We start from the raw sequence: 115,343 nt of genomic DNA on the forward strand, positions 1-115,343 counted from the left end.
GGACAACGAAATGGAAACCCACCACCATGAGGCCATGGTGCCCTCGCACTCCATCCAGAAAATGGCCGACGGCCTGCCGGCCTTCGGGATCGTGGCGGCCGTGATGGGCGTGGTGCACACCATGGGCTCGGTGGGCCAGCCTCCGGCCATTCTGGGCGAGATGATTGCGCACGCGCTGGTGGGGACCTTCCTGGGCATTCTGCTGTCGTATGGCTTCATCGGTCCGCTGGCCGACATTCTGGCGCAGAAAACCAACGAGGCCGGCAAGGAACTGCAGTGCGTGAAGGTGGTGCTGCTGGCCAGCATGCAGGGTTATGCACCGGCCATCTGCGTGGAGTTCGGCCGCAAGGTGCTGTATTCCACCGAGCGCCCCAACTTTGCCGAGCTGGAAGGTCACGTCAAGCAGAAGAGGGCATGAGCCATGTCGGGCCCCGCCGGAAAGAAAGTACAGCCGATCGTCATCAAGCGGATCAAGAAGGGCGGCCATGGACACCATGGCGGCGCCTGGAAAATTGCCTACGCCGACTTCGTGACGGCCATGATGGCCTTCTTCCTGCTGATGTGGCTGCTCAGCTCGGCCAGTGAAAATACCCTGAAGGGCATTTCCGAATACTTCCAGCAGCCGCTGAAGCTGTCGCTGATCGGCGGCGCCGGCGTGGGGGACGCCACGGCGCCGGTGCCCGGCGGCGGTACCGACCTGACCCGCAAGGATGGCCAGGTCAACAAGGGCATCACGAAAGGCAAGGACAAAAAGAAGGATGTGAAGCTGCAGAAGCTCAAGGAGCGGCTGGAGGCATCCATCATGAAGGTGCCGGCCCTGGAGGCCCTGCGGGACCAGATCCGGCTGGAAATGACGGTGGACGGCCTGTCCATCCAGATCGTCGATGCGAACAGGAAGCCGCTCTTTGCTTCGGGCAAGAGCACGGTGCTGTCGCCGCAGATGCGTGAGCTGATGCGCACCATCGGCAAGCTGCTCAACGACGTGGAAAACCCCATCAGCCTGAGCGGCCATACCGATGCCACGCCGTATTCGGGTGGAGCCACCGGGGGCTACTCCAACTGGGAACTGTCCACCGAGCGGGCCAACTCCTCACGCCGGGAGCTGGTACTGGGGGGCCTTGCGCCGGACAAGGTGCTGCGCGTGCAGGGGCTGGGGCCGGTGGTGCCGCTGGTGAAGGAAAATCCCAACGACCCGATGAACCGCCGCATCGCCATCGTGGTGCTCAATGAAGAAGCCCAGGCCCGCATCCTGTCGGGTACCGAGGTCACCACGTCCGATGTGGAAAGCGCCACGCAGAGCATCCAGAATGCGGCGACGGTAGGGGCTGCGAAGCCGGCCCTGCCGGCCGAACCCGCCCCGGCCGCATCGAAGCCCTGACTTGCGGATGTCCGGGACCACCGGTCGGGGGCGGTGGTCCGTTCGCGGCATCCTGACCGGAAACTCCTGATTTTCCCCGGTTTTATCGAGACACCGGAATATCGGCCTGCTGTCGATAATGCAGCTTCGTTTCATGCAAGCCTGCCTGCCCGATGGCCGAGACCAGCAAGGAAGACCGCCAGTTACCCGCCTCCGAGAAGCGCCTGCAACAGGCGCGCCAGGAGGGTAACGTCCCGCGTTCGCGGGATGCCGCCCATCTGCTGGTGATGGCTGCGGGCATCGGCACGCTGGTGATGATGGGGCCGTCGCTGGCCGCAGGCACGCGTCGGCTGATGGCCAGCACCTTTGCCTTCGACGGGCAGGTACGGGCGCATTTTCTGGATGCCCTGCAGCCGGTGCTGGCCCACTTCGGCGCGCTGGGCTGGCGGGTGCTGGTCATTCTTCTCTCCGTCTGTGCGGCCGCCATTGCGGCCAGCACCATTCCGGGCGGTTTCAACCTCGCCTTCAAGGCGCTGGGCGTCAAACCCTCCCGGCTCAATCCGATGGGGGGCCTCAAGCGCATCTTCTCGCTGCGCAACCTGGTCGAGTTCCTGAAGCTGGCGCTGCTGGCCAGTTTGCTGGGGGCCATCGGCAGCTGGTATGTGAGCGACCGTTTTCCTGCCTTTGCGGCGCTTTCCCACGCGGACCGTCTGGCCGGTGCCACCGGCGAGGCCATGTCGCTGGTGACGGGCGGGCTGGGCCTGCTGTTGATGCTGCTCTTCGGGCTGGCGCTGTTCGACGTGCCGTTCCAGTGGTTCCGCCACCGGGCCGACCTGCGCATGACCCGCGACGAGCTGAAGCGCGAGCACCGCGAGTCGGAAGGGGACCCCCAGCTCAAGGGACAGATCCGTTCGCGACAGCGTGAGGCCGCTCGTCGGCGGATGCTGTCGGCGGTCCCATCGGCCGACATCGTGGTGGTCAACCCGACGCATTATGCGGTGGCAATCCGTTATGACGAGGCAGCCGGGGGGGCGCCGCGCGTGGTGGCCAAGGGGCTGGATGAACTGGCCATGCGCATCCAGGCCCTGGCCCGGGAGTCCGGGGTGCCGGTACTGTCGGCACCGCCCCTGGCCCGTGCCCTGTACGCCCACGTGGAACTCGATCAGGAGATCCCGCAGGCCCTGTATGTGGCCGTGGCCCAGGTGCTCGTCTATGTGTACCAGCTCCGGCGCTGGGTACCGGGCCGCTCGGCGCCGCCGGCCGAGCCCGTGGACCTGCCGGTACCGGCGGAGATGGATCCGAAGTATTCAGGAAAGGGTGAAGACGCATGAGTGCGCCATTGATCGAGAGCAGCCAGGGCATGGGAGGGGGCAGGGCCCGCTTCCGTCTGCCCACCCAGCTGCGCATTGCCGGCCAGGAGGTGCCGCTGCCACCGGTGTCGTCGCTGGCCGTGCCGATGCTGGCGGTGGTGGTGCTGGCCATGATGCTGCTGCCGCTGCCGGCACCGGTGCTCGATTTTCTGTTCACCTTCAATATTGCCTCCTCGCTGCTGGTGCTGCTGGTGGCGGTGTACACGGTGAAGGCGCTGGATTTTGCGGTGTTCCCGACCGTGCTGCTGGTCACCACGCTGATGCGTCTGTCGCTGAGCGTGGCTTCCACGCGTGCCGTGCTGATGTACGGCCATACCGGCACCGATGCGGCCGGCAAGGTGATCGAGGCCTTTGCCAACTTCCTGATCGGCGGCAATTACGCGGTGGGGATCATCGTGTTTGCCATCCTGACCGTCATCAACTTCATGGTGGTGACCAAGGGGGCCGGCCGTATTGCTGAGGTGTCTGCCCGCTTTGCGCTGGATGCCATGCCCGGCAAGCAGATGGCCATCGATGCCGATCTCAACGCCGGCCAGATCGACCAGGCCGAGGCCCGTCGCCGCCGGCAGGAAGTGAGCCGCGAAGCCGATTTCTACGGTTCGATGGACGGTGCGTCCAAGTTCGTGCGGGGCGATGCCATTGCCAGCATCCTGATTCTGGTCATCAACCTGGTGGGCGGCCTGATCATCGGCGTGGTGCAGCACAACCTGCCCGTGGCCACGGCTGCCAACAATTATGTGCTGCTGGCCATCGGGGATGCGCTGGTGGCGCAGGTGCCGTCGCTGGTCATTTCCGTGGCGGCCGGCCTGCTGGTTTCCCGTGTGGGTGATGGCAGTGACGACATCGGCAAACAGATTGCCAGCCAGCTGTTCTCGCTGCCGCGGGCGCTGGGCCTGGTGGCGCTGATCGTGGGCGTGCTGGGGCTGATTCCGGGCATGCCGCACATTGCCTTCCTGTCACTGGCGGCCATGCTGGGCTATGTGTCGTTCAGGCTGTCGGTGGCTGCGCGCACCAGACCGGAGACGGCCGAAGAGGTCAAACCTGCTGCGGCGGGCGAGGGTGATGCCACCTGGGAAGACGTGCAGCCGGTGGACATTCTCAGCCTGGAGGTGGGCTACAAGCTGATCCAGCTGGTGGACAAGGACAGTGGTGGTGATCTGCTGATGCGCATCAAGGGCGTACGGCGCAAGTTTGCCCAGGAAATCGGTTTCCTGCCGCCGCCGGTGCATGTGCGGGACCAGCTGGACCTGCGTCCGAACAGCTACCGCATTGGCCTCAAGGGGGTGACGGTGGGCAGCGGCGAGGCCTGGCCGGGCATGTGGCTGGCCATCGACCCGGGGCATGCGGATGTGCGCCTCAATGGCATGGCCACGCGCGATCCGGCCTTTGGCCTGAATGCGTACTGGATTCAGCCCTCCGAAAAGGACATGGCACAGGCTTCGGGCTACACCGTGGTGGATGCCTCCACCGTGGTGGCCACGCACCTGCATCACCTGATGCAGATGTACGCGTGGCGCCTGCTGGGCCGGGGCGAGGTGCAGCAGCTGCTCGACCATCTGTCGCAGTATGCGCCGAAGCTGGTGGAAGAGGTGGTGCCCAAGCTGGTGCCGGTACCGGCATTCCAGCGTGTGCTGCAGAACCTGCTGGAAGAATCGGTGCACATTCGCGACCTGAAATCCATCGTCGAGTCGCTGGCCGAACATGGCGCGAAAATCCAGGATCCGGCCGAACTGACCCGCGAGGTGCGCGTCTCGCTGGCGCCGGCCATCGTGCAGGGCATTTTTGGGCCGGTGCCCGACCTGTCGGTGGTGGCGCTCGATCCGGCGCTGGAATCACTGCTGATGCAGTCGTTCGGTCCCGGTTCCAACGGCGCGCTCGACCCGTCGGTGGCCGATTTTCTGGCAACCGAGGCCGCCCGCATCTGCCAGCAGCAGGAAGCCATGGGACAACCCGCCTGCCTGCTGGTGCCGGACCGCATCCGTCCGCAGGTGGCCGCCATGGTCCGCAAGGCCGCCCCCCGCCTGCGCGTGCTGGCGCATGCAGAAATTCCTGATACCCACACCATCCGTATCGGTCATCTGATCGGGAGCAATCGATGAAAACCATGACCTTCAGTGGCCGCACCATGCGTGAGGCCATCGCCCTGGCCAAAGCCCGCTTCGGTGCCGAAGTGGACATTCTGGACAGTGGCGCCGTGGGCGATGAGGTCCAGGTGACCGTGGTGGTGCCGATGGCCCGCTCGGCGCGCCGCCGGCAGGCGCTTGCCCAGGTGTCGGCCAGCATCAATGCACTGGCGGCCAGGACCGCGGCGCAGGCACCGGCAGCGGCTGGTTCACCTGCCGCTGTTTCGGCCTCTGCCGCCCCTGCTGCTTCGGCTTCCGCTGCTTCCGCTGCTTCTGCGCAGACGGGGACGGCAACGGCAAAGATGGGGAGAGCTTCCGAACCGCGGACAGCCGGGAGGCCGGCTGCAGAATCATGGCCGGATACCGCAGCTTCGGTGGCGGCAGCCCGGAACGATGCGGGCATGGCAGGCATGGGCTCCACCCTCCAGGCCGATGCAGCGAAGAATTCTCCTGCTGAAGCCGACAGGGACACGAAGGCTGCTGTCACCGCGGCAGCAGAGGGCATGGATGCTGCGACACCGCCGGGACGTACCCCGCGGGGTGTGAAGGGGCGTCGCAGGCGTCAGGCCGAAGCCGATGCGGAGACGTCCGCACAAACACCGGAGGAAGCCGCGGCAGTCCTTGCGCCGCTGGTGCCGGCTGCACCCGTGGCAGACTATCTGGCGGCCGCCGCCAACAGCGTCACGCTGGCTGCGGCCAATGACGAAATCGTGGCCGAACCGGTGGGATCGCCGGCACCCGTTGCGGAAAGCGTCCGGGCAGCAGACAGCCAGAACGGCAGTCTGGCCGCTGCGACCAACGATACCTCGGTGCAGCCGCAGGCGGTCGCGCTGCCTGTTGCGACCAGCACCCCCGGACAGGCGTCGCCCCTGCCCGACATTGCGGCCGGCATGCCGCTCAGCACGCTGGATTTCCAGCGCGTGCGCGAGCAGCAGCGGGCGGAAAATGCTTCGTCTGTGACGGCGCCGGCGGCGAGCATCCCCCCGGCTGTGGGCGTACCGGATTTTGCGGCGCTGCTGGAGCAGCAGCGCCAGGGCATTCCCATCGACCTGTCGGCACTGCAGATGCCGGGGCAGGGCGCAGGCGCCACGGTGATGAAGCAGCCTTCCGGTGCCCCGGTGGCTGGTGCACAGGCGCCTGGCGCACAATCCTCCGGCTTGCAGCCTGCCGGTTTTCTGCAGCCTGGCATGGCGCAGCCTGCCGGCACGCAATCGGCTGGTGCGCAACCGGTTGGTACGCAGCCGGCTGGTGCACGACCTGCTGGTACACAATCCGCTGGTGCTGGTGCTGGTGCGACAGCACCGGCCATTCTGCGCGGGTATGCCGATCACGCGGCCGAAGCGGCCGCCCATGCGGCGCGCCAGCCGCGTTCGCGCCTGTGGCAGATGGTCGATTCGGCGCGCCGCATGCTCGGCATGGGCCGTCTGCGTCGCCGCGCGCTGTGGCATGATGTGGACGCTGCGCTGATGTCGCAGGCCGCTGCAGCCCAGGTATCGGGGGCGGCAGCCGTATTGCCGGGCTCGGTGCAGGGCGCATCGGGTGCGCAGGCCGGTCTGGTTCAGCCGGGTACGGCCATGACCGGATTTGGTGAGGCTTCGCCGCTGTCGCTGGCGTCCACGCTGGCAGGCGGGCTGGGCGACTGGCCGTCGATCACGCTGCCGTCCGAACTGTCGGGCACTGGTGAGCTGCCCGCAGGGCAGGCAGGCTGGACGGCTCATGATGGGCCGGGCTGGTTCGAGGCCACCCGTCGTCGCCCGGGGCAGATGCGGTTGCTGCGCAACCTGCTGGGCTGCCAGTTCTCGCCCGCGCTGGCGCGTACCCTGGTGGAACTGCTGCCGGCCGACTATGCCGAGGCACAGGCCGACGAATGGCTGCGCCAGATGCTGATGCGCGCGCTGGCCAGCGTCAACCGCGGGGCGGGGCAGGTGGTGGAGGGTGAGCGAACGCTGTTCGACGAGGGGGGCGTATTTGCCCTGATCGGACCGACCGGCGTGGGCAAGACCACCAGCATTGCAAAAATTGCCGCACATCATGTGCTGCGCCATGGGCCGCGTTCGCTGGCACTGATCACGGCGGATGTGTACCGGATCGGTGCGCAGGAACAGCTGCGCGCCTTTGGCCGGATGCTCGGGGTGCCCGTGCAGGTGGCGCAGGACCGCGACGTGCTGCAACAGCTGCTCAAGGAACATGAGCAGAGCCGGCTGGTACTGATCGACACTGCGGGTATTGGCCAGCGGGATGACCGGGTGTCGCAGCTGACCTCGGCACTGGAAGTGTCGCAGGTGCGCCGTGTGCTGGTGATGAACGCGGCGGCGCAGCCGGGCAGCATCGAGGAGGTGCTGGGCGCCTTCGGTGCGCGTGATACGGCCGGTGTGCTGCTGTCGAAGGTGGATGAAGCCGTGGGGCTGGGTGCCTGTCTGGATGCGCTGGTGCGTCACCGGCTGCCGCTGCTGGGCTATGCCGATGGCCAGCGGGTGCCGGAAGACTATCACGCGGTGGATTTCAGCCGGCTGGTCGGACTGGCGCTGGACCGGAAAACCGTGTCGCGCTTCACCGCCCTGAAAATGACGGACAGCGAAATGCGCAACCTGTTCGAGGACGCCCATGTTTGATGTGGCCGTGGATCAGGCGGCCGGATTGCGGCGGCTGTTCCGGACGGAACATGCACCGCTGATTCCGGCCGGGTGCCTGGTGCCCCAGACCCAGGCACGCCGCGTCGTGGCGGACATGGCGGCAGGCATGGCGCCGGGGGACAGCCAGGTGCAGGTACTGGACCGTCCGGCCCTGCATCGCTGGCTGGCCGAACATCCGTCGGAAGCGCAGGGAGCGCTGCGGCTTCCGGGCGGTGCGGCAGCCGGGGGCGGTCTGCCGGGTTCCACCACGCTGCTGTTCTGGCTGGACGATCCGGTGGAAATGGCGCGCTGGGTGCAGGCGCAGGGCGGGGACCGGCTGCTGCTCATCCTGAGCCACCGGCGCGATGCCATGATGGCCCAGTATGCAGAGATCAAGCACATGGCGGCCACCACCGGCATCCGGCGCTTTGGTGTGCTGTTTGCGGATGTGGAACAGGCGGCGCGGGGGCGCGAGACCTTTCTGAACCTGGCGGGCTGCACGCGCCGTTTTCTGAGTGTGCAGCTCGACATCGTGGTGGGCAGCTGCCGGGACGAGGCCGGGTTGCGGACCTGGTCGGGTCTGTCGCTGGCCGAGCTGGCCCAGTTTCAATGGACTTCCTGGTCGGGCGCGGGCATGCCGGCGCTGGACGGGCGTGATTCTGCAGGTGGGGTGGCGCATTGAATACGGAGAAACAGTCGATGTATACCCCGCGGGGAACGCTCGATCGCGATTCCGTCATCGAACGCTATGGCAAGATGGTGCGGCGGGTGGCGGTACAGATGGCGTCGCGTCTGCCGTCCAGCATCGAGCTGGATGATCTGGTGCAGGCGGGGCTGATTGGCCTGGTGGATGCGGTGTCACGCTTCGACGCCGGCATGGGGGTGCAGTTCGATACCTTTGCGATGCAGCGGGTACGGGGCGCCATGCTGGACGAGCTGCGCAATGCGGACTGGATGCCGCGTTCGGTGCGCAGGAACCAGCGCAGCATCGAGCAGGCGATTCACAGCATCGAGCAGCGTCATGGCCGCCCGGCCTCGGAGCGCGAGATTGCAGACGAGCTGCAGATGTCGCTGGAAGAATATCAGCGTCTGCTTTCGTCGGCGAAGGGATCGCAGCTGGTATATTTTGAGGATGCGGCGGGCGAGGATGACGAGGAAAACCGCTACGAGCAGATGCTGCCGGACGAGGGGCCGACGCCGGAGCGCCGTCTGGAGGATGTGCGTTTCCGGGAAGCGCTGGTGCAGGCAATCGATGGGTTGCCGGAGCGGGAGCGGCTGCTGATGAGTCTCTACTATGTGGAAGAGCTGACGCTGAAGGAGATCGGGGAGGTGCTGGGGGTAACGGAGTCGCGGGTGTCGCAGCTGCATACGCAGGCGGTAGCGCGGTTGCGGACGAAGCTTACGGGGTGGATGTGAGGCTTTGATGCATCGAAGACGTACTTTGGGTGGGCCTCGTTGGATGGAAGGCGGCTTTGTGTGACGGTCTTTGTGCATGAAGGACGGCTTCGAGTGGGGCGGCGCGGGGAGGGGGAGCCTCCTGCGGCTCATACACTCACGCCAACTTTGTTGCCCACGACCTGCGTCGTGGTCAACAAACTTGTCGGGCTGACACTTTCCGACAACCGGGGCTGCGCCCCGCCCGTCAGAAAGTGTTTGCCGCCTACCGTGAAATCGCCGCAGGAGGCTCCCCCTCCCCACGCCGTTTCACAGGTTCGGGGCATTGCGGCTTCGACGGAGGGGGCGGGATGGCCTGATGGTCGTTATCGGACTCAGGGCTCTGCCAGGAGATCCCATTCCCCATATCACTTCACGGGCTCGGGCATTGCGACTTCGGTACGAGGGAATGGAGCGCCTGATCATCAGTTCATAGGCACTGAATATGACACAGGGGCCGGGATGCAATTGCGATCGATGTGGCGCTGTGCTGTCTGGTGGGCACCCGGTGCATGAGTTTTCGTGCATCCTTCAGGGGTACCATTTTCGTGTGACTGCCGGATGCCTCCATTCAGGGACAAGCGACGTGGAGCGGGATGCGAGTGCTGCGACTTCGCGGTAGGCGTGAACGACTTTCTGACAGGCGGGCGAAGCCCGGTTGTCGGAAAGTGTTTTAGCCCTGGAGGTTTGTTGACCACGACGCAGGTCGTGGGCAACAAAACTTCAGTGAGCGTTGAGCAGCAATCGCATACCGGTCCGCGGCGCGTGCAGCAACGAAGACGTTTGGCAACCCAGGCGCACTGCAGCGAAGACGTGCTGATACGAAGACGTGTTCCAGCGATGGGCGCACCCCGGCAAGAAGGATGTGCAAAGGCGCCTTCCGCAAGCAGTACGACGGCAGCAGGAGGGCGCTCAGTGCCGGGTGTAGACCAGGGGCGTGGTCTTAAAGAGGGTTTCGATGGCCCGGCGGTTGGTATCGGACAGGCGCATCATCAGCGCACGGTTGTCCACCAGCAGACGCGCAATGTCGGCTACCTTGTGGGCATCGACCGACTGCCGGGTCAGTGGGGTGGGGCGGCGGCCAACCGGCTGCAGGCGCAGCAGACGCTTCTGCAGTTCCTCATGGATTGCATCGAGACGGTCGACGGCATCGGGTGCCTGGCTGGCCAGGGCGGCCTGCTGCCGTTTGAGCAGATCGAGAATGCCGTCGAGATCGTTTCGTTGCATCATGCCTGGAAGCTGCGGGTGGTGCGGGCGGGGTTGCCGTAGGTATTCTGGGTCTGGGCGGCCTTGCCCTCGGGGAATTCCGGCTTTTCACCGGGTTGGCCCGATTCTGACGCAGCGGCTTCCTTCTCGAAAGGATCTTCCGGATAGCCGGTGAGTGTGCCCAGCAGTTCGGAAGCCTCCTGCAGAAGCCTGTCGGCAATTTTGCGACTCTCGATGTGGTAGCGCTTTTCTTCGATGGCCTGCTTGATGGCCTGGACACGCTCCGCGCGGGCGGGGTCGGTTTCCTGCGTCTGCTCGGGGAGCAGATTCAGGCCGGGGTCCGACAGATGTACCCTGTCGGTTCCGTCAACGGGAGAAATGTCGGGTTCGGCTCCGCCAGGAGCGGATACTGCGCCGGCCGCGGCCGTGTTGACCGGCCGGTTCAGCAGGGACACGGTACTGATGTAAGGTGCCTTTCCGGTGATCATGATTGAGGGACTCCTTGCCAATGGGTGCGTGCCACGTGGGGGCATGGCACGCTCTCTACTGGCGTTATCGGGCCCTTGCCGGAAAACTTGAGGACCAATCGACCGATTATCGGGAAATTATCACGTTTTTCCCTTCGACCAGACCGGTCAGCACCTTCCCGGCAGGTGTGCGCACCCGGATGGATTGCCCTTCGCCGGCGCTGGCCAGGGCCACGGCGTCGGTGGCGATTCTAAACCCGTCGCCCTGCGCAATGGCCATGACCGTCTCGCCGCTGCGGATGCGTGGCGCGGTACGCAGATGTTCGGCGCGCAGCGGCTGACCGGCGGTCAGTGTACGTTGCAGTTCCTGTCCGGCAAGCACCGTGCTGGTGGCAACCGGTGGTGAGGGGTACTGGGTCCAGTCCACCTGCTGGATGGTGAAATCACCCGGTTGCGGCATGCTGCCCGCGGCCAGTTGCTGGCGGGCGACGAGGGCGGGACCCTGGACACGCAGCTGGACGGCGTGCCATGCGGTCCATTGTGCGCCGGCCGTGCAGCGCTCACCCACGTTGATGCGTCCCCACAGGCGGGCGCCGGCGGCCAGAAAGTATTCGGTCTGCTGGCAGGGGGGCAGGTGGCTGGTGCGTGGTGCACGGACGACACTGAGCTGTGTCGTGACGGATTTGCCACGCGGGTAGCCAGGCTGCTGCCGCAGCCATCTGTCGAGGCGTTGCTCCGTTGTTGCTGGGGATGAGGGAGGAGGGACCGATGTGCTCACCGGGATTGCGGCGGCAGCAGGGCGGGGTTTCGTTGCGCTGCTTGGCTGGCTGTGTGCCTGTACGTCGTCGGTGCCGAGTGTGGCCATCAGCAGCAGGCCCAGGACGGCGACGCGATGCAGTTTGGCGCGGCGCTGGTGCAACAGGTAGTCGACGGGGGCATCCAGCCCGGCATGTCCGAGCCGGGTGTGTATCTGGTGCCAGCCGCTGGCCACCTGATGTTCCAAGCGGGCTGTGTGCTCGGGCAGACAGTCGAGTGAGCGCGACAGGCGTGCGGGCAGCTGCATGAGACTTGCCGACAGTTGCAGGGGCAGGCGGATGATCTGGGCCGGCAGCTGGTTCATGAAGGTGCTGGAAGTGCTGTCTGGGATACGGAAAAAGCGCATGATGGTGCCTGCGGGTGGGGTGCCGATGGTTGTCCATGCGCCATGGCAGGAGCCCTCGACGGATCTGTTGAGGAACCCCTGCAAAAGTTTGCGAGTGCGTCTGCATCGGGACGAACCAGAAGGCATGTACGGAGACGGATGGGGTCCTGTCATGCAACAGCATAGGGAAGGGGATCAGGGGCTGGTGATGGAGAAAGGGGGGATTTTCCCGGCTGTTTCGCCGATGGCGGGGTGAGCTGCTGCGGATAATGTCCTTCCTGACAATGGGTCAGGACAGCTCCATGGGCCGGGCGGCGCTCTGTGCCGGATTCTGCCTGCCGGGAGGTGCAAGCGTTGTGCTGGCGACTTTGCCGGCAGCAGGGTGTGTGGAGCATGATGCTTTGCTGCATCCGGTTGCGGCAAGGATGCGGGATGCAGGTCCCGGTGGTCTGCGGTTGCAACGTTATTTTGCGGGGGTGATACGCATGTTCGAACAGATGACGGATGCACTGGATTTTCATGGCAGGGCGCTGCAGCTGCGCGCCAGTCGCCAGGAAACGATTTCGTCCAACATCGCCAATGCCGATACGCCGAACTTCAAGGCACGGGATTTCGATTTCAGTGCGACGCTGCGCGAGGCCAATGGCATGGCGCCGGCCGATTCGGGCATGCGCGAGGCGTTGCCGGCTGCGGAAGGTGGGTTGCCGACGGTGGCCCTGGCACGGACGCACCGGGGGCATCGGGCCATGGGCATGGGCGCGATGCACAACGGGCAGCCCGAGCTGAAGTATGTGAATCCGGAGCAGCCCAGCATGGACGGCAATACCGTGGACCTGAATCGGGAGCGGGCGCAGTTTTCGCAGAACGCGGTGGGCTATGAGGCCAGCCTGCGTTTTCTGAATGGTCGCATCCGCACGATGATGACGGCCATTCGGGGGGAGTGACCGGCAGTGAGTGGTTGGCGATGACTGGTTGGTAGCGAGTGGTTGTTAGTAAGTGACCGGCAGTGAGTGGCTGGCGGTGAGTGGCTGGCAATGAACGGTCGGTGGTGATTGGCTGGCAGTGAGTGGCCGGCAAAGAATGGTTGGCGGTGAATGACCGACGGCGAGTTTCCGGGGCCGGTTGATCCGGAATGAATGAGGGGACGGCTACCGGACTGGAGACGGTCCGGCGGGCATTCCCTGACAGGTTTGATGCAACAGACAGGAGCAGGACAGGCATGGCTTCCCTGATGAACATTCTGCCGCTGGCGGGCAGTGCGCTGTCGGCGCAGAGCCAGCGGCTCAATACGGTGGCTTCCAATCTGGCCAACGCCGATACGGTGGCGGGGCCGGATGGCGAGGCCTACAAGGCGCGTCAGGTGGTGTTTCAGCCGGCGCTGGTACAGGCACGGGCGGCTGCCGGTGGACGGCAGTGGTCTACCCGCGGGGCATCGGCCTCGATGGGGGTGCGGGTGGTGGACGTGGTGGAAGACCAGACGCCCGGCAAGCAGACTTACGATCCGAAAAACCCGGCGGCCAATGCCGAGGGCTATGTGATGCACAGCAACGTGAACGTCATCGAGGAGATGGTGAACATGATCTCGGCATCGCGTTCGTACCAGAACAACGTGGAAATGATGAACACGGCGCAGCAGCTGGCGCTCAAGACGCTGTCGCTGGGACAGTGATGGTCATGTGAGCCGGGGCTGATGTGCGGTCTGTGCCGGAAGGTTTTCGGAGGCGCTGTTTTCCCTGGGTGGTGATGTGACCTGGGTGCTGATGTGCCCCGAGTGCTGTTGTGCCATGGGTGGTGACGTGCCGCTGCCGATGCCGTTCTGCTGACGGCGGGATGACAACGGCCATGAAGGATCAGGAATACAGAGGTTGACGAGCATGATGCTGAAGAGTCTGACGGGTGTGATGAGCTGGCCCACCGCGGCGAAGGGTGAGGACACGTCGAAGAACTACAAAACCGTCGATGATGACAATACCGGTGGGGTGACGGCTTCGGCGGGGCTGATGGACGGGGTGAAGAACGCCACGGCCAACATCAACGACGAGAGCACGGCCGACGGGACGGAGGATCGCTTCCTGAAGCTGCTGGTGGCGCAGATGCGCAACCAGGATCCGATGAACCCGATGGAAAACGCCGAGGTGACTTCGCAGCTGGCGCAGATCAGTACGGTGCGCGGGATCGAGTCGATGAACAGGTCGATGGCGGCTTTCACGGCCAGTGCGGCACAGAACACGGCGCTGGCGTCGGTGAGCATGATCGGCAAGAAGGTGCTGGCACCGGGCGAGAAATTCGAGTTCGATGGTTCGCAGAAGGGAGATACCCGTCTGGGCTTCGAGCTGAATGCCAAGGCCAGCACGGCACGGGTGGACATTTCCAACGAGCGTGGCGAGATCGTCTACAGCCACACGCTGGAAAATCTGGAAGCCGGGGCACACAGTCTGGCCTGGGATGGCAAGGATGCGAACGGTCGTCCGGTGGCTGCCGGCATGATGCGCATGAGTGTGACGGCGCTGGATGACCGGGTAGCGGTGGAATCGAAGACGCTGGTGCCGGTGACGGTGACCGGGGTGGCCCAGACCAGTACCGGGGCGATGCTCGAACTGGACCATGCCAAACCGGTATCGCCGGCAGAAGCCCGTCTTATCATTTGATCGGGTTGCAGGGAGGCAGGGTATCGTGACGGTATCCGGTTTCCGGGGCGGTCGTCTGTCATGTCTGGCAGGATGCAGTGCCCACCTGGACGGGCTGCCTTCTTTCGTGACCGGCTGATGCCGGTTCACCAGGTGGCCTGCAGTTTCTGGTTCGCGTAACCCATCGCGGGCGCGACATTTCAACGGATCGCCATTTTTCAAGGAGTCTGATTCATGGCATTTCAGCAGGGGCTTTCCGGCCTGAATGCAGCGGCGCGCCATCTGGACACCATTGGCCACAACGTGGCCAATGCGAGTACGGTGGGCTTCAAGGCCTCGCGTGCCGAGTTTGCCGATGTGTATGCCACCACCGTCTACGGGGTGTCGAACGTGTCGCCCGGCATCGGGGTGGAAGTGGGGGCCATTGCGCAGCAGTTTGCGCAGGGCGCCATCACCACCACCAACAATTCGCTGGACCTGGGCATCAACGGGGGGGGGTTCTTCCGCATGTCCGACAACGGCAGCATCACCTATACCCGTGAAGGGCAGTTCAAGCTGGACAAGAGCGGCTATATCGTCAATGCCTCCGGCAAGCGCCTGACCGGCTATCCGGTGGACAAGAACGGGATCGTGACCAACGGCACGGCCCAGGACCTGAAGCTGGAGTCCACCGACATTTCGCCGAAGGCCACGACCAATGCGGCCATCCGCGTGAACGTGGATGCGCGGGCCACGGTGCCGGCCACCGATTTCAATCTGACCGACGCCAAGACCTATGACGGTGGCACCTCGGTGAGCGTGTTCGACTCGCTGGGACGCGAGCATGTGATGGCGCTGTACTTCCGCAAGACGGCCGACAATACCTGGTCGGTGCACGGTACGGTCGATGGCAATCTGATGAATAAAGGCGCTTCGCTGGGCGAGCTGAAGTTCAATCCCAACGGAACGCTGAACACCGAGGCCAACGGTGGCACGACGTCGCCCTTCGAGGTGACGGTGCCAGTCGGCGCCGATGCGGATGTGCAAGGCAACCAGAAGATTACGCTGAACTTCAGTGACACCACCCAGTTCGGCACGAACTTCACGGTGGCGCACCAGGAGCAGAACGGCAATGGCTCGGGCAAGCTGGCGGGCTTTTCGGTGGGGCGGGATGGCAGCCTGATGGCGCGCTACACCAACGGTTTGACGGTCAGCAAGGGTCGTGTGGCCCTGGCCAACTTCACCAACCCGCAGGGACTGCAGCCGCTGGGCGGCAACCAGTGGGGCGAGACGGCCGATTCGGGCGCGCCACTGGTGGGCTCGCCGCAGACCGGTACGCTGGGTACGATCCAGTCGGGAGCACTGGAGTCGTCCAACGTGGATCTGACGCAGGAGCTGGTGAACATGATCACCGCGCAGCGTGTGTATCAGGCCAATGCGCAGACGGTGCGGACGCACGACCAGCTGCTGCAGACCATCGTCAACCTGCGTTGATGAAGGAGTGATGGCATGGACCGGATGATCTACCTGTCGATGACGGGCGCCAAGGCGCTGATGGAGCGGCAGGATGCGCTGTCGCACAACCTGGCCAACGCATCCACCGACGGTTTTCGCGCGGACCTGATGACGGCGCGCGCCGTGCCCATCCGCGAGGAGGGAACGGCCACGACACGGGTGTTCGCGGTGGAGACTTCCACGGGGTTCGACGGGAAGTCCGGTCCGATCCGCCAGACCGGCAATCCGATGGATGTGGCCATTCGCGACCGTGGCTGGTTTGCCGTGCAGGCAGCCGATGGCAGTGAAGCCTATACACGTGATGGCGGCATGGTGGTGGACGAGCAGGGCAACCTGCGCACCCGCCGCGGCCAGACGGTGCTGGGTGATGGCGGCCCGATTTCGATTCCGGACGGGGCCGATGTGCACGTGGCCGATGATGGCACCGTGATGGTGCAGATCGGCAAACAGAAGCCCACCCAGGCCGGGAAACTGAAACTGGTCGATCCGGAACTGGCCGATCTGAAGAAGGGCGATGACGGCCTGATGCGGATGAAGGAAGGGGGCGAGGCGCCCGTTTCCGACAGCGTGCGGGTGGCGCAGGGTGCCGTGGAAGGCAGCAATGTTAATGTGGTGGAGTCGATGGTGGGCATGATCGAGGTGCAGCGCCAGTTCGAGATGCAGATGAAGCTGCTGCAGACCGCCGAAGCCAACGAGCAGCGGGCCAGCCAGGTGCTGAGCATCCGCGGCTGATGAAAGCGCAGGAGAAGGAAGATGATTCGTTCGTTGTGGATTGCCAAGACGGGTCTGGATGCACAGCAGACCCAGATGGATGTGATTTCGCACAATCTGGCCAACGTGAGCACCAATGGCTACAAGCGTTCGCAGGCGGTGTTCGAGGACCTGATCTACCAGAACATGCGGCAGGTGGGGGCGAATTCGTCGTCCGATACGCAGCTGCCGACGGGGCTGCAGCTGGGGACGGGCGTGCGGCCGGTGGCCACGTCGCGTCTGTTCACGCAGGGCAACCTGCAGCAGACCAGCAACAGTTTCGACATGGCGATCAGCGGCCATGGCTTTTTCCAGCTGCAGATGCCCGATGGCACGACCGGCTATACCCGGGATGGTTCCTTCCATCCGGATGCGCAGGGCCAGCTGGTGAATGCCAATGGCATTCCGCTGTCGCCGCCCATTTCGGTGCCGCAGGGCACGCGGGACATCACGATTGCCAATGACGGTACGGTGACGGTGAGCATTGCCGGCCAGGACGGGGTGACGCAGATCGGGCAGATCCAGCTGGCCACGTTCCAGAATGCGGCCGGTCTGGATCCGCAGGGGCAGAATGTGTTCAAGGAAACGGATGCGTCGGGTGCGCCCACGGCCTCCACGCCGGGCATGAATGGTGCCGGCATGATCCAGCAGGGCTATCTGGAAACGTCGAATGTGAACGTGGTGGAGGAGCTGGTGTCGATGATCCAGACCCAGCGTGCCTACGAGATCAATTCGAAGGCCATCCAGACGTCCGACCAGATGCTGGCGCGGATTTCGCAGCTGTAATGAATGCCGGCCGGGGCCGGGCAACCGGGATTCCCCGGCTGTGACCCCGGTACGGCCGGCCGATACGCTCTGGCTGGATATGAAGACTGATCACGGAACAATCATGCGGGCTGCCTGGTTTCTTTCATTGGGGCGTCGTGGTGCGGGGACTGACGGGCGACCCGTACATTCTGGACGGACCCGGAGCATGTCGCTGGCGCTGATGCTGCTGTGGCTGGGGGGCTGTTCGACGGTGTTGCCGCCCGATCCGCGCATCGATACGCCGATGGTGGACCACAACCGGCTGGCCTCGATGCGCGCCCGGCCCGAGCCGCAGGCCAATGGTTCCATTTTCCAGGCGGGGGCGCAGCGCAACATTTTCGAGGATCGCCGTGCGCGTCAGCCGGGCGACATGCTGACCATCGTGCTGGAGGAGCGGCTGGTGGCGAAGCAGAGTTCGAACAGCACCATTGGCCGCAAGGGCGGGGGCTCGGCCAAGTTCGGTGCGCTGCCGTTCCTGAAGGATGACAAGCTGGGCAAGCTGGGGCTGGAGGCGTCCACGTCGAATTCGTTCGAGGGCAAGGGGACGGCCGGCAACGAGAACCAGTTTGCGGGCACGATCACGGTGACGGTGGTGGAGGTGCTGCCAAACGGGAACCTGGTGGTGAGCGGGGAGAAGCAGGTGGGGATCAATCAGGGGGTGGAGACGCTGAAGTTCGCGGGGGTGGTGGACCCGCTGACGATCATGCCGGGCAATACGGTGAGTTCGACGCAGGTGGCAGATGCGCGGATGCAGGTGCGGGATGCGGGGGATATCGACCGGGTGCAGACGACGGGGTGGCTGACGCGGTTCTTCCTGTCGGTGATGCCGATCTGATGGGAATGCGGCTCCTGCGGGGGCCGTTTTCTTTTGGGTGCCCTGGTACATGGAAGACGGCTCCAGGCGTTGTCCCGGTGCGTGGCGGACGATTCTGGGGAGCATTTCCGTGCACGAAAGACGGGTTCTGGTGACGGTCTTTGTGCACGAAAGATGGCTTCAAGGGGGAGGCGCGGGGGCTCGATAGATGGAAGACGACTTCGATTGGGGCGGCGCGGGGAGGGGGAGCCTCCTGCGGCTCATACACTCACGCCAACTTTGTTGCCCACGACCTGCGTCGTGGTCAACAAACTTGTCGGGCTGACACTTTCCGACAACCGGGGCTGCGCCCCGCCCGTCAGAAAGTGTTTGCCGCCTACCGTGAAATCGCCGCAGGAGGCTCCCCCTCCCCACGCCGCTTCACAGGTTCGGGGCATTGCGGCTTCGACGGAGGGGGCGGGATGGGCTGATCGTCGTTATCGGGTTTTGGTTGCCGCCAGGCACCCACTCCCAGCACCGCTTCACAGGTGCGGGCACGGTGGCTTTGACAGTGGTCAGGCAGAGAGAGGTTTTGTGGGCCAGATCTCAGTCCGTTTCCTGACGGCCTGCTGGGCGAAACGCTGACCTGCTCCCTGTCAGCAGCGATAACCTGTTGCCGCCGAGCCCCGATGTCAACACGCCTCCTGGATCATGGGGGAGACTGGGTCAGTGACCATGTTGGGGCGTCGTCCGATCAAAATCCTGGTTGTCCGAGACAGGAACACAGTGTTTTCTCCTTCTGCCTTCTGCCTTCTGCATTCAGGTGACAGGTAGACCTGTCCATCTTGAGACAAGCGACGTGGAGCGGGACGGCACTGCGGCGATTTCGCGGTCGGCGTGAAAACTTTGCAACGGGCGGGCGCAGCCCGGTTGTTGCAAAGTTTTATAGCCATCCAGTTTTGTTGACCACGACGCAGGTCGTGGGCAACAAAACTGGATTGAGCGTATGAGCCGCAGGGGCGTACCGGTCCGCGGCGCGTGCTGCAGCGGAGACGTATTGGCGCATGGGGTGGGTGCAACACCGGAGACGTATTGGCGCATGGGGTGGGTGCAACACCGGAGACGTATTGGCGCATGGGGTGGGTGCAACACCGGAGACGTATTGGCGCATGGAGTGGGTGCAACACCGGAGGCATGCTGGAACATGGGGTACATGCAGTACCGGAGACGTAATACCGTATGGAACGCATGAAGCACCCGGGGCGTAATGCAGCATGGACCACGTGCTGTGCCGCAGATGTATCGCACTGAAGGCGTGCCGCACCAGGAGACGGATGCAGCAAGGATTGGTGCCGTTTTCCGGGCTTCATCGGCAGATGGGGGAGAGGCCGTTTCTGGTGTGATAGCGGGCGTGAAGAACCCGTGAGGACGACCGACCGATGAACAGACTGGATTTTCGCCCTGCAGCGCCGTGTGCCATGCGTCGCGGTGGCCGTGCCCGTGGTGGCCGCGCAACCGTGGTGTTGCTGCTGATGGCGCTGTGTGGTGTGGCCGGGCTGCTGGGGGCGGTGCCGGCACAGGCCGAGCGGCTGAAGGAAGTGGCCAGCATCCAGGGGGTGCGGACCAACCAGCTCATCGGCTACGGCCTGATGGTGGGCCTGGACGGCACCGGGGACCAGACCACCCAGGCGCCGTTCACGGCACAGAGCATGAAATCGATGCTGCAGCAGCTGGGTGTGCAGCTGCCGCCCGGGGTGACGCCACAGCTGAAGAACTCCGCCGCCGTGGTGGTGACCGCGCAGCTGCCGGCGTTTGCGCAGCCGGGGCAGCTGATCGACGTGACCGTGTCGTCGGTGGGCAACGCGAAGAGCCTGCGGGGCGGGACGCTGCTGCTGACGCCGCTGCGCGGCGTGGATGGCGAGATCTATGCGGTGGCACAGGGCAATGTGGTGGTGGGCGGCGCGGGGGCGTCGGCTGGCGGCAGCAAGGTGCAGATCAACCATCTGAGCGCCGGACGCATCCCCAATGGTGCCTCGGTGGAGCGGGTGGTGCCGAACCAGACGCTGCAGGGCGAGTCGATCCGGGTGGAGCTGAACCGGACGGATTTTTCGGATGTGCAGCGGGTGACGGAGGCGATCAATCGTCGCATCCGGATGACGGCCGGGGGGGATGGCCGGCTGGCGGTGCCGATGGATGCGCGCGTGGTGGAGGTGCCGCTGCCGCGGGATCCGGCACGCCGGGTGGGTTTTCTGGCGGAGCTGGAATCGATGGATGTGGCGCTGTCGGATGCACCGGCGAAGGTGATCGTGAATGCGCGCACGGGTTCGGTGGTGATGAACCAGTCGGTGGTGCTGGCGCCCAGCGCGGTGGCGCACGGAAACCTGTCGGTGACGGTGTCGTCCACGCCGGTGGTGAGCCAGCCGGGGGCGTTCTCGGGCGGGCAGACGGTGGCGGGCCAGGTGTCGGACATCACGGTACGCCAGGAGGGCGGGGCGGTGATGATGCTGCCGAAGGCGGCGCAGCTGAAGGACCTGGTGCGGGCGCTGAACACGCTGGGCGCGACGCCGCAGGACCTGATTGCCATTCTGCAGGCGCTGCAGGCGGCGGGCAGCCTGAAGGCAGAGATCGAGATCATTTGATGGTGACATGCCCGACGGGAGGTTGTGATGTCTCTTTCTTCTTCGGGGCCCGGTGGATCATCGGCAGCGCGGGCGGATGCGGCGGTGTCGGGGCTGGCGTATGACGCACGCAGTCTGGACGGTCTGCGACATGCCAGTGCGCAGGACCGGGAGGCGATCCGGCAGGTGGCGCAGCAGTTCGAGGCGCTCTTCATGCGCCAGCTGCTCAAGGGCATGCGCGATGCGGTGCCGAAGAGTGGCATGTTCGATGGGCCGGGCAGCGATACGTTCACGAGCATGCTGGATACGCAGCTGTCGACGGCGGCAGCGGCGCAGGGCAATGGACTGGCGGCGCTGATCGAGCGGCAGCTGCTGGGCGACCGGGGGGATGGTCCCCGGTCTGCCGCCTCGGTGTCGGCGTGGTCGCTGGCATCGGGCAAACCTTTCGTGGCGGGCAATGAAGATTCGGTGGGCGTACCTGCGGACGGGCAGCAGCGGCTTGCGCAGATGCGTGGTGTTTCGGGGGCAGGCGCGGTGGCTTCGCTCGGAACGGACAGCATGCCCTATCAGGTGGAAGGCCGCGCGCTGGCGCAGGTTCCGCGCATGTCGTCGGGAGGGGTGCGCGGGTTGCCCGGCCAGGAGACCGATGGGCTGGTGACGGTTGGGAAAGGCCCGGCTGGCCATGGCATGACAAAGTCAGAGGATGGGCCGGGCAGGGCTGGGGGGCTGCAGGCGGCTGACGGACAGGCGGTGGCCGGTGAGGGGCTGACGCGTCTGGGACCGGTGCAGGCGGCATTCGTGCAGAGGATGTGGCCGCATGCGAAGGCGGCAGAGAAATCGACCGGTCTTCCGGCTGCATGGGTCGTTGGTCAGGCTGCATTGGAGTCGGGCTGGGGACAGCGCGATATACGGGATGCGCAGGGTCTTCCCAGCCACAACCTGTTCGGTGTGAAAGCGGGCAGGGGGTGGAAGGGCAGGACGGTGGCGGCGGTGACGACGGAGTATGTCAACGGCGTGGCCCGCAAGTCGGTGGAGATGTTCCGGCGTTATGACAGTTACGCCGAGGCCTTTGCCGACTGGGCGTCGCTGATGGCAGCCAACCCCCGCTACCGTGCCGTCGTGGAGGCCCGCAGCGCCAGGGAGTTTGCCGAGGGACTGGAGAAGGGCGGTTACGCCACCGATCCGGCCTACGGCCAGAAACTGAAGGCAACGATCGGCAGTCTGGTGGGTGCAATGACCGGGCGGCGGCCGGACGCGCCGCAGTGACCGGAATATCGGCCGCAGCCGGTGCATCGGTGTCTGCTGGAACGGCGGTGACAGCCTGGGTACGGGCAGCACCAGGACGCGGCAGCAATCAGGACATGGCAGCCAGCAGGACGCGGTAGCAACCAGAACAGCGGCGGTAACCAGAAGGGAAGCAAGGGAAGAACATGGCAGGACTCATCCATATCGGGCAAAGTGCGCTGTCGGCTGCGTATGCGCAGCTGCAGACGGGCGGCCACAACATCGCCAACGTGCACACGCCGGGTTATGTGCGCCAGGAGGTGCTGCAGGCGACGGCCGGTGGCCAGTATTTCGGGCACGGCTATATCGGCAACGGGGTGGAGGTGACGGATGTGCGCCGTGCCTATGACCGCTTCATGGCCGATGAGGTGACGCGCAGCACGTCGCTGGCCGGGGCGGATTCGGTGCGGGCGCAGCAGATGCGCCAGGTGGAGAACCTGCTGGCCGATACGGATACGGGCATCGGCGTGTCGATGGACGAGTTTCGTGCGGCACTGGGGGATGTGGTGAACAATCCGTCCGACCCCAGTGCGCGGGCGGTGGTGGCGTCGCGGGCCGAGCGGGTGGCGCAGCGGTTCTCCTGGACGGCGCAGAAAATGGAATCGATCATGACCGAGACCGGCCGGCGGATCGAGGAGGCTGCCGGGTTCGTGAACGTGCGGCTGGAGCAGGTGGCGTCGCTGAACCGGCAGATCTCGTCGGCCACGGCCAATGGCCACCAGCCCAACGACCTGCTGGACCAGCGTGATGCGGTGATCAATGAACTGGCCTCGAAAATCCAGCTCACGCGTGATGACCAGGCCGACGGCAGCGTGAACCTGTATACGGCCATGGGTCATTCGCTGGTGCTGTCGGAGCGGGCGGCGAAGCTGGTGTCGGTGCCGGGGGATGCGGATTCTGCGCGCACGCGCCTGATGCTGGATGTGCATGGCAAGCAGGTGGAAGTGACGGAAAGTACGCTGGGCTCGGGCGAGATTGCCGGGCTGATGCGTTTCCGTGACCAGGACCTGATGGCGGTGCAGGCCAAGCTGGGACAGCTGGCGGCTTCCTTCGGGGGCGCCTACAACCTGCAGCACATGCGGGGCCTGGACATGAACGGCAATCCGGGCAGGCTGGTGTTCAGCGTGGGCCAGCCGGTGGTGCAGGCGTCCGACGGCAATACCGGCAATGCCGATCTGGATGTGCGCATCCGGGTCCCGTCGATGCTCAAGGCGGCGGATTACCGGCTTTCCTATGATGGTTCGGTGTACACACTGGAAAACACCCTGGACCGGACGAAGCAGGAATTCACGCAGCTGCCGATCAATGCGGATGGCCTGGAGTTCAACCTGAAATCCGGCCAGATGGCTGCCGGGGATACGCTGAACATCCAGGCTGCCACGGCCTATGCGGGCCGGATGCGTTCGGTGCTCAATGGCGGGGCGTCGCTGGCGGCTGCCGAGGCGATGTCGGCTGCGCGCGGGCCGCTGAATCAGGGGACGGTGGGCATCGAGGGCTATCAGCAGGCCGATACCAATGCCGACCGGACGAAGGACATCATGCTGACGTTCACGGCAGCAAACCGTTACACGCTGACGGTGGACGGCAGGGAGGTGGCAACGGACCAGCCCTACACGTCCGGGGAACCGGTGAACGTGGCCGGCTGGCAGATGATGCTGACCGGGATTCCCACCGCGGGTGACACGGTGACGCTGGCACCGCGCAAGGCCATCCAGCAGGACAACGGCAATGCGCGCTGGCTGGTGACGCTGGGTGACCAGGAGACGGTGGACGGTGCCACGTTCAGTCAGTCGTTTACCTCGCTGCTGTCGGATGTGGGCAGCCGCACGTTGCAGGCCAAGACGTCCGAGAGGGCGTCGGAGAAGATGCTGGACGGTGCAAAGACGGTGCTGGCCAACCGTAGTGGGGTCAATCTGGATGAGGAAGCTGCCCGGCTGCTGCAATACCGGCAGGCTTATCAGGCGGCGGCCAAGGTGATCCAGACGGCCGATGAAATGTTCAATTCGATTCTGGCTCTGGCAAGGTGATCGATCATGAGAGTGGCAACCAGTCAGTACCGCATGCATGCGGTGCAGAACATCGTGGACCAGCAGGCAACGATTGCCGGGCTGCAGGAACAGGCCTCGACGGGCCGCAAGGTCAACCGCGCCAGCGATGATCCGCTGGCGGCGGCAGAGGTGGAGCGTCTGCGTTCGGAGCAGGCGCGCAACCAGATCGAGAAGCGGATGATGTCGTATGCCAAGAGCCAGATGGCGCAGGCCGAGGGGCTGCTGGGTGGCGGTATCGAGACGCTGCAGCGGGCTCGCGACCTGATGATCAATGCCCGCAACGGCGCGATGGGCGAGCAGGATCGCGCCACGATTGCGTTACAGCTGGAGCAGTACCGGGTGGAACTGCTGGACATTGCCAACCAGCGCACGCAGGACGGCAACTACGTGTTTGCGGGCGAGGGCAGCCTGACGGCGCCCTTCCTGCCGCAGGGGAATCCGACATTCCAGGGGCAGGCAGGGACCCGGCAGAACGGCATCACGATTCCGTTCAATCTGAGCGTGAACGGGGCACTGACGCTGCAGGGCTTTGGCAAGGATGGCAAGGGCTCCATTTTCGGGGAGCTGGACAAGGTGATCACGGCGCTGCGCGGCGACGATGCGGCCGCGGCGGACAAGGCCCTGCGGGATGGGGAAGGGGCGGTGGACTGGACGCTGGAACAGATGTCGGAAGACCGCAGTGTGCTGGGCGAGCAGATGCACATGATCGAGTCCCGCGAGCGTCTGCTGGAATCGGGTGAGCTGGGCGCCGCTCAGCGCCGTTCGGACCTGATCGATACGGATTATGCGGAGACGCTCTCGGGCATCCAGTCGCGCGACACGGCACTGCGTGCGGCCATGCAGACGTATTCGCAGATCTCCCAGCTGTCGATGTTCAACTACCTCTGATCGCCCGGGGTATTGAGAGGCCGGCCCATCGCCCGTAGGCTTGTGTGTCGGGTGGTGGGCCGGTTTTCCTTTGAAATCAGCCGGTTTTCATGGAATGGGCTGGTGCTCGCGGTGCAGGCCGGTTTTCGTGGGCGGGCTGGTGCTTGCGGTGCAGGCCGGTTTTCATGGGCAGGCTGGCTCTCGTGGGGCGGCGGTTTTCATGGGATGCACGCCGGTTTTCCCGATGTCCCGGGCGGCCACACATACATGTTTCCTTCCAGGGTGTTTCGCTGATGTCTCTGTCCAGTCTGCTGATCGGTTATCGTCCGGTGATCGACCGTGACCGGCGCATCATGGCGCTGCAGGTGCGTTTTGGTCCCTGCGACGAGGCGCCGATGCCGCTGTCCTCGCTGTACCGGCTGGTGGCCGATGACCGGCCGCTGCAGTCGCACACGCTGCTGCTGTCCGCGCCGAAGGCCGAATTCGATGCAGCACTGACCGAGCTGGAACCGGTTCCGGGGCTGTGGGTGGAGGTGCCGGCTGCCGTGGCCGAGGATCCGGAGCATCAGCAGATGCTCTTCCTGCTGCACGAGCGCGGCATGGGGATGGTGCTGCAGGGCACGCCGGAGCAGCCACTGCCGGAGGAGCTGCTGGGGATGTTCCGGCTGGCCATGGTGGATGTGGATGCCGAGCGCCGTGGCCGGGAAGAGGAAGAAGACACGGGGCTGATCCGGCCACGCAGCCGCCGCAGCATTGCGGTGGTGCAGTCGGGGGTCGAGAGTCTGGCGGCGATGGAGCAGGCCTTTGCCGGGGGCGCCTATGCGGTGTGCGGCTGGCAGATCCCGGATCTGGTGGAGTCGGGCAACGCGGTGGGCAGCGCCGATTATCTGGGCGTGCTGCGGCTGCTGTCGATGGTGGAGAAGGATGCGTCGCTGCGCGAGATCGAGGCGGTGATCCGCCAGGAGCCGGAGATTGCCTACCGGCTGCTCAAGCATATCGATTCGGTGGGCTTCGGGCTGTCGGTGCCGGTGCAGAATTTCCAGCATGCGGTGATGTTCATGGGCTATCAGGGCCTGCGCCGCTGGCTGTCGCTGATGCTGGTGAGCGTGAGTGCCGACGAGAGCCGCCGGCCGCTGATGCTGGCTTCATTCCGCCGCGGGCTGATTCTGGAGCGTCTGGCGGGGCCGGTGGCCGACGCCGAGGCGCGGGAGGAGATGTTCCTGCTGGGCGTGTTCTCGCTGCTGGACCGGGCCCTCGGTCAGCCCTTTGCCCGCCTGCTGGAGCGGGTGTGGGTGCCGGATGCCGTGCGTGAGGCACTGGTGGAGGGCACGGGGCCGCATGCACCGCTGCTGCGTCTGGTGGAATCGGTGGAGCAGGGGCCGCTGTGCGATACGCACGACCGGCTGGAAGCCTGCCATGTGAGTCTGGACACGTTCAACCAGGCGATTCTGGCCACGCTGCGGGTGGTGGAGGTCTGAGGCGGGGCCGGTGCCGGTGTGGGGGCAGGGACGCAGGGTGACGCCTTGTCGGCATGTAACCGGACCGGTGCGGGGACGAATGGGGCCATGACACACGTCAGGACCGGTTTACCGGCTGGCGGGTGATGGTTTCGGCCGGTATCGGGATGCGGTCGGGGTGGGTGTAATGGGGATGCGAAACGTTACGTGCCCAAGGGGATGAAAACGGCCTGCAGCGGGCCGATGATGCGCATTCGTGCCCGTGATGAATGATGGGCAGGGGGGCCGTTTCCGGGGTGGCTGCATGTAGAATGGCGGGCTGATTTTTGGAGAGATCATGCCCAAGTTACGTTCTGCCACCAGTACCCAGGGCCGCAACATGGCCGGTGCCCGCGCGCTCTGGCGCGCCACTGGCATGAAGGAAACCGATTTCGGCAAGCCGATCATTGCCGTGGTCAACTCGTTCACGCAGTTCGTGCCGGGGCATGTGCATCTGCGCGACATGGGCCGGCTGGTGGCCGAACAGATCGAGAAGGCCGGGGCGGTGGCCAAGGAGTTCAACACCATTGCCGTGGACGACGGCATTGCGATGGGCCATGGCGGGATGCTGTATTCGCTGCCCTCGCGCGACCTGATCGCCGATTCGGTGGAGTACATGGTCAATGCGCACTGTGCGGACGCGATGGTGTGCATCTCCAACTGCGACAAGATCACCCCGGGCATGCTGATGGCCGCACTGCGGCTGAACATTCCGGCGGTGTTCGTGTCGGGCGGGCCGATGGAGGCCGGCAAGACGAAGCTGGCCGACAGGGTGATCAAGCTCGACCTGGTGGACGCCATCTACAAGAGTGCCGACCCCACGGTGAGCGATTCCGACAGCGACATGATCGAGAAGTCGGCCTGTCCGACCTGTGGCTCGTGTTCGGGGATGTTCACGGCCAACTCGATGAACTGCCTGACCGAGGCGCTGGGGCTGAGCCTGCCGGGCAATGGTTCGTGTCTGGCCACGCACGCCGACCGCCGGCAGCTGTTCCTGCGGGCTGGCGACCAGATCGTCGAGCTGTGCCGCCGCTATTACCAGCAGGACGATGCCTCGGTGCTGCCGCGTGCGCTGGCCACGCGCGATGCCTTCGAGAACGCGATGAGCCTGGACATTGCCATGGGGGGCTCGACCAACACGGTGCTGCACCTGCTGGCGGCAGCGCAGGAAGCCGAGGTGGATTTCACCATGGCCGACATCGACCGGCTCTCGCGCGCAGTGCCCTGCCTGTCGAAGGTGGCGCCGAACACCGAGAAGTACCACATGGAGGATGTGCATCGTGCCGGCGGCGTGATGGCCATTCTGGGCGAACTGGACCGGGCCGGGCTGCTGCACAACCAGACGCGCACCATTCTGGGTACGTCGATGCAGGAGCAGCTGGCGAAGTACGACATCATGCAGACGCAGGATGGCGACATCGAGCAGTTCTTCCGCGCCGGGCCGGCCGGCATCCGCACGACGCAGGCGTTCTCGCAGGATACGCGCTGGAAGACGCTGGACCGCGACCGCGAGCATGGCTGCATCCGGGCAAAGACGCATGCCTACAGTCAGGATGGCGGTCTGGCGGTGCTGAAGGGTAATCTGGCCGAGAACGGCTGCATCGTGAAGACGGCCGGGGTGGACGAGAGCATTCTGAAGTTCACCGGCCGGGCGCGGGTGTACGAGAGCCAGGAAGATGCAGTGAGCGGCATTCTGGCTGGCGAGGTGGTGTCGGGCGAGGTGGTGATCATCCGCTACGAGGGGCCGAAGGGCGGGCCGGGCATGCAGGAGATGCTGTATCCGACCAGCTACCTGAAGTCGATGGGGCTGGGCAAGGAATGCGCGCTGCTGACCGATGGCCGCTTCTCGGGCGGTACGTCGGGGCTGTCGATCGGCCACTGTTCGCCGGAAGCGGCCGCTGGCGGGATGATCGGGCTGGTCGAGAACGGCGACACCATCGCCATCGACATTCCGAACCGCACGATCCATCTGGATGTGCCGGCCGATGAACTGGCCCGCCGGCGTGCGGCGATGGAGGTACACGGCTGGAAGCCGCGCAACCGTCAGCGCGAAGTGTCGTTTGCGCTGAAGGTGTTCGGGCACTTTGCCACGTCGGCCGACAAGGGGGCCGTGCGGGACAGGACGATGCTGTGAGGGCCTTCGCGCGGGGCGAATGAGTCCCTGCATGCCCTGATCCACGTGGGCTGGTCTGCGGGCCGGCCCTCTGTATCCCCCGGGGGCTGGAAGGGTGGCCGGATGGTCGCCGGCCGGTCGCCGGCCGGTCGCCGGCTGGCCTCTGCAGCAGGGGAGGATGGTCACGATGCCGTTGGGTCGTGGCCATTTTTATTGCGTCGCAACATAAGCGATTCCCGTTCTTGTTTGAGAACGGGAGAGCGCTTGTGACGTCTGGATGCCGAAAATACAAGCGAACGCAAGTCTTGTTACGGTGTGTGTTGCTTCTGTGCCGAAAATGCGGGTCGGCATCTGTCGGGTGGCAGCGCGCGCCGGTCGGTCACGAGGCGGCCGATCCGCCGAGAGGCAGGCTGGACGGCGATCTTCGGGCGATGGGTGGTGGTTGCGGGGCGTGGCGTCCGGGCAACTTTAGGCGCTGCTTCAGGCTGTACGGGTAAGGCATTGAAAATCAAATGATTTAGCCGGTAGAATTTTGGTTATTGGTTTCTGGTTGTGGCGGGAAGGATGATGGTGCGAGCAGGTGGTTTTTCCTGGATGTCGAAGGTGCTGGTCAGCGCGCTGCTGCTGGCGGGGTGCGTGCACGCCGAGCTGGCGCTGGCCCAGAAGCCTTCCCAGGGGGCAGGCGGCAAGGTGGCTTCTGCCCGCACCGGCAAGGCTTCGGTGAAGGCGGCCGGCAAGCAGTCGGGCAAGTCGTCCCGGGCTGTGGCAGCCCGGTCGGCCGGCAAGGCTTCGTCCACGGCCGGGCGCAGCCATAAAACGGCGGTTTCCGCGGTGGCAGGCAGCAAAAAGGCCGCCAAAACATCACGCGATGCCGTCAAAACAACCAAAAATAGTAACAAAACCGCTCAAAATGCAGTGCGCACCGGTCTGTCCGGCCGGGTGGCCGTGGCTTCGTCCCGTGCCAGGGCGCGCGGCTCGTCATCCCGTTCGGGGGTGAAGGTTGCTGCAGTGCAGCAGTCGCGTGGCAGCCGTGAGGCCCAGGCAGGAGCCGGGGTGGCCAGATGGCGTGCGTCGTCGCAGGGAAGCGTGACGGTGGCCGATCGGCGTGCGTCGTCGCGGGGGCGTGTGACGGTGGCCGACCGGCGTGTCCCGTCGCAGGGGGGCGTGACCGTGGCTGACCGGCGTTCGGCGTCGGGCAGCGAGGCACGGCCGCAGCTGCTGGCCAGCCGGGGCGTGGCGGCGGTGAGTGCCCGGCCGGTGTCGCTGGCCGATCAGGACCGTTTCGTGCCGCCCTCGCCGGATCTGCCGGCCATGGCCAGTGGTTCGCTGGGCGAGGCGGCCGGGCTGAACCGGATTCCCGATCCGCTGGCGCTGCGCTCCAGCGTGGCGCTGGTGGTGGATCCGCGCAACGGCAAGATCCTGTATGACAAGAATTCGTCGGCGGTGCTGCCCATTGCCTCGCTAACCAAGCTGATGACGGCGATGGTGGTGCTGGATGCCGGCCAGCCGCTGGACGAGAAGATCCGCATCGAGGTGGAAGACCGCGATACCGAGCGCTACAGCACCTCGCATCTGCCGGTGGGAACCGAACTGACGCGGGCCGAGCTGATGCAGCTGGCGCTGATGTCGTCGGAGAACCGGGCCGCCCACGCGCTGGCCCGCAGCTATCCGGGTGGGGTGGAGGCCTTCCTGGCGGCCGCCAACGAGAAGGCGCACAGCATCGGCATGCTGGATTCGGTGTTTCTGGACCCGACCGGGCTGAATGCGTCGAACGTGTCGACGGCCCGCGATCTGGCGCTGCTGGTGGCCAGGGCCGCCCGCTATCCGGAAATCCGCCGCTTCTCGGTGGCCAGCCAGCTGCAGGTGAAGACGGCCTACGGTACGCGGGTGTTCCACACGACCAATCCGCTGGTGGGCAACCAGCAGTGGGGGCTGACGGTGCAGAAGACCGGCTTCATCAACGAGGCGGGCAACTGCGTGGTGATGCAGGCACGGGTCAATGGCCGGCAGATGATCATCGTGCTGCTGGACTCGCAGGGGCGCTATTCACGGGTCAGTGACGCCAACCGCCTGCGCCGCTTCATCGAGGGTTGAGCCGCGGGGAGCGATCATCCGGCGCGGCATGTCCGGGGATGCACGGTCGGGGCACAGGGTGTTTGCCTCCGTTCCGTGGCTGCCACCGGTTTCGGGCATCCGGGGCCAGTCAGGGCCGGGTGATCCAGCCGGCGCGAAAAAGGGGTACGGGATGCCCCTTTTTCATGGGTGCGCTGCGGCCGACCGGGGCTGTTTCCAGCCCCCTGCCTGTCGTACGCACGGCCCGCGCGTCAGCGTGTGATGCCGGCCGGGTCGCGGGCGTCGTAGCCGAGCGACGCGGAGATCTGCGCGGCGGTGCGGCTGAGCTGTTCGACCCAGCCGTTCTGCAGGAAATCGACCGGGGCCGAGATGGACAGGCCGGCCACCAGTTCGCCGCTGTCGTCGCGGATGCCGGCGGCAATGCAGCGTACGCCGAGTTCGAGTTCCTCGTTGTCGTGGGCGTAGCCGTTGCTGCGTACCAGGGCCAGTTCACGCTCGAGGTGGACGGGGTCGGTGATGCTGTTGTGGGTGTGACCGGCCAGACCGGTGCGGGTGATGTAGTTCTGCAGGGCGCGGTGGGTTTCTCCGGCCAGGAACAGTTTGCCGACCGACGTGAGGTGCAGCGGGGCCCGGCCGCCGACGGCGCGCACGACCTGCATGCCGCTGCGTTCGGACAGCGCGCGCTCGATGTAGACGATTTCGTCACCCTGCCGGATGGACAGGTTGATGGGCTGGCCGGTGAGGCGGTGCAGCTCGCGCATGGGGCCCATGGCGGCATCACGGACGTTGAGACGGGTCTTGACCAGGTTGCCCAGTTCGAGCAGCCGCAGGCCCAGCTGGTAGCTGCCGGTGTCGACGCGGTCGACGAAACGGGCGGTGACCAGATCGTTGAGGATGCGGTGCGCGGTGGAGGGGTGCAGACCGGTCCGGCCGGAGAGTTCCTTCAGGCTGATGGCATCGGGCTGCTGGGCCAGGACATCGAGCAGCGACACCATGCGTTCGAGCACCTGGATGGTGGTTTTGGTGTGCCTGGGCGGGCGCGTGGTCCCCGCCGTGCCGGAGGAAGCGGGGGCTGCGGAATCAGAGAGAGTGTGGTCAGGCATCAGGACGCAGAGAGGCTCGGAGGAACCGGACCCTGTCATCAGGGCCCGGTTCCCCAGGGTAGATCTCGCAGGAAAGAAGGTGTCAATGACACGCTACATACCCGCGACTGTATGATTCTAGCGCATCGTTCCATCATGGCCGTGAATGGCCCGCGCTGCGGCATTGACGAGCGAGGGGCCCTGGTAGATCAGGCCGCTGTAGAGCTGCACGAGATCGGCGCCGGCCTGGATCTTGGCGACGGCATCGGCGCCTGACATGATGCCGCCCACGCCGATGATGGGGTAACGGGCGGGCAGGCCGGCACGCAGGGCACGGATGACGCGGTTGGAGGCTTCGAAGACCGGGCGTCCGGACAGGCCGCCGGATTCGGTGGCGTTGGCCAGGCCCTGTACGGCATCGCGGGACAGGGTGGTGTTGGTGGCGATGACGCCATCGATGTGGTGGCGGGTGAGGGCGTCGATGATGACGGTGATCTGGTCGTCATCGAGATCGGGGGCGATCTTGAGCAGCAGGGGCGGGTTGCGGCCCAGCTCCTCCGCCAGGCGGCGGCGCTCGGTGTCGAGGGCGCCGAGCAGGCCATCCAGTTCGTCGCTGCCCTGCAGCTTGCGCAGGTTGGCGGTGTTGGGCGACGAGATGTTGATGGCCACATAGTCGGCCAGCGGCCAGACCCGGGCCAGTCCCTTCAGGTAGTCGCCGGTGGCGGATTCGAGCGGGGTGGCGGCGTTCTTGCCGATGTTGAGCCCCAGCACCGGCGGGGTATTTTCGACGAGGGCGCCCCGTTCGAGGGCCTGGCGTTTCTGCCAGGTGCTGGAGCGCTGCACGTTGGCGACGAAGTCGGCCAGACCGTCGTTGTTGAAGCCGAAGCGGTTGATGATGGCCTGTGCCTCGGGCAGGCGGAACAGCCGGGGCTTCGGGTTGCCGGGCTGGGCCAGCGGGGTGACGGTGCCCAGTTCGAGAAAGCCGAAGCCCAATGCGGCCAGGCCGTCGATGTGGCTGGCGTTCTTGTCGAGCCCCGCGGCCACACCGACCCGGTTGGGGAAGGTGAGGCCGAGCAGCTGTACCGGGTCTTCGACGCGGTCCGGGCGCAGGCAGGCGGGCGCGGCAGCCAGGACATCCATGATCTGCATGCCGATGTGGTGGGCGCGTTCGGGGTCCTGCGAAAAGAGCAGGGGGCGCAGCAGCTGGTAGCCGAGGGCGCTCAGTTTTTCAGCGGTATCCATTGTCCGTCTATCCGTTGTTCGAGCGGGCGGAAGTTGCTCTTGTAGCGCATCGAAGGCGCCTGTTCGATCCAGTGGCCCAGGTAGAGGTAGTCGAGGCCAAGAACCTGGCACATCCGGATCTGCCAGAGAATGCCATAGGTGCCGAGGCCGCCGCCCGGCGCCTCCGGCTCGAAGAAGGTATACACCGCGGAGAGCCCGTCGTCGAGTACGTCGATGATCGAGACCATCATCAGCTGCCCGTCGGGGGTGCGGAATTCGACCAGGCGGGTATCGACCGACGACTGCAGCAGGAACTCGCGGTACTGGTTTTCGCCATCTTCGCTCATGCCACCGCCACGGTGGCGGGCCTGCAGGTAGCGAATGTAGAGGGCGTAGTGTTCGTCGCAGAAGGCGAGGGGCAGCTCCCGGCCGGTCAGCTGGCTGTGGCGGCGGGCGGTACGGCGCTGGCTGCGGTTGGGGCGAAAGCGCGCCACGGGCACGCGCACGGGGATGCAGGCGCTGCAGTTGTCGCAGCGGGGCCGGTAGGTGTGCCGGCCGCTGCGGCGAAAGCCGTTGCGCACCATGTGGCCATAGTTGCCGGCGGTGATGGCGATGGCCGGATCGGCCACCTGGGAGCGCGCCATGCGGTCGGGCAGGTAGCTGCAGGGGTACGCGGCCGTGACGTAGAGCCGGATGCTGTATTCCTGGACGGGGGGCTGGCCGCTGCGCATCGGGTTCATGCCCGGTGGCCGGGGGAGGCGGAAACCGGCGTGGCATCGTCTGTCTGGCCGGCGGACGGTCCAGGGCCGGTCTCCTGTCCGTTGCCGGTCTCCCGAAAGGTCTCCGGCCGGGGGTGAGGCGGGTGTTGCGTGGCGGTAGCCGTGACGCTGCCGGATGAGGGATCGGGCCAGTGGAGATCGCGCGCGACGGCGTGCCAGTCGGGCCCGGGCTGCCGCAGCAGGGGCTGGATGCGTGCGAGGAATTCGGCACGGGAAATGTCGCGTCCGCCTAGACTGCCCAGATGCCGGGTGGACTGCTGGCAGTCGACCATCGGGAAGCCGTGCTGCACGAGGAGGTGCATCAGGGTGGCGAAGGCGCACTTGGAGGCGTTGGGGCGCCGGGTGAACATCGATTCGCCAAAGAACATGCGGCCCAGCGAGACACCGTAGAGGCCGGCGATGAGCTGCGGACGGGGGGCGTCATCGTCGAAGGCCGCCGGGGCCGTCCCGGTGGGGGCGGCTTCCCAGACTTCGAGCGAGTGGGCCAGGCCCAGGGCATGCAGGCCCGTGTAGGCTGCGATGATGGCGGGGGTGATCCAGGTGCCTTCCTGGCCGGGACGGGGCTCGGCGCAGGCCTGCATGACGCGGGTGAAGGCGGTGTCGAGGGTGATGTGCCAGGCGGGTGCGCCGGGGGCACGTCCGTGCAGCTGCCGGAGCAGACGGCGCAGGGTGCGGGCGGGCGAGAATTCGCCGGTGAAGACGACCATCCGCGGGTCGGGGGACCACCACAGGACCGGCTGGCCGCTGGTGTACCACGGGAAGAGGCCGTGGCTGTAGGCCTCGACGAGGCGGTGTGGCCCGAGGTCGGCCCCCAGGGCGATGAGGCCCGGGTGACCGGGGACATCCTGGTCGGCGGGGGGCAGCGGGGTGTCGGGGTCTACCCAGTGGCGGATCATGGGGCGGGCAGGTGTGTGGCAGGTCCGGGGACGAATGCGTCCAAAACACGCTCCGGTGTTTTCGGAAACGTACGCCAAAGAAATGTACGCCAAAGTCGCACTTTTGTCGGGCCGTTACTTTTGTTGCGGATGCTGGTTATGCACGGAATCCCCTGTACGGGTGGACACGGCGTTCTGGGTCATGGTGCCCTTCTGGCGACCGTGCGGCGTCCCCTGTGCGGGTGGATACGGCCAGGGTGCTGCCGGCGTTGCCCTGCCAGCCAGGGTGGCCAGCCCTGCCTGCGCAGTGCGTCCTGTCAGCACCCGGTCGGGGCCGGCGCGAGGATGGATGAAACCGTGATACGCGTCAGTCATCGGCCTCGGTGAGGGTGTAGCCCAGGCCGTGGACGGTGATGATGCGGACCTCGCTGTCGCGCAGGCGGCGGCGCAGGCGCGAGACGAGCACGTCGACGGTGCGGTCGCCATAGACCCAGTCCCGTCCGCAGATGGCCTCGCTGATGCGGGTGCGGCTGCAGGGCTGGCCGAAATGGTCCAGCAGGCAGACCAGCAGGCGGGTTTCGGCGGGCGACAGGGTTTCGGTGCGGTCCTTGATGTGCAGCCGGCGCGAGGCGGCATCCAGGCGCAGGCTGCGCGGGATGGCTGGTGGGGCGACGGCTGGCTGTGCCGGCGGGGATGTTGCCGGCACGGGAGAGGCTGCAGGCAGGGGCACTGCCTGCAGGGAAGGGGCCGCAAGGGACGAGGCAGGCAGGGGGGACGAGGGCTGGGCCGATGGGGGCAGGGATGTTGCCGGCAGGGAGGAGGCAGGGAAGGACGCTGCCGGCGGCTGGCTAGTGCCGTGACGGTCGGGTGTGTCGTTGCTGCCGGGGGTGTCGAGGGCCTCGATGGCCCGGGCCAGGGCGTCGGTGCGGGCGGGTTTCCCGATCAGGGCGGCGAACAGGGCGGCGTCATCGGGGCGCTGGCGGATGCGCTCGATGTTGGCACTGAGCAGCAGGACCGGTTTGTGGTCGAAACGGGGATCCTGGCGCAGCTGGCGGATAAAGGCCACGCCGCTGCCGTCGGGCAGGTCCAGGTCGATGATGAAGAAGTCGTAGGCATCGGGGTCGGCCGCGCAGAGGGCGCTGGCCTGTTCGAGGCTGACGACGTGGTCGGTGGATGACACCAGCCGTTCCAGCATGGCCACGGTGCCCAGCGCGCCGATGGGGTCGTCGTCGATCAGCAGGCAGCTGCGGTCGAGGCGCCGGGTGGCGTCGGACTGCTCCGTGGGCGCATCGTGCGGGGCAGGCTGCACGAGGGGCAGCGTCAGGACCAGGCGGGTGCCGTCTTCCTGCTCGCCGGGCCGCAGGGTGCCCTGCAGGGCGGTGGTCATGCGCTGGGCAATGGCCAGGCCCAGACCGATGCCATGGCCGCTGTCCAGGCAGGGACGCAGGGTGGCGGGGGGATGTGCGAGCTGCCGGCGCACGGCGGTGGGCAGGCCCGGACCGTGATCGCTGACGGTGAAGACGAGCTGGCCATCGTGCACGCGCACGTCGAGCAGCACACCCCGGCCGTCGTCGTGGCGCAGGGCGTTCTGGATGAGGTTGCCGAGAATCTGCTGCACCATCGACCAGTCGAGGGTCACCTCGTCGGGCAGGGCGGACTCGACCTGCAGCCGCAGCGGCACGCCGCGCTGCCGGGCCAGGATGTCCTTGGTGCGAACCAGCCCGGCGAGGGCCTTGCGCAGGCCGGTGGGCTCGGGGCGGGGCTGGGGGGCCTGGTGCTCGAAGCGCGAGAAGCCCAGCACGTTCTCGAGGGTGGCGTCGAGGGCGCCGGCCGACAGGCTGAGCAGGTCCAGCAGCCGTTCCACGTCACGTACGCTGGCATCGCGCAGCAGTTCGGCCGCGCCCAGCACGCTGTGCAGCGGGCCGCGGATCTCGTGGCTCATGGTGGCCAGGAACAGCGACATGGTGCGTTCGGCGGCGCGTGCCCGTTCGACGGCCCGGGTGTGTTCGGTCACGTCGTGCATCAGCACGATCCGGCAGCGGTCCAGCTTCTGCACGCTGTCCTCGACGAGACGCAGCCGGATGTCGAAGCAGCGGCGCCCCTCGTGGGTGTCGAGCCAGATGGCCGTGAGTTCGGTGCTGCCAGTGTCGAGAATCTCGGCCAGCAGGGCCTGAAGCTGCGGGCGGTGGTGCTGCAGGGCCAGCCGGTAGCGCAGGGCGCCGGGTTCGGACAGCCCCAGGAAGGTCTGCAGGGCGGCGCTGTTGGCATCGAGCAGCTCACCCTGTTAGGTGGTGATGAAGACGGGGCCGCGCAGCCCTTCGAGCACGCCGAAATACTGGTCCCGTTCGCGGGTCAGGCGGCGGATGCTGTCGGCCAGGGCGGCCTCGTGCGGCTGGGGTGAGGCCCAGGGGGCCAGCATGGCCTGATCGGCCTCGTCGAAGAAGTCGTGCAGCCGGGCCAGCAGGGCGTCGGGATGGGGCAGTGTCCCGGTGGGCTGGCCATCCGGCTGCCACAGCAGCTGGCGGAAGTGGGCGTCATAGGCGCGGCGACAGAGCCGGAACAGGCCGTGATGCAGCTCCAGGGGCACGCCGGCGTCATGGTGGCGGCTGGCAATGTGGCGCAGGCGTTCGAAGCGCGGGTCGTGCCGGTAATCGTTGCGGCCATCCAGCTGGCGTGGCCGGGGATCGGTCAGGTACTGCAGCAGGCAGTCGCTGAGCCGTTCGGCCGCTTCGTTCCAGGCGGCGCGCATGGAACTGGTCTGGTCGGTGAAGCCATGGGCCAGGGCCAGTTCCAGAATGCGCTGGACGAGCGCATCGTTTTCGGTGTCCAGGATGTCCTTCAGGGGATGGACGGGCCAGTGCATCGTGTCGGGCGGTGGAGGAGACAGGCCGGAAATTCGACCAGAACCGACCGGCCGCGACAAGGAACCCTCTGTAAAAGTCTGCGAGCACTTCAAGTCTGTCAGCACTTCGGGCCTCACGCGGGATGAGCCGGAAGGCCCCCTGTTTACACAGCCTTCACAACCCTGCAGCCTTTGTGGGCATGTCAATACCTATAGTGATGGCGTGGGCAGCGTTCGTGCCCGTTCATCGAAGGAGGCAGGTGCGATGGCACGCGTCAGGGGTGCAACGGTATGGAAGGTGGGCAGCAGTCTGCTGGTGCTGGGTGGCCTGGGTTTTCTGGTGCTGACCTCGCCCTGGACCTGGTCGATGCTGCATGGTTCGCAGGAACTGCCCCCGCTGGAAGGGGCGGATGTGGCCAACGGCCGGCGGGTGTTCGTGGCATCGGACTGTGCCACCTGTCATGCCACGCCGGGCCAGCCGAAGGATACGGTGCTGGGCGGTGGCCGGGCGCTGGACACGGCGTTCGGGATCTTTCACATGCCCAACATCTCGCCGGACAAACAGGCCGGCATTGGCAACTGGACGCTGGCACAGTTCGACCGGGCGCTGCGCCAGGGGGTGGGGCCCGGTGGTTTCTGGCCGGATGGGCAGGTGCTCTATCCGTCCTTTCCATATACCTCCTACCAGAAGCTCAAGGGCAGCGATGTGCGCGACCTGTATGCGTACATGATGACGCTGCCACCGGTGGCGCAGGCAGCGCCCGATCATGAACTGAAGTTTCCGTTCAGCCTGCGTCGGGGTGTGGGGCTGTGGCGGCTGGCCTTTCTGGATGGCAGGCCCTGGCAGCCCGGGCCGGTGCCCGCCGGGGTGAAGGCCGACGACTACCACCGGGGCGAGTATCTGGTGGAGGCGGCCGGCCACTGTGCGGAATGCCATTCGACGCGGACCTTCATGGGCAATGTGAAGGCCGGCCTGCGCTATGCCGGCGGCCCCACGCCGGAGGGCAATGGCTGGTTTCCGAACGTCACGCCGGACGAGACGGGCATTGGTTACTGGTCGGTGCCGTCGATTGCCAGCTATCTGCAGACGGGCGTGAACCCGATCGGGCGGGTGGCCGATGGCGACATGGCCGAGGTGATCAGAAACACGGCGCAGCTGCCGGCGGCCGATGTGGAGGCGATGGCACTGTATCTGAAACATGTGCCGGCGGTGACACAGCCGGCGCCCGGCATGCCGATGCCCAACCATGGCAGCGAGCTGGTGATGCTGCCCTCGGTGGTGCAGCATGCGTCGCGGCTGCCGGTTTCGGGCCCGGACAGCATCCGGGCCGGTGAGGCTGCCACCGTGGTCAGAACCACCAATGCCTGGCTGCAGGCCGGGGGCGTGCAGAAGGGCGCCGAGGCCCAGGCCAAGCTGCTGGGCGGTGCGGCCGTGCAGGTGAAGGCGCGCGACGGCGACCGGGTGCAGCTGGTGCTGCAGGGCTGGCAGATTGCCGACACGCCCAGCGTGGTCTATCAGGCGCGTGGCCAGCGGGTGATGGTGGGGGTGCTGACGCCCGAGGCGGTGGCGGCGGTGAAACACGGCGAGGCCGAGACCGACGCCGATACCGGCCAGCGCTGGCTGCCGGCCGAGCTGACGGTGTGGGCAGAGGCGACCGGACTGAACACCGACCGGCCTGCCGTGTGGGCCTACAGCCAGGATGTGTTCCAGAAGGCGTGTTCGGCCTGTCACGTGCTGCCGCAGAAGGGGCACTTCACGGCTAACCAGTGGATCGGCACGCTGAAATCGATGCGGCGCTTCACGACGATGGACGATGACCAGTACCGGCTGATCCTGGCCTACCTGCAGAACCATTCGAAGGACCTGAAGGATCCGCACACCCAGGGTGGTGCAGCGGCGGCAGGAGGGCATCCATGAACACGATGACGGTGACGCTGGCCGATGTGGCGGAATGGCTGTCGGCCCAGTTTTTGGCACCGCCCGATGCGGCGATGGTGGAGGCGGCCCGCTCGGTGCGCGGCCAGCTGCTGCTGGCGCAGATGGGCGCGCTGCTCGACCGCCCGGACGAGATGGGCCGGCTGCGCAGCCTGCTGTCGGCCGATGCGGTGCCGGTCGTGGTGCAGGGATTGCAGCGTAGCCACGTGGCGCTGTTCGAGGGGATTTTCCGCAATCGCAGCGTGGCGCCCTATGCCAGCGTCTGGGATGGCACCGGCCGGCTGTTCGGTCCGGCCGTGGAGCGGATGCAGCGGCTGCTGCACGATCTGGACATCCGGCTGGATGAGGGGTTTCACGAGCCGCCCGATCACCTGGGGGTGCAGCTGCTGGCGCTGGCCGAGGCGCTGCGGCAGCCGCAGGCCGCACGGGTGGCGCGGGTGCTGGACGAGCTGGCCTGGACCGAACGCTTTGCCGCCGCGCTGGGCCGGCTGGATGGTGATGGTTACTTCGGTGTGGCGGCCAGGCTGCTGCCCCCGCTGCTGGAACGGGCTGGACAGGCTGTGCAACAGGCGGCCCTGGCGCAGCAGGATGCGCAACGGGCGATCGTGTGTACGCCCGGGCAGGTGCAGCAGGATGCGTCAGCGCTTCCTGCCTGTGACATGCAGGCGCAGGTGGCATGAGGACGGACGGCAGCGGGCACACGGTGGCCCGGCGGCCAGGACAGACGACAGGACAGGAGAACAGGTCATGAACGCTCAACACGATACGGTGCGGCAGATGCCTCGACACGATGCGTCACCGCAGATGTCTGCCACGCAGCCGGATACCTCGCTGTCGCGCCACGGCTTCGTGCGTGGCCAGGTGGCGGCGGCGCTGGGTATTGCCGGTGCGCCGGTGCTGGTGCGGGGTGCTGCACCTGCGGCAGGGGACGGTGGCCCGGGGGAAAAGACGGCACAGGGGGGCGGGGCGGCTTCCCGGGCGTCTGGCAGTACCGTGGCTGCCGGGGCGGACAAGGCGGGAGACGTGCCTGGCGGTATCCTGTCGGGCTGTCACTGGGGGGCCTTCTACGGCATCGTCAAGGATGGCCGTGCGGTGGAATTCCGGCCGTGGCCGAAGGATCCGGCGCCGTCGCCGCAGCTGCCCGGGGTGCTGGACTCGCTGTATTCACCCTCGCGCATCCGCTATCCGATGGTGCGGCGCGCCTGGCTGGAGAAGGGCCCGGGGGCCGATCCGGCGGGCCGGGGGACCGGGGATTTCGTGCGGGTGAGCTGGGAGAAGGCCATCCAGCTGGTGGCCGACGAGCTGACCCGCGTGCGCGAGAAGTATGGCCAGACGGCGGTGTTTGCCGGTTCCTATGGCTGGAAGAGCCCGGGGCGGCTGCACAACTGCCAGACGCTGCTGCGGCGGATGCTGAACCTGACCGGCAGCTATACCAACAGTACCGGCGACTATTCGACGGGGGCGGCACAGGTGATCCTGCCCTATGTGTCGGGGTCGCTGGAGGTGTACGAGCAGTGCACCACCTGGAACAACCTGGCCGAACACTGCGAGCTGATGGTGTTCTGGGGCTGCAATCCGCTCAATACTTCGCAGATTTCCCGGCAGGTGGCCGACCATGGTGCCTGGCCGGGCGTGGAGGCCATGAAGAAGGCCGGCACGAAGGTGATCTGCATCGACCCGATCCGCACCGAAACCTGCCAGGCCCTGAACGGCGAATGGATTGCGCCACGTCCGCAGACCGATGTGGCGCTGATGCTGGGCATTGCCTGGGTGCTGGTGGACGAGAAGCTGTACGACCGGAAATTCCTCGAAAAGTACACGGTGGGCTTCGACCGCTTCCTGCCCTACCTGCTGGGCAAGAGCGATGGCCAGCCCAAGACGCCGGCCTGGGCCGAGGGCATCAGCGGGGTACCGGCCGACACCATCCGCTCGCTGGCCCGCCGCTTTGCGAAACACCGCACCATGCTGGCGCTGGGCTATTCCACGCAGCGCCAGCACCACGGCGAGCAGTCGCACTGGATGCTGATCACGCTGGCGGCGATGCTGGGCCAGATCGGCCTGCCGGGGGGCGGCTATGGCCTGAGCTATCACTATGCCTCGGGCGGGGCGCCCACGGCGAACACGCCGATCCTGAAGGCCATCGACGATGCGTCCGGGCAGGGGGGCGAGGGGGCGGCCTGGCTGGCCCAGAGCGGGGCGGTGTCCATTCCGGTGTCGCGACTGGTGGAAACGCTGCTGAACCCGGGCAAGGTGATGTCGTTCAATGGTCACGAGATCAAGCTGCCGCTGATCAAGCTGGCCTACTGGGTGGGCGGCAATCCGTTTGCACACCAGCAGGACCGCAACCAGATGGTGCAGGCGTGGCGCCGGCTCGATACCTTCATCGTGCATGATTTCCAGTGGACGGCCACGGCCCGCCATGCCGACATCGTGCTGCCGGCCACCACGTCCTACGAGCGCAACGACATCGAGCAGATGGGCGATTATGCGCAGAGCCACATCGTGGCGATGAAGAAGATCGTCGAGCCGCTGTTCGAGGCACGCAACGACTTCGACATCTTTGCGGACATTGCACGGCGACTGGGCAAGGGCGATCCGTTCACCCGCCGTCTGACCGAGATGGAGTGGATCCGCAACCTCTACGAGGCGGCCAAGATCGAATCACGCGCCAAGGGCATGGAGATGCCGGTGTTCGACGCGTTCTGGGCCAGCAACCGGCCCCTGTCCTTCCCGATTCCGCCGACGTCGAAGGAATTCGTGCGCCATGCCGATTTTCGGGCCGATCCGCTGCTGAACGCGCTGGGCACGGCCTCCGGCAAGTTCGAGCTGTATTCGCGCACCATCGAGAAGTACGGCTACGACGACTGCCCGCCGCATGCCACCTGGCTGGAGCCCATCGAGCGCGTGGGCGGGCCGGACACGAAGTATCCGCTGCACATCGTGTCGAACCACCCGCAGATGCGGCTGCATTCGCAGCTGTGCGGTACGGTCAACCGCAGGACCTACGAGGTGGCCGGCCGTGAACCCTGCTGGATGAATCCGAAGGATGCGGCGGCCCGTGGCCTGAAGGATGGCGAGGTGGTGCGGGTGTTCAACCAGCGCGGGCAGATCCTGGCCGGACTGAAGATTACCGACGAGATCATGCCCGGGGCCATCCGCATCAACGAGGGCGGCTGGTACGACCCGGTGAATCCGCGCCAGGACGGTACGCTGTGCGCCTGGGGCGACGTGAACGTGCTGACCACCGGGGTGGCCACGTCGAAGCTGGGGCAGGGCAATTGCGGCCAGACCGGGGTGGCGGAAGTGGAGCGCTTCCGGGGCTCGCTGCCGCCGGTGACGGTGTTCGAACAGCCGGAAGCACACCGGAAGGGGTGAAACGGCCGGGGCACCGGACAGGGGCTCCGGGGGAGTGACATCATCTCCCGGATCATGGATGACTGGGGACAGCAATCACCGGGTCTGGCTGGCCAAAGCCCCGGTTGTCCAGGACACGAACATGGTAACGGGGCCTGTCGTGTGCCTTTCAGCCCGGCCTTGCCGCAGAGGCGGCCGGCTGCCCGCCCTCATCGGCCAGATCGCCCGCATAGTGGGTGGCAGGCGCCGGTGAGGGACCAGTGGTGCGTGTGGCCGGGGGGGTGATCCGGCCGGTATGCATGATGAAGCGTCCGGCCCGGCGGTCGGCCAGGAACCAGCGCAGCGTGGCTTCGACGGTGCTGAAGGCGATCTGGTCCCAGGGAATGTCGGCCTCGGCAAAGAGGCGGGCATCCAGGCTTTCCTCGCCGGGGGCCAGCTCGGGGGTGGCCAGCTGCGCGCGGTAGAACACATGCACCTGTTCGGCGTGCGGCACGTCGATGACGGCAAACAGCTCGGCGTTGCCGTCGGTGCGTGCACCGGCCTCCTCGCCGGTTTCGCGCAGGGCGCCCTCGGCGATGGTCTCGCCGGTTTCCATGAAGCCGGCCGGCAGGGTCCATTTGCCATGGCGGGGCTCGATGGCACGCCGGCAGAGCAGGATGCGGTCTTCCCAGACACAGACCGCCCCGGTGACGATGCGCGGGTTGACGTAGTGAACGGTGTGGCAGCGCGTGCAGACCTGCCTCGGCCGGTTGTCACCGTCGGGGATCCGGGTCTCGGTGGGGCTGCCGCAGTTTGTGCAGTATTTCATGACTGGAAATTTTGCGCCCGGGGGCGCCGGCGGGCAAGTCGGCGCTGTGGGGGTGTGGGGCCTTTTTTTGGGTGGGGGGTTGCATTCACCGTGGCGTTTGTGCATAATTCTTTTCGCGGGGTGGAGCAGTCTGGCAGCTCGTCGGGCTCATAACCCGAAGGTCGGAGGTTCAAATCCTCCCCCCGCAACCATCGACATTCCACGCCCCTGAGCTATCAAGACACTCAGGGGCTTTTTTTCGTCCATGGCTTTTGGCCCTGTTGCCGCTGCCCTGCTGCTGGCATTGCCCCGCTGGTGGCCCCGGCCTGCCGTTCCTGCGGAGGGGCGGTCCGGGTCATGAAGGAGGCAGCCGGGAGCGCGGAAACGGGGGGCCGTGAGTCTTTCGGCACATCGGCACATCGGGGCGGCGTGTCATGACGTCCCGGGGCGGGATGTGGTGCAGCAACCGGGATGGATGGGGCATCGTGCAACCGGGGCGTGGGTGTCGTGAGGCTGCGACAGCGGCCTGCCTCCGGTCGGGGATGCCCCTGTGGTGTTCCGGGGCCATTTGATGCGCCTGGCGGGCTGATGGCACCATCGCCCCTTTGGAAACCTCCGTATCGGCGGAGGCGCTCCTGGTCCCGCCGGGAAGGCGTCACGCAGGCGCCATCGCCGTTTGCCGGGGCGAACGGCGTGAGGGAACGGTGCCGGCGCAGGGCCAGACGGCCGCACGGCATGGCTTCCGGTGCCGTCCCAGTGCCTTCCGGTGCAAGTGCAGACCCCCCATGGACATCCTGCAGACTCAACTGAACGAACTCCTGGGCCAGTACATCTGGCTGGAAGGGCTGCTTGGCCTGGCGGTGCTGGGGCTGGTGACCCTGCTGGTCAAGGTGCTGTCCGGCTATGTGACACGCAAGGTGATCGCCTTCATTCACCGGCGCTTCACCGACAACACGCGTCATGGCCTGCTGATGGACACCAATCTGCTGGCCCGCACGGCGCAGATGCTGCCGGTGCTGGTGTTCCAGTCTGGGATCGGGCTGGTGCCGGGGCTGCATCCCACGCTGGCCATGCTGGCCTACAAGGGGGCGACCATCGTGTCGATCTTCCGCGGGGTGCGGGTGGTCGATGCGCTGCTCTCGGCCTATCTGACGACGCGACAGCGCCAGGGCAAGCCGGGCCGCTCGCTGAAAAGCTCGGTGCAGCTGCTGAAGATCCTGATGTACGTGCTGGGGCTGGTGTGGATGATCGCCGCCCTGACCGACCAGCAGCCGCTGATCCTGCTCTCCGGTCTGGGTGCGGCCTCGGCGGTGATCCTGCTGCTCTTCAAGGACACGCTGCTCAGCTTCATTGCCGGCCTGCAGCTGACCTCGTCGGACACGCTGCGGGTGGGCGACTGGATCGAGATGCCGCAGGTGGGGGCCGATGGGGATGTGATCGACATTGCGCTGCACACGGTGAAGGTGCAGAACTTCGACAAGACGATCACGATGATCCCGACCTGGCGGCTGATGGCGGAGAGTTTCCGCAATTTCCGCGGGATGCACGATGCCGGCGGACGGCGCATCAAGCGCACGCTGCGGCTGGACATGACGACGGTGCGCTTCATGGAGGCCAGCGAGCTGAAGAAGCTGGCCGAGATCGAGCTGCTGGAAGATTATCTGAACCGCAAGATGGACGAGCTGACGGTGCGCAACGAGGAGCGGCGCGAGCGTCTGGGGCCGAAGCGGTGCGAACAGTTGGCAAATCAGCGACGCCTGACCAATATTGGTACGTTCCGGGCCTATGTGCTTGCATACTTGCGGGCTCATCCGGGTGTCCATCAGAACATGTCGCTGATGGTGCGCCTGATGGAGCCGACGCCGGAGGGGGTGCCGCTGGAGCTGTACTGCTTCACCAACACCACCACCTGGGCGGTGTACGAGGGCATCCAGTCCGACATCTTCGACCACCTCATCGCCATCATGCCGGTGTTTGGTCTGCGGCTCTATCAGCAACCCAGTGGCAGGGACATGCGTGCCGGCCTCGGTACAGTGCGATACGCTGGAGCGGGCAGGCGGGAACAGGGGAGTGATGGTGTCCAGTCGATGGAACAGGCAGGCGGACGGGAACAGCCGGTGTGAGACAGGGCGGACGGGGCGGCCGAAACGGCTGCCCGTTCTGGTGGGGCTGGGGCTCCTCGTTCTGGCGGGCGTGCCCCTGCTGGCGCCGGTGAGCGTGCAGGCCGCCGGTTTCTGGCACGATCCGGATCTGGCCGAACCGGGGACGGACCCGTTTGGAGATCCATTTTCCGGTGAAGCAGCGCCCGGCGATGAGGGCGATGACGTACCCCCGGGCGGCCTGCGTGGTGGATGGACCGGTGAAGGCCCGGGGACGTACGGTGGTGGCCTTGGCACCGCGCGGCAGCGGCCTGCGGCACATCACGGTGGTGCATCGCATGTTGGGGACGACCGGCGCCCGGGCGGAACGGGACATCACGATGATGCCGGGGCACCACCGTCGCGCACGCGGCCCTGGCGCGGGGCGCCGCCGCTCTTCTGGCAGCCCGGACCGCGGGCAGACGGGGCACGGGTGCCGGCGCCTGAAGGACGCAGCTGGGGATGCCGGCCTGCGGCCGCCATGCAGACCCGCCTGAAGATCGACAATGACCTGGCCACGGGCAAGGACAAGGATTATGGCTACAGCAGCGGCGTGATGCTGGAGGTGGCCGCGCGCACCTCGGCCCACGATGGCTGGGGGCAGGATGGCGAGCCGGGGCTGCTGTGTCCGCTGTGGCGCTGGCTGGGGGGCGGGCGCGTGCCGTCCGAGTACGTGAGTTTCCGCCTGGACCAGGCCATCTACACGCCCGAGAACAGCCGGGCCACCTGGCTGATTCCATCCGACCGGCCCTATGCGGCCACGCTGATGGCCAGTCTGGCCGGGGTGCGGCTGCAGGAAGGTCAGTGGGTGCGCAACGAGCTGCGGCTGGGCTGGGTGGGACCGTCGGTGCGGGGCGAGAAACTGCAGAATGCCGTGCACCGGGTGATCGATGCGCCGCGCTTCCGGGGCTGGGCCCACCAGCTGCACGACGAACCGCTGCTGGAATGGGCCCAGTACCGGGTACGGCGCTGGCAGCCGGCCAGCGGGCGCACCGATGTGCTGGGGCACTGGGGCATGCGGCTGGGCAACCTGCAGAGCAGTGCCTTTGGCGGGCTGGAATGGCGCTTCGGCAATCACCTGCAGGATGATGGCGGCTCGGCACCGCTGCGTCCGGGCTCGAACGAACCGGGCGAGGTGAGCTGGCATCGCAGCGACACGACGCAGTGGAACCTGTTCGTGCAGGGCGGCGTGCGTGCCGTGGCCTGGGATCTGACGCTGGATGGCAACGCCTGGCACGACAGCCACCACGTGAAGCGCAAGCCGGTGGTAGCCGATGCGGGGGCGGGCTTCACCGTGCGGCAGGGACGCTGGGGCGTGCAGTTCATGTGGGTGGTGCGCTCGCGCGAGTTTCGTGGCCAGCGGCATGTGCCGTCGTTCGGATCGCTGCAGATCGGCTACAGTTTTTGAGCCAGGTCGGTGCATGGATACTGCCTGTTCATGCGGCCGGATGCACAGTTGGGGTAGAATGCTGCAATTCAATCGGCCATGAACCGCCATCGGGCTGTCGATGGGTCTGACATGGCGGCAGGGTGTCATGCGGGGGTATATCGGTTCTTCCCGGCGCTGCTGCCGCGCTCCGGCGGTTCCTGTACGGGCCAGATGGTCCGTTTTCCCTTCGGGAAGTCTGGTTTGGTGCACCCCCGTGGGTGCTTCCCCGGTGGCCCCTGTACTGATTCCGTTTCCGCACCCCGGTGGTCTGCAGCCGGTCGCCTGGCTGCTTCCGTGTGCCGTGTGTGGCTGGTGCGTGCTGTGTGCCGCGCGGGGTTCTGACCAGGGTTGGGGGCTGCTTCTCCTGTGCGGTCGGTTCTGCCTGTGCGCCGTTCGGCGCGGGCGGGTTTGTGTTCCGTCGTGTCGTCCTGCCGTGGCCGTTCGTGGTCACGGGGCCGTGTGCCATCTGCGTGCCGGCGTTGCCCTGTCTGGCAAGGCGGTCAGCCTTGCCTGTGCACGGCATCCTGTCGGCACACGGCCGGGGCCAGCGCGGGGACGAATGAGTTCATACCACGATCTATCAGGTAGATGAATACCGCTGAGGTCAAACGAGTCATCGAGGGGGCACTGCTGTGCGCCACCAAGCCGCTGTCGGTGTCCGACCTGCGCCAGCTGTTTGCCGGGGATGCCGAGATCGGCGCTGACACGGTGCGCGATCTGCTGGACGGGCTGCGCACGGACTGGCAGGGGCGTTCGCTGAATCTGGTGGCGCTGGCCACGGGCTGGCGTTTCCAGAGTGCGCCCGACATTGCGCGCTTCGTGACGCGGCTCAATCCCGAGAAGCCGCCGCGCTATTCGCGGGCCGTGCTGGAGACGCTGGCGATCATCGCCTACCGGCAGCCGGTGACCCGGGGCGACATCGAAGAGATTCGTGGGGTGACGGTGTCATCCCACATCATCAAAACACTGGAAGACCGGGGCTGGATCGACCAGATCGGGGTGAAGGAAGTGCCCGGGCGGCCTGCGCTGTTCGGCACCACCCGCCAGTTTCTGGACGATCTGAACCTGAAGGCGCTGAGCGAACTGCCGGCGCTGGACGACGAGGCGCTGCCCGCCGACGTGCTGCAGGCCCTGGCGCTGCAGACCGGTGCCGATGTGCCGGCCATGGCGGCCGGTGTGGGGGTGGCGGATGGGGCTGGTACGCCGGCCGTGGAAGGCGCCCTGGATGGTGCGGGTGCACCGGAGGGAGAGGCCGCTTCGAACGGAGCGGATGCGCCGGCCATGGAAGGCACTTCGGATGACGCCGGTGCTCCGGATGATGCTGGTGTGCCGGAAGTGGAAAGTGCTCCGGATGGTGCCGGCGCGCCAGCTGTGGAGGCTGCTTCGGATGGAGCCAGCGCCCCGGAGGCGGAAGCCGCTTCCGGTGGAGATGCTGCACCGGCTGGTGAAGCCGTGCCGGAAAAGGGCGCTGACGGTGAGGATGCGGTTGCGGCAGGTGCACCGGCCGATGCCCACGACATACAACCTGCGGCAACGTCCGCAGACAACACGCTGTGATGTGACCATCGCATGAATAACGACCAGAACGAACAGGATTTGACGCCGGCCGCCGCTGCTGCGGGACAAGAAGGCGTCGCCAGCCCCGCGGGTTCGGGGACCGATGAGACACCACCGGCCAGGCGCCGCCGCACGCCAACCCGCCGCAGCCGTGCGGTGGCTGCCGATGCGACCACAGAGGCGGCAGCCGGGACTCCTGCCACGGAAGAGGCACCGGCCGCGCCGCGTCGCCGGGTATCCCGTTCCCGCGGGCAGGCCCCCGTGGCGACGGTGGATACCGATGCCGCGGAGGTGACCTCCGGTCAGGCGGCGGAAGGGGAGGCACCGGCCGGCATTGCCGCAGGCACGGCTGCGCCGGATACGGCTGCCGGCAGCGGGGAAGCCGTGGCCGAAACGCCGGCCAAACCGGCCCGTCGCACGACGCGGACCCGTCGCCGGGCGGCCGATGCGGCGCCTGCTGCAGCCAGTGAACCGGCTGAGGCCGCCGGGACGCAGGCGGCGGACGGTGGCACGGCCCCGGCCGCGGTTCAGGAGGGGGTCGGCACGGAGGCTGATGCCGGCGTGCAGGTCGATGCCGGTACGCCGGCCGATGCCGTTGCAGAGGCTGCAGGGGCTGCCGGCCCGGAGGGCGCCGCCACGCCGGAAGCGGCCGACGGTGCTGCGCCGGCCCGCAAACCGCGCAGGACGGCCGCTGCCGGTACCCGTACGCGGCGTACTGCGGCGCGCAAGGCGGCGTCCGGGCCGGAGGCTGGCGCCGAAGCGGCCCCGGCAGCTGCCGTGGACCGGGATCCGGCCGTGACCCCGCTGGCAGAAACCGACGTGCTGGCGCAGGTTGCGGGCGGCGCTGCTGCGACGGATGCGATGGATGTGACGCAGGCAGCGGACGGAGCGGATGCAGCGCAGGCAGCGGACGCGACGGATGCAGCGAAAGCGACGGCGACAACGGACGCGGCACATGCGACACATCCGGCCCATGAGGCGGGCAAGGATGATGCGCCCCGGCATGGCATCGTTGCGGGTGTGGCCGATGATGCACCCGGTCGCGAAACCGGACGGATGGGCGGGGCTGCGGCCGGCGGCTGGCCGGGCGAACAGATCGCACTGGATCTGGACGGTGGTGATGCGTCCGCCGGCGCCGGCGACCGGGACGACTACGACGACGAAGACGAGGACGATCCCTTCAATCGCATCGATCCCCTGGAGGCACGGGATGACGACTGGGACGACGAGGATGAGGATGACGACGACGGTCCGGCCGACGCGGACCCCGTGCCGTTCTTCGCCCGGCAGGCGCCCATCGGCCTGAAGGGCGGACATCGTGCGCCGCCGCCGGGGGCCGAGAAACTGCACAAGATTCTGGCGGATGCGGGCATCGGCTCGCGCCGCGACATGGAAGATCTGATCATTGCCGGCCGGGTGTCGGTCAATGGCCTGCCGGCCCATGTCGGCCAGCGGGTGGGGCCGGAGGACGTGATCCGCGTCAACGGCAAGCCGCTGGCACGCAAGCGGGCCGCTGCGGCCTCGCAGCAGCCGCAGGTGCTGCTCTATCACAAGCCCACAGGCGAGCTGGTCACGCGTGACGATCCGGGGTCGCGGCCGAAGGTGTTCGACCGTCTGCCGCGGCTGCGCGGCGCGCGCTGGATTGCCGTGGGCCGGCTGGACCTCAACAGTGAGGGGCTGCTGATCTTCACCACGTCCGGGGATCTGGCCAACCGGCTGATGCACCCGCGTTATGGCTGGGAACGCGAATATGCGGTCCGGGTGCTGGGCCGGGTGGACGATGCCATCCGTGCGCAGCTGCTGTCCGGCGTGATGCTGGAAGACGGGCCGGCCACGCTGCAGTCCATCGAGGACATCGGTGGTGACGACGATGGGGCCAACCACTGGTACCGGGTGGTGATCCTGGAAGGTCGCAACCGCGAGGTGCGCCGGCTGTTCGATGCGGTCGGGCTGACCGTGTCGCGGCTGGTGCGGATCCGCTTCGGCCCGATTGCGCTGCCGCCGCGACTCAGGCGCGGCAGGCTGCAGGCACTGGCCGATGCCGAGGTGCGGCAGCTGCAGCAGCAGATCCGCAAGCATACGGCCGAGGTGGTTCGCGAAGGGGCCGCCGCAGGCGGACCGGCGGGCACTGCCACTCGTCCGGCACGTGGCCAGGGCACTGCGACCGGCCGGGGCCGGGGGCGCCGGAACGAAGCCGACCGCCGCAGCGCGGGCCAGACGCCCGTGCAGGGCGAGGCCGGCCAGCGGCGTCCGGCGGGACAGGGCGCTGCGCCGGGGCGTGCCGGTGGCCGCTGGGACCGTACCCAGGGACAACAGGGTGCGCAGCCGGGTGCGCCGGGCCGTCCGGGCCGTGGCCGGCGCGGTCAGGCCCAGGGCAGCCAGGCCCAGGCTGCGGGGGCCGGGGCACCGGGGTTCGATGCCGGTCTGGGCATGATGCAGACCGGTGCAGGTGCCTATCGCCAGGAGGGCGGGCAGTCTGCGGGGGGGGCGCCGGTGGGCAGCCGTCATCCGGCACGGCGCCGCCTGCTGCGCGGGCGCAACCGTACCCAGGGGCAGGAAGCCGCCGTGCAGGATCCGGCCCGCGAGGCCGGGCCACGACAGGGGGCCGGCACCGCGCTGCGTGCGGGCGATGGGACCTCCACATCCGGTCAGCATGCCGGCCAGCCCGGACAGGAGCGGCGTACCCGGGGTGGGCGCCGCAATCGCCCGGCCGGGGACGGCCAGACCGCTGCCCAGGGGCAGGCGGTGCAGCAGGGCCGCGGCCGGCGCGGTGGTCGCCGGCAGGCAGACGCCATGGCGGGGGCCGATGAGGGCACCGGACGCCAGAACCGGGGCAAGCGCACGCCGGCCAAACGTCAGCGTACGCGGCAGCAGGGAGGCGCGCATGCCGAGGCGCCCAGCCTGGTGTCGGTGAAGACGCTGGAGGCCACGGCCGAGAAGAAGACGCTGACGGTGAGCGAGCGCCGGGGCTGGACCGAAACCCGCTATCTGCCGCAGGCGGTGTCCTACAGTGGTGATACCGACTGGTCGAAGATCGCTCGTGAGACGGTGCTGCCCGACCGCAGTCGCCCGCGCCGGGTGAAGGAACGCAATGGCAATGTGGCGCCGCGCGTGCGTGCCCGCCCGGCCCAGACGGCGCGGCGGGTGAACTACGACGATGACAACTGGCAGCCCACGTCCGACTCCGCCCACCTCGAGGGCATCACCCGTTCGATGAAGCGGGACGAGCGCCAGCAGCGCTGGGGCGGCACCCCGGGCTTTGCGGCCCGGCTGGGCCAGCCGTTCGACCCCAACGCCGGCAGCGGCTGGGGTGGACAGCGCCAGCCCGACCAGCGCCAGCCGCGTGGCAAGCGCGGTGGTGGTGCCGGTCTGGGCGGCGGTGCAGCCCGGCCGCGCCGCAAGAACTTCAAGGCGCGCTGAGGGCCGTTGCCGGCGTTACTCCGCCTGGCGGCGCACGGCCGTGGCCATCCCCGCCCGGTACCGCTCATGTATTGAGTTCTCACCGTTCGTCGGCTATAATCGGCCGTCTTTGGAGCTTTCTGCCGTGGTGTGGGGCTCCTGCCGGGCATTCAGGTGCCCGGGCATCCTGGCCGGGCAGGCAGCTGCCCGGTTACCTTGGGTATCGTGGCCGCTGGCCGGGTATCGGGGCAGGGTGTCTTCACGGGCCGCCAGTGGCCCGTGAGGTGCAGTACGAAGAGCTGGCGGCGCGGTGGCTTCGCGGCGTTCGGGCTGCACATGGTATGGAATGGGCTGGCCAGCCCATTTTTTTTTACCCGCGTGGCGGGGCCTCCCGCCTGGCGGAAAGGCCAGCCGGCAGCGGCCGGGTGGCGGGCGTTACCCGTCTGGCCGCTTTGCGCCGCTTCGGGCATTTTCGCTGGCTGGTCGACCAACCGGCTGGTGGGCGTCCTGCCGGCCGGCGCACGGGGTGCATCCGGCGAGGGCGTCGGGGTACGGGTCACGGCAGTCAGCAGTACAGGGCGTGCGCTGCACGCAGACAGGGCAACAAGGTGGTTGGAAACGTTCCGGCAACAGTGAGCAGTATCGAGACCATGGTCGATCCGGTGGTGACGGCCATGGGCTATGAAGTGGTGGATGTGGAGTTTGCCGCAGGCGGCCTGCTGCGCATCACCATCGAGCATGCAGACCACGTCTCTCCCATCACGCTGGACGACTGCGAGCGGGTGAGCGACCAGCTCTCGCACCAGTTCCTGGTGGAAGACGTCGATTACGACCGGCTGGAGATCTCCTCGCCGGGTCTGGACCGGCGGCTGCGCCGTCCGGAGGATTTCGCCCGTTTTGCCGGCGAGGAGGTCAAGCTCTGGCTGCGCCTGCCGCAGGATGGGCGCCGTACCTTCGAGGGCGTGCTGCTGCCGGCCACGGACGCGCTGGCCCGTGCCACCCAGCTGCTGGGGCCCGATGCGCCGCCGCCCGTCGTGGTGCAGGCCGCTGGTGCGGTACCCGCGGCCACCGACTGGATGCTGCTGTGGCGCGAGAAACTTGTGGTTGCCACCCGTCCGGGGCGCAACCGGGGGGTACCGGGGCGCAGGCCGCCGAAGGCGCGCCCGGAGCCGGCCGATCCGGTCGAGGCAGTATTGCAGGCAGCCGATGGACATTGGCTGCGGTTTGGATTTGAGCAGGTCGATCGGGCCCGGTTGGTTCCGAAGCCGGTTTTCTGAGGAGTCGTTATGCAGGGACGTGAATTGTTGCTGATGGTCGATGCACTGGCGCGCGAGAAGAATGTTCCGCGCGACGTCGTGTTTGCCGCACTGGAGAGTGCGCTCGCGTCGGCAATGAAAAAGCGTTACAAGGACGAGGTGGACATCCGCGTGGCCATCAGCCGCGACGATGGCACCTACCGGGGCTTTCGCCGCTGGCAGGTCGTGCCCGATGGCGAGCTGGACGACCACGATCTGCAGATCATCCTCACCGAGGCCCGCAAGCAGAATCCCGACATCCAGCTCGAGGACTTCATCGAGGAAGAACTGGAAGAGATCGAGTTCGGCCGCATCGGGGCGCAGGCCGCCAAGCAGGTCATCCTGCAGAAGATCCGTGACGCCGAGCGCGAACAGATCATCAACGACTTCCTGGCGCGGGGCGATTCGCTGCTGTCGGGCACCATCAAGCGGGTGGACCGCGAGGGCGCCATCATCGAGTCGGGCCGCATCGAGGCCCGGCTGCCGCGCGACCAGATGATCCCCAAGGAAAACCTGCGCAACGGCGACCGTGTCCGTGCCTGGGTCTCGCGCATCAACCGCGAGGGCCGCGGGCCGCAGCTGTTCCTGTCGCGCACGGCGCCCGAGTTCATCATGAAGCTGTTCGAACTCGAAGTGCCCGAGATCGAGCAGGGGCTGCTGCAGATCCGTGCTGCGGCGCGTGATCCGGGCGTGCGCGCCAAGATCGCCGTGCACACCTCCGACAGCCGGGTCGATCCCATCGGCACCTGCGTGGGCGTGCGGGGTTCGCGCGTGCAGGCGGTGACGCAGGAGCTGGCCGGCGAGCGGGTGGACATCGTGCTGTGGTCCGAAGACCCGGCGCAGTTCGTCATCGGCGCGCTGGCCCCGGCCAACGTCACCTCCATCCTGGTGGACGAGGAGCGTCACGTGATGGACGTGGTGGTCGACGAGGACAACCTCGCGCTGGCCATCGGCACCGGTGGCCGCAACGTGCGGCTGGCCTCCGAGCTGACCGGCTGGCAGATCAACCTGATGTCGGCCGAAGAGAGCGAGAAGAAACAGGAAGACGAACGGGCTGCGATCCGCGCCGTCTTCATGGAACGTCTGGATGTGGATGCCGAGGTGGCCGACATCCTGATCGACGAGGGCTTCACCGGCCTGGAAGAGATTGCCTACGTGCCGCTCGAGGAAATGCTCGAGATCGAGGCCTTCGACGGCGACACGGTCAACGAGCTGCGCGAGCGTGCACGCAACGCACTGCTGACCCAGGCAATCGCCACCGAAGAGAAACTGAACGAAACCGCCGACGACCTGCTGTCGCTGGAGGGCATGGACCGCGAGCTGGCCGTGAAGCTGGCCGAAGCCAATGTCCGGACCCGTGACGACCTGGCCGAGCTGGCGGTCGATGAACTGATCGAAATCACCGACCTCGACGAGGAACGGGCCCGTGCGCTGATCATGAAGGCGCGCGAGCACTGGTTCGTCGAAGAATGAGCGTGCGCCGCAGCGGTGCTGTCCCCACTCCCGCGTCGAAGGGGGGATGAATCACAGGTGACGCACATACAGAATCGGTAGTAGCGGAAGGACACATGGCCAGTACGAACGTTGAGACATTTGCGGCGGAATTGAAGGTACCAGCAGAGGTGCTGCTGGAGCAGTTGCGCGCAGCGGGTGTCGACAAGAAAAACCCTGCCGATCCGCTGTCGGAAGCGGACAAGGAGCGGTTGCTGTCGGCCCTGCGGGCATCGCATGGTGGCGGTGGCGACGGCCCACGGCGCCAGAAGATCACCGTGGTGCGCAAGCAGACCTCGGAGATCAAGCAGGCCGATGCCACCGGCAAGGCACGCACCATCCAGGTGGAGGTTCGTCGCAAGCGTACGTTCGTCAAGCGTGACGGCTCGGCGCCGGCTGCCGCCGGTACGCCGGCATCGGCTGCACCGGCCGCGCCCGTCATCGAACCGGTGGCACCGCCGCCGCCCCCGCCGCCCGTGGTGCAGTCGTCCAATTCGGTGATCGACGAGGAACAGCGCCGGCTGCGGGAAGCCGAAGCCCGTCGCCAGAAGGAACTGATGGAGCGTCAGGCCCGCGAGCTGCGCGAGAAGCAGGCGCGTCTGGAACGCGACCGCCAGCGCGAGAACGAGGCGGTGGCCGAGGCCACGCGTCGCGAGCAGGCCGCCCAGGCCGAGCAGGAGCGTCTGGCGAAGATGCAGGCCGATGCCCAGCGCGAGGCCGAGGCCGCCCGTGCCATGCAGCGCAAGATGCGCGAGGAGGCCGGTGCCTCCGCCGCCGCGGCCCAGGCTGCCCGCGACCAGGAGCGCAAGGCCGCCGAGGAGAAAGCCCAGGCCGAGGCCGCCCAGCGCGCTGCCCAGCAGGAAGCCGCCCGCAAGGCTGCCGAAGAGGCTGCCGAGGCGGCACGCAAGGCCAAGGAAGAGGCGGCAGCCTCGGCCGAGGCCCGCCGTCGCGCCGAGGCCGAGGTGGCTGCCATCAACCGGCTGCTCGACAAGGCCCGCCGTCCACCCCCGCCGCCTCCGCCGCCCGCACCGCCGGCGGCCCAGCCGGCTGCAGCCGCAGGCGACAGGAACCGTCGCGGCGGTACGCTGCACCGCCCGGCCGGTCAGGCTGCCAACGCGCCGGCGCCGGCCGAGAACGCCGGTGGCGGCGGTGGCCGCAACAAGCATGTGAAGTCCGAGAAGCTGTCGTCCTCGTGGCAGGATGACGCCTCCCGCAAGCGCCGTCCGGCCAAGGGCGGTCGCAACGACGGCAATGCCGGGTCGGGTACCGGTACCGGCTGGCGTACCCGTGGCCCGCGCCGTGGCAACGACCGTGGCCGGGGCGGCTTTGCGCCCTCGCACCAGCAGCCCGAGACACCCATCGTGCGCGAGGTGCATGTGCCGGAAACCATCACCGTGGCCGATCTGGCCCACAAGATGGCGGTGAAGGCCACCGAGGTGATCAAGCAGCTGATGAAGCTGGGCCAGATGGTGACCATCAACCAGGTGCTGGACCAGGAGACGGCCATGATCCTGGTCGAGGAAATGGGCCACACGGCCATTGCCGCCAAGCTGGACGATCCGGAGGCGCTGCTCGACGAAGTGGCGGCCGGCGATGTCGGTCCCGAGCTGACGCGTCCGCCGGTGGTGACCGTGATGGGCCACGTCGACCACGGCAAGACCTCGCTGCTCGACTACATCCGCCGTACCAAGGTGGCGTCGGGCGAGGCCGGTGGCATTACCCAGCACATCGGCGCCTACCACGTGGAAACCCCGCGCGGCGTGGTGACCTTCCTCGACACCCCGGGTCACGCGGCCTTCACGGCCATGCGGGCTCGCGGGGCGAAGGCCACCGACATCGTGATCCTGGTGGTGGCGGCCGACGACGGCGTGATGCCGCAGACCATCGAGGCCATCTCGCACGCCCGCGCCGCCGAGGTGCCGATCGTGGTGGCCATCACCAAGATCGACAAGCCCGAGGCCAACCCCGACCGTGTCCGCCAGGAGCTGGTGGCGCAGAGCGTGGTGCCGGAAGAGTACGGTGGCGATGTGCCCTTCGTGGGTGTGTCGGCCAAGTCCGGCGAGGGCATCGACGACCTGCTCGAGAACGTGCTGCTGCAGGCCGAAATCCTGGAGCTGAAGGCGCCGGTCAAGGCACCCGCCCGTGGTCTGGTGATCGAGGCACGCCTGGACAAGGGGCGTGGCCCGGTGGCCACCGTGCTGGTGCAGTCGGGTACGCTGTCACGGGGTGACACGGTGCTGGTGGGCTCCACCTGGGGCCGTGTGCGCGCCATGATGGACGAGTCCGGCAAGAACGCCACGGCCGCCACGCCGTCGATCCCGGTGGAAATCCAGGGTCTGAACGACGTGCCGCAGGCTGGTGAAGAGCTGCTGATGCTGGCCGACGAACGCAAGGCCCGCGAGATCGCGCTGTTCCGTCAGGGCAAGTTCCGCGACGTGAAGCTCGCCCGCCAGCAGGCCGCCAAGCTCGAGAACATGTTCGACCAGATCGGCGAGGGCGAGGTGCAGACCCTGCCGCTGATCATCAAGGCCGACGTGCAGGGCTCGCAGGAAGCGCTGGCGCACGCGCTGCTCAAGCTGGGCAATGCCGAGATCAAGGTGCAGATCGTGCACGCCCAGGTCGGTGGCATCACCGAGAGCGACATCAACCTGGCCATTGCCTCCAAGGCCGTGGTCATCGGCTTCAACGTGCGGGCCGACCAGCCGGCACGGCGCATGGCCGAGTCCAATGGCGTGGACATCCGTTACTACAACATCATCTATGATGCGGTGGATGACGTGAAGGCCGCCATGGAAGGCATGCTCTCGCCCGAGAAGCGCGAAACCATGCTGGGCATGGTCGAGATCCGCCAGGTCTTCCGCGTCACCAAGGTCGGTACCGTGGCGGGCTGCTACGTCACCGAAGGTCTGGTGCGTCGCGATGCCGAGGTGCGGCTGCTGCGCGATTCCACCGTCATCTGGACGGGCCGGATCGACTCGCTCAAGCGCTTCAAGGACGACGCCAAGGAAGTCAAGGCCGGCTTCGAGTGCGGTATCACGCTGCACAACTACAGCGACATCCAGGAAGGCGACCAGCTGGAAGTGTTCGAGGTCAAGGAAGTGGCCCGGACGCTGGCCTCGGCCGCCCAGAACCCGGCCTCGGCCTCCTGATCCCGTCCTGTCCAGCCCAGCCGCGTGGTCCGGTTCGGTGCCGTGGTCGCAGCTGCTTCGTGCCGGGTGGCCCGGGCTGTGCTGGCCCGGCCAGACTGCAGGGCCACCGAACCAGCAGAGCCCCACACCCGGGTGGTGTGCGGGCTCTCCAGTTTTTATCCGCTATGAAACGTAAACCAGGAGCAACGCCCGGCCGGGCGCTGCGTGTGACCGAACTCCTGCACCAGGAAATTGCCGAACTGATCCGCACCGAGGTGAAGGATCCGCGGCTGGGGCTGGTGACCGTGACCGGCGTGGACCTCACGCCCGACTACGCTCATGCCACCGTGCATTTCTCGGTGCTGCCCGACGATGACGAACGGGTGGCCGAAACCCTGCGTGGCCTGCGTGCCGCGTCGGGCTTCCTGCGTTCGCTGATCGGTCGGCGCGTGCGCATCCACACCACGCCCGAGCTGCACTTCGTGCATGACGCCTCCACCCGGCGGGGCATCGAGATGGGCAGGCTCATCGACGAGGCCAATGCGCGCCGCGCGGCCGACGATCCCGACAGGCCGGGTGCGGAGAGCGCCTCTGCACACGGCCAGACGGCCCGGGACGATGCAGCAGCCGTGGGCCCAGGGGCAGACGCGCCGGCCAGGTACAGTGATGCCCATGCCGGTGCAGGGGCCGCACCCTCTGCCGGGCGCAATGCCTGACCACACAGGGACGGATTGCGCTTGAAGGTACACGGACTGCTGCTGCTGGACAAACCGGTCGGGTTGTCTTCCAACGTGGCGCTGCAAAAGGTCAGGCGTCTGCTGGGGGCCGACAAGGCCGGCCATGGCGGTACGCTCGACCCGATGGCCAGCGGCGTGCTGCCGCTGATGTTCGGCGAGGCCTGCAAGCTGGCCGGGGCGGCGCTCACGCACGACAAGGCGTACGAGGCCGAGGTGCGCTTCGGCATCCGCACCACCACCGATGACGTGGAAGGCGAGGTGCTGGCGCAGTCGGAGCTGCGCCCCACCCGTGCGCAGCTGCTGGCGACACTGCCGCAGTTCACCGGGCTGATCTCGCAGGTGCCACCGGTGTATTCGGCACTGAAGGTGGGCGGCAAGGCCATGTACCGCCATGCGCGCGAGGGCAGGCCCATCGAGGCGGCGGCCCGGCAGGTGCGGGTGGATGCCATCGAGGTGCTGGATTTCGACGGTGAGCGGGCGCGGCTGGCCATCGCGTGTGGCAGTGGAACCTACATCCGCTCGATTGCCCGGGACCTGGGCGAGGTACTGGGCTGCGGCGCCCATCTGTCCGGCCTGCGGCGCACGCAGGTGGGGCAGTACCGGGTGCAGGACGCGGTGACGCTCGATACGCTGCTGGCCGGCGACGCAGCCGCTGCGGCGCAGCATCTGCAGGGGCTGCTGACGCTGGTGGCCGGATGGCCGCAGGTGGTGCTGGATGACGCCCAGGCCCGGCGCTTTGCGCAGGGGCAGGCGGTGCGGCTGACGGGGCAGCAGGCCGCGGCCCTGTCCGGCATGCGTGCCGGCATGAGCCAGATCGCCGTCCTGCACGCGGGCCGGCTGGCCGGGCTGGCACGTCAGGCCACACAGCCCGGCACCCGGGCCACACAGCCGGACGGCCTGCTGACCCGGCCGGGCAGCCAGGCAGCACAGCCGGGCAGCCCGGTGACGCTGGCGCCGGTCCGGGTGATACTCGAATGATCGACGGCCAATACCCAGATGATTTCTTGCGGGACCCGGCCTCTTCCGGGCCCCTTTCTTGACTTTTGATGCAGGACTGAGCGTGTCAGATACAACCACTTCAACCCAGCCGATCCGCAACATCGCGATCATCGCGCACGTGGACCACGGCAAGACCACGCTGGTGGACCAGCTGCTGCGCCAGTCCGGTACCTTCCGGGCCAACCAGCAGGTGAACGAGCGCGTGATGGACTCCAACGATCTGGAGCGCGAGCGCGGCATCACCATTCTGGCCAAGAACTGTGCCGTCGAGTACAAGGGCACACGGATCAACATCGTCGATACCCCGGGACACGCCGACTTCGGTGGCGAGGTGGAGCGGGCCCTGTCGATGGTGGACGGCGTGCTGCTGCTGGTGGACGCCATGGACGGCCCCATGCCGCAGACCCGCTTCGTCACTCGCAAGGCGCTGGCGCTGGGCCTGCGCCCCATCGTGGTGGTGAACAAGATCGACCGTCCCGGTGCCCGCCCGCACTGGGTGGTGGACCAGACCTTCGACCTGTTCGACCGGCTGGGCGCTACCGAGGAGCAGCTGGACTTCCCGGTGGTGTATGCCTCGGCGCTGGCCGGCTATGCCGTGAACGAAGTGGAAGAGGCCGAAGCGGCCGCCGCCGCCGAAAACCCGTCGATGGCGTCGCTCTTCGAGACGATCCTCGACCGCGTGCCGGCCCGTGCCGACGACCCGAACGGTCCGCTGCAGTTCCAGATCTCGGCGCTGGACTATTCCAGCTACGTGGGCCGGATCGGCATCGGCCGCATCAACCGCGGCACCGTCCGTGGCGGCGAGACCGTGTTGCTGATGCATGGCGACGAAAAAACCCCCGTTACCGCGAAGGTCAACCAGGTGCTGCGCTTCCGGGGGCTGGAACGCGAGGTGGTGCCCTTTGCCGAGGCCGGTGACATCGTGGCCATCAACGGCATCGAGAACATCGACATCGGCTCCACGCTCTGCAAGGTGGGCAACCCCGACCCGCTGCCGCTGCTGCGCATCGACGAGCCGACGCTGACCATGGAATTTCTGGTCAACACCTCGCCGCTGGCCGGCCGCGAGGGCAAGTACGTGACCAGCCGCCAGATCCGCGAACGCCTGGAGCGCGAACTGCAGGCCAACGTGGCGCTGCGGGTGGAGTTCACCGAAGATGCCGACACCTTCGTGGTGTCCGGTCGTGGCCAGCTGCACCTGACCATTCTGCTCGAGAACATGCGCCGCGAGGGCTACGAACTGGCCGTGTCGCGACCCAAGCCGCGCATCCGCATCGTCGAGGGCGAGCGCGAGGAACCCTACGAGCAGCTGACGGCCGATCTGGAAGAAGAGCACCAGGGCGCCGTGATGGAACTGCTGGGCCGCCGCCGGGGCGAGCTGCAGAACATGGAACCGGACGGCAAGGGTCGCGTGCGGCTGGAGTACCGTGTGCCGGCGCGGGGCCTGATCGGCTTCCAGAACGAGTTCCTGAACCTGACGCGCGGCACCGGCATCATGAGCCACGTGTTCGAGGACTACGGTCCGTGGGCCGGCGACATCGAGGGCCGCCGCCAGGGCGTGCTGATCTCGCAGGACGATGGCGCGGCCGTGGCCTATGCGCTGTGGAAGCTGCAGGATCGCGGCCGGATGTTCGTCAGGCCCAACGACGCGCTGTACGAGGGCATGATCATCGGCATCCACACCCGCGACAACGACCTGGTGGTCAACCCGATCCGCGAGAAAAAGCTCACCAACGTGCGTGCCTCCGGCAAGGATGAGGCCATCAACCTCACCCCGCCCATCGAGCTGACGCTGGAAAAGGCCGTCGAGTTCATCGCCGACGACGAGCTGGTGGAGATCACACCAAAGAGCATCCGCCTGCGCAAGCGCCACCTGAAGGAACACGAGCGCCGCCGTGCCAGCCGGGAGGGAGAGGGGGCCTGATACGCCTCGCGCGTGCCATCCCCTCCTGCCTTGTGCAGGCCACGGAACGTTGCACTGACAGAGGGGGCGGCAGGTCACGCGACATGCGTCCTGAATCACGCACAGACGGAGGGGGGCTGTGTGCGGGCAGGACCACACGCTTTAACACGGATTCGCCCCTGCATGTGTAACCCCGCATGACAGGGGCCGGAAATCCGGCCGTTTCTGCACTTCACGTTATGATGGAGACCAAGGGGCACTTGTGGTGCCGGCCTGTGCCGGCATCCGGTCGCTGCACCCGTGCCTCTCCGTATCAAGCCGTCCTTCGTCTGACGGCTTTTGTTTTTAAAGAACATTATCGAGGAGCATCGATGAGCAACACTTCGGACCAGAAACCCGCTACCAAGCGCACTCCCAACGCCGCCTTCAGCGCCGCCCTCACGCCCAGTCCCGAGCTGGCCGCCGTGATCGGTGCCGAGCCCAGTCCGCGTACCGAAGTGACGAAGAAGATCTGGGACTACATCAAGGCCCACAACCTGCAGAACCCCGAGAACAAGCGCATGATCCGTGCCGACGACAAACTGCGCGCGGTGTTCGGCCAGGACGAGGTGTCGATGTTCGAGATGACCCGGCTGGTCAACAAACACCTCACGAAGTGAAAGCCAGCGTGGAAAGCCCATCAGGGGCCTGTTCGTCCCCGCGCCAGCTCCGGTTTGACGGAATGGCGAATGTTTCCACCGCGCCATCAGGGGGGTGTTCGTCCCTGCGCCGGCTCCGGCTGGCAGCGTCGTCCAACCGGCACCTCTGACTGTTCCGCACCCGCGCAGGGGACGCCCGGCGATTCAACGATACGGCGCGTCGCACGAGCGACTGTTCCGCCACCCGCGCAGGGGCGCCGACATGCGGGCAGCGTTGCCCGTCATGACGAAACAGCTGGTTCACAGGTGAAGGGCCGGCTGTTTTTGTATAGACTTCTGCGGTTTTTGTACATTCTTTACCGGAGAGGTTGGGTACGTATGGATATGGGTCGAGCCGGGGTGAACCGGAAGATGCTGGCCGTGGCGCTGTCGGCAGCGCTGCTGGGCGGACTGGGAACGATGCAGGCCGCACAGGCGGCCGATGGCGGTGCCGCAGCCAGCGTAGCGGCCACCGATGCTGCCTCGGTCTGGCGCTTCCCCGGGGTGCGCATCGTCGATGCCGCTTCGGAAGCGGCCAGGACCCCCCAGGTCGCGCCGGCCTTCGGGGAGGTGGTCCACGGTGACCTGGCCCGTGTCGTGGCCGCTCCCGATGCCTCCGGCGCTCAGGATAAACCGGCCTACAAGCGGGCCGCCGACAGCATCAGCTTCATCGTGCCGGAAGACGGCCAGTCCGCCCGCCTGCTGAAAACCTTCGAGGCCATCGACAGGGTGGTGGGCAAGGCAGGGTCGGACGCCGAGATCAAGGCAGCGGCCGAGGCCGCCGGGGTGCCCGGGATGGTGCTGAACGAACGGCGCGTGTCGCTGTCGCACCGCATGGCGGCCACACCGTTTCGTCCGCCCACCGCCGTGCTGCCCCATGGCGTGCTGAAAAACGGTGGCTGGACCGAGGTCAGCCGCTTCTACCCGCTGGAAGACGGCCGTTTCGTGGAGTTCATCGAGCGTGACCTGCGGGCCACCAACGAGGTGGCCCTGCTGTCGGCCGACATGATCAACGCCGACTTCAACGGCCATCCGGGCATCGGCATCGTCTCCACCGACGACAAGGGCCGCACCGTGCAGCGGGCGTTCTGGGTGTGGGGGCCGAAGGCGTATGAAATCATCGTCGTCGATCCACGGCCCGAAGCGGCTGCCTGGATCACGGCCGAGTCCAGGGAGGCCGATGCCGGCGCCCCGGAAAACGCCCCGGTAGGCCATTCGGTGGTGGTGCTGGGGCGGTCGTTCAAGCCGTTCTGAGCGGGCAGGGGGCTGAGTGGGGCTGGAGCAGCCTGCCCATGGCCCTGGCTGCCCCCATGGGCTGCCGCCCGCAGCGGCAGGTGCCGCTGAACAGATGGAGGCTGCCGGCTCCTGCTGCTGATGAACACGTGGGGCTACTGGCACAGCCGAACAGGTGGGGCTGGCTGGCCCTGCTGCTGGCGCCGATGAACATGTGGGGTTGTTACCCAGCCGTGGGTGCCACTGGCACGTGAGTCTGCCCTCCCTCTTGCAGGCGTGTATCCTGCAGGGTGATGGACCATTTGCTGTCTTTCCCGGAGATGCCGACATGACCCCTCATCCCGCCACGACCGTTCTGGCGAAAGCCCTGTTTCTGCTGGCCATTGCCGCCGCGGCTGGCTGTGACCGCGATGGTGCACAGATGCCCATCGGGCAGAAAACCCACGAGCTGAAACTGACGGGCATGCAGGAACCCTGTCCTGCGGGGCTGAGCGAGAACGGGCGCCCGGTGTCACAGGCCGTGCTCGACCGGGTGCGCCAGGTGAAGGTGACCTGGCCCGAAGGTGTGGCGATCGACCGGGAACGGCGTGACGGCGTTTTCTACCATGACGCCATCGTGTTCGACGACCCGACCTCGGACGGTCCGTCGAAGACACTGACCGGCTGCAGCGCCAGCATCGACGAGCTGGCAGCCTGGGCCTGTGTGCGCAATCCGGTGAACGAGGGGCTGCCGTGTGCCCCCGAACGGCTGGACCGGCCCCCACATCCGGAAGCACCGGTGATGCCGTCGAAACCGGAAGACCTGAAGGATCCGGCAGGGCGGGCCTGCGAGCAGTTGCCCGCGTCGCTGTCGGGGCTCATGCTTGTCCGGTGCGTGTTCGGACCCGAGGCCATGGCGGTGGCACGGGAAAAGGCCAGGGAGCAAGGAAAAGCGCAGGACAGGGCAGGTGACGGGGCGGCCAGACAGACGAGTGCTGACGCATCCACGGTCGGAGACGAAAACGGCCTGCCCGCCCGGCGGCCGACGGTCCAGCCCCCCTTTGGTCGTGTTGCGCCGGATGATCGCATCCGTATCGTGGCACCGCAGACGGCTTCTTTACCAGCGGCGGGAGCCTCGCACGCAGCACAGGACGCCTTGCCAGACGCAACAGGCGCTTCGCCAGCAGCACAGGACGCTTCGCCGGCAGCCCGGAACGCCTCATCATCCGCATCGGAGGTTTCATCGCCGGCCCATGGCGCGGCCTCTTCTGAGAAGAAGGCCGCAGACGGTCATGCCGTGCCCGCGCGGGGCAAGGGCGCCCCGGATGCCGGTACCGATATCGATGGCTTGCAGTTCGTCCGCAACGACAAGGAAGTGGCGGCCATGGTCCGCACCTTCGAAATGATCAGCAGGGCGCGCGAGCGTGCCGATGCCGTGGGCGCCGAAGCAGCCAGCAGGGAATTCCAGATTCCCCAACTGGCCCTGAGCGTGAAGGATCTGCCGCTGACGGGCCCGGTGGCGCATCCGCCGTTCGGCACGGCTCTGGCCGTCACGCCGGCCGGCAGCTGGAAAAACGACCGCTGGACCGGGCTGGCCCGCTACTTCCGGATGGGCGACGGCACCTGGATCGAACTGGCCGAACGGGATCTGGCAGCCTCGCGCGGCATGCTCTACCTCACGCCGGCCATGGTCAATGTGGACATCAACGGCAAGCCGGCCAGTGCCACGGCCTTCGTGGATGGTTCGGGCCGCCGGCTGCGCCGGGTGATCTGGGTACGCGGCCCGCGATTGTACGAGCTGACCGTGCTGGACCCGCAGTCCGGCAGCGACCAGGCGGGAAGCACCCGGGGTGGTGGTACGCTGGCCGGTCGCAGCGTGCTCGACATGGCCCGGATGACCGGGCATCCCTGAACGGCCTGCCCGTCAGCAGCGTTCAGAATACACCGCGGTAGCCGGTATGCCGTGCTGGTGCACGGTCGGCTTCATGTGTCCCGCCTCAGCCCCCCGTTTTCTGGCCTCGGTTACCAGGCCCAGATTTCTGCCCCCGGCTCCCGGGCACCTGCTCTCACACTTGCTGCGCACTACTGGCCGTTCCCGGCTTGCCGGATATAGGCCGCCAGCGAGCTGACTTCCTGCTCGGTCAGCACATTCGTGTTGTGCACCCTGATCGCCGCTTCCAGCGTGGCTGCCGAGCCGTCGTGCAGGTACGGGAAGGTGTACCAGGCATCGCGCAGGCCCGGGGTGGTGATGCCGGTGAGTGGCTTGCCCTGCACGGTGCCGCTGGCGGGCTTGAGCGTGCCGATGTCGTCGAGCTTCGTGCCGCCGTTGCCCAGATCGGCATTGCCGTGGCAGGTGGTGCAGCCCTTTGCGGCAAACAGTGCCTCGCCGGCCTTGCCGGCCGCGGTCATGCTGCGGTCGCTGTTGCGATAGGGGCTGGGAGCGTACTGGCCCAGGCTGTTCACGTAGGCGGCCAGGGCGTCGAGGTCGGTCGACAGGCCCTGTTTCTTTCCGCCCAGCGGGTCGTTGCGGTTGTTCTGGTAGAGGCTGCCTGCCGGCATCAGGCCGGCGCCACCTTCGAGCTTGATGATCTGTGCCTCGAAGTCCTGCACCTCGTCGAAGTTGCCGCTCCAGTGCAGGCGCTCCTTCTTGCCGCCATGGCCCACCAGCGAGATGGTCTTGCGCAGCCCCTCGCCCAGCCCGGTCATGTCCCAGACGCGGCCGTCGCCGTAGCCTTCGCTGTGGCAGCTGGCGCAGCTCATGTAGTTGTCGCGGGCCAGGCGGGTGTCGCGGGCATCGTGAAAGAGCTGCTTGCCGCGCAGGACCTGGGCGGGCAGGCGGTCGGCACCGCTGATGGTTTTCACCAGCCGGCCGGTGACGGTCACGCTGCCCGGATCGCGCTCCGTCATCAGGGAACGGATGTCCAGGAAGGTCAGGGTGCGCTGCATGACGTTGGCCACCACGGCCTGTGTGCCGTCGGGCGAGACGGCCACGCCCTGCGGGGCCATGCCCACCGAATCCATCCGGCGTACCTGTACGGCCGTGCCGGCATCGATGATGGCCAGCTCGCGTGAGGTTTCCAGCGCCACCAGCACGTACTGGCCGTTGGGCGTGTAGGCGGCCGCACTGGCCACGCTGCTGTTGTCGAGGTCGTAGCGGCGGGTGGCGGCCTCGGCAGGCGTGGTGCCATCCAGATCGATGTTCGACAGGATGGCCCGCACGGTGCTCTCGTAGTCGAGTGCCTTGCCGTCGCGGGCGGTGCCGCGCTGGATGTTGTCCTGCTTCGATGGCACCCAGGCCTGCCTGCCGCTGGGCGAGATGACCGGTGCCCCCAGATAGTTGGGCAGGCCCCGGGCCGAGGTGGCGCCGTCGGCCTCGCGGCTCATGCCCAGGCGAATGGTGTGCTTCAGGGTGGCGGTGGCCGGGTCGAACTGCAGCACCTCGCCCCCCCGGAAGTCCGGGCTGTCGGGGTTGACGGTCAGCGTGTTCTCGCCCGGTACCGGCGGTGAGATGAAGCGGCTGGCCAGCAGGGTGGTGCTGTTGGCGCTGATGGCCAGATGGCGCACGTCAGGCCCCAGCGTCTGGCGTTTTTTGAGCGCACGGGTGGTGGCATCGAACTGCAGCAGTTCCTGTGAGCCCAGCGTGCTCACCCATATACCATTGCCATCGGCGGCAGCCACCACGCCATAGGGCTGCACGGCAGCACCCAGTTCGAGGGTGGTGACGACCGTGAGCGTGTCGGGTGCGATGATGCTGATCGTGCCGCTGTAGCGGTTGCTCACCCAGGCGTAGCCGGCGTTGTCGATGGCGACGGTGCGGGGTCCATCTCCCACCGGAATCTCTTTCAGCAGCGTCTGCGTGCTGCCGTCGAGTACGGCCACGGTGTTCTGGTCCGGGTTGACCACCCAGATGCGCGGGTTGGCCTGCCGGTCGTAGGTGACCAGCGTGGACGACTGCGCGCGTTGCTGGGCCACCGGCAGGGCGACGGAGGCCGCGGCCGGGCCCTGTACGGTGCCGCTGATGCGCAGCACGGCCGGGGTCGGACGTTGCGACAGGTTGTCGGCGTCGTTGCCGGGCAGGGGCGTGTTGGCCGGTGTGGCGGGCGCATTGGGCGCGGGCACCACGGGGGCCGGATTCTGGCCGGGCTGGGTGTTGCCGTTGCTGGCGTCGCCGCCCTGGGGTGTCGTGCCGTTGCCGGCACCGCTGTTGCCGGCACCTGGATTGGCGATGTTGCCCGGTTGGGGCGTGTTGCCGGGATGGGTAGGGCCGTCCGGATTGGCAATATTGTCGGGACTGGTGGTGTTACCCGGCTGGGTGGCCGTGCCGCTCTGGCTGCCGTTGCCACCGTTCTGGCCCGGTGCCGGGCTGGATGAACCACCTCCGCCCCCACAGGCGGCCAGGGCGCTGCAGACCAGCAGTGCCGTCAGGCTGCGGGGCAGGCGGGGAAACGGCTGGCGGCGAACCGGATGCCGAAGGGACGAGAGGGTGAGACCCGCCGGGGAAGGAGGCAGCGGGGAGGCCGGGCCTGCGGCCGGTGTGTGCCTGGCATGGGCAGTACGGTCAGAAACGGCAGGGGCGTTGAGGGTGCGGAAAAGCGGCAAGGCGGGCTCCCGGCGGCGACGAATTTGTCTCATCACGCCACTATGCGTCAGTTTTCCGATATTGCACAGGAGTTATGGCACAGAGTGCCGCTGCCGGGAGGGTCTGTGTGTCTGGCGCGTGCTGCGGGCTCATTCGCCTGCGCACCGACTCCGTTTGACAAGCCGCCGTGCCGTGGCTTCGACCAGCGCCTGCGAGATGCTGACGTTGGCCGGCGGCAGGTCGGGCAGGGCGTCGGGCTCGAACCAGCGGGCATCGCGCAGCTCGGCGGGGTCGACGGAGATATCGCCGGCCAGCCATTCGGCCGTGAAGGCCAGCATCAGCGCATGGGGAAAGGGCCAGCTCTGGCTGCCGAAGTAGCGCAGATCGTGGACCTGCAGGCCCACTTCCTCGGCGACCTCGCGGTGCAGGGCGGCCTCGACGGATTCGCCCGCTTCCAGAAAACCCGCCAGGGCGCTGTAGCGTCCCTCGGGAAAGCTGACATTGCTGGCCAGCAGCAGCTGGCGGCCGCGGGTGATCAGCACCATCATGGCGGGCGAGATGCGCGGGTACGAACGTAGCCCGCAGCGCGGGCACTGGACGGCCCGTTCGTGCGTCAGCCGTTGCGTCGGCACACCGCAGGCACCGCACCAGCGGTGGGTACGCTGCCATTCGAGCAGCTGGCTGGCCTGCATGGCAATGGCGGCCATCCCGTCGGGCAGGCGGCCGAACCAGCTGCGCAGGCCGGCGGCTTCCCAGCCGGGGGGCAGGGATGCCGCGGTACCGTGCGTGCCGCTGGCGGGTATGTCGGTGGTGGATGTACCGGCACTGGGGGCGCTGCCGATGGCGGGCGTACTGGTGGCAGGCGTTGCGTGGTTGGACGAGGTGGTGCCGGATGACGGAAAAGCCCCTGTGGAGGGCAGCGCGTCCAGTCCGATGGCCAGCCAGGGCCTGCCCTGCCATGTACCCAGTGGCTCGCAGGCATGCCACGCAGCCCCGTCGAGCAGGGCGCCGTAATCGTGGCGGGTGAGGGCGGGTGGCCCCTCGCTGCGCTGGATCAGTTTCTGGCCTGCGAACAGCAGGATGTGGGTGTCGGGCCGGGCCAGCAGGGCGGCAACCGCCGTGTTCCCGGCACTGATCTGGAAGCCGTGAGGCAGCTGCAGCATGTTCAGGACTTGCTGTCTGACTGCTGGAACAGGGCGTCGAGCTGCTGGCGGGCGGAAGCAGCGGCGGCATCGGCGCCGATGACGGGGGGCGGCGTGGTGATGCGCGTCTGCGTCATCGGGTATTCGTCGGCAATGCGGTCTTCCCAGAAGCTGGCCGGGTTGGGTGCGGCGAAGAAGCGCTTGGCCACCTCGGCCGGCAGACTGCGATAGCTGCGCAACAGGCCGTCCTGAAAGGCTATTTCCAGCGTTTGCCGGTTTTCGTCGTAGGCGGCAGAACGGAGGCTGTTGCTGTTCAGGGCACGGTGGGGCAGCGGATACTTCATGGGACGGGGCTTCCGGGCGGGGCTTCCTTTCGGGAAACCTTCATAATAGCGCCTCTGGCAGGTGTTGTCCCCCCTGAATCCATGGTGGGGCCTGGCCGAAGGGAAAACTTCCTTTGGGTGCGCATGACAAATTCATGAACCGTTCCAGACGGGAGCGGAGGTCGAAGATGAGTCTGGATGTGGCAGCAAGGTTCGCCGCGCTGCAGATGGTGCAGCCGCTGGATGCGCAGGCACGGGCGCTGGTGCAGGGGCGCCGCTCGCTGGAAGACGAGCTGGCCGTGCTGCAGCAGAAGGCGGCCGATACGGCATCGTTCAATCCGCTGGCGTGGGTGGACTGGGCGCGGGCCCGGGGTGAGGCCCGGCAGCTGATGGACGATCTGCGACGCGATCCGGCCCGCATGCAGCACAAGCCGCTGCTGGGGGCGTGGATCAGCGTGAAGGATCTGTTCCAGCTCGAGGGGGCGCCCATGGCGGCTGGCACCCGGGCGCCATTGCCGGTGCTGCCACCGCAGGACAGTGCCGTGGTGCGCCGTCTGCGCGAGGCCGGGGCGCTGGTGTTTGCCAAGACGAACATGCACGAGATTGCGCTGGGCGCCACCGGCGAGAATCCGTGGACGGGCGATGTCTGCAACCCCTGGGATCCGGCCCGGCAGGCCGGCGGCTCATCGAGTGGTTCGGGTGTGGCCGTGGCGCTGCGGCTGGGGCATGCGTCCATCGGCAGCGATACGGGCGGTTCGATCCGCATTCCGGCGGCGTTCTGTGGTGTGGTGGGGTTCAAGCCCACCGTCGGCAGCATTTCGCTGGAGGGGGCGCTGCCGCTGTCCTGGACCTGTGACCATGCCGGTCCGCTGACCCAGCATGTGCAGGATGCCGCGCTGCTGTACGCGGTGCTGTCCGGCCGCAGTGTGCGGCATGGGCGGGTGGCCCGAAGGCCGCGGCTGGCGGTGCCGTACCGGTGGCTCGCCGGGCGGCTGGACGAGGCGGTACATCACACCTTCCAGCGGGTGCTGGGCTGGCTGGGGGAGGTGGCGGATCTGGTGGCGCTGGAACCGCCCGACATGGATGTGCCGTGGCGCCATTATTCCTCCCTCGTGCGCGCCGAGGCGGCACGGGTGCATCATGCAGCACTGGCGGCCGGAGGGGATGGGTTTTCGGTGGGGGTTCTGGAACCGCTGCGGCTGGGCATGACCCTGCCGGCGCAGGAATACATTGCCGCGCTGCAGGCACGCCGGCAGTTCATGGCAGAACTGGATGCCGTGCTGGCCGGTGTGGATGGCATGGTGCTGCCCACCTCGGCCATCTTCCCGCCCCGGCGGGGCCAGACGGAGGCCGAAACCCGCGGCGGCACGATGATGGTGCGGGAGGCCGTGCTGGGCCAGACGCTGCCGTTCTCGTTTGCCGGGGTGCCGGCCATCAGCCTGCCGATGGGAACGATGCGCAGGGAGTGGGATCAGGCAGGAGAGCAGCCCCGTTCGGGAGAACTGCGTCTGGATGGCCTGCCGCAGCAGGGACAAGCGGGGGGACTGCCAGGGCAGCAGGAAGGGCAGCAGGGACGGCCGGGAGAGCCGGAGCAGCCGGGAGAGGCGAGCGTGTCGGGGCAGCCGGTGCAGGATCATCCCACCCCGGCCAGACGGGGTGACATGCCGTTTGGCCTGCAGCTGGTGGGCCGCCGTGACGGCGACGCCGGCCTGCTCGCCCTGGCGCAGTGGCTGGAAGGCGTGCGGACGCCGCACATCCTCTGAGGGTCAACCCTTCAGGACGGCCATCACCCGGTCGCGGATCTCTTCCACGGTGCCGACCCCGGCCAGTGCGTGATACCGTGGTGCGGCGGCATCGCCGGTCTTTGCCCAGGCCTGGTAGTAGTCGACCAGCGGGCGGGTTTGCTGCTGGTAGACATCCAGACGCTTGCGGACCACTTCCTCGCGGTCGTCGCCACGCTGGGTGAGGGGCTCGCCGGTCACGTCGTCCTTCCCCTCGACCTTCGGCGGGTTGAAGCGGATGTGATAGCTGCGGCCGCTGGGCTGGTGCACGCGGCGACCACTCATGCGCTCGATGATGGCGCTGTCGGGCACCTGCAGTTCGACCACATGGTCCAGCTGGATGCCGGAGTCACGCAGGGCCTGGGCCTGCGGAATGGTGCGCGGGAAGCCGTCGAACAGGTAGCCGTTGGCGCAGTCGGGCTGCTTCAGGCGTTCCTTGACCAGGCCGATGATGATGTCGTCCGACACCAGCTTGCCTTCGTCCATGACCTGTTTGGCCATTTTGCCCAGCTCGGTGCCGGCCTTGATGGCGGCACGCAGCATGTCGCCGGTGGAAATTTGCGGGATGCCGAAGGCCGCGGTGATGAAGCCGGCCTGTGTGCCCTTGCCGGCACCCGGGGGGCCCAGAAGAATCAGTCGCATGGAAGTCCTGTGGTGGTGAATGTTGGTCGTCCCAATTGTAACGCGCTGCCCGATCACACCACTACGTCCACAAACCGGCCGGAACAGGCATTTTTTGGCGTGCCGTAGCGTCGGGGCGGGCAGCCGGACGTGCCTGGTGCCTCATGGATTCATTTGTTCCTGCGCTGGACCGGGCGATGTGTCGACAAGGCATATCGTGCAGGCACGGCCGGCGCCCAGATGTCAGCACGCCGTCTCAGCGCCCGGCCAGCCGGGCCCGCACGGCTTCCAGATCGGCCGGTGTGTCGACCCCGGCGGGTGGCGCCTCGTCGGTGTGCAGCAGCTTGATGCGATAGCCGTGATGGAGCACCCGCAGCTGTTCCAGGGCCTCGATCTGCTCCAGGGCACAGGGGGCCAGATGGGCGTAGCGGGTGAGAAAGCTGCTGCGGTAGGCGTACATGCCGATGTGGCGCAATGGCCGCGCCATGGCGAACGCCTGCCGGGTGGCGTCGCTGTCGGGCTGGGCGCCCCAGGCGAGCGGGCCGCGTGCCCAGGGCAGCGGGCTGCGCGAGAACAGCAGGGCACGGTCGTCGGCGTCGGCCACGACCTTGACCACGTTGGGATTGAGCCAGTCGGCCGCGCTCTGCACCGGATGCACGGCGGTGGCCATGGGGCAGTCGGGGTCGGCTGCCAGGGTGGTGGCCAGCGCATCGATGAGGGTGGGCGGGATTTCCGGTTCGTCGCCCTGCACGTTGACGACGACGGTGTCCTGCGCCAGTTCCATCAGCGTGATGGCCTCGGCCAGCCGTTCGGTGCCGGAGGCGTGGTCGGCCCGCGTCATGATCACCTCGTGTCCGTGCAGCCGGGCTACGGCGGCCACTTCCTCGCTGTCGGTGGCAATGGCCACGCGGTCGGCCTTTGACCGGCGGGCCTGATTGGCCACACGGACCACCATCGGTACCCCGGCAATGTCGGCCAGCGGCTTGTTGGGCAGCCGGGTGGAGGCCAGACGGGCCGGAATCAGCACCACGAAGTGGGACGGTGTGGCGGTGTGCGTGGCGGGGGCATCGCCCGGGGTATGTGCTGCGCTCATGGTGCGCTGGAAGGCTGGGTTGCCGGGGGCGCACCGTCCAGCCGGGTGGCCTCTTCTTCGATCATCACCGGCACGCCATCACGGATGGGGAAGGCGAGGTGATCGGCCTTGCAGGTGAGGGTCTGGGCCTGGCGGTCATAGTCGAGCGAACCCTTGCACAGCGGGCAGACGAGAATGTCGAGGGGCATCATGGTGGTCGGTTCCCTGAAAGAGTCCGGAGCGGGGCACGCATGGATGGGCGGTTCCGGTGGTATCCGGCGTATCCGCTCCGATGGTATCCGGTGTGCCCGCTCCGGTGGTGTCCGGTGCGTCTCTGGGCGTTTGGCCGTGCGGCTGTGTGCCACGGCCGGCATGGCAAATGGTTTGCTCAGCTGGAACGGGATGTGCCGGCGGCAGCCGGTGCAGCGGCGCCCAGCCTCGGGAGCAGCCATTCTAGCAGTGCGGGCTCCGGCACGGCCTCGATATCGAGCACCCAGCAGCGCTGCTTCAGCACATCCGGAAAATCCTGGCATTTCACGGCGTCCTTGGCCGTCATGATGAGGGTGGCCTCGGGCAGGCTGGCCAGCCATTCGGGGGAGATGCGGGCGTGATCGGGCAGCGGATACTTCGTGATGTCCAGCCCCAGCTTGCGCAGGCTGCCAAAGAAACGCTCGGGGCGCGAGATGCCGGCCACGGCCGCCAGTGTCTGCCCCTGGTGACGGGCCACGAAGGTTTCCGGGGTTTCGGGGGTGCTGGACGGATTCTGCCCGAGCGGGTGGATGCTGCCGGTTTCGGTGCGCACACCAAAGGCACGAGGAGGCCGGGCCGGCGGCGTGCTGCGGGCGCGACCGGCCGCCGGGGTGGTCATCGAGGCCGCCGTGCTGCGTGTTGGCGGTTTGCGGTGGGCGCAGCCGCCGGTCGAAACCGGTGAGCCTGCCATCGGCCCCCAGGCGGGGATGCTGGTGGATGGTGCGGCGGGGGCGGATGCCGATGCAGGTGTGGATGCCTGTGCAGACACCTGCGTGGGCGCGGATGATGGTGTCGGGGCCATTGCCGGGCCGGAAGCCACGGTTGACGCTGGGTTCGAACCTGAAACCGACGCGCCTTCCGTGCCCACCTCATCCCGGTCATGCCCGTCATCTCTGGCCAGCAGACCCCGTGCCTTCAGATCGGCGCGGGCGGCCGGCATCAGTGCCTCGGGCAGCAGCAGGGCGTCCACGGTGTTCAGGCGCTCGATGGGTTCGCGCAGCGGGCCGGCCGGCAGGCAGTGGCCGTTGCCCAGGCCCATCGGGTGCATCATCACCAGTTCCAGCGTGCGGGGCAGGGCGGCGTGTTGCAGGCCATCGTCGGAAATCACCACGTCCAGCCCGGGGTGGGTACTGCACAACAGGTCCAGCGCTTCCCGGCGACGGCTGCCCACGGCAACCGGCAGCCCCGTCTGTGCCAGCAGCAGGGCTTCGTCGCCGGCTTCATCCGGGGGAGTGCGTGCATCGATCAGGCGGGGCACCCGGTTGCCGCGGGCGCGGTAGCCGCGGGCCAGCAGGCCCACCTTCAGCCCCTGCGCGGTCAGCAGCCGGGCCAGTGCGATGACCATGGGTGTCTTGCCCGAACCGCCCACCACCAGGTTGCCCACCACGATCACGGCCGGGCGGGCGCTGCCGGGCAGGCGTTCCACCTTCAGGGCCCGGCGCCGGGCCTCCCGGTCCACCAGCTTCGAGAGCTGGTTCAGGATGGGCCAGGCCAGACGGTAGATGCGCTTCTGCCAGCCTCGCGGGTAGCCGAACCAGACGGCTAGCAGCCAAGTCTCGACACGTTGGCGCAGGGCTTCGGATTTCACACAGGGGCTCCTTCAGGGCAGAGAGGGAACAGGTACAGGGGTACCCACCTGCACTCATGAAAAAAGGCGCCCCGAAGGACGCCCCTGAAGTATAGGAGGAACCGTCGTTGCCCGTCCTGCAGACGGTACCGTCGTCGCCCGTCGTGCAGGTGGCAGGGTGAGCGCTCAGTCTGGCTGGCGGGTCTTCGTGGCAAAGCTCACGCGGGCCAGGCCGGCGATGCGGGCGCTTTCCATCACGTTGACCACCGACTGGTGCGAGGCGGACGCATCGGCATGGATCACTACGATCGGGTTCTGCCGGTCGCCGGCGGCCCGGGTCAGGATGCCGGCCAGCGTGTCCGGATCGGCGTGACCGACGGTCTCGCTGTCCACCCGGTACTGGCCATCGGCCGTGACGGCCACCAGAATCTGCACCGGCGCTTCCGGCGATGCCTTGCCGGCGGCCGAGGGCAGGTCCACCGCCAGCTCACGGTAGCGGTTGTAGGTGGTGGTGACCATCAGGAAGATGAGGATCACCAGCAGCAGATCGATCAGCGGAATGAAGTTGATTTCCGGCTCGTCGCGCCGGAGCGAACGACGGAAGTTCAATGCCGGCCTCCAATACCCTTGATCACATCCACCAGGCGCAGCGACTGCTGCTCCATTTCCATCAGAAAATCATCCACGCGGCTGCGAAAGCCGCGGTACGCCACCAGGGCCGGAATGGCCACGCCAATACCGAAGGCGGTGTTGTAGAGTGCAATCGAGATGCCGTGGGCCAGCTGGGTGGGATCGTTGCCGGCGGCATTCTGCGAGCCGAAGATCTCGATCATGCCGATCACGGTACCAAAGAGGCCCAGCAGCGGGGCGACGGTGGCCAGTGTGCCCAGCGTGGGCAGGAAGCGCTCCAGGTCGTGGGCCACGGCGCGGCCGCTTTCTTCCATCGCGTCCTTGATCATCTCGCGCGATTCGAATTCGTGGCGCAGGCCGGCTGCCAGCACGCGGCCCAGCGGAGAGGAGCGCTCGACCCGGCCGACCATCTCGGCGTTGAGCTGCCGGTTGCGGTGCAGCGTCACCACTTCCTCGAGCATGCCCGGGGGGAGAATCTTGCGGCGTTGCAGGGTGATCGAACGTTCGATGATCAGGGCGACCGTGATGATCGAGGCAAGGATCAGAAACCAGATGGGCCAGCCAGCGGCCGAGATGATGGAGAACAAGGGAACACACTCCGGAAGATGGAACTTTCGCGGGACGCGAACGCTCCGGATTGTCGGTTTTTTTGACCGCAATCGGCAAGTGTGGCACGGTGAGCGTGGTCTGCGTGACAAACCCTGTCTGACACGACTGCCTTGTGTGACACGGCATGCGTAATTATGCGAGGTGTTGCCGGCTCCCTGCGGGCGTGGCGTTCGCGGGTCACAGGAAAAAAGCTATATCATTCAAGGGATTGTGTGACGGTCAGATGGTCTGGACTGGTACTTTTCGCAGGCTGGGCTGTCCGTGCCGTCGTTCCGCTTCGGGCAGGTTCCCGTGCCGATGAAACAACAGGAAAGCGTTTTTACAGCTGGTTCGAAGGCGTTTACGGCCGAACAGGCCCTGACGGTCGGCCAGCTCAACCGGATGGCTGGTCGTGTACTGCAGGACACGTTCGGGGTGGTGAAGGTGGTGGGCGAGCTGTCCAACTTCACGCGGGCCGCCAGCGGGCACTGGTATTTCACCCTCAAGGACGCGGGCGCGGCGGTGCGTGCGGTCATGTTCCGTTCGGCTGCTGCCCGGGTGGACTTCCGCCCGCGCGAGGGCGACCAGGTGGAGGTGCTGGCCCGTGTGTCGCTCTACGAGGCACGGGGTGACTTCCAGCTGGGGGTCGAGCGCATGCAGCTGGCCGGCGCTGGCGATGTCTGGCAGCGCTTTGCCCGGCTCAAGGCCCTGCTGCAGGCCGAGGGGCTGTTCGATGCGGGTCGCAAGCAGCTGCTGCCGCCCGACATCCACACCGTGGGCATCGTCAGTTCGCTGAAGGCCGCGGCCCTGCAGGATGTGCTGACCACGCTGCGCCGGCGGGCACCCCAGCTGCGCGTCATCATCTACCCGGCTGCCGTGCAGGGGCAGCAGGCACCGGCCGAGCTGATTGCCGCCATCGGGGCGGCCGAATCCCGGCAGGAGTGCGACGTGCTGCTGGTGGTGCGGGGCGGCGGATCGTTCGAAGATCTGGACGCTTTCAACCATGAAGGGCTGGTGCGCCGGCTGGCTGGTTGCAGTCTGCCGGTGGTGAGCGGGGTAGGGCATGAATCCGATTTCACGCTCACCGATTTCGTGGCCGACGTGCGGGCACCCACTCCGACCGCGGCGGCCGAGCTGGTCAGCCCCGATCGCCGGCAGGCCCTGCAGCAACTGGCGCATCGGGGGCACCGTCTGGCCGCGGGCATGCAGCACCAGCTCGAACGGCTGGCCCAGCGGCTTGATATGGCCGAGCGCCTGCTGCGTTCGCCCGGGCAGCAGCTGCAGGTCCGCCACCAGCGGCTGGCGCAGCTGGCCGGACGGCTGTCGCAGGCCATGACGTGCCGGCTGCCATCACCGCAGCAGCGCCTCGAACGGCAGACCGAGCGCCTGCAGCGCAGCATGACGACCTGTCTGGCAGACAGCCGGAACCGGCTGCAGCGGGGCGAGACCCTGCTGCGCGCACCGCAGACCGGACCTGCCGCCTTTCGCCTGCAGCGTGCCGAAGAACGGCTGGCGCAGGCCTCCGGCCTGAACTGGCAGCGTGCCGCGCAGCGGCTGGACCGGGCCGAGACGAGTCTGGGTCTGATCAGCCCGCTGGCCGTGCTGGGGCGGGGCTACGCCATCGTGCGCGACGAAAATGGGCGGTTGCTGGCCTCGGCTGCCGACGCAGCCACCGGCCAGCCGCTGGACGTGCAGCTCAGGGATGGCCGGCTGGCCGTGACGGTCGATGCCGTGCGGCCTGCGTGACACCGTTTATAACGGTGTGCCGGGTTGAACTGTGGGAACATGCGTCCATCTGCCGGTTATTGTGATTTTTGCCACAGGGCAATACCGCCTGTCGTGCCACACTGACCGGCTGTCTGCCGGTTGCGTCGGGCAACGGGCAGTCCGGGCGGTCTGTGCCGTACCGCCTTCCTTATCTTCCGGCAGCTGCGCTGCCCTTCATTTCAGAGGAACACCCGCATGGCTCTCATCCAGATGTTCATCGTTGGCCTGATCATCGGCCTGCTCGCCCGCGCCATCATGCCCGGTACCCAGAAGCTGGGCTGGATCATGACGGCCATTCTCGGTATCGTCGGCTCGGCCGTGGCCAACTTCGTGGGCGGTGCCATGCACTTCTATCAGCCGGGCGAAACCGCCGGCTGGATCGCCTCGGTCATCGGCGCCATCGTGGTGCTGGCGGTGTACGGCAAGATCAAGAGCTGAGGCGCTGCCCTGAGCGTGTCATGCAGGCTGCCTTCATGACACGCGACTATTCCGCTGTCCCTTCGATCACGTCGCCAATCCCCACCCCGTGCCTGTCGAACCAGCCCTGGTTCATCTCCAGCGCACGGAATACCGGCCCCGGCGGGCAATGGCTGTATTCATCCCGGGGCTGCATGTCGGCCAGGCTGATGATCCGCCCCCTGTCGTCCAGAAACGCCAGCGACAGCGGGATCAGCGTGTTCTTCATCCAGAAACAGTAAAGCGCGGGCTGCTCGAACACGAACAGCATGCCGTGATCGGCCGGCATGTCCGTGCGGTACATCAGCCCCTGCTCCCGCTGGGCATCGGTGCTGGCCACCTCGGCCTCGATGGCGTGCCCGCGCACCTTCAGGGTCCGGACGGGAAGGGCGTTTTCGTCCTGCTGGCGGTTTTTGTCTGGCTGCCCGGTGGTATTCGCCTGATTGCTGGAGCCTGCCTGATCACTGGCATGTGCGCAGACACCCAGCGGTGCAATGGCAATGGCAAGGGCGACGGGCAGAAGGCGAGCGTGCAGGGACATGGTGGCGAACAGACGCTAGGATCACGGGAGATGGCGTGCATTGTAGGTAACTTCATGCGTGCCGTGTGCCTGGGCCGCGTGTCCGGTGTCACGGGCGGGGTGTCGTGGATCCCAGCCAGACGGCTGTGATGTGGGGCAGGTTGTGTACTGTCCGGTAACGGCTGAAGGGCGTCCCCGGATACGGTGAGCTTCCCGTGTATGTGCGGCCCCGTGGGTGACGGACCCTATGCAGGTGCCGGCATGTGCGGACGCAAACTGCAGGTCGCACGGTGGTCTGGTCGACCCTTCCGGCGGGGCGTCCCATCGGTACTTACCCTGACACGGCCCATTTCGGCCGTCTGCGGGCGGATTGGCCCGCCCGGGCGCTGGCATAATCCCCACTTCCACGGGGGCCTTTCGCCCGGGGGATGCGGTACCTGCGTCCGGTGCCGGGCTGCTGCCCTGCCGGCCGGCGGGTGGTTCCTCCAGGCGGACGGTTCGTTCGGGGCAGGGGGCGTGCGGCTTCCTGCCGGCACCGGTGCAGACGAGTGTCTGCGGCTCCGGCGCCATCCGCCCCCAGCCGTTTCACCCGGCCGGGGTTTCCGGCCCGGCTGGTTGCGGCCCGACAGGGCCGTGCCGGTCGCTGGCATCCCGGTCCACCCACACAGGTTCTCGCCATGTACAAACACATCAAGGTCCCCGCCGAGGGGCAGAAGATCACCGTCAATCCGGATTTCTCGCTCAACGTGCCGGACAATCCGGTCGTGCCGTACATCGAGGGGGACGGTACCGGTTTCGACATCACCCCGGTCATGCTGAAGGTGGTGGATGCCGCCGTCCAGAAAGCCTATGGCGGCAAGCGCAAAATCCACTGGATGGAAATCTACGCCGGCGAAAAGGCCACGAAGGTCTATGGGCCGGACGTCTGGCTGCCCGACGAGACGCTCGACGCGCTGCGTGACTACGTGGTGTCCATCAAGGGTCCGCTGACCACTCCGGTCGGTGGTGGCATCCGTTCGCTGAACGTGGCCCTGCGCCAGCAGCTGGACCTGTATGTCTGTCTGCGGCCGGTGCAGTATTTCGATGGTGTGCCCTCGCCGGTGCGCGAGCCGCACAAGACCGACATGGTCATCTTCCGCGAGAACTCGGAAGACATCTACGCCGGTATCGAGTACGAAGCCCTGTCCGACAAGGCGAAAAAGCTCATCGACTTCCTGCAGGAGGAGCTGGGCGTCACCAAGATCCGCTTCCCCGAAACCTCCGGCATCGGCATCAAGCCGGTCTCGAAAGAGGGCACCGAGCGCCTGGTGCGCAAGGCCATCCAGTACGCCATCGACAACGACAGGCCGTCGGTCACGCTGGTGCACAAGGGCAACATCATGAAGTTCACCGAAGGTGCCTTCCGTGACTGGGGCTATGCACTGGCGAAGAACGAGTTCGGTGCCGAGCTGCTCGACGGTGGCCCCTGGATGAAGCTGAAGAACCCCAAAACGGGCAAGGACATCATCATCAAGGACGTGATCGCCGATGCCTTCCTGCAGCAGATCCTGCTGCGCCCGGCCGAGTACAGCGTCATTGCCACGCTGAACCTGAACGGCGACTACATCTCCGACGCGCTGGCTGCCCAGGTGGGCGGCATCGGCATCGCCCCGGGGGCCAACCTGTCGGATTCGGTGGCCATGTTCGAGGCCACTCACGGCACGGCGCCGAAGTACGCCGGCAAGGACTACGTGAACCCCGGTTCCGAAATCCTCTCCGCCGAGATGATGCTGCGCCACATGGGCTGGACCGAAGCGGCCGACCTGATCATCTCCTCGATGAAGAAGGCCATTGCCAGCAAGAAGGTCACCTATGACTTCGCCCGCCTGCTGCCGGATGCCGAACAGGTCTCGTGCTCGGGCTTCGGTCAGGTGATGATCGACAACATGTGAGGTACCGTCATGTCTGCAACGGGCCGGCGGCGTGACCTGCTTCCGGTCCGTGCAGCACGTCGATGGGTGGTCACCACGGGTGCGCCCATGGGCACGGATGCTCATGCAGCGGGCGTGACGGCGTGGATGATGCTGTCACGCCTTTTTTGAATGTGGGCGGCTCAGTCCGTGCGCTTTGCTGGCCGCAGCCGGTGGGTCGGGGGGTGAGCGTCCTGGGGCTATCTGGTCAGGCGGATGACCGATGGATCTGCCAGAGCGTGGTCACGGAGACGGCCTTCGGTCAGCTCAGCCCTGCGCCGGCTCCAGCCAGGCCATCGCCTCGATCTTGTGCCCATCCAGATCGCGCACGAAGCAGCCGTAATACTGCTCGCCATAGTGCGGCCGTTTGCCCGGTGCGCCCTCATCCTTCGCCCCGGCGGCCAGTGCCGCGCGGTAGAAGGCATCCACCTCATCCGTCGTCGCTGCGTAGAAGGCCACATGCACACCGTTGGCCGTTTCTGCCGGCTTGCCGTCACAGGGCGCCTGTATCCAGAACTCCGGATAGGCCCGCCCGAAGGCCACGGCCGGCACCTCGGCGCTCAGGTCCAGAAAGCGCTGGATACCGAGCGCGCCCAGCACCTGGTCATAGAAGGCAACGGCCTTCTCGAACTGGTTGGTGCCCAGGGAGACGTGGGAGAGGATGCTGGGGTTGGGGGCGCTGCCGGGCATGGCGCTTTCTCCTTTGGTCGTTGACAATACCGGTCCATTGTCCCACGAACGAAAACGCTCCCGGTGCATGGCTGAGCACTGCACGGGTGTTTCAGTGCGTCTCATGAATCTCCCCTCCCTAAAGACCTGGATCGGCACCGTCTACTGGCAGCAGGCCCTGCTGGGCGGGCCGGCCCTGCTGGCCGTGCTGGCGCTGAGCCTGAGCTGGGAGCCACACGTGGCGGTGGTCACCACGGCCTCGGCCTTCACCATTGCCTTCGGTGCGGCCCATGCGCTGCCCGGCCGGCGCTGGTGGCCGATGATCGTCACCTGTCTGGGCATGGCGTCGGCCACGGTGCTGGGGTCGGTAGCGGCCGAAGAGGCCTGGGCCCTGTTTGCGCTGGCCGGGATTCTTACCGCCTGCTGCGCGGCGCTCAGCGCCTGGAATGGCGACTGGTGGTGGGTGGACCTGCAGGTGGTCTGTGCCTTTCTGGTGGCCAGCTATTTTCCGGGCAGCTTCGACGTGGGGCTGGAACGGGCCGTGCTGGTGGTAACCGGAGGCGGTGCGCAGATCATCTTCACACTGCTGACCGCGCTCCTGTGGCCGGCCTTTGCGGCCGCGCTGCCTTCGCCACCGCTGCAGGTGTTCCAGCAACAGGCGCAGCTGCGCCGCTACGCACTGACGGCAGCCGCGGCGGTGGTGCTGTCGCTGGCGCTGGCCCGGGGCGTGTCGCTGCACAACGACTACTGGGCCTCCATTGCGGCGCTGATGGTGCTGCGCCCGGGCCTGCACGATACCCGCACACGCTACCTGCGCCGGCTGACCGGCACGCTGGTGGGCTGTGTGGCCACCATGTTCATCATCGGCTGGGCGCACGATGCCACTGGCTGGCTGGTGGTGTTCACGGCCCTGGCGGCGTCGGCCGCCTTTTCCACGCAGAAGGCGCACTATGGCCTGTTCACCTGCCTGATGTCGGCCACCATCATCTTCATGCAGGCCATTGGCCATGGCGATCCGCTGGCGGCCACCGAGCACCGCATCGAGGCCACGCTGCTGGGCGGCAGTGTGGCGCTGGTGCTGGGCATGCTGCTGTCGCTGACCGAACGCTTCCTCGAAAACGGCGCATTTGGCGCGTATCAGGGGGTTTTTCGTCCCCGCGGGGACGACTGAGTCCATGACACGCCCCTGAGTCCATGGCACGTGTCAGGCGCCTTTCGCGCTGATGGTCGATGGTAGGCAGTCCATGCTGTTCCGTTACGCCCAGTGCTTCTTCTTCGACGTGTGCCCGATGCCCGGGTTGAAGCTGTTGGTCGGGTCCAGCTGCCGGTAGAAGCGCTGCAGCGAGGGTTTGGCGTGGTAGAGGTGCCCTACGTTGTGCTCGGCCGGGTACTGGGCGCCGCGGTCGTCCAGCAGCTTTAGCATGTCGGCTTCCAGTGCCATCCAGTCATTGCCCTTCCTGACGATGTAGTCCTGATGGAACACATGGCACATGAAGTGGCCGTAGTACAGCTTGTGGCTGATGCGGCTGTCGATGCTTGCCGGCAGCTGCTCGAACCAGTCCGGATCGTTGCGGCGCAGTGCCACGTCCAGCGCCAGAATCTCTTCCACCGTGTCGTCGTGCACGGCCCGGTAGCGTACGGCCGCCGAGGCCACCGCAAAGCGGTGCAGCATGGCGGCCTGCGTCTCGGTGGCATTGCATTCGAACCAGCCACCACGCCCGGCAGGTGGCGGTGTCATGTTCCTGACAGGCGGAGAGACGCCCGCAGCATCGTGTGCTTCCGTGTGGTGTTTCGGTGGGTCACTGACGGGTGCCTCGTGTTCTGCAGCATGATGCGCACCCGTACCCGCAGCCGCACCTGTACCTGTACCTGTACCCGCAGTGCCCGGTGCCGTACCGAAATACGCCGTCAGATACTGCCGCGCCTCTTCCACGCCCTCGCCACCCATCTTCAGGATCAGGTGATGCTCGTACCGGTCGCGCCAGTCGCGCAGCCGCTGCGGCAGGTGCTGTGGCAGCAGCCGGGCAAAGACCTGCAGCGCCTTGTCGGCAAAGTGTGCGGGCAGGAAGGGCAGTTTTTTTGCCAGCCGGTCCACCCGTGCCTTGAAGGCAAACAGCGCCGGCAGCCGGTGTGTGCCCAGCTTTTTGATCACCCAGAAGGTGTCCTTGCCATAAACAGCAGCAATATCGAAGGCGTCGCGATGAATGTATTCGCCGGAAATGGGTAGTGACTGGAAATGTGCCAGCATGTGGCGGCGCAGGTCGTTCAGGACGTGCGTGTCGTTGGTGCCGATGTAGAACACCGCCGTCTGCTTTTCCAGCGGGAAGGTGTCGAGCCGCACGGCAAACACGCCCAGCCGGCCGGCGCTGCCCGAGGCTTCGTAGTGACGGGCCGGATCGGCATTGAAGCGGGCCGGGGTGTCGGCATCCACCTGCCGCACGTGATGACAGTAGGCGTGATCATGCCCCTTGCCGCAGCCCAGCAGCACATCGCGCGGGGTGTAGCGGCCTTCCTGCAGATTGGTCAGGATTTCTTCCGGCGTGTCGCCCAGCGCAATGCCCAGGTGATTGACCAGCTGCAGCTCGCCGCTGGCATTGAGCTGTGCGTACAGCGCCATCTCTGTGTAGGCTGGGCCCCGCTGCACCAGTGCGCCGCCCGAGTTGTTGCAGATGCCCCCGATCACCGAAGCACCGATGCAGGACGAGCCGATCACCGAATGTGGCTCGCGTCCGTGCTTCTTCAGCAGCACTTCCAGTGCGTTCAGCGTGGAGCCGGGCAGACAGACCACCTGTTCCGCCCGGTTGAGCAGCTGGATGCCGTCCATGCGCAGGGTGTTGATGATGACGATGTCGCGTTCGTAATCGTCTCCGCTGGGGGTGGAACCGCCGGTCAGCCCCGTGTTGGCGGCCTGGCTGATGATGATGGCATCGCCTGCCACACAGACCTGCAGTACCCGCCAGTATTCGAGCAGTGTGCCCGGCTGCACCACCGCCAGCGCCTTGCCACTGCCGAAACGGTAGCCGGTGCGGAAGGGTTCGGTGCGTGCAGGGTCGGTGAGTACGTGCTGGGTGCCGACCACCTGCTGCAGGCTGGTCACGAGAGTGGCGGAAAGACGGGACGACATGACGACGGGCAATGACGGATTGAACGGGCCAGACAGAAGAAGCCAGACAGAAAAGGCCAGAACGGGCCAAACAGGCTATTTTGCCGCTTTTTGGCGCTCCTTCGCCAATGCACGACGCCGCTCGACGACAACCAGCGCCAGATAGACGCCCCAGGCAGCCAGGGTCAGATGCCCCACCCAGCTCACCAGCCCCAGCGCCAGCCCCTGCAGCCGGATGGCCGGCACCAGGGCGAGCGCCAGCAGCCCCCAGCCCGCCAGACGCAGCTACCGGGTGGCGACCGCGGACAGGGAATGCCCCAGCAGGTCTTCCTGGTGCCGCTCCATGGCCAGCATCAGGGCCACGAATGCCGGCAGCGTCAGCGCCAGCAGCAGCAGGTGGGCGAGGGCGTGGGTGGACAGGGTCATGACTCTGGTGCTCCGGCCGGCGTGCAGGCGTGTGTGGTGGTGGCCTCCGGTCCGGTGCCGGCGACCGCCGTTCCCGTGCCAGCTTTTGCCGCGGAGGAGGGGGCGGGCCTGCTGTCTGTCTCTGCCTTTTTGCCGGCCCCTGCCGTGGTGACGGAGGCAGCTTCCCTGCGGGTCGTTGCCCGGGCAGCCGCCGGCGCTTTTCTGGCCGGTTTGGTCTTCGGCCGGAACCGGGCCGTTCGCCAGGCCAGGCTGCCCATCAGCGCAGCAAGTGTCAGCAGCCCCAGATCCATCGTCACGAAGGTCCAGTCCCCCTGCCGCAGGCTGGGCAGCAGTCCCCGCGTGGAGGTGAGCGCGTTCAGCACGGGGGTCAGTGCCAGCAGCCCGGCACAGCCTGCCAGCAGTTCGATCCAGGCCCGTCGGGCCGGTCGCAGGCAGGCATACAGCGCCGCCAGCGCCCAGACGCCAAAGAACACCGCGATCTCCGCCTCGGCACGCCCTCCGATGGCCGCCACCAGACGGTCCAGTCCGTGGACGGTGCCCTCTGCCAGGGGGGCACCTCCGCTGCTGCCCTGGCCTGCATCAGCCGGCAGCAGCCGGTTGCCCCACAGAAAGGCCGTCATCGCCAGTGGCAGCCCGGCGATGGTGGCGATGTTGAGCCGCTCCACCAGCCGGAAGCCAAAGTACGGGCGGTCCGGATCGGGCAGCTTCACCCGACGCTTGACCGTCCACAGCACCAGTCCGCTGCCCACCATGCCGGTACCGGCCAGCCCCAGCAGAAAGTACAGCCAGCGCAGCTGCAGGTGGGCAAAGCGCCCCTCGTGCAGGGCGATCAGCCCCCCCCCCCCCCGCGTTTCCGCGGCGGGCCGGGTGGTGTCGTGCTGCTCGAGCAGCCGGCCGCTGGTGCCGTCGAACACCAGATACTGCGGGCTCACCGACACCTGACCCTCGATACTGCGCAGGACGATCACCCGGGCCTGTGCCTCGCCCGGGTTGTTCACATACACCCGGCCGACGCCCTGCGACTCCCAGCGGTTGCGTGCCTGCGCCACCATGGCCGGCACGTCCCCCAGAGGGGCGGCATGTCCGGAACGTGGGGCCGGCAGGCGAAAGCCGGTGATCACCTGCTGCTGCCGCATCTGGTCCGCGCGCGTCGGGAAGGCCGTCAGTGCGCCCCAGGGCATGTAGAGCATCATCAGCGTCACCAGTCCGGACCAGGTGATCATCAGGTGAAAGGGCAGGCCCAGCACGGCCAGTCCGTTGTGCGCATCCAGCCAGGAGCGCTGCCCCTTGCCCCAGCGGAAGGTGAAGAATTCGGCAAAGATCTTCTTGTGCGTGATGATGCCACTGATGATCGCCACCAGCATGAACATGGTCGCCACACCCACGATCCAGCGCCCCGTGATGGGCGACATGTAGTACAGGTTGAAGTGGAAACGGTAGAAGAACTCGCCACCCAGCGTCTCGCGCCGCGACAGCGGCTCACCGGTGCGCGGATCCAGTCGCCGCTCCATGAAGCGCCCGGGGCCATCACCCAGCCAGAACAGGTTCACGCCCGGCGAGCGCGCCGAGGGCAGGCTGATGCCCCACTGGGGGGCCTGTGGCGCCCGTTCCGCCAGCCAGCCGACCATCCGCCCGGTCACCTGCACCGGATCGGCCGGCGCTTCCCGGGTGGGCACATCGGGGCGCATCCAGGCGGAAAGCTCGTCACGGAAGTAGCTGACACTGCCGGTCAGAAACACGGCATACAGCAGCCAGCCCAGCAGCAGGCCGGCCCAGATGTGCAGGTCCGACATGCACTGGCGCAGGCTGCGTCCACGGGGCGTTTTGCCGGCGGGAGCCTTGCTTGCGGGTGGCGCTTCCGCAGGCGGTCGCGCGGATGCAGGGATGGAATCCTTCATGACCAGCTCCGTCCGCTCAGGCACCGGCGGCCCGCCAGATGCCCAGGTCCACCAGCAGCAGGGGGGCGCCCACCACGAGCAGTCCGGCCCAGGCACGCAGCGCCGAAGACGCCGCAAAGACCCAGATCACCGCTGCCGCGTACACGATGAAACTCAGCATCATGCCCGTCAGCACCGCCTCGCCCCGCTCCATTGGCAGGGCCAGTGTGGCCACCGAGGTGAGGGCGGCCAGTGCATAGCCGCCCAGCACGGCGGCCACGATGCGGGAAACCAGCGGCAGATGGGCCGCGAGACGAAAGGGCATGGCAGGGGGAGTGTGGCAAATTTGAACGGATACGAATGATATCGATAAGCATGAATTCTGGCGATGGGGGTCATGCCTTCATGGGGGCAGATGTGCTTCGTCGGGGGTGAGTGTTCTGTGGAAGACGGGTCATGCTTTCAGGGAGGGCAGATGAGCGAGTGCACGACACGCTCTAGAATAGGCAGCAGTTCATCGACCTGCCGAGCATCACATGACCGAAGAGGGCCGCGCCCTGGCCATCGTCCTGGGCCTGCTGGTGGGGCTTGCCGCCATTGGCATTGCCCTGGGCTTCTACAACTGGCGTGCCCGCCGTGTGGCCCGCCTGCTGGCTGCTGCCCAGGCGGGCGTACATGGCGGCTTGCAGGCGCCGGCGGCGGGAGGCGCCGATGAAGGCAAGGGCGTCCGTGCGCGCCGTCGCCGTCCCATCAGCGACCGGCGCTGACGGCTGCCTGCCCATCATCCCGGACACTGTCACGCCGGACGGACGCTGCCCTGCTGGATGGCATGTCGCCCTGCCGGATGAATGCCGCCGCGCCGGATGGACGCTGCTCCCCCGGATAAGGCCGCTTCCCCGGATGACGCTGCAACGCCGGATGGAGGCAGCCACGCCGGCCCCCCAACCGCATCAGCCGGTCTTTTTTCTCACTTCTCACCGACCGTACGTGCCCCAGCGGCACATGAGATCCCACACCATGACCCAGGCCCTGAAAGACCGCATCAGGATCGCGTTCTTCGACATCGACGACACCATCTACAGCAAGGCCACCGGCCAGCTCTCGCCCGGCATCGAAAAGGCCTTTGCCGGCCTGCAGCGCCGTGGTGTGATCCCCGCCATCGCCTCCGGCCGGGCACGGTATGTCTTTCCCCAGCCGCTGGAGGAGGTCATCGGCCGGCTGGGGCTGGAATACTTCGTCACCATCAATGGCCAGCTCAACCTGCGCGGCAGCAGCGTGCTGTCCGACTATCCCTTCGCGCCGCAGGATCTGGCACGCATCACCAGCTACTTTCTGGAGCAGGGCATGCCGGTGGTCTATTCCGAGCGCCAGCGCATGTCCATCGTCAGCATGACGCACGATTTCGAGGCGGCCCTGTCGCCGATCACCCGCGACTACCCGCTCGACCAGCATCATGTCGAGGGGGATCCGGTCTACCAGATGATCATCGGCTACGACGAAAGCCAGCAGCCCGGCATCGACGCCTCCGGCATTCTCGACAACGGCCGTTTCAAGACGGTGCGCTGGCACGAGGACGCCGTCGACCTGCTGATGACGGCCGGCTCCAAGGTGCGCGGCATCAGGGACGTGATTGCCTCGCTGGGCCTGACCCTCGACAACGTGATGGTCTTTGGCGATTCACTCAACGATATCGAGATGCTGTCCGAGGCCGGCTATGCCGTGGCCATGGCCAATGGCCACCCGCACGTGAAGCAGTATGCCGATTACGTGGCCCCCGCCCAGGCCGAGGATGGTGTCCATCGTGCCCTGCTGGCGCTGGACATGATCGATCCGGACTGAGCGGGCCCTGTCTCCATGGCCCCGCCCGTCGCTGCGCGGACCCGACCATGTGCTGGCAGGGTCTCGCTGGCAGGGATCTGTGCAGCCGGCATGACACAAGTGCTGCACACAGGGTGTCGCGCAGCCGGCAGGACATGATCGTTCGGCCAGCCCCCCTGCCGGAAGGTCTCTGCCCGCTCAGACCTCTGCCATCGCGTCCTTGAGCGCGGCCGCCGACACTAGCCCCCGGTCGGCTGCCTCGCGGTACTTTGCGTACATGTCGGCCTGCATGCCCTTGTAGTGGCTGGCCTTGTCCATTTCCTTGCGGGCATCGAACAGCGCCCACAGTTGCCCGGCCGCCATGAAGCTGCCGCGACCGCTGACGTTGCCGGCCAGATCCGGGCGTTCGCCGATCTGCAGCGCCTTCAGCCAGCTTTCCTCGATCATCGGCAGCAGTGACTCGCCCTGTTCCGGATGCTTCTGCATCTGGTCCAGCAGCAGGCAGCCCACCACGAAGTAGAAATCCGACGAATCCCCGAAGTAGCGCATCTCGTCCGAGGCGAACAGCATGGCCTCTTCCAGCCGGCCGGTCTGGCGCAGGCATTCGATCATCCGTACGGCCATGTCGTGATGCCACACGGTGCGCACGGACGAAACCTGGCGCGCCTTCTGGTAATAGGGGATCGCCTCGGCTGGTTGCAGCTGGATATCGTACTGTTTGCCGATCTGGAAGTTGACATACGGGTCGTTGGGGCGCTCGGCCAGCTCCTGCAGCAGCAGCTCGAGGTTGCGGCCTTTCTTGGTGTCGAGCTGTTCCTGCATGTAGCCATCGTGCCGCACGGACACGGTCGAGTTCACCACGGGCAGGCTGTGTGCCGGCTGTTCATGGATGCGGCCCTTGTAGCGCACGCCCCTTGGCAGAATGCGCGGGATCCGGTGGCTGGAAATCAGCGTGCTCTGTCCACGGCCCAGATCACTGTCGACCCGGATGTTGTGAATGACCCGCCGCCCGTCCTGCTTCAGCCCCTGCAGGTATTCCCCGCCCGAGGTCAGCCATTCATCCGCGTCCAGCACCAGGTTCCAGTCGGCGTCCGACTTTGCCAGCGCTGCATTGCGGGCGGCGGCAAAATCGTTGGTCCAGCGGCGCTCGTACACCTCGGCACCATGGGCCCGGGCAATGGCCATCGTGTCGTCGGTCGACCCCGTGTCCAGCACGATCATCCGGTCCACCCAGGGGGCGACACTGTCGAGGCAGCGGGCAATGCTGCGGGCCTCGTTCTTGACGATCATGGTCAGGGCAATGGTTTTCATGCGCAATCCTTCAGTCGGGTACTGTCGGGCATTCTGGCGTGGGAGGGCGTTTCCCGGTGTGTGGAACAGGGGCGGTTCCAGCCCGCATTTCTGTCATGTCACGACACAGCCTCCGCTGATCCATGCCGGAACCACAGGGAAAACACGGGCATGACACCAGGGGCTGGCACATCCAGAAATGAGAAGTAAAATCAATCGTCCCTCATCCCGCCGGAGCCAGAACCTTGAACCACGCAACCGAGCGCAGCCTTGAAGGCGCCCTGGCCGAGCTGAAAGCCCTGAGGCTGGCCTATGGCGCGGCACAGCGTCGCTGCACCGCCAGCCTGCAGCGGCTGCATGCGCGCAACCAGGTCCTGGAGGAAGAAGTGCTGCAGCTGCGTGCCCAGCTGGCGGCCCGTGATGTCGCCATGGCCTGGACGCAGCAGGCGGCACTCTCGGCCCAGGGGGAAGCCCTGCAGCCGGGCCGTCCGCAGATGGTTGGGCGGATCGAGGCCCTGATGCAGCGCCTGCAGACGCTGCTGCGGTCGCTGCGCAACCCGGCAGGCAGCCATGTGGCGGTCTTTGGTGCGCCGCAGGGTACGCAGGGGTCTGGGGGCGATGCCGCCGGTGCAGCCAGCGGGCAGTCGCCCGGGGTATCGGTAGGAAGCCCTGCTGCCCGGTCGCCGGAAAGAGGGAGCGAGGGGCCTGCCGGCCATCCGGCCGAAGAGGAGGGCGATACGTCCGGTGCATCGTCTGGCCTGCAGGAAGCAGTGCAGCCAGCCGGCCGGCAGGCGGCACTGTCGGCCCGGGTACTGTCTCCGGCACAGGGAGCACCGTCCGCCCAGGCAGCCCCGTCAACCGCCCGCCCCGAAGGCGCGTTGTCCCCCACGGATGCTGCGCATGATGCAGACTCATCGCAGGCCGAAGATGACTTCATCGACCCCCCAGACCTTGAAGAACGGCTGGTCGAGGCCGATCTGGTGATATGTCAGACAGGCTGCCTCAGTCACCAGGCCTACTGGCGGGTGCAGGATCACTGCCGGCGCCACAACAAGCCGTGTGTCCTGGTGGCGGAACCCGATGCGTTGCGGATCATCCGCATCCACCAGCGGGGCGAGACGGCCCCGTCCGGCGAACCGGCGCAGGCGCCTGCCGCGGCAGGTGCCGACCGGGAGGCCGTGGCGCTGTCTGACGGACAGACGGTGTCGGGTGACTGACGCGCCACCGTGCACCCGCGCAACGCCCCGTAGAATCCAGACACCATTCCACAACACGCAGCAGATCACAATGGGTCATAATGCGGTAGTCGTGCATGTCGGGTGGCGTTCTGTGCCCACGCTGCCGTCATCACGAATCCATTTCTCTCAGGAAGGTCAATGAGCACGCAGGATCAGGAATTGCGCAGTGTCGGTCTGAAGGCCACGCTGCCGCGCATCAAGGTACTTGAAATCATCCGTGGCAGCGAAGAGCGCCACCTCTCGGCCGAAGACGTCTTCCGCCGTCTGCTGGAGCAGGGCCACGACGTGGGCCTGGCCACCGTCTACCGTGTGCTCTCGCAACTGGAGGCAGCCGGCCTGCTGAGCCGCAACGTCTTCGATGGCGGCAAGGCCGTGTTCGAAATGAACGAGGGCGACCATCACGACCACCTCATCTGTGTGAGCTGTGGCCGTGTGGACGAGTTCACCAGCCCGGTCATCGAGAAGGTGCAGTACGAGGTGGCCGAGGCCCATGGCTACGAGCTGTCCGAGCGCCGTCTGGCCCTCTACGGTGTCTGCTCCACCTGCCAGAAGAACGCATCGGCCCCCCGCGGTCGCGCCTGAACACCGATGGACGACAGTATCGATCTCAACGACATCGGCGCCCCCGCGGTCGAGGCCCTGCTGGGCCGTTTCTCCGCCTGGCCGCTCATGGAGCCGGCCCCGTCGGCGTGCGAGCTGGGCAGCCTGTTCGACCTGGCCGTGCGCGCGCCCGACCACGGTGGCCTGAAGCCTTGGCGTTTCGTCACCATCCAGGGCAATGCTCGCCACGCCTTTGCCGAGGTGCTGGTGGAGGCTGCGCGGGCGCGCGGACATGAAGACCCCGAGCGCTTTCGCAAGAAGGCCACCGCTGCACCACTCACCATCGTGCCGGCCGTGCGCCTCACCGAGTCCGAAAAGGTGCCCGCCATCGAACAGTGGTTGTCTGCCGGTGCCGCCGTCATGAATATCCTCAACGGCCTGTACCTGCTCGGATACGGCGGGTTCTGGGCCACCGGGCCCAACGCCTTCGACCCGAAGGTGCGTGATGCCCTGGGCTTTGCCCAGGACGAGCACCTGCTGGGCTTCGTCTATGCCGGTACCCCGGAGGCCCATGCCGAAGGGAAGCAGCGCCCCGAAAGCACCGCCTTCGTTCGTCCCTGGCTCGGTACCGCCGGCTGACCACAAACGGGCGCGGACATCGGCCCCTGCCGGGGGGCCGTGTTCGCGAATGTGGCCTGACGCTGCGGCCGTGGCTGCCGGGTTCCCGTCATGGGGCCTGAATATCGTTCGTTTCAAACGCGTTCGTTTCAATATCCCGGCCTTTTCTTTCGGAGACTGAACAGCATGCGTACCACTCCCTCGTTCCATTCGGCATCCATGGATACTGCCCGGCGCTGCGCCAGACAGCTGCTGGCCGCAGGCCTGCTGACCGGCCTGTCTTTCGCGCTGCCGGTCCAGGCGGGCACCGGGGGCGGGGAGAATCATGATGCCCACATGACGCATCGGCACGCCGCCGCCGGGCAGCGTGCGGCAACGCATCAGCTCGTTGCGGCAGGGCAGGGTGAGGCAACGCATCAGCATGCCGCAGCAGGACAGGGCGAAACGGCACATCAGCACACCGCAGCCGGGCACCATGGCAATGGCGCATCGCATCCACATGCCGCAGCTGCTGCACAGGGTGTCGTGGTAGACGGCGCCTACACCGTGGCGCCCCGTCCGGGCGTGCCCAACATCGCCATCTACATCAGCCGGCTCGACAACACCGGCAACCAGCCGGACCAGCTCGTTTCCGCGCGCACCGATATTGCCCGCAGTACCGAGCTGCACGAGATGAAAATGGAAGGCGAGCTGATGCGCATGCGCCAGGTTGGCGGCATCGACATCCCGGCCGGAGGCAGCGTCAACCTCAACAAGGGGGGCGGCTATCACCTGATGGTGATGGGCGTGAACAGGCCGCTGAAGGCGGGTGACCAGTTTCCCCTGACCCTCATGTTCCGTCACGCAGGTGAGCGGGTCATCCAGGTCAGCGTCCAGCAGACGGCCGCCCCCGCAGCGGGCATGGACCACAGCGCCCACGGCCACAGCCATCACCAGCACTGAACCCGGCCGTACCGGACCATGGCAACATCCCATATGGGGATGGCATGTTGCATCTGAAGTCGATGCTGACGCGTGTCATGGACCCGGCCCGGTACGGGCACAAAAAAAGCCGGTCACTTTCGCAACCGGCTGCATTCAGACGCGCTGTCTGAAAGCCTGGTGATCAGGCTTCCGGACGGATGTTGGAGGCCTGTTTGCCTTTGGGGCCCTGAACCACGTCGAACGAGACTTTCTGGCCTTCTTTCAGGGTTTTGAAACCCTGGGTCTGCACAGAGCTGAAGTGAGCGAACAGATCTTCGCCGCCTTCATCCGGGGTAATGAAGCCGAAACCTTTGGCGTCGTTGAACCACTTGACCGTACCCGTTGCCATACTATGAATTTTCCTGCTTGAAAGGCCATGCGTTGAGACTAGGTTGAGGTATTCGGGCGCGGGCCTTGATTTACCCCGAAGACATCGGTTGCTATTCTTTGGGATAGCGAGTGAGATAGTCAAGTTTTATTGTGCGAACGGTCATCACGAGGTGTGAAACGGTAATTGCGTTTCGGTCTCAAGGCGTGTCAGAACCTTGCAGTCTTCCTCTGCTGCCCCTCTCAACCATCTGTTTTGAATGAGAAAATTTACATTTCTGGGGTTGTTCCACCCCTCTTGACGCCCCCGGTTACTGACCGGTTGATCAATTACCAGAAAAGCGTGTGTGGTTTTCTTGCCGTAGTGTCGGTTTACCGACGCTGTCCTGTCGAGCAAGCCCATGCCGCGCCGCCCGGCGACGGGTCATGGAAGCGTAGAGCGGCATTTATAAATGTCTGGCAGCACGCCCAGGGCACGCAGCCGGTGCAGGGCAGGTGCACGGTGCGTGGGGTGCCGGGGCAGGTGCGGAGCTGGTGTTGGGGCTGGTGTTGGGCAGGTCCAGGGCAGGTGCGCGGTGTGTGGGATGTCGGGGTAGGCGCGGGGCTGGTGTCGGGTTGGTGTCGGGTTGGTGTCGGGTTGGTGTCGGGTTGGTGCAGGGCTGGTGCGCGCCAGTGCCGGAGCCAGTCCGGCCCTGGACGCGCATGAATCTGTCGGCAGTGTCCTGAAGCCATCGGGGATTCTGCGGCCCTGCCGCTTCCGTCCTGTATGCCCGGAGGGGCGCGGGGGCAAATGAATCCATGACACGCGCCAGATTCTGGTGTGCCCCCATCGGCCCTTGACCGTCGGCCGGTTCGGCCTCCCTGTTGCCGCCGGTTCAGCTGGGTCATTGCATGCCTTTCGTCGGCCCGTCGCTCTCCTTCCAGAGCGGGAGGCTCTCTCACATCTGGAACAGAAATGCGTCACAATAACGGGTTGAATGACACCCACTTGAATTACCTGCCGTTGGACACATACTTGGAACATCAGCCGGTTGCCGGCGGTACCGCCTGGCGGTGCCATTCGGCATCCAGGGATGTCATGGCCCGTTTCCCGCGCATGCTGGCGCCGGTCGTCGCGGGGCAGGGGGCTGGCACACCCGGGCGCCGGCTTCTGCCTGCAGGCCGTGGCCGGCCGGCATGACATCGTTTTTCTTACCGTGTCCAGACCTTCCTCCTCCCGTCTTTCCCGTACCGGCCGTGAATCCGCCCGTTGTGGTGGAACGCACGATGCCGGCTGCCGGATGTCGCCGGGTGGCTTGATTGGTCCGGATCACCCGCTAGAATCGGTCGGATGACACTATCCAATGATCCCTCGGTCGTCCTTGAACGGGTCGAGGCAGCCCTGAAGCCGCCCCCCATGTACAAGGTTCTCATGTTGAACGACGACTTCACGCCGATGGACTTCGTGGTCGAAGTCCTGCAGAAATTCTTCGCCATGGGCCTGGAGAAGGCCACCGAGGTCATGCTGCAGGTCCACCATGAGGGCCGGGGCGTCTGCGGGCTGTTCCCGCGGGATATCGCGTTGACCAAGGTGGAGCAGGTGAGTGTATTTGCCCGCCAGCATCAGCATCCGCTTCAGTGCGTGATGGAGGAAGCATGATCGCCCAGGAACTGGAAGTCAGCCTGCACATGGCCTTTGTCGAGGCCAGACAGCAGCGTCACGAGTTCATCACGGTGGAGCACCTGCTGCTTGCGCTGCTCGACAACCCGTCGGCAGCCGAGGTGCTGCGCGCCTGCGCCGCCAACATCGACGAGCTGCGCAAGAGCCTGACGGGCTTCATCAAGGAAAACACCCCGGTCGTCCCCGGCACCGAAGAAATCGACACCCAGCCCACGCTGGGCTTCCAGCGCGTCATCCAGCGCGCCATCATGCACGTGCAGTCCACCTCCAACGGCAAGAAGGAGGTCACGGGCGCCAACGTGCTGGTTGCCATCTTCGGCGAGAAGGACTCGCACGCCGTCTACTACCTGCACCAGCAGGGCATCACCCGGCTGGACGTGGTCAACTACATCTCGCACGGCATCTCCAAGGCCCAGCCCCAGAAGGGCGACGAGCCCCAGGAGGCCACGGTCGAAGCCGGGCAGGATCCCAACGCCAACCCGCAGGGGGCGCTGGAGCAGTACACCCACAATCTCAACGTGGCGGCGAAGGAAGGCAGGATCGACCCGCTCATCGGCCGCGAGAGCGAGCTTGAGCGCGTCATCCAGGTGCTGGTGCGCCGTCGCAAGAACAATCCGCTGCTGGTCGGCGAGGCTGGCGTGGGCAAGACGGCCATCGCCGAGGGCCTGGCCTGGCGCATCGTCCAGGGCGATGCCCCGGAGGTGCTGAAGGAAGCCACCGTCTACTCGCTGGACATGGGTTCGCTGCTGGCCGGTACCAAGTATCGCGGTGATTTCGAGCAGCGCCTCAAGACGGTGCTCAAGCAGCTGCGGGCCGACCGTCACGCCATCCTGTTCATCGACGAAATCCACACCCTCATCGGGGCAGGTTCGGCCTCTGGCGGCACGATGGATGCCTCCAACCTGCTCAAGCCGGCGCTCTCCTCCGGCGAGCTGAAGTGCATCGGCGCCACCACCTTCACCGAGTACCGGGGCATTTTCGAGAAGGACCACGCGCTGTCGCGCCGCTTCCAGAAAATCGATGTCAACGAACCGACCGTCGAGCAGACCGTACAGATCCTGCGTGGCCTGAAGAGCTACTTCGAGGAACACCACGGCATCCGCTACACCGGGGCGGCGCTCACGGCGGCGGCCGAACTGTCGGCCAAGTACATCACCGACCGCCACCTGCCCGACAAGGCCATCGATGTCATCGACGAGGCCGGAGCCGCGCAGCGCATCAGGCCCAGGGCAGAAGCCAAGACCGTCATCGGCAAGGTCGACATCGAGGCCATCATCTCGAAAATCGCCCGTATTCCGCCCACCTCGGTCAGCAGCGACGACCGCAGCAAGCTGCAGTACCTCGAGCGCGACCTCAAGAACGTCGTGTTCGGGCAGGACTCGTCCATCGAGGCACTGGCGGCCGCCATCAAGATGGCCCGCTCCGGTCTGGCCCGCCCCGAGAAGCCCATCGGTTCCTTCCTGTTCTCTGGCCCGACCGGCGTCGGCAAGACCGAAGTGGCCCGCCAGCTGGCGTTCACGCTGGGCATCGAGCTGGTGCGCTTCGACATGTCCGAGTACATGGAGCGCCATGCCGTCTCGCGCCTCATCGGGGCGCCCCCGGGATACGTCGGTTTCGACCAGGGCGGCCTGCTCACCGACGCCATCACCAAGAAGCCGCATGCCGTGCTGCTGCTCGACGAGATCGAGAAGGCCCATCCGGACATCTTCAACATCCTGCTGCAGGTGATGGACCACGGTACCCTCACCGACAACAACGGCCGCAAGGCAGACTTCCGCAACGTGGTGCTGATCATGACCACCAACGCGGGGGCGGCCGACCTGCAGCGCCGTTCCATCGGCTTTGCCGATTCGCGTCAGGCGGGTGACGAGATGGCCGAGATCAAGCGCCTGTTCTCGCCCGAGTTCCGCAACCGTCTGGATGCCATCATCAACTTCCGACCGCTGGACGAGAACATCATTCTGCGCGTGGTGGACAAGTTCCTGATGCAGCTCGAAGAGACCCTGCACGAAAAGCGTGTGGAGGTCGTCTTCACCGATGCCTTCCGCCAGTATCTGGCCCGCGAGGGTTTCGATCCGCTGATGGGTGCCCGCCCGATGCAGCGCCTCATCCAGGACACCGTCCGCAAGGCGCTGGCCGACGAGCTGCTCTTCGGCCGTCTGCAGCACGGTGGGCGCGTGACAGTGGATGTGGATGGCAACGACAAGGTCTCGCTCGAATACCACGAGTCCTTCGAGCCCCTACCGCCGGAACCGGAAGAGGGCGAGGAAGAGGTCGAGACGGTCGAGAGCTGAGCGCTCATCACTCCCGCTCGTTCGGTTTGATACGACCGGGGCAGGGCGGGCTGCTGGAGCTTGCCCGTCTGCTCTGGCGCATGGGTCGCCGGAAAGCGCGCCGTATGGAAGTGGTTCTTCCTGCGGCGCGCTTTTTCGTCTGTGGCTACTGTCCCGGTTTTGCCACGTCTCTGTCGTGGTGCGTCCCTTGTTGAGGTACGTCTTCGTTGTGGCACGCGCCGCGGAGCGGTATGCGATTGCTGCTCAACGCTCACTGAAGGTTTGTTGCCCACGACCTGCGTCGTGGTCAACAAACCTTCAGCGCTAAAACACTTTCCGACAACCGGGCTTCGCCCGCCTGTCAGAAAGTCGTTCACGCGTACCGCGAAGTCGCAGCACTCGCATCCCGCTCCACGTCGCTTGTCTCTGGATTGCGGTATCGTGCCAGCAGCCTGTTTCTGACGATGCAGCGTTCAGGAACGGTGTTGATCATCAGCGTGTCCAATTGATGGCGTCGGAATTGGCGCCTTCCAGGGACGTTACCTCGTCAAGACCTTGTGATTCCCCACAACTTTCTCAATGAAATCAACATGACAAGAGAGAATCGCCCATAATTCAGAGGAAGAGAACGAGGCAAAGCCGAACCGGAGGACGCTGCAATGGGCAAGGCAGATCGGACAGAGGTTGAAGTGCAGGATCTGGGTACCCAGTGGGTTGACGAAGAGATCAGTGGCGCGCAGATGCCGGATGCGCGTCTGAAGGCACGCCTGGGCGAGATCATGCGTCATCTCGGCAAGGATGTGACCAACTCGATTCCGTCCTCGTTCGAGGATTGGGCTGCGACGAAAGCAGCGTACCGGATGCTGTCCAATGATCGGGTGGACGTCCAGGCGATCATTTCGGGGCACCTGCAGGCCACACGGCGTCGCGTGCAACAAAGCGAGGGGCAGATTCTGGTGCTGCACGATACAACCTCGTTCACGTTTGATCGGCTGTATCCAGAGGATGTGGGTTTTTTGGGCAGGCTGGCGGGAGCCGAGGAGGAGACGCGGATCTGCGGGATGCTGATGCACGCGAGTCTGGCCATCACGCAGGATGCGCTGCCCCTGGGGCTGTGTGCGCTGCAGTTCTGGAACCGGCAGGAATTCAGCAAGGATCAGGCAGCAGGCAGGGCCGCGCGCAAGCGTGTCGAGGACAGGGAAAGTCATCGCTGGGTCGAGGGGCTGCAGCAGGCCACGGCGTTGCTGCAGGCGGAGTCCGGGCGATGCGTGCACATCGCGGACCGCGAAAGCGACATCTACGCGCTGTTTTACGCGGCCAGGGAGCTGGGCACACATTTCCTGGTGCGCACCAGCACGGATCGCCCGACAGGTAACGGCCAGCAGACAGTGGAAGAGGAGATGGCCGACGCGCTGGTCAAGGGCCTGCACCGGGTGTTCTTTCGTGATCGTTGGGGCCATGCGCACGAGGCGACCATGACGCTGCGTCATCGGCGTCTGCGGATACGGCCGCCGCAGGAGCACAAGGAGTTGCCCGAGCTGACGCTGACGGTACTGCACGCCACGGAGCGAGGCGCGCCGCTCAATCGCAAGCCCCTGAGCTGGAAGCTGATTACGGATCTGCCGGTTCAGTCGCGCGAGCAGGCCATCGAGAAGCTGGACTGGTATGCGATGCGCTGGAACATCGAGACGTTCTTCAAGGTGATGAAATCGGGCTGCAAGGCCGAGGACGCGCAGCTTCGCACCGCAGAACGGTTGAGCAACCTGATGGCGGTGTACTGCATTCTGTCATGGCGGCTGATGTGGATGACGATGCTCAATCGCCTTGAACCCGAGGCCGACCCGAGGGTGGTGTTCACGGAGCAGGAGATCCGGGCTCTGAAGGCGCTGGTGACGGTACGCTGGAAGAACAAGGTGCCTGAGCCAGAGACGCTGCATGACTGCGTGATCCTGGTGGCGCGCCTTGGCGGCTATCTGGCCAGAAAGAATGACAGGCCACCGGGGAACGAGGTTATCTGGAAGGGGATGCGCCGGCTTGACGACATCGTTCTGGGAATGTCCATGTGATCAAAGATGTGGGGAATCACAAGCGTCAAGACGGGGCAGTTTTACTTCGATAGCAGGGACGTTGCACGGTTTCCATGGGGCGCCTCAAGCAGTACTTCAGCCGGGCAGTGCTCGGGCCCAGGCTGCTGGTCATCGATGAGATAGGTTACCTGCCGTTTGGCAGGGATGAGGCCAACCTGTTCTTCAACGTTGTAGCCAAGCGTTATGAACATGCCTCCATCGTGTTGACCAGCAACCTGCCATTTACGCAATGGCCAGAAACCTTCGCAGGTGATCAGACCTTGACGGCCGCAATGCTCGACCGCATGCTGCATCATGCTCACATCGTGCAGATCTCCGGCCAAAGCTACCGGCTACGCGACAAGGTGCGTGCCGGACAGGTGGCCAGCAAGGAGGGAAAGGCCGCCTGACTGAGGGCTGGTAACCCATTCTATCGCGTGCCCAGGTGGGTCAGTTTTACTTCGGCATCCTGGGTCAGTTTTCAATCGGCGTTGACAGCCTGTCTTAGGCATCGTTTTTTGCAGACCACGACGAAGGTCGTGGGCTCCAAAAAACGATTGAGCGCAGGAGCCGCATGAACCTCCCGTACCCCGTGCCGCCCCGCCCGAAAGCCGTCTTCCGTGTGCCGTGAGCACACCGTCTCCCGTGCAGCTTCACCTGCAGGCTGTTTCCATCGAGCCACGGCCCGCCCCACACCCTGCATAAAACGCAACACCTCCGTCTCCACACCACCACAATCCCATCGCAGCGTTTTTGCCCAAAAAACCCCGCAAAAACAGCCACGTGCCGCCCCCATGTACAGCAGCGCTCCCACACCCCATTCGGCACGCATGCCACGTTCTGTCGTACAAAGCAAACGCTCCACTTGCCGCTGATCCGCATTTGCAGTCCGGGCATCAAACCTGTACCGGGCCAGCAGGCCGCAGCACCGATCATGAGGGCTGGATCGAAACGAGGCATGTTCGATGTCGAGATACACCATTACCCAAGCGGCTGCCGAGCGTCTCCTGCGGGACCTGGACATTGCGGTGGTCAAAACCATGAGCCGTGTGGTTGCCGATGCGCGCGAGCATTTGTGGCTGCTCGAAAACATCAACACGACCGATGTTTTGACCGACACGGATTTTCAGCGACGGCTGTGCCGGCACGTTGGCATGCGCGGCAAACTGCGCATGCGTCGTGACGAGCTGTTCCTGATTCTGGACGGCATCCGTCGCGTTCCCAATCGCAACTACCCGGACGTGCTGATGCAGATCAGCGAACTCACTGGGCAGGTCGAAAAATCGGTGGCTTCCGAAGTGCTGGCGCTGCTCGAACCCGACCAGCCCACCATCGACCGGGAAGTGCGCGAACTGATGCCGCGCTACGGCTTCCAGCCGCTGCCGGAGTCGCCGCTGTTCGATGAGTGCGTGGCCTACCACCGCTGCCTACGTCAGGTGCTGATGCAGGTGCTGGAAGTGCCGCTGGCCAGCCAGCTGCTCGGTCAGCTCGACCAGCAGATCGGTGCCGGTGCCGACGGCCTGTCGCCGCTGCGCAAACTCAACCTGCTGCTGTCGGGCTCCTATCGTGCCGTGGCGCTGCTGCCCAATCTGGAAGCAGTGCGCCGTGCCATTCCGCGCCATCAGCCCGTGCCGGTGCCCGAGGCCTCCACCACGGTCAAGAGCAACCCGTCCGTCATCAACACCCGGCCCGGCGTGCGCCTGCATCTGTGCCGCTGATCAGTCCCTGGGACCGGTTCAGATCCCGGTCCCCTGATCGTTCAGCCATGCGCCGGAACCGGCCGCTGCCCGTTCGGCGCTGGTCGCCTGTTTTGCAATCATTGTCTGTTCTGCGGCCTCTGCGTCCATGGCTTCCTCCGCGGCCTTCATCTGTTCCCGCTGTTGGGTCAGCCACGCCGTGGGCGTCTGGCCGACGATACGGGTGAAGGCCCGGGTCAGTGCGGCATTGTGGCTGTAGCCGGTCCGCTCTGCCACCAGCGCCACCGGAACACCCTGAAGCAGCAGGCTCTGGGCCAGCGAGATGCGCCAGGTAGCCAGATAATCCATGGGCGATACGCCCACCGTCTCCCTGAAGCGCAGCGCAAAGCGCGTGCGGGACATGTGCGCCCGTTCGGCCAGGGTGTCCAGCTGCCACGGCGCAGCCGGATCCTGATGCATGTGCGACAGCGCCAGTCCGATCTGCCGGTCGGCCAGCCCGCGCAGCAGGCCGGTATCCAGATGCCGCAGCCGCAGGCTGCAGCGTACCGCCTGAATGGTGAAATAGGCCGAGAGATGGTGCACGGCCATCTGGTAGCCGCAGTGCCGTTCGGCCGTTTCGGTGAAAATCCGGTTGGCTACCGCCAGCAGGTCGGGGTTGCTGTTGAGCTGCAGCAGTACCGGACGCTTCAGGGTGTGGGTAAGCGGATTGCGCACGCCGCTGCCAAAGTCGAAGCTGATGCAAAACACATCCAGTCCGCCGGTGTCGAGCGGGGTCATGGTGTGCTGCATGTGCCCCGACATGAAGATCAGCGTGGGTTCCTCGATGCGGATGGGGGGCGTGTCGGGAATCTGCAACAGGCATCGCCCTTCGCGGACCAGGTGCAGGTACCCCTTTTCGGATTCGGCATGCGTGCTGGTATTGCACAGCCGGCCCAGAAAGAACAGGTCGGTGCGAAAGCGAAAGTGCGTGAACAGCTGGCTGAGAGCATCCATGGCGCGGAAGGCTGAAGGGGTGACGACCAGGGAAAGATATCAGCACGGGCGCCGCGGTGCATCCCGGTGGGCCGATGACAGAAACAGATTGATGCAGGGCAGCCGCCCTGTCCGGGTCCTTTTGTCCCGTCAGCACACGATGCTGCATATGGCGGGGATCAGTGCATGGGTCGGTGCAGGGGAGCAATGCAGGGGAGCAATGTAGGGGAGCAATGTAGGGGAGCAATGTAGGGGAGCAATGTAGGGGAGTAATGTAGGGGGTAAGTGCAGGGAGTAAGTGCAGGGGGCAGCGCGGGAAAGCATGTGTCCATGACATGCTGACGGCCCGGTGGAGAAAATGTCCATGAAACGCCCCGGGCCGACGAATGGTCGCCTGAAAGGTGCCAGCGGTGGACCGTCCATCGCACGGCCATCATCCGGGTAAAAAGACGGGATGATGTGTCAACCGGCCTTGCGTGCATTCGGCGACGATGTCGTCACTGGCACCGGGCAGGTGGTATTGCAGCATGCTGCGCGGATGATTTGGCCAGAAACCTTCTCCTCTTCATTTGGAAACCATGTGCAATAACCACAAAGATCACACCGTCGACCAGGGCCGCCGCCAGTTTCTGGGGCATGATGCCAAAGCCGTTGCGGCGGTTGCCGCGCTGGGCGCCATGGCGCTGGGCGGTGCAGGCAATGCCGAAGCCGCTGGCAGAAATGCCGCGGGCAAGGGGGCGGCGCCAGCCAATCCGTATGCCGAGCCGTCCAGTTACGGCATGCCACGCAAGGGCATGAAGCTCGATCCAGAGCGCGTGGCGCTGGTGGTCATCGATCCCCAGATCGATTTCCTGAGCCCGAAAGGCATCGCCTGGGGCGCCGTGGGCGAAAGCGTCAAGCAAAACAATACGGTGTCAAATCTGCTGCGCCTCTTCAAGGCGGCCAAGGGCGCCGGCATCCCCGTGGTAGTGTCGCCACACTACTACTATCCCACCGATCACCAGTGGGAATTCGGTGGCCCGGGCGAGCACTTCATGCACGACAGTGGCATGTTTGCGCGACCCAGCGCCTATGACATGAAAGGCTTCGAGGGCTCGGGAGCCGACTTCATGCCCGAATACAAACCCTACATCTTCGATGGCAAGACCATCATTGCCTCGCCGCACAAGATTTTCGGCCCGGAAAGCAACGATGTGACGCTGCAGCTGCGCAAGCAGAAGGTGGACCAGATCCTGCTGGCGGGCATGGCCGCCAACCTGTGCGTCGAGTCGCACCTGCGCGAGTTCATCGAGCAGGGCTTCGAGGTGACGGTGGTGAAGGACGCCACCGCCGGCCCGAAACTGCCGGAGGGCGATGGCTATCTGGCCGCGCTCGTCAATTACCGCCTGGTGGCCAACGACCTGTGGACCACCGACGAGGTGGTTCGCCAGCTGGGCCAGAAGGTCTGACCCAGCGCCCGGATGCCCATGGCACCGCGTGGTTTTGCGCGTGCCATGGACTCATTCGTTCCCGCGACGCCCCCGGGCATGCCGGCAGGCAGCGGCGACATGGCAGCAACGTGGGACGGGGCATCAGGTCGGCACGCGGCCGATGACCAGATACTCCAGCAGGGCCTTCTGCACGTGCAGGCGGTTCTCGGCCTCGTCCCACACCACCGACTGCGGGCCGTCGATCACGCCGGCCGTCACTTCCTCACCCCGGTGCGCCGGCAGACAGTGCATGAACACCGCATCGGGGCTGGCCAGGGCCATCATCTGCTCATCGACGCAGAAGTTCGCAAAGGCGGCGGCCCGGGCCTCGTTCTCGGCCTCGTAGCCCATGCTGGTCCACACGTCGGTGGTGACCAGATCGGCACCGCGACAGGCCTCGCGCGGGTCTTCGAAATGGCGCAGGTGCTTCTGTTCGGCCTCGCTGATGCGAGACATGTCCAGCGCATAGCCGGGTGGCGTGGAAATGTGCACCTGGAAGTCCAGCAGCCGGGCGGCCTGCACCCACGTGTAGCTCATGTTGTTGGCATCGCCCACCCAGGCCACCGTCCGGCCGCGAATGGGGCCGCGGTGTTCGAGGAAGGTGAAGATGTCGGCCAGGATCTGGCAGGGGTGAAACTCGTTGGTCAGCCCGTTGATCACCGGCACCCGCGAGGCGGCCGCAAAGCGTTCGATGATCGACTGCTCGAAGGTGCGCATCATGATGATGTCGCACATGCGCGAGATCACCTTGGCAGCATCTTCTACCGGTTCGCCGCGGCCCAGCTGCGAGTCGCGCGTGTTCATGTAGATGGCAGCACCCCCCAGCTGCAGCATGCCGGCCTCGAAGGACAGGCGGGTGCGGGTGGAGGCTTTCTCGAAGATCATCACCAGCGAACGGTCCTGCAGCGGGTGCCAGGTTTCGTAGTTCTTGAAGCGTTTCTTGATGAAATCGGCCCGCTTGAGCAGGTATTCGATTTCCTCGCCGGTGAAGTCGTCGAATTTCAGGAAGTGCTTGATGGGTGGCTTGTTCATGATGGACCTGGCTGGTGGTGGCTGCAGCAGCGCGTGGGGACCTGCTGCAGCCCGATGGAAAAGTCTGATGGGAAAACGCTGAAGCGGTAACGCTGGATTCCCTGTTCATCGGGCCGGCGGCCGTGGATCATGGTCCGTGAAAAGGCCGGCGGGGGGGCAGGGACCGATCAACAGGGTGATGAGTGGTCAGCGAGGCAGGGACTGATCGACAGGAACGGCGAGTGGTGTCTGTGAAGGGGAGAGGCCGTCCCATGGCGTGTGCAGCCCCGTGCTCATGAGGCTGGCGCCTGCAGGAATGCCCGGATCAGCGGCACCAGCCGCTGGACCAGCTCGTCGGCCTCGGCTTCGGTGAAGATCAGCGCAGGCAGCAGCCGTACGACCGCGTCGGCCGTCACGTTGATGACCAGCCCGGCATCCAGCGCCTGCTTCACCAGCGCGCCGGCTGGGCGGTCCAGCACGATGCCCAGCATCAGGCCGCGGCCGCGCACCTCCACGAAACCGGGGGTGCCGGCCAGTGCCGCCGTCAGGCTGGCTTTGAGCTTCTCGCCCAGCGCGCCGGCATGGGCCACCAGACCGTCCCGCGCCATCACTTCCAGCGTGGTCAGGGCTGCCCGCATGGCCAGCGGATTGCCACCGAAGGTGGTGCCGTGGCTGCCCGGCGTGAACAGGCCGGCAGCCGGGCCGTCGGCCAGCACGGCGCCCACCGGCACGCCCGAGGCCAGCCCCTTGGCCAGGCTCATCACGTCCGGCCGGATGCCGGCCCACTGGTGGGCAAACCAGCGCCCGGTGCGGCCGATGCCGCACTGGATCTCGTCGAGCATCATCAGCCAGCCGTGCTGCGTGCACAGGCTGCGCACACCCTGCAGGAACTCCGGTGTGGCGGCCGTGATGCCGCCTTCGCCCTGAACGGGTTCGAGCAGCACGGCGCTGATGCGTGGAGCCACCGCATCGCGGGCGGCCAGCGCCTGCAGGGCAGCCAGGTCGTTGAACGGCAGGCGGATGAAGCCCTCCACCAGCGGTTCGAACCCCTTCTGCACCCTGGCGTTGCCGGTGGCCGACAGGGTGGCCAGCGAGCGGCCGTGGAAGGCGCGTTCGAACACCACGATCTGCGGCACATCGATGCCTTGGGCGTGACCGTGCAGGCGCGCCAGCTTGAGCATGGCCTCGTTGGCCTCGAGCCCGGAATTGCAGAAGAAGGCATTGGTCATGCCCGAATGGGCCAGCAGCAGTTCGGCCACCTGATCCTGCAGCGGGATCTCGAACAGGTTGGCGCAATGGATCATCTGCGCCACCTGGTCCTGCAGGGCAGGGACCAGATCCGGGTGGGCGTGACCGAGCGTATTGACGGCAATGCCGCTCAGGCAGTCCAGATACCGCCTGCCGGTGGTATCGAACAGAAAGGCGCCTTCGCCACGGGTGAAGGCAACGGGCTGCCGCACATAGGTCGGCATGAGGGGGCTTGGGCTGGTCATGCGTGTCTCGGATGTACTGGAAGTTCTGGTCAGTATCATACTTGTATGCCACAAAGACAAATGAACCCTTCTGTGCAGGCGGGGCCCCTGTGGAAACCCCTGATGCACAGGAGCAGGAGACATCTTCGCCGGCCATGGCGTCTGCCGCCGCCATGTCGGTCATGCCGCCAGCTGCTGCAATGCCGATGGACCAGACTCCTGCCGGCCCGGCCGGTCATTCCGGTCATCCCGAGACCGACCGGCAGCACCCGGCGCAGTGGCCTGCCGGCATGAACTGCCGGGAAGGGGGATCCTCGGGAACAGATAGATCATGATTTGACGGAAATCCTGTCATTCAACACATATTTACCATTGAGTGTATTTGCTTCCTGGTTTCTTGCCAAAAAAGCTACAGTTTTGTCTAGGACTGGCATCTAACGCACTGAATTCACGATGTTTTCAAAAAAATCGTTTGCGGTCGGCGCAGTTTCTGGCTACAGTGGCGCCTATGTGGAAAACGCCCTTCAATTCACGTGGCCAGCGAGCCCCCAGCACCGCGCCTGCCGTTGCTGCCGAAGCGTCCCGTCCGGTATTCCGGGTGGCTGCGTTCGGGCTCGGCCAGCGTTTCCTGCGGCTGATCGAACTGATCTTCCAGTGCGAGCAGCACAACCCGCACCGCTACGAACTGGCCGATACCCGCACCAGTGGCGAGTTCGACATCGCCCTGGTCAATCTCACCATCCCCGGCGGGGTGGACACGGCCCGCCGCTTGCGCAGTCTGCCGCGCGCCGTGCCGGTCATCGGGGTGGGGCGTCGCGCCAATCGCCTGCGCGGTGCCGACGACCTGCTGTTTTCCTCCTTCACGCATGACGTGCTGGGCGTGCTCAACCGCTCGGCCGACATCCTGGTGGCCCGTGCCCAGCAGCATGCTTTCAATCGCAGCACGCTGACGGCGCGTACCCTGCTGGCAGACAGCCGGCTGCCTGCCGATGTGCAGCTGCGCGCCCTGGTCATCGATCCCAGTCCCTCCAGCCGCAGCCACGTCACCGTGGGCATGCGCCAGCTGGGTCTGGATGTGGATGGCGTGGGCACCCTCGAGCAGGCCAGCGACGTGCTGGCCACCCGGGCGTACGATCTCATCCTGGTCGATCCGCAGCAGCCCGATGGCTGCGGGCTGGAAATGCTGCGGCGTTACCGCAAGGCCACGGGGTCCACGGTGCCGGTGGTGGTGCTGAGTGCCCGCTCCGGCATTTCCGACCTGCTGCGTTCGGCCATGGCCGGCTGTGCCGGCTATCTGGTCAAACCGCTGTCTTCGGCGGCCCTGCAGGCCACGGTGCGCCGTGTGCTCCTGCGGCATGTCTATCCCCGCCAGGGGGCGGCCATGGGCGCGGTGGCGCTGGGTGCTTCCCCAAAGGAGAGTGAGCACCGTCAACCCGCCCCGGGCTGGCGGGTGGTCGACAGCCTGCGCAGCCATGGCGTGGCCGGTTTCCAGTTCGTGCTGGGCAAGTGTGGTCTGGGCTATGCCTTCGGCAGAACGGGGCGCTCCGGTGGGTTGCACCGTCACAGTGCCCGGCGTGGCGGGCAGGGGGCCACGGTCGATTCCTTCCTGCTGGGGCCCACCGATGTGGCGGTGTGGCGGCCGGGCAGCACCCATTCTGCCGTGGAAGTGGGCATGGCACGAAGCAGCCTGCGGTCTTTCTGACCGGATACGCCCAGACGCCCGTCTGGAACGTCCATCACACGCACATCCATCGCACGTACATCCGTCACACGTACATCCGTCACACGTACGGCCATTCACGCACATCCATCACATGTGCGACCATCATGCCCACTGGATTGCCCGGACCTGGGGAGGCAAAGTGCTGCAGGTGCTTTGCAGAGGCCCGCTTTCAGGGGCACCCTGACCTGGAACCCGGTCGCAACCGGCAAAAAAAGCCCCGTCGAGACGGGGCGTTTTTTTGTCCGGGGTTGCCCGATCACTTCACGCGGCTGCGATATTCGCCGTTGCGCGTGTCGATTTCAATCTTGTCACCGGTTTCGACGAAGGCGGGCACCTGCACCTCGAAGCCGGTGGGCTTGATGCGGGCGGGCTTGAGCACCTTGCCGGAAGTGTCGCCACGCACGGCGGGCTCGGTGTACTCGACCTCACGGACCAGGCTGGTGGGCAGTTCCACCGAGATGGCGCGGCCGTTGTACATCACCACTTCACAGGGCATGCCCTCTTCGAGATAGTTCAGGGCGTCGCCCATGTTCTCGCCATCGACTTCGTACTGGTTGTACTCGGCGTCCATGAAGACGTAGGCGGGGTCGGAGAAGTACGAGTAGGTGACTTCGGTCCGTTCCAGCACCTGGATTTCGAATTTGTCGTCGGCGCGATAGACGCTTTCGGTGCCGGAGCCCGTCAGCAGGTTCTTCATCTTCAGCTTGACGACGGCGGCGTTGCGGCCAGACTTGTTGTATTCGGCCTTGATGACGACCATGGGATCGTTGCCGATCATGATCACGTTGCCGACGCGCAGTTCCTGGGCGGTTTTCATGGGTGTGTGTTGTGTCCGGGGGTTGAGGCTTGAGCTGAATCCGTGATTATAGCGGGTTGTGGGGGTGGGGCGGTCAGAAATCTGGGGGGCTGCGATGCACGGAAGGTGGTTCCGGTGCAGGGAGTTCCTGCTGGAAGACGACTCCGTTGCGGCACGCGCTGTGGTCCGGTACGCCCCCGCGGCTCATACGCTCACTGAAGCTCAGATGTGGTGATTTCGTGCAAAGGCAACCAGCCGGGCTGCCAGATCCGGTGCCTCACGGGCACCGATGTCCGATATCCGTTGTGCCAGAGTGGTTGCTTCATGCAGGTCGTGCAGCCAGGGGAGGATGGCGGTCAACAGGGCTTCAGGGGCGCCGTTCCAGGCGTGCATGGCCTGTTGCCAGCGTTCGAAGGCAGTCTGCCGTGTGGGGTTGTCCCCGATGCCCAGCCACCGGGTGCAGCGCTGCAGAAAGGCTTCCAGCTTGTCCAGATGGGTGGTTTCGGTTTGAGGATAGGCCTGCCACAGCCAGGGTTTGCCGGCCCAGAGCGCGCGCAGCCAGGAATCCTCACCGCGCACGAGGTTGAGATCGCAGCTCCAGAGCAGGCGGTCGAATTCGGGCTGGGGCAGGAAGGGCAGCGGGGTGATCTTCACATGTGCGGGGTGGGCAGCGGCCAGCGCATGCAGCGGCTGCAGCCAGGGCTGGGTGCTGGCGCCGGGGATCAGCAGATGCAGCCGCCGGCAGGGGCCATTCGTTCCGGAAGGGCCATCGGATGGAGGCATATCCGTCAGCCACGCCTTCAGCGGGGGCAGCAGGGGGGCCGAGGCATAGCAGAGCACGCTGACCAGCAGCTCGTCAGGTGCGTGCTGCACGCCATGCCGGGCCAGCCAGTGCAGACGGTTCCCGGGATCGGCCAGAAAGGCGTCGCGCTGCGCCAGCAGATCCCGCTCGCGCAGCAGGCCACCGGTGCGGGCGGTGAAGCCGGGGTTGAAGAAGTATTCGACCAGACCATCCGGCTGCAGGCTGGGCAGGCCGTGACCTGCCTCCACCCAGTCCTCGGCGCTCAGGTATTCCAGCTGCAACAGCAGCGGGGGCAGGGCAGACCCCTTACCGTCGTGCATTTCCGGGTTCGATGCATCCACCTGCGGTGCCGGGTGAGCTGATGCTGTGCGAGCTGGTGCTGGGTGAGCTGGTGCCCGGTGAGGCGGTGCCGGCTGAGTTGATGCCGGCTGAGCTGCCACCGGCACCGGACGTATGCTTCGCGTCTTCAGGGCGGCACGCGCTGCCGGTGGCAGCCGGACCTGAAAGCCGCAGACGATCACGTCGGCTCCTTCGATCAGGGCAGGACTGTCGTGCAGTGGGTGTATCGTGAGGCTGCCATCGGGACAAGGGGGGGCGTTGGCTGCTGCTGTCTCTGCAGCGGTCGCGGAAGCCGTGATGGCTGGGTCACCTTGTTCTGCTCCGGATGCAGGTGTGGATGCGGATGTGGGGGCACGGAGATGGGCGCAGGGAGAGGGGAGCTGGAACCATGCCGGTGCCAGCTGCTGCATGATCTCCGGCTGGTCGATGAAGAACCGGACCGTACAGCCGTATTCGTTTCGCAGTTGCCGGGCCAGCCGCCACATCACGCCGGCATCGCCGAAGTTGTCGATCACCTGACAGAGCAGGTGCCAGCAGCGGGGGGCGGCGTGGGAAGCCAGTCCGTCAGCAGGGGTGGAGGACATCGGGATGGGGGAAAGGGAGGACACTGCGCTGGAACCGGGGCTGATCATGGTTTCTGCGTGGGGCGGGTGTCGCTTGCCCCTGTCACGCCCATGGCTTGTGGCTGAGGCATGCCTTCTGGCTGGATCGGGGTTTCTGGCTGGGTGATGCCTTCATGCTGGCCCCGCGTTTCCGCTGCCAGCATCTGCTCCACCGTACCGATGTGCAGGTCAAAGCGCTTCAGTGCAAACTTGCGGGCTGCCAGCAGGGCGCGGTCCTTCGACAGCAGCCAGTCCACCCGGTGCGCCACCGCCAGATCGAGGAACTTGCGGTCATCCGGGTCGCGGCAGCTCAGGTTGCAGGGTGGGGCCACATCCACCTTCTCCGTCAGCGCCTCCCACTGCTGCAGGGCCGCCTGTTGCTGAACGTCGCTCAGTCCGAACTGCGGCCGTGCCAGCACCACCGCCAGCTCGCTGCGCATGGCATGCGTACCGATGGCCCGGTAGTGCCCGCTTTCCAGCCCGTCGCGCAGCGCCTGCACACGCGGGTCTCCAAAAACCACGAGGTCCAGCCAGATGTTGGTGTCGATGATGAGGCGGGGCATGGCAGATGGGGGAGGCAGGAAAGGAAGACGGAACGGATAGTGCCATATTCTGCTCGCCCCCAAGCCGTCTGGAGCGAGTGATACATATCGACATCTTGGTCTTGATAAAGCATGGCTATAATAGAAGCCATGAAGATCGTCCTTTCCCCCGCCAAGGCCCTCGACTACACCGCACCGGCCGTCGAGGTTCCCGCCACGCTGCCCGCGTTTCCCGAGCAGACCCGCCAGCTGGTCGACATCCTGCGCGGCTACGACGAAGTGGCCCTGTCCGGCCTGATGTCCATCAGCGCCGCCCTCTCGCGCGAGAACGTCGCCCGCTACCAGCGCTTTTCCGACACCTTCGACGACACCAACAGCCGTCCCGCCCTGTTTGCCTTCGATGGTGACGTGTACGACGGTATGGCTGCTCGTACCCTCACCCGGGCCGAAGCCGAACGCGCCAACGGCCTGGTGCGCATCCTCTCCGGCCTCTATGGCGTGCTGCGCCCCTTCGACCGCATGCAGCCCTACCGCCTCGAAATGGGCACCAAACTGCCCAACTCCGCCGGTAAGGATCTCTACGCCTTCTGGCGCGAGCGCATCACCGCCACCCTCAACGAGACCCTGGCCGGGGACAGCACCCCCGTCCTCATCAACCTCGCCTCCGACGAATACTTCAGCGCCGTCGACTCCAAAAAGCTCGACCATCCCATCATCAAGGTCGTCTTCGAAGAATGGCGTGACGACGCCAAATCCCCCGAGGGCGGCAAATGGAAGATCATCTCCTTCAACGCCAAGCGCGCCCGCGGCCTGATGACCCGCTACGCCATCGACATCGACGCGCAGCGCCCCGACCAGCTCCTCGCCTTCGACCGCGACGGCTACCGCCTCGACGAATCCGCCTCCACCGACAGCAAATACGTCTTCCGCCGCAAGGACTGGCCGCCTGCGTAACGCCCACATGAGGCCCGTTTCTGGCCCTTCCGTTGCTGATGTCTGGTCAGAACCTGATATGCCGTGCCCGTCAAGGGGACGGTGAAAAATCCCTTCCCGCAAACGTTGACGAAGTAAAGATTTGCGGAGGGATGTAATCACGGGACCATCACCGGGGACGCGGAGATGAATGAATCCTGCACGCTCTGGTCACAAGGCCAGTCTGAATTTCGGAGAGAAGCGCTGCGGACCGGGACGGCACTGCGGCGATTTCGCGGTACGCGTGAACGACTTTCTGACAGGCGGGGCGCAGCCCCGGTTGTCGGAAAGTGTTATAGCGCTGGAGGTTTGTTGACCACGACGCAGGTCGTGGGCAACAAAGCTTCAGTGAGCGTATGAGCCGCAGGGGCGTACCGGTCCGCAGCGCGCGCCGCAACGGAGTCGTCTTTCGCAAAAGGAAACACGCTGGCACCGGAGCCGTCTTCCAAAAGGAAGCTATCCCTGCACCAGAGCCATCTCTCAAAAGAAAACGGCCCCACAGCGGAGCCGTCTTCTCGCATCAGGAAGCATTGGCGATTAAACCATGCCTTATGGGCGTCGGTTCAGCTCACGACAGCGCCATGTACGCCCATGCCGCCAGCGCACCCCCCACCATCGGCCCGATCCCCGGCACCACCGCATACGCCCAGTCCGGATTCGCCTTCACCGGCACCAACGTCAGCACCAGCCGCGGCCCGATGTCCCGCGCCGGATTGATCGCATAGCCCGTCGTACTGCCCAGACTCAGACCCAGCACCCACACCAGCAGCGCCACCGGCACCGCACCAATCGAACCCAGCCCGATCGGCGTAGCCTCCGTCTGCCCCGGCAGTGTCATGCTCGCGCCCATGATGTAGAAAATCACGAACACCAGCACGAAGGTTGCCAGCACCTCGCAGAAAAAATTGGCCGGCAAATTGCGAATGGCCGGCCCCGTGCAGAAAGCAGCCTTTTTCGGGGCCTCATCTTCCGTGCTGTTGAACTGGTCACGGAAATAGACCCACACCAGAAACGCGCCGAGCATCCCGCCCAGCATCTCGCCGGCAAAATACGTCGGCACCAGCTCCCACGGCGTCTTGCCGATCATCGCCAGCCCCAGCGTCACCGCCGGATTCAGGTGCGCACCGCTCACCGGCCCGGCCACCGTCACCCCCGTGAACACCGCAAAGCCCCAGGCCGCCGTGATCACGATCCAGCCCGAACCACTGGCGTGTGTGTTCTTCAGTGCGCAACTGGCCACCACCCCATTGCCCAGCAAAAGCAGCAGCGCCGTGCCAATCAGCTCGGCAGTAAAAATGTTCATGTTTTTCTCCATCGGCGCAGCCCGGGTTCAGGTGCGCCGTGTCAAGGCCATGTCGTGATGCGCCATGTCCGCACATGACGCACCACGTCCGGTTTTTTATTCTTCGGTCTTTTACTCTTCGATCCAGTGACGGGCAGCGCGTACCGCCTTGTGCCAGTAGTGCAGCATCTCCTGCACCCGCTCGGCCGGCAGCTTCGGCCTGAACACCTGGCCCACCTGCCACTGCTCGTGCAGCGCCTCGATGCTCGGCCAGTAACCGGTGGCCAGGCCGGCCAGATAGGCCGCACCCAGCGCCGTGGTCTCGATGGTCCGGGGGCGCACGATGTCGAAGGCAAACAGGTCCGACTGCGTCTGCATCAGGTAGTCGCTCTTGCTGGCGCCACCGTCCACCCGCAGCTGGGCCGTTTCCTGGCCGGCATCGGCCTCCATGGCCTTCACGATGTCATAGACCTGGAACGCAATACCTTCCAGCGTGGCGCGGGCGATGTGGCCATCGGTGGTGCCGCGTGTGATACCCAGCAGTGCCCCGCGGGCGTACTGGTCCCAGTAGGGCGCACCCAGACCGGTGAGGGCCGGCACGAAGTACACACCGCCGTTGTCTTCCACCGTATGGGCCAGGTTGTTGATGTCGGCCGAGGTGCGGATCAGGCGTGCCCCGTCGCGCAGCCACTGGATGGCCGCCCCGCCCACGAACACCCCGCCTTCCAGCGCATAGGTGGTCTTGCCGCCGATGTTCCAGGCCACCGTGGTCAGCAGGTTGTTGGCCGATTTCACCGGTTTGTCGCCCGTGTTCATCAGCAGGAAGCACCCGGTACCGTAGGTGTTCTTCAGCATGCCGGGCTCCGTGCACAGCTGGCCGAACAGGGCGGCCTGCTGGTCACCGGCAATGCCGGCAATGGGAATGGACACCTCGGTGAAGCGGGTGGAGGTTTCGCCATACACCTCGCTGGAGCTTTTCACCTGCGGCAGCATGGCGCGCGGCACGCCGAAGAGCTCGAGCAGCTCGTCGTCCCAGTCCAGTGTGTGGATGTTGTAGAGCATCGTGCGGCTGGCGTTGCTGGGGTCGGTCACGTGCACCTGGCCGCGCGTGAAGTTCCAGATCAGCCAGGTGTCCACCGTGCCGAAGCACAGCTCGCCCCGTTCGGCCTTCTCGCGGGCGCCGGGCACGTTGTCCAGCATCCACTTGACCTTGGTGGCCGAGAAATAGGCATCCAGCACCAGACCGGTCTTCTCCTGGATGCGTGCGCCGTGCTCCTCGCGAATCTGGTCGCAATATTTGGCCGTGCGGCGGTCCTGCCAGACGATGGCGTTGTGGATCGGCTCACCGGTGGCGCGGTCCCACACCAGCGTCGTCTCGCGCTGGTTGGTCACGCCGATGGCCGTGATGTCGGCCGCATCCAGCCGCGATTTGGCCAGTGCTTCGGTCAGCACGGCCACCTGCGAGGCCCAGATCTCCTTGCCGTCGTGCTCCACCCAGCCCGGTTTGGGGAAGTACTGGTTGAACGGACGCTGGGCCACCGACACCATCTCGCCACGCTGGTCGAAGATGATGGCACGCGACGACGTGGTGCCCTGGTCCAGGGCCATGACATAACGGGGCTTGCTCATCGGACACTCCTCTTATCAGTTTGAGGATGGATTGTCATTCCGGCGCAAAATGTCAGTTGTCAAATGCCAGTCTTTTTATAGGGTTATTCCCGAATGGTGAAAAGTGTATCTGTCGCTGAGGTCAGGGCGCATTTTTCTGCCCTGCTGGCCGAAGTGGAGGCGGGCGGGCAGGTGGCCATCATGCGGCATGGCAAGGTGGTAGCACGTCTGGTACCCGGGCAGGCGCAAACCGCCCTGAACGCGCTCGAGCATCTGTGGGCGGGTGACCCCCGTACGGTGGATTTGCAGGAACCAGCCGATGCACCGCCCAGGCCGATGACATCGGCGTTGCCCTGGTGACAGACAGCACGTGCGAGTTTCGCCGCGTGGATGGCCTGTTGCCGGGGGACTGGCTGGTCTGAA

General features: G+C 66.2%; 92 protein-coding genes, 1 tRNA gene and 2 pseudogenes (1 of these 95 running past the window's edge). 59 read left to right on the top strand and 36 right to left on the bottom strand.

Translation table 11 applies throughout. The features are described from left to right. From motA to EHV23_RS02670, 7 genes are all read left to right on the top strand, one after another. Positions 1 to 418, top strand: partial view of a flagellar motor stator protein MotA gene (gene motA, locus EHV23_RS02640; RefSeq protein ID WP_125094590.1) — the final stretch only. 440 nt of this gene lie to the left of the window's left edge; 418 of the gene's 858 nt are visible here — the last part of the coding sequence; its start codon lies off the left edge, out of view; it ends in the stop codon at positions 416 to 418. 3 nt (positions 419 to 421) lie between these two features. Further along, positions 422 to 1,378 (top strand): flagellar motor protein MotB, encoded by a 957-nt coding sequence (gene motB / locus EHV23_RS02645; RefSeq protein ID WP_125094591.1) that lies wholly within the window; start codon positions 422 to 424, stop codon positions 1,376 to 1,378. Positions 1,379 to 1,530: 152 nt separating this feature from the next. Then, complete coding sequence (locus EHV23_RS02650; protein WP_125094592.1) at positions 1,531 to 2,688, top strand: EscU/YscU/HrcU family type III secretion system export apparatus switch protein; 1,158 nt, start codon at positions 1,531 to 1,533, stop codon at positions 2,686 to 2,688. After that, entirely contained in the window at positions 2,685 to 4,826 is a 2,142-nt protein-coding gene (gene flhA / locus EHV23_RS02655) for a flagellar biosynthesis protein FlhA (RefSeq protein ID WP_125094593.1), read from the top strand. Before EHV23_RS02650 ends, flhA begins: the two co-directional genes overlap by 4 nt. Then, the gene (locus EHV23_RS02660; protein WP_125094594.1) at positions 4,823 to 7,462 is read left to right on the top strand and encodes a hypothetical protein; all 2,640 of its coding nucleotides are present in this window, start codon (positions 4,823 to 4,825) and stop codon (positions 7,460 to 7,462) included. Before flhA ends, EHV23_RS02660 begins: the two co-directional genes overlap by 4 nt. Continuing rightward, positions 7,455 to 8,144 carry a P-loop NTPase family protein gene (locus tag EHV23_RS02665; protein ID WP_125094595.1) on the top strand — a complete coding sequence of 230 codons (690 nt, stop codon included), beginning with the start codon at positions 7,455 to 7,457 and terminating at the stop codon, positions 8,142 to 8,144. The genes EHV23_RS02660 and EHV23_RS02665 overlap by 8 nt, the downstream gene beginning before the upstream one ends. 17 nt (positions 8,145 to 8,161) lie before the next feature. After that, entirely contained in the window at positions 8,162 to 8,878 is a 717-nt protein-coding gene (locus tag EHV23_RS02670; RefSeq protein WP_125094596.1) for an RNA polymerase sigma factor FliA, read from the top strand. 930 nt (positions 8,879 to 9,808) lie between these two features. On the opposite strand, the gene EHV23_RS02675 is transcribed toward EHV23_RS02670, so the two are convergent. The 3 genes from EHV23_RS02675 to flgA form a co-directional block, all read right to left on the bottom strand. Beyond that, positions 9,809 to 10,126, bottom strand: coding sequence for a hypothetical protein (locus EHV23_RS02675; RefSeq protein ID WP_125094597.1), 318 nt, complete (start codon positions 10,124 to 10,126; stop codon positions 9,809 to 9,811). Continuing rightward, positions 10,123 to 10,590 carry a flagellar biosynthesis anti-sigma factor FlgM gene (flgM, locus tag EHV23_RS02680; RefSeq protein WP_158615803.1) on the bottom strand — a complete coding sequence of 156 codons (468 nt, stop codon included), beginning with the start codon at positions 10,588 to 10,590 and terminating at the stop codon, positions 10,123 to 10,125. Before flgM ends, EHV23_RS02675 begins: the two co-directional genes overlap by 4 nt. Before the next feature lie 106 nt (positions 10,591 to 10,696). Further along, on the bottom strand, positions 10,697 to 11,689 hold the full coding sequence (gene flgA, locus EHV23_RS02685; RefSeq protein WP_158615804.1) for a flagellar basal body P-ring formation chaperone FlgA: 993 nt from the start codon (positions 11,687 to 11,689) through the stop codon (positions 10,697 to 10,699). Here flgA and EHV23_RS15480 point away from each other — a divergent pair. The 15 genes from EHV23_RS15480 (at position 11,688) to EHV23_RS02755 (ending at position 30,701) form a co-directional block, all read left to right on the top strand. After that, entirely contained in the window at positions 11,688 to 11,966 is a 279-nt protein-coding gene (locus tag EHV23_RS15480; protein ID WP_203228856.1) for a hypothetical protein, read from the top strand. The genes flgA and EHV23_RS15480 overlap by 2 nt on opposite strands. Positions 11,967 to 12,195: 229 nt before the next feature. Beyond that, entirely contained in the window at positions 12,196 to 12,654 is a 459-nt protein-coding gene (gene flgB / locus EHV23_RS02690) for a flagellar basal body rod protein FlgB (protein ID WP_125094600.1), read from the top strand. 275 nt (positions 12,655 to 12,929) lie between these two features. Further along, the gene (flgC, locus tag EHV23_RS02695) at positions 12,930 to 13,379 is read left to right on the top strand and encodes a flagellar basal body rod protein FlgC (protein ID WP_125094601.1); all 450 of its coding nucleotides are present in this window, start codon (positions 12,930 to 12,932) and stop codon (positions 13,377 to 13,379) included. Positions 13,380 to 13,584: 205 nt separating this feature from the next. Continuing rightward, positions 13,585 to 14,358 carry a flagellar hook assembly protein FlgD gene (locus EHV23_RS02700; protein WP_125094602.1) on the top strand — a complete coding sequence of 258 codons (774 nt, stop codon included), beginning with the start codon at positions 13,585 to 13,587 and terminating at the stop codon, positions 14,356 to 14,358. A gap of 213 nt (positions 14,359 to 14,571) precedes the next feature. After that, positions 14,572 to 15,810 carry a flagellar hook protein FlgE gene (flgE, locus tag EHV23_RS02705; protein WP_125094603.1) on the top strand — a complete coding sequence of 413 codons (1,239 nt, stop codon included), beginning with the start codon at positions 14,572 to 14,574 and terminating at the stop codon, positions 15,808 to 15,810. A gap of 15 nt (positions 15,811 to 15,825) precedes the next feature. Next, a complete protein-coding gene (gene flgF / locus EHV23_RS02710; protein WP_125094604.1) occupies positions 15,826 to 16,563 on the top strand; it encodes a flagellar basal-body rod protein FlgF in 738 nt (245 codons plus the stop codon). Positions 16,564 to 16,584: 21 nt separating this feature from the next. Then, complete coding sequence (gene flgG / locus EHV23_RS02715) at positions 16,585 to 17,367, top strand: flagellar basal-body rod protein FlgG (protein WP_125094605.1); 783 nt, start codon at positions 16,585 to 16,587, stop codon at positions 17,365 to 17,367. 187 nt (positions 17,368 to 17,554) lie between these two features. Continuing rightward, entirely contained in the window at positions 17,555 to 18,223 is a 669-nt protein-coding gene (locus EHV23_RS02720) for a flagellar basal body L-ring protein FlgH (protein ID WP_158615805.1), read from the top strand. A gap of 1,436 nt (positions 18,224 to 19,659) precedes the next feature. Continuing rightward, a complete protein-coding gene (locus EHV23_RS02725) occupies positions 19,660 to 20,820 on the top strand; it encodes a flagellar basal body P-ring protein FlgI (protein WP_125095475.1) in 1,161 nt (386 codons plus the stop codon). Between the two features lie 27 nt (positions 20,821 to 20,847). Further along, a complete protein-coding gene (flgJ, locus tag EHV23_RS02730) occupies positions 20,848 to 22,065 on the top strand; it encodes a flagellar assembly peptidoglycan hydrolase FlgJ (protein ID WP_125094607.1) in 1,218 nt (405 codons plus the stop codon). A gap of 164 nt (positions 22,066 to 22,229) precedes the next feature. Then, the gene (gene flgK / locus EHV23_RS02735) at positions 22,230 to 24,110 is read left to right on the top strand and encodes a flagellar hook-associated protein FlgK (RefSeq protein ID WP_125094608.1); all 1,881 of its coding nucleotides are present in this window, start codon (positions 22,230 to 22,232) and stop codon (positions 24,108 to 24,110) included. A gap of 6 nt (positions 24,111 to 24,116) precedes the next feature. Continuing rightward, complete coding sequence (gene flgL, locus EHV23_RS02740; protein ID WP_125094609.1) at positions 24,117 to 25,019, top strand: flagellar hook-associated protein FlgL; 903 nt, start codon at positions 24,117 to 24,119, stop codon at positions 25,017 to 25,019. A 272-nt stretch (positions 25,020 to 25,291) separates the two neighbouring features. Further along, positions 25,292 to 26,476 (top strand): EAL and HDOD domain-containing protein, encoded by a 1,185-nt coding sequence (locus EHV23_RS02745; protein ID WP_125094610.1) that lies wholly within the window; start codon positions 25,292 to 25,294, stop codon positions 26,474 to 26,476. A 316-nt stretch (positions 26,477 to 26,792) separates the two neighbouring features. Next, complete coding sequence (gene ilvD / locus EHV23_RS02750) at positions 26,793 to 28,628, top strand: dihydroxy-acid dehydratase (RefSeq protein WP_125094611.1); 1,836 nt, start codon at positions 26,793 to 26,795, stop codon at positions 28,626 to 28,628. A gap of 573 nt (positions 28,629 to 29,201) precedes the next feature. Continuing rightward, a complete protein-coding gene (locus EHV23_RS02755) occupies positions 29,202 to 30,701 on the top strand; it encodes a serine hydrolase (RefSeq protein ID WP_158615806.1) in 1,500 nt (499 codons plus the stop codon). A gap of 230 nt (positions 30,702 to 30,931) precedes the next feature. On the opposite strand, the gene EHV23_RS02760 is transcribed toward EHV23_RS02755, so the two are convergent. From EHV23_RS02760 to EHV23_RS02785, 6 genes are all read right to left on the bottom strand, one after another. Then, positions 30,932 to 31,675 (bottom strand): IclR family transcriptional regulator, encoded by a 744-nt coding sequence (locus EHV23_RS02760; protein ID WP_125095476.1) that lies wholly within the window; start codon positions 31,673 to 31,675, stop codon positions 30,932 to 30,934. Positions 31,676 to 31,900: 225 nt separating this feature from the next. Then, positions 31,901 to 32,986, bottom strand: coding sequence for a quinone-dependent dihydroorotate dehydrogenase (locus EHV23_RS02765; protein WP_203228927.1), 1,086 nt, complete (start codon positions 32,984 to 32,986; stop codon positions 31,901 to 31,903). Then, entirely contained in the window at positions 32,983 to 33,714 is a 732-nt protein-coding gene (locus EHV23_RS02770) for an arginyltransferase (RefSeq protein ID WP_125095477.1), read from the bottom strand. The genes EHV23_RS02765 and EHV23_RS02770 overlap by 4 nt, the downstream gene beginning before the upstream one ends. Before the next feature lie 5 nt (positions 33,715 to 33,719). Continuing rightward, on the bottom strand, positions 33,720 to 34,658 hold the full coding sequence (locus EHV23_RS02775) for a leucyl/phenylalanyl-tRNA--protein transferase (protein ID WP_125094614.1): 939 nt from the start codon (positions 34,656 to 34,658) through the stop codon (positions 33,720 to 33,722). A gap of 346 nt (positions 34,659 to 35,004) precedes the next feature. Beyond that, positions 35,005 to 36,693: a winged helix-turn-helix domain-containing protein gene (locus EHV23_RS02780; RefSeq protein WP_125094615.1), complete on the bottom strand. Its 1,689-nt coding sequence runs from the start codon at positions 36,691 to 36,693 to the stop codon at positions 35,005 to 35,007. Between the two features lie 228 nt (positions 36,694 to 36,921). Then, positions 36,922 to 37,500, bottom strand: coding sequence for a hypothetical protein (locus tag EHV23_RS02785; RefSeq protein WP_125094616.1), 579 nt, complete (start codon positions 37,498 to 37,500; stop codon positions 36,922 to 36,924). A gap of 244 nt (positions 37,501 to 37,744) precedes the next feature. Between EHV23_RS02785 and EHV23_RS02790 the strand changes: the two genes are divergently transcribed. The 3 genes from EHV23_RS02790 to torA all read left to right on the top strand — a co-directional run bounded on the left by EHV23_RS02790 (position 37,745) and on the right by torA (position 42,790). Further along, complete coding sequence (locus tag EHV23_RS02790) at positions 37,745 to 39,397, top strand: c-type cytochrome (protein WP_125094617.1); 1,653 nt, start codon at positions 37,745 to 37,747, stop codon at positions 39,395 to 39,397. Continuing rightward, positions 39,394 to 40,095 (top strand): TorD/DmsD family molecular chaperone, encoded by a 702-nt coding sequence (locus tag EHV23_RS02795; RefSeq protein WP_125094618.1) that lies wholly within the window; start codon positions 39,394 to 39,396, stop codon positions 40,093 to 40,095. Before EHV23_RS02790 ends, EHV23_RS02795 begins: the two co-directional genes overlap by 4 nt. A gap of 124 nt (positions 40,096 to 40,219) precedes the next feature. Continuing rightward, a complete protein-coding gene (gene torA, locus EHV23_RS02800) occupies positions 40,220 to 42,790 on the top strand; it encodes a trimethylamine-N-oxide reductase TorA (protein WP_125095478.1) in 2,571 nt (856 codons plus the stop codon). 148 nt (positions 42,791 to 42,938) lie between these two features. Here the strand turns inward: torA and EHV23_RS02805 are convergent, their stop codons facing one another. Then, positions 42,939 to 43,577, bottom strand: coding sequence for an NUDIX hydrolase (locus EHV23_RS02805; protein ID WP_125094619.1), 639 nt, complete (start codon positions 43,575 to 43,577; stop codon positions 42,939 to 42,941). A 114-nt stretch (positions 43,578 to 43,691) separates the two neighbouring features. On the opposite strand from EHV23_RS02805, the gene EHV23_RS02810 reads away from it, so the two are divergent. The 14 genes and pseudogenes from EHV23_RS02810 (at position 43,692) to EHV23_RS02875 (ending at position 65,433) form a co-directional block, all read left to right on the top strand. Next, positions 43,692 to 43,768 (top strand) — tRNA-Met (locus EHV23_RS02810). 573 nt (positions 43,769 to 44,341) lie between these two features. Next, positions 44,342 to 45,679, top strand: coding sequence for a mechanosensitive ion channel family protein (locus EHV23_RS02815; protein WP_125094620.1), 1,338 nt, complete (start codon positions 44,342 to 44,344; stop codon positions 45,677 to 45,679). 496 nt (positions 45,680 to 46,175) lie between these two features. Beyond that, on the top strand, positions 46,176 to 47,102 hold the full coding sequence (locus EHV23_RS15150) for a lipid A deacylase LpxR family protein (RefSeq protein ID WP_158615807.1): 927 nt from the start codon (positions 46,176 to 46,178) through the stop codon (positions 47,100 to 47,102). Positions 47,103 to 47,711: 609 nt separating this feature from the next. Continuing rightward, the gene (gene scpB / locus EHV23_RS15845) at positions 47,712 to 48,680 is read left to right on the top strand and encodes an SMC-Scp complex subunit ScpB (RefSeq protein ID WP_238990247.1); all 969 of its coding nucleotides are present in this window, start codon (positions 47,712 to 47,714) and stop codon (positions 48,678 to 48,680) included. Positions 48,681 to 48,692: 12 nt separating this feature from the next. Beyond that, positions 48,693 to 52,100 (top strand): pseudouridine synthase, encoded by a 3,408-nt coding sequence (locus EHV23_RS02830; protein ID WP_125094622.1) that lies wholly within the window; start codon positions 48,693 to 48,695, stop codon positions 52,098 to 52,100. Positions 52,101 to 52,711: 611 nt separating this feature from the next. Next, positions 52,712 to 53,356 (top strand): ribosome maturation factor RimP, encoded by a 645-nt coding sequence (locus EHV23_RS02835; protein ID WP_158615808.1) that lies wholly within the window; start codon positions 52,712 to 52,714, stop codon positions 53,354 to 53,356. A 9-nt stretch (positions 53,357 to 53,365) separates the two neighbouring features. Next, a complete protein-coding gene (gene nusA, locus EHV23_RS02840) occupies positions 53,366 to 54,847 on the top strand; it encodes a transcription termination factor NusA (RefSeq protein ID WP_125094624.1) in 1,482 nt (493 codons plus the stop codon). Positions 54,848 to 54,942: 95 nt separating this feature from the next. Beyond that, a complete protein-coding gene (gene infB, locus EHV23_RS02845) occupies positions 54,943 to 58,014 on the top strand; it encodes a translation initiation factor IF-2 (RefSeq protein WP_125094625.1) in 3,072 nt (1,023 codons plus the stop codon). Between the two features lie 164 nt (positions 58,015 to 58,178). Then, positions 58,179 to 58,562, top strand: a pseudogene (gene rbfA / locus EHV23_RS02850) (30S ribosome-binding factor RbfA); the annotation flags it as partial. A 168-nt stretch (positions 58,563 to 58,730) separates the two neighbouring features. Continuing rightward, positions 58,731 to 59,708 carry a tRNA pseudouridine(55) synthase TruB gene (gene truB, locus EHV23_RS02855; protein WP_158615809.1) on the top strand — a complete coding sequence of 326 codons (978 nt, stop codon included), beginning with the start codon at positions 58,731 to 58,733 and terminating at the stop codon, positions 59,706 to 59,708. Positions 59,709 to 59,790: 82 nt separating this feature from the next. After that, entirely contained in the window at positions 59,791 to 61,653 is a 1,863-nt protein-coding gene (typA, locus tag EHV23_RS02860; protein ID WP_125094627.1) for a translational GTPase TypA, read from the top strand. A 350-nt stretch (positions 61,654 to 62,003) separates the two neighbouring features. Further along, the gene (locus EHV23_RS02865; RefSeq protein ID WP_125094628.1) at positions 62,004 to 62,291 is read left to right on the top strand and encodes an SWIB/MDM2 domain-containing protein; all 288 of its coding nucleotides are present in this window, start codon (positions 62,004 to 62,006) and stop codon (positions 62,289 to 62,291) included. 357 nt (positions 62,292 to 62,648) lie between these two features. Further along, positions 62,649 to 63,563 (top strand): hypothetical protein, encoded by a 915-nt coding sequence (locus EHV23_RS02870; RefSeq protein ID WP_125094629.1) that lies wholly within the window; start codon positions 62,649 to 62,651, stop codon positions 63,561 to 63,563. 307 nt (positions 63,564 to 63,870) lie between these two features. Further along, entirely contained in the window at positions 63,871 to 65,433 is a 1,563-nt protein-coding gene (locus tag EHV23_RS02875; protein WP_125094630.1) for a hypothetical protein, read from the top strand. A gap of 170 nt (positions 65,434 to 65,603) precedes the next feature. Here the strand turns inward: EHV23_RS02875 and EHV23_RS02880 are convergent, their stop codons facing one another. The 3 genes from EHV23_RS02880 to EHV23_RS02890 all read right to left on the bottom strand — a co-directional run bounded on the left by EHV23_RS02880 (position 65,604) and on the right by EHV23_RS02890 (position 69,586). Beyond that, entirely contained in the window at positions 65,604 to 68,153 is a 2,550-nt protein-coding gene (locus tag EHV23_RS02880) for a cytochrome c peroxidase (protein ID WP_125094631.1), read from the bottom strand. A gap of 96 nt (positions 68,154 to 68,249) precedes the next feature. Next, positions 68,250 to 69,263 carry an NAD(+) diphosphatase gene (gene nudC / locus EHV23_RS02885; protein WP_125094632.1) on the bottom strand — a complete coding sequence of 338 codons (1,014 nt, stop codon included), beginning with the start codon at positions 69,261 to 69,263 and terminating at the stop codon, positions 68,250 to 68,252. A gap of 2 nt (positions 69,264 to 69,265) precedes the next feature. After that, the gene (locus EHV23_RS02890) at positions 69,266 to 69,586 is read right to left on the bottom strand and encodes a KTSC domain-containing protein (protein WP_125094633.1); all 321 of its coding nucleotides are present in this window, start codon (positions 69,584 to 69,586) and stop codon (positions 69,266 to 69,268) included. A 134-nt stretch (positions 69,587 to 69,720) separates the two neighbouring features. Between EHV23_RS02890 and EHV23_RS02895 the strand changes: the two genes are divergently transcribed. After that, positions 69,721 to 71,328: an amidase gene (locus EHV23_RS02895; RefSeq protein ID WP_125094634.1), complete on the top strand. Its 1,608-nt coding sequence runs from the start codon at positions 69,721 to 69,723 to the stop codon at positions 71,326 to 71,328. 3 nt (positions 71,329 to 71,331) lie between these two features. On the opposite strand, the gene adk is transcribed toward EHV23_RS02895, so the two are convergent. The 6 genes from adk to EHV23_RS02925 all read right to left on the bottom strand — a co-directional run bounded on the left by adk (position 71,332) and on the right by EHV23_RS02925 (position 76,072). Beyond that, positions 71,332 to 71,988, bottom strand: coding sequence for an adenylate kinase (adk, locus tag EHV23_RS02900; RefSeq protein WP_125094635.1), 657 nt, complete (start codon positions 71,986 to 71,988; stop codon positions 71,332 to 71,334). A 235-nt stretch (positions 71,989 to 72,223) separates the two neighbouring features. Beyond that, on the bottom strand, positions 72,224 to 73,060 hold the full coding sequence (gene kdsB / locus EHV23_RS02905) for a 3-deoxy-manno-octulosonate cytidylyltransferase (protein ID WP_125094636.1): 837 nt from the start codon (positions 73,058 to 73,060) through the stop codon (positions 72,224 to 72,226). After that, positions 73,057 to 73,251: a Trm112 family protein gene (locus tag EHV23_RS02910; RefSeq protein WP_125094637.1), complete on the bottom strand. Its 195-nt coding sequence runs from the start codon at positions 73,249 to 73,251 to the stop codon at positions 73,057 to 73,059. The genes kdsB and EHV23_RS02910 overlap by 4 nt, the downstream gene beginning before the upstream one ends. Before the next feature lie 176 nt (positions 73,252 to 73,427). Then, on the bottom strand, positions 73,428 to 74,876 hold the full coding sequence (lpxK, locus tag EHV23_RS02915) for a tetraacyldisaccharide 4'-kinase (RefSeq protein WP_125094638.1): 1,449 nt from the start codon (positions 74,874 to 74,876) through the stop codon (positions 73,428 to 73,430). Positions 74,877 to 75,041: 165 nt separating this feature from the next. Then, on the bottom strand, positions 75,042 to 75,464 hold the full coding sequence (locus EHV23_RS02920; RefSeq protein ID WP_125094639.1) for an ExbD/TolR family protein: 423 nt from the start codon (positions 75,462 to 75,464) through the stop codon (positions 75,042 to 75,044). Then, positions 75,461 to 76,072 carry a MotA/TolQ/ExbB proton channel family protein gene (locus EHV23_RS02925; protein WP_125094640.1) on the bottom strand — a complete coding sequence of 204 codons (612 nt, stop codon included), beginning with the start codon at positions 76,070 to 76,072 and terminating at the stop codon, positions 75,461 to 75,463. Before EHV23_RS02925 ends, EHV23_RS02920 begins: the two co-directional genes overlap by 4 nt. Before the next feature lie 319 nt (positions 76,073 to 76,391). On the opposite strand from EHV23_RS02925, the gene xseA reads away from it, so the two are divergent. Both xseA and EHV23_RS02935 read left to right on the top strand, forming a co-directional pair. Next, positions 76,392 to 77,819: an exodeoxyribonuclease VII large subunit gene (gene xseA, locus EHV23_RS02930; protein WP_125094641.1), complete on the top strand. Its 1,428-nt coding sequence runs from the start codon at positions 76,392 to 76,394 to the stop codon at positions 77,817 to 77,819. 216 nt (positions 77,820 to 78,035) lie between these two features. Beyond that, the gene (locus tag EHV23_RS02935) at positions 78,036 to 78,278 is read left to right on the top strand and encodes a GlsB/YeaQ/YmgE family stress response membrane protein (RefSeq protein WP_125094642.1); all 243 of its coding nucleotides are present in this window, start codon (positions 78,036 to 78,038) and stop codon (positions 78,276 to 78,278) included. Positions 78,279 to 78,324: 46 nt separating this feature from the next. Here the strand turns inward: EHV23_RS02935 and EHV23_RS02940 are convergent, their stop codons facing one another. Beyond that, positions 78,325 to 78,837 (bottom strand): DUF192 domain-containing protein, encoded by a 513-nt coding sequence (locus EHV23_RS02940; protein ID WP_125094643.1) that lies wholly within the window; start codon positions 78,835 to 78,837, stop codon positions 78,325 to 78,327. A gap of 656 nt (positions 78,838 to 79,493) precedes the next feature. Here EHV23_RS02940 and icd point away from each other — a divergent pair. Then, positions 79,494 to 80,747, top strand: a complete 1,254-nt coding sequence (gene icd, locus EHV23_RS02945; protein WP_125094644.1) for an NADP-dependent isocitrate dehydrogenase — start codon at positions 79,494 to 79,496, stop codon at positions 80,745 to 80,747. A gap of 285 nt (positions 80,748 to 81,032) precedes the next feature. On the opposite strand, the gene EHV23_RS02950 is transcribed toward icd, so the two are convergent. After that, the gene (locus EHV23_RS02950) at positions 81,033 to 81,455 is read right to left on the bottom strand and encodes a VOC family protein (protein ID WP_125094645.1); all 423 of its coding nucleotides are present in this window, start codon (positions 81,453 to 81,455) and stop codon (positions 81,033 to 81,035) included. 103 nt (positions 81,456 to 81,558) lie between these two features. Between EHV23_RS02950 and EHV23_RS02955 the strand changes: the two genes are divergently transcribed. Next, positions 81,559 to 82,605: an FUSC family protein gene (locus tag EHV23_RS02955; RefSeq protein WP_158615810.1), complete on the top strand. Its 1,047-nt coding sequence runs from the start codon at positions 81,559 to 81,561 to the stop codon at positions 82,603 to 82,605. Between the two features lie 84 nt (positions 82,606 to 82,689). Here the strand turns inward: EHV23_RS02955 and dld are convergent, their stop codons facing one another. The 5 genes from dld to EHV23_RS02975 form a co-directional block, all read right to left on the bottom strand. Further along, positions 82,690 to 84,558, bottom strand: a complete 1,869-nt coding sequence (gene dld, locus EHV23_RS15850) for a D-lactate dehydrogenase (RefSeq protein WP_125094647.1) — start codon at positions 84,556 to 84,558, stop codon at positions 82,690 to 82,692. Positions 84,559 to 84,633: 75 nt separating this feature from the next. Then, a complete protein-coding gene (locus tag EHV23_RS15855) occupies positions 84,634 to 84,822 on the bottom strand; it encodes a DUF3325 family protein (RefSeq protein WP_338034503.1) in 189 nt (62 codons plus the stop codon). Then, the gene (locus EHV23_RS15860; protein ID WP_238990249.1) at positions 84,823 to 84,963 is read right to left on the bottom strand and encodes a DUF3325 family protein; all 141 of its coding nucleotides are present in this window, start codon (positions 84,961 to 84,963) and stop codon (positions 84,823 to 84,825) included. It abuts the gene before it with no gap. Next, positions 84,960 to 86,861, bottom strand: a complete 1,902-nt coding sequence (locus EHV23_RS02970) for a PepSY-associated TM helix domain-containing protein (RefSeq protein WP_125094648.1) — start codon at positions 86,859 to 86,861, stop codon at positions 84,960 to 84,962. The genes EHV23_RS15860 and EHV23_RS02970 overlap by 4 nt, the downstream gene beginning before the upstream one ends. 16 nt (positions 86,862 to 86,877) lie before the next feature. After that, positions 86,878 to 87,165: a DUF3649 domain-containing protein gene (locus tag EHV23_RS02975; protein ID WP_125094649.1), complete on the bottom strand. Its 288-nt coding sequence runs from the start codon at positions 87,163 to 87,165 to the stop codon at positions 86,878 to 86,880. A 211-nt stretch (positions 87,166 to 87,376) separates the two neighbouring features. Between EHV23_RS02975 and EHV23_RS02980 the strand changes: the two genes are divergently transcribed. Both EHV23_RS02980 and EHV23_RS02985 read left to right on the top strand, forming a co-directional pair. Next, complete coding sequence (locus tag EHV23_RS02980) at positions 87,377 to 87,607, top strand: hypothetical protein (protein WP_125094650.1); 231 nt, start codon at positions 87,377 to 87,379, stop codon at positions 87,605 to 87,607. A gap of 250 nt (positions 87,608 to 87,857) precedes the next feature. Continuing rightward, a complete protein-coding gene (locus EHV23_RS02985) occupies positions 87,858 to 88,679 on the top strand; it encodes an HAD hydrolase family protein (RefSeq protein ID WP_158615811.1) in 822 nt (273 codons plus the stop codon). Between the two features lie 177 nt (positions 88,680 to 88,856). Here EHV23_RS02985 and EHV23_RS02990 read toward each other — a convergent pair whose 3' ends face one another. Further along, positions 88,857 to 89,969, bottom strand: coding sequence for a glycosyltransferase family 2 protein (locus tag EHV23_RS02990; protein ID WP_125094652.1), 1,113 nt, complete (start codon positions 89,967 to 89,969; stop codon positions 88,857 to 88,859). Between the two features lie 224 nt (positions 89,970 to 90,193). Here EHV23_RS02990 and EHV23_RS16570 point away from each other — a divergent pair, with 224 nt between their 5' ends. From EHV23_RS16570 to EHV23_RS03010, 4 genes are all read left to right on the top strand, one after another. Then, positions 90,194 to 91,165: a DUF2325 domain-containing protein gene (locus EHV23_RS16570; RefSeq protein ID WP_420813024.1), complete on the top strand. Its 972-nt coding sequence runs from the start codon at positions 90,194 to 90,196 to the stop codon at positions 91,163 to 91,165. A 159-nt stretch (positions 91,166 to 91,324) separates the two neighbouring features. Further along, positions 91,325 to 91,768 (top strand): ferric iron uptake transcriptional regulator, encoded by a 444-nt coding sequence (gene fur / locus EHV23_RS03000; protein WP_125094653.1) that lies wholly within the window; start codon positions 91,325 to 91,327, stop codon positions 91,766 to 91,768. 6 nt (positions 91,769 to 91,774) lie between these two features. Beyond that, the gene (locus EHV23_RS03005; protein ID WP_125094654.1) at positions 91,775 to 92,365 is read left to right on the top strand and encodes a nitroreductase family protein; all 591 of its coding nucleotides are present in this window, start codon (positions 91,775 to 91,777) and stop codon (positions 92,363 to 92,365) included. A 165-nt stretch (positions 92,366 to 92,530) separates the two neighbouring features. Continuing rightward, positions 92,531 to 93,286 carry a copper chaperone PCu(A)C gene (locus tag EHV23_RS03010; RefSeq protein ID WP_158615812.1) on the top strand — a complete coding sequence of 252 codons (756 nt, stop codon included), beginning with the start codon at positions 92,531 to 92,533 and terminating at the stop codon, positions 93,284 to 93,286. 163 nt (positions 93,287 to 93,449) lie between these two features. Here EHV23_RS03010 and EHV23_RS03015 read toward each other — a convergent pair whose 3' ends face one another. Continuing rightward, entirely contained in the window at positions 93,450 to 93,656 is a 207-nt protein-coding gene (locus EHV23_RS03015; RefSeq protein WP_125094656.1) for a cold-shock protein, read from the bottom strand. Between the two features lie 1,308 nt (positions 93,657 to 94,964). Here EHV23_RS03015 and clpS point away from each other — a divergent pair. The 5 genes and pseudogenes from clpS to EHV23_RS03040 all read left to right on the top strand — a co-directional run bounded on the left by clpS (position 94,965) and on the right by EHV23_RS03040 (position 101,351). Continuing rightward, entirely contained in the window at positions 94,965 to 95,273 is a 309-nt protein-coding gene (gene clpS / locus EHV23_RS03020) for an ATP-dependent Clp protease adapter ClpS (RefSeq protein WP_125094657.1), read from the top strand. Next, positions 95,270 to 97,588, top strand: coding sequence for an ATP-dependent Clp protease ATP-binding subunit ClpA (clpA, locus tag EHV23_RS03025; protein ID WP_125094658.1), 2,319 nt, complete (start codon positions 95,270 to 95,272; stop codon positions 97,586 to 97,588). The genes clpS and clpA overlap by 4 nt, the downstream gene beginning before the upstream one ends. 638 nt (positions 97,589 to 98,226) lie before the next feature. Continuing rightward, the gene (locus EHV23_RS03030) at positions 98,227 to 99,633 is read left to right on the top strand and encodes an IS4 family transposase (RefSeq protein ID WP_125094659.1); all 1,407 of its coding nucleotides are present in this window, start codon (positions 98,227 to 98,229) and stop codon (positions 99,631 to 99,633) included. A gap of 80 nt (positions 99,634 to 99,713) precedes the next feature. Next, positions 99,714 to 100,043, top strand: a pseudogene (locus EHV23_RS03035) (ATP-binding protein); the annotation flags it as partial. A 555-nt stretch (positions 100,044 to 100,598) separates the two neighbouring features. Then, positions 100,599 to 101,351, top strand: coding sequence for a hypothetical protein (locus tag EHV23_RS03040; RefSeq protein WP_125094660.1), 753 nt, complete (start codon positions 100,599 to 100,601; stop codon positions 101,349 to 101,351). A gap of 18 nt (positions 101,352 to 101,369) precedes the next feature. On the opposite strand, the gene EHV23_RS03045 is transcribed toward EHV23_RS03040, so the two are convergent. Continuing rightward, positions 101,370 to 102,323 carry an AraC family transcriptional regulator gene (locus tag EHV23_RS03045; protein ID WP_125094661.1) on the bottom strand — a complete coding sequence of 318 codons (954 nt, stop codon included), beginning with the start codon at positions 102,321 to 102,323 and terminating at the stop codon, positions 101,370 to 101,372. A gap of 557 nt (positions 102,324 to 102,880) precedes the next feature. Between EHV23_RS03045 and EHV23_RS03050 the strand changes: the two genes are divergently transcribed. Further along, the gene (locus EHV23_RS03050; protein ID WP_125094662.1) at positions 102,881 to 103,750 is read left to right on the top strand and encodes a cysteine hydrolase family protein; all 870 of its coding nucleotides are present in this window, start codon (positions 102,881 to 102,883) and stop codon (positions 103,748 to 103,750) included. Positions 103,751 to 103,873: 123 nt separating this feature from the next. Here EHV23_RS03050 and argF read toward each other — a convergent pair whose 3' ends face one another. Both argF and EHV23_RS03060 read right to left on the bottom strand, forming a co-directional pair. Next, positions 103,874 to 104,803, bottom strand: coding sequence for an ornithine carbamoyltransferase (gene argF, locus EHV23_RS03055; protein ID WP_125094663.1), 930 nt, complete (start codon positions 104,801 to 104,803; stop codon positions 103,874 to 103,876). Positions 104,804 to 105,075: 272 nt separating this feature from the next. Then, a complete protein-coding gene (locus EHV23_RS03060) occupies positions 105,076 to 106,275 on the bottom strand; it encodes an aspartate aminotransferase family protein (RefSeq protein ID WP_125094664.1) in 1,200 nt (399 codons plus the stop codon). Between the two features lie 487 nt (positions 106,276 to 106,762). Here EHV23_RS03060 and EHV23_RS03065 point away from each other — a divergent pair, with 487 nt between their 5' ends. Continuing rightward, positions 106,763 to 107,956, top strand: a complete 1,194-nt coding sequence (locus EHV23_RS03065; RefSeq protein ID WP_125094665.1) for a response regulator transcription factor — start codon at positions 106,763 to 106,765, stop codon at positions 107,954 to 107,956. A 277-nt stretch (positions 107,957 to 108,233) separates the two neighbouring features. Here EHV23_RS03065 and efp read toward each other — a convergent pair whose 3' ends face one another. The 3 genes from efp to EHV23_RS03080 all read right to left on the bottom strand — a co-directional run bounded on the left by efp (position 108,234) and on the right by EHV23_RS03080 (position 111,079). After that, positions 108,234 to 108,794, bottom strand: coding sequence for an elongation factor P (gene efp / locus EHV23_RS03070; protein ID WP_125094666.1), 561 nt, complete (start codon positions 108,792 to 108,794; stop codon positions 108,234 to 108,236). 201 nt (positions 108,795 to 108,995) lie between these two features. Next, positions 108,996 to 110,546: an elongation factor P maturation arginine rhamnosyltransferase EarP gene (gene earP, locus EHV23_RS03075; protein ID WP_125094667.1), complete on the bottom strand. Its 1,551-nt coding sequence runs from the start codon at positions 110,544 to 110,546 to the stop codon at positions 108,996 to 108,998. Next, entirely contained in the window at positions 110,543 to 111,079 is a 537-nt protein-coding gene (locus EHV23_RS03080) for a PIN domain-containing protein (RefSeq protein WP_125094668.1), read from the bottom strand. The genes earP and EHV23_RS03080 overlap by 4 nt, the downstream gene beginning before the upstream one ends. Positions 111,080 to 111,208: 129 nt before the next feature. Here EHV23_RS03080 and yaaA point away from each other — a divergent pair, with 129 nt between their 5' ends. Beyond that, on the top strand, positions 111,209 to 112,012 hold the full coding sequence (gene yaaA / locus EHV23_RS03085; RefSeq protein WP_125095480.1) for a peroxide stress protein YaaA: 804 nt from the start codon (positions 111,209 to 111,211) through the stop codon (positions 112,010 to 112,012). A 586-nt stretch (positions 112,013 to 112,598) separates the two neighbouring features. Here yaaA and EHV23_RS03090 read toward each other — a convergent pair. After that, entirely contained in the window at positions 112,599 to 113,333 is a 735-nt protein-coding gene (locus tag EHV23_RS03090) for an MIP/aquaporin family protein (RefSeq protein ID WP_125094669.1), read from the bottom strand. Between the two features lie 111 nt (positions 113,334 to 113,444). Continuing rightward, on the bottom strand, positions 113,445 to 114,941 hold the full coding sequence (gene glpK, locus EHV23_RS03095) for a glycerol kinase GlpK (protein ID WP_125094670.1): 1,497 nt from the start codon (positions 114,939 to 114,941) through the stop codon (positions 113,445 to 113,447). 93 nt (positions 114,942 to 115,034) lie between these two features. On the opposite strand from glpK, the gene EHV23_RS03100 reads away from it, so the two are divergent. Further along, positions 115,035 to 115,280 carry a type II toxin-antitoxin system Phd/YefM family antitoxin gene (locus EHV23_RS03100; RefSeq protein ID WP_203228857.1) on the top strand — a complete coding sequence of 82 codons (246 nt, stop codon included), beginning with the start codon at positions 115,035 to 115,037 and terminating at the stop codon, positions 115,278 to 115,280. Positions 115,281 to 115,343 lie beyond the last annotated feature (63 nt).

Origin of the sequence: Lautropia dentalis (assembly GCF_003892345.1) — a bacterium.
GTDB classification, from domain to species: domain Bacteria; phylum Pseudomonadota; class Gammaproteobacteria; order Burkholderiales; family Burkholderiaceae_E; genus Lautropia; species Lautropia dentalis.

What these genes read in the sequence shown, in the direction of transcription:
- EHV23_RS02725 (WP_125095475.1), top strand. Translation starts at nt 19,660, where the DNA reads ATGCGTCGCGGTGGCCGTGCCCGTGGTGGCCGCGCAACCGTGGTGTTG.
- EHV23_RS03010 (WP_158615812.1), top strand. Translation starts at nt 92,531, where the DNA reads ATGCGTACCACTCCCTCGTTCCATTCGGCATCCATGGATACTGCCCGG.
- EHV23_RS02895 (WP_125094634.1), top strand. Translation starts at nt 69,721, where the DNA reads ATGAACCGTTCCAGACGGGAGCGGAGGTCGAAGATGAGTCTGGATGTG.
- EHV23_RS02975 (WP_125094649.1), bottom strand. Translation starts at nt 87,165, where the DNA reads ATGCCCTTTCGTCTCGCGGCCCATCTGCCGCTGGTTTCCCGCATCGTG.
- EHV23_RS03045 (WP_125094661.1), bottom strand. Translation starts at nt 102,323, where the DNA reads ATGGATGCTCTCAGCCAGCTGTTCACGCACTTTCGCTTTCGCACCGAC.
- dld (WP_125094647.1), bottom strand. Translation starts at nt 84,558, where the DNA reads ATGTCGTCCCGTCTTTCCGCCACTCTCGTGACCAGCCTGCAGCAGGTG.
- EHV23_RS03040 (WP_125094660.1), top strand. Translation starts at nt 100,599, where the DNA reads ATGTCGAGATACACCATTACCCAAGCGGCTGCCGAGCGTCTCCTGCGG.
- EHV23_RS02990 (WP_125094652.1), bottom strand. Translation starts at nt 89,969, where the DNA reads ATGAAAACCATTGCCCTGACCATGATCGTCAAGAACGAGGCCCGCAGC.
- glpK (WP_125094670.1), bottom strand. Translation starts at nt 114,941, where the DNA reads ATGAGCAAGCCCCGTTATGTCATGGCCCTGGACCAGGGCACCACGTCG.
- EHV23_RS02970 (WP_125094648.1), bottom strand. Translation starts at nt 86,861, where the DNA reads ATGAAGGATTCCATCCCTGCATCCGCGCGACCGCCTGCGGAAGCGCCA.
- flgC (WP_125094601.1), top strand. Translation starts at nt 12,930, where the DNA reads ATGGCTTCCCTGATGAACATTCTGCCGCTGGCGGGCAGTGCGCTGTCG.
- EHV23_RS02720 (WP_158615805.1), top strand. Translation starts at nt 17,555, where the DNA reads ATGTCGCTGGCGCTGATGCTGCTGTGGCTGGGGGGCTGTTCGACGGTG.
- efp (WP_125094666.1), bottom strand. Translation starts at nt 108,794, where the DNA reads ATGAAAACCGCCCAGGAACTGCGCGTCGGCAACGTGATCATGATCGGC.
- EHV23_RS02790 (WP_125094617.1), top strand. Translation starts at nt 37,745, where the DNA reads ATGGCACGCGTCAGGGGTGCAACGGTATGGAAGGTGGGCAGCAGTCTG.
- EHV23_RS02815 (WP_125094620.1), top strand. Translation starts at nt 44,342, where the DNA reads ATGGACATCCTGCAGACTCAACTGAACGAACTCCTGGGCCAGTACATC.
- EHV23_RS03100 (WP_203228857.1), top strand. Translation starts at nt 115,035, where the DNA reads ATGGTGAAAAGTGTATCTGTCGCTGAGGTCAGGGCGCATTTTTCTGCC.
- EHV23_RS02875 (WP_125094630.1), top strand. Translation starts at nt 63,871, where the DNA reads ATGACCCCTCATCCCGCCACGACCGTTCTGGCGAAAGCCCTGTTTCTG.
- flgJ (WP_125094607.1), top strand. Translation starts at nt 20,848, where the DNA reads ATGTCTCTTTCTTCTTCGGGGCCCGGTGGATCATCGGCAGCGCGGGCG.
- EHV23_RS03030 (WP_125094659.1), top strand. Translation starts at nt 98,227, where the DNA reads ATGGGCAAGGCAGATCGGACAGAGGTTGAAGTGCAGGATCTGGGTACC.
- EHV23_RS02650 (WP_125094592.1), top strand. Translation starts at nt 1,531, where the DNA reads ATGGCCGAGACCAGCAAGGAAGACCGCCAGTTACCCGCCTCCGAGAAG.
- EHV23_RS15480 (WP_203228856.1), top strand. Translation starts at nt 11,688, where the DNA reads ATGAAGGTGCTGGAAGTGCTGTCTGGGATACGGAAAAAGCGCATGATG.
- EHV23_RS15150 (WP_158615807.1), top strand. Translation starts at nt 46,176, where the DNA reads ATGCAGACCCGCCTGAAGATCGACAATGACCTGGCCACGGGCAAGGAC.
- flgK (WP_125094608.1), top strand. Translation starts at nt 22,230, where the DNA reads ATGGCAGGACTCATCCATATCGGGCAAAGTGCGCTGTCGGCTGCGTAT.
- flgB (WP_125094600.1), top strand. Translation starts at nt 12,196, where the DNA reads ATGTTCGAACAGATGACGGATGCACTGGATTTTCATGGCAGGGCGCTG.
- EHV23_RS02830 (WP_125094622.1), top strand. Translation starts at nt 48,693, where the DNA reads ATGAATAACGACCAGAACGAACAGGATTTGACGCCGGCCGCCGCTGCT.
- EHV23_RS02865 (WP_125094628.1), top strand. Translation starts at nt 62,004, where the DNA reads ATGAGCAACACTTCGGACCAGAAACCCGCTACCAAGCGCACTCCCAAC.
- flhA (WP_125094593.1), top strand. Translation starts at nt 2,685, where the DNA reads ATGAGTGCGCCATTGATCGAGAGCAGCCAGGGCATGGGAGGGGGCAGG.
- flgL (WP_125094609.1), top strand. Translation starts at nt 24,117, where the DNA reads ATGAGAGTGGCAACCAGTCAGTACCGCATGCATGCGGTGCAGAACATC.
- EHV23_RS02700 (WP_125094602.1), top strand. Translation starts at nt 13,585, where the DNA reads ATGATGCTGAAGAGTCTGACGGGTGTGATGAGCTGGCCCACCGCGGCG.
- argF (WP_125094663.1), bottom strand. Translation starts at nt 104,803, where the DNA reads ATGAACAAGCCACCCATCAAGCACTTCCTGAAATTCGACGACTTCACC.
- motB (WP_125094591.1), top strand. Translation starts at nt 422, where the DNA reads ATGTCGGGCCCCGCCGGAAAGAAAGTACAGCCGATCGTCATCAAGCGG.
- infB (WP_125094625.1), top strand. Translation starts at nt 54,943, where the DNA reads ATGGCCAGTACGAACGTTGAGACATTTGCGGCGGAATTGAAGGTACCA.
- nusA (WP_125094624.1), top strand. Translation starts at nt 53,366, where the DNA reads ATGCAGGGACGTGAATTGTTGCTGATGGTCGATGCACTGGCGCGCGAG.
- adk (WP_125094635.1), bottom strand. Translation starts at nt 71,988, where the DNA reads ATGCGACTGATTCTTCTGGGCCCCCCGGGTGCCGGCAAGGGCACACAG.
- EHV23_RS03090 (WP_125094669.1), bottom strand. Translation starts at nt 113,333, where the DNA reads ATGAACATTTTTACTGCCGAGCTGATTGGCACGGCGCTGCTGCTTTTG.
- yaaA (WP_125095480.1), top strand. Translation starts at nt 111,209, where the DNA reads ATGAAGATCGTCCTTTCCCCCGCCAAGGCCCTCGACTACACCGCACCG.
- EHV23_RS02980 (WP_125094650.1), top strand. Translation starts at nt 87,377, where the DNA reads ATGACCGAAGAGGGCCGCGCCCTGGCCATCGTCCTGGGCCTGCTGGTG.
- EHV23_RS02880 (WP_125094631.1), bottom strand. Translation starts at nt 68,153, where the DNA reads ATGAGACAAATTCGTCGCCGCCGGGAGCCCGCCTTGCCGCTTTTCCGC.
- EHV23_RS02785 (WP_125094616.1), bottom strand. Translation starts at nt 37,500, where the DNA reads ATGCACTGGCCCGTCCATCCCCTGAAGGACATCCTGGACACCGAAAAC.
- EHV23_RS03015 (WP_125094656.1), bottom strand. Translation starts at nt 93,656, where the DNA reads ATGGCAACGGGTACGGTCAAGTGGTTCAACGACGCCAAAGGTTTCGGC.
- EHV23_RS02805 (WP_125094619.1), bottom strand. Translation starts at nt 43,577, where the DNA reads ATGAAATACTGCACAAACTGCGGCAGCCCCACCGAGACCCGGATCCCC.
- EHV23_RS02770 (WP_125095477.1), bottom strand. Translation starts at nt 33,714, where the DNA reads ATGCGCAGCGGCCAGCCCCCCGTCCAGGAATACAGCATCCGGCTCTAC.
- EHV23_RS02935 (WP_125094642.1), top strand. Translation starts at nt 78,036, where the DNA reads ATGGCTCTCATCCAGATGTTCATCGTTGGCCTGATCATCGGCCTGCTC.
- icd (WP_125094644.1), top strand. Translation starts at nt 79,494, where the DNA reads ATGTACAAACACATCAAGGTCCCCGCCGAGGGGCAGAAGATCACCGTC.
- EHV23_RS02910 (WP_125094637.1), bottom strand. Translation starts at nt 73,251, where the DNA reads ATGATGCCCCTCGACATTCTCGTCTGCCCGCTGTGCAAGGGTTCGCTC.
- xseA (WP_125094641.1), top strand. Translation starts at nt 76,392, where the DNA reads ATGAAACAACAGGAAAGCGTTTTTACAGCTGGTTCGAAGGCGTTTACG.
- EHV23_RS02795 (WP_125094618.1), top strand. Translation starts at nt 39,394, where the DNA reads ATGAACACGATGACGGTGACGCTGGCCGATGTGGCGGAATGGCTGTCG.
- EHV23_RS02760 (WP_125095476.1), bottom strand. Translation starts at nt 31,675, where the DNA reads ATGGTGTCGCTGCTCGATGTCCTGGCCCAGCAGCCCGATGCCATCAGC.
- flgF (WP_125094604.1), top strand. Translation starts at nt 15,826, where the DNA reads ATGGACCGGATGATCTACCTGTCGATGACGGGCGCCAAGGCGCTGATG.
- EHV23_RS03080 (WP_125094668.1), bottom strand. Translation starts at nt 111,079, where the DNA reads ATGCCCCGCCTCATCATCGACACCAACATCTGGCTGGACCTCGTGGTT.
- fur (WP_125094653.1), top strand. Translation starts at nt 91,325, where the DNA reads ATGAGCACGCAGGATCAGGAATTGCGCAGTGTCGGTCTGAAGGCCACG.
- EHV23_RS02950 (WP_125094645.1), bottom strand. Translation starts at nt 81,455, where the DNA reads ATGCCCGGCAGCGCCCCCAACCCCAGCATCCTCTCCCACGTCTCCCTG.
- EHV23_RS02890 (WP_125094633.1), bottom strand. Translation starts at nt 69,586, where the DNA reads ATGAAGTATCCGCTGCCCCACCGTGCCCTGAACAGCAACAGCCTCCGT.
- clpA (WP_125094658.1), top strand. Translation starts at nt 95,270, where the DNA reads ATGATCGCCCAGGAACTGGAAGTCAGCCTGCACATGGCCTTTGTCGAG.
- earP (WP_125094667.1), bottom strand. Translation starts at nt 110,546, where the DNA reads ATGATCAGCCCCGGTTCCAGCGCAGTGTCCTCCCTTTCCCCCATCCCG.
- EHV23_RS03060 (WP_125094664.1), bottom strand. Translation starts at nt 106,275, where the DNA reads ATGACCAGCCCAAGCCCCCTCATGCCGACCTATGTGCGGCAGCCCGTT.
- EHV23_RS03065 (WP_125094665.1), top strand. Translation starts at nt 106,763, where the DNA reads ATGTGGAAAACGCCCTTCAATTCACGTGGCCAGCGAGCCCCCAGCACC.
- EHV23_RS02940 (WP_125094643.1), bottom strand. Translation starts at nt 78,837, where the DNA reads ATGTCCCTGCACGCTCGCCTTCTGCCCGTCGCCCTTGCCATTGCCATT.
- flgM (WP_158615803.1), bottom strand. Translation starts at nt 10,590, where the DNA reads ATGATCACCGGAAAGGCACCTTACATCAGTACCGTGTCCCTGCTGAAC.
- EHV23_RS02665 (WP_125094595.1), top strand. Translation starts at nt 7,455, where the DNA reads ATGTTTGATGTGGCCGTGGATCAGGCGGCCGGATTGCGGCGGCTGTTC.
- EHV23_RS02775 (WP_125094614.1), bottom strand. Translation starts at nt 34,658, where the DNA reads ATGATCCGCCACTGGGTAGACCCCGACACCCCGCTGCCCCCCGCCGAC.
- EHV23_RS02670 (WP_125094596.1), top strand. Translation starts at nt 8,162, where the DNA reads ATGTATACCCCGCGGGGAACGCTCGATCGCGATTCCGTCATCGAACGC.
- flgG (WP_125094605.1), top strand. Translation starts at nt 16,585, where the DNA reads ATGATTCGTTCGTTGTGGATTGCCAAGACGGGTCTGGATGCACAGCAG.
- EHV23_RS15860 (WP_238990249.1), bottom strand. Translation starts at nt 84,963, where the DNA reads ATGACCCTGTCCACCCACGCCCTCGCCCACCTGCTGCTGCTGGCGCTG.
- EHV23_RS02755 (WP_158615806.1), top strand. Translation starts at nt 29,202, where the DNA reads ATGTCGAAGGTGCTGGTCAGCGCGCTGCTGCTGGCGGGGTGCGTGCAC.
- EHV23_RS02660 (WP_125094594.1), top strand. Translation starts at nt 4,823, where the DNA reads ATGAAAACCATGACCTTCAGTGGCCGCACCATGCGTGAGGCCATCGCC.
- EHV23_RS02870 (WP_125094629.1), top strand. Translation starts at nt 62,649, where the DNA reads ATGGATATGGGTCGAGCCGGGGTGAACCGGAAGATGCTGGCCGTGGCG.
- EHV23_RS02955 (WP_158615810.1), top strand. Translation starts at nt 81,559, where the DNA reads ATGAATCTCCCCTCCCTAAAGACCTGGATCGGCACCGTCTACTGGCAG.
- kdsB (WP_125094636.1), bottom strand. Translation starts at nt 73,060, where the DNA reads ATGAGCGCAGCACATACCCCGGGCGATGCCCCCGCCACGCACACCGCC.
- clpS (WP_125094657.1), top strand. Translation starts at nt 94,965, where the DNA reads ATGACACTATCCAATGATCCCTCGGTCGTCCTTGAACGGGTCGAGGCA.
- ilvD (WP_125094611.1), top strand. Translation starts at nt 26,793, where the DNA reads ATGCCCAAGTTACGTTCTGCCACCAGTACCCAGGGCCGCAACATGGCC.
- EHV23_RS02745 (WP_125094610.1), top strand. Translation starts at nt 25,292, where the DNA reads ATGTCTCTGTCCAGTCTGCTGATCGGTTATCGTCCGGTGATCGACCGT.
- EHV23_RS02985 (WP_158615811.1), top strand. Translation starts at nt 87,858, where the DNA reads ATGACCCAGGCCCTGAAAGACCGCATCAGGATCGCGTTCTTCGACATC.
- scpB (WP_238990247.1), top strand. Translation starts at nt 47,712, where the DNA reads ATGAATACCGCTGAGGTCAAACGAGTCATCGAGGGGGCACTGCTGTGC.
- torA (WP_125095478.1), top strand. Translation starts at nt 40,220, where the DNA reads ATGTCTGCCACGCAGCCGGATACCTCGCTGTCGCGCCACGGCTTCGTG.
- flgE (WP_125094603.1), top strand. Translation starts at nt 14,572, where the DNA reads ATGGCATTTCAGCAGGGGCTTTCCGGCCTGAATGCAGCGGCGCGCCAT.
- nudC (WP_125094632.1), bottom strand. Translation starts at nt 69,263, where the DNA reads ATGCTGCAGCTGCCTCACGGCTTCCAGATCAGTGCCGGGAACACGGCG.
- EHV23_RS03050 (WP_125094662.1), top strand. Translation starts at nt 102,881, where the DNA reads ATGTGCAATAACCACAAAGATCACACCGTCGACCAGGGCCGCCGCCAG.
- flgA (WP_158615804.1), bottom strand. Translation starts at nt 11,689, where the DNA reads ATGAACCAGCTGCCGGCCCAGATCATCCGCCTGCCCCTGCAACTGTCG.
- EHV23_RS03005 (WP_125094654.1), top strand. Translation starts at nt 91,775, where the DNA reads ATGGACGACAGTATCGATCTCAACGACATCGGCGCCCCCGCGGTCGAG.
- EHV23_RS02675 (WP_125094597.1), bottom strand. Translation starts at nt 10,126, where the DNA reads ATGATGCAACGAAACGATCTCGACGGCATTCTCGATCTGCTCAAACGG.